Below are 109,543 nucleotides of genomic sequence, written 5' to 3'. Positions count from 1 at the left end.
GTGGGCGGCAGCTTGGCAGCCTCGAGGTCCTTGCAGGCCGCCTCGACGCTGGCCGCGTCGTAGTTGGGCGCCTTGCCGCCGCGCAGGATCACGTGGCAGTCGCGGTTGCCGTTGGTCTGCACGATCGCGACCTGGCCGTTCTTGTGCACCGAGAGGAAATGATGGCCGCGGGCCGCGGCCTGGATGGCGTCGGTGGCGATGCGGATGTTGCCGTCGGTGCCGTTCTTGAAGCCGATCGGTGCCGACAGCCCCGAGGCCAGTTCGCGGTGCACCTGGCTCTCGGTGGTGCGCGCGCCGATCGCGCCCCAGGCGATCAGGTCGCCGATGTACTGCGGCGAGATCACGTCGAGGAACTCGCTGCCCGCCGGCAGGCCCAGGCGGTTGATGTCGATCAGCAGCTGGCGCGCGATGCGCAGGCCTTCGTCGATGCGGTAGCTCTCGTCGAGGTAGGGGTCGTTGATCAGGCCCTTCCAGCCGACCGTGGTGCGCGGCTTCTCGAAGTACACGCGCATCACGATCTCCAGCGTGTCGGCGTACTTCTCGCGCTCGACCTTGAGGCGGCGCGCGTAGTCGAGCGCGGCGGCCGGGTCGTGGATCGAGCAAGGCCCCATCACCACCAGCAGCCGGTCGTCCTTGCCGCCCATGATGTTGTGGATGTTGCGGCGCGTGCCCGTGATCAGCGTTTCGACCGGTGTGCCGCGAATCGGGAAGAAGCGGATCAGATGTTCGGGAGGGGGGAGCACGTTGATGTCCTTGATGCGTTCGTCGTCGGTCTTGCTGGTTTTTTCGACGCTCGCATACCAGCTCTCGCTGGCCGGGGCAGTGTTCGTGCTCATGAGGGTTCCTTGTTGGATTGAATATCGTCAGGGCATAAAAAAACCGCCGGGGCTGCTTGCGCCGGCGGTTCTGGGAGGGGTGCCTGTCTGCTTTACGCGCTCGCCTCTCGTCCGCCGGAAACCGGGAACCAAAAGTAGGCAAAGAAATAGGCGCGGAGAGCGGCGGACATGGGCGCGAATGTAGCACGGAAAAACAAAACCCGGCTTGGAGGCCGGGCGTTCGTTGTTTTGGCGCCGGACGGGCCGGCGCCTCGGTGCGGGCTCAGCGGTAGCCCGACTCGTTGGCGTTGTGGATGATCCAGATCAGGTTGCCGCTCGAGTAGTCGCCCATGCCGCCACCCGCGAAGATCAGGCGGCCCTGGCCCTTGTAGGTCATCTCGAAGCGATGGCGGTCGCTGCCGAAATAGAACGGGATGAAGGCCTTGCCGGTCACGTAGGCGCCCTGGTCGGTGGGCTGGCCCGCGAGGTCGGTGACCTGCTTGGCGCTCATGCCGATCTGCAGGCGGGCGAACTTGCTGTTGCGCGCCGGGTTGCCGGTGATCTCGCCCTCGTAGCCGTTGAGGCCCTTGACGGTGCGGCCGCTGCCGGCCTCGACCTTGGACGAATCGACGACGTTGCCCTGGGCATCCATGCCGGCCCTGGAGCCGCTGCGCGCGGGGGCGGCCGGGGCAGCGGACGCCGCGGGCGCGGCCTCGCTCTGGCTGCCCGAACCGCCGCGCGATGCGCAGCCGGCGCTGGCCAGCGCGACCAGGGCGGTCATGGCCCAGAGGGCGGCGGGCGAGTGGATCCTGTTCCCCATTGAAATGCTCCTTGAATGCGTCGTTCGCAAAAGGGCGCAGCTTAGCAACGGGAGGAAACGCTCCGCAAGTGACGAAAGTCTTAAGCCGTTCCGCCTACAGTCAGCCCGTCGATGCGCAAGGTGGGCTGGCCGACGCCCACCGGCACGCTCTGGCCTTCCTTGCCGCAGGTGCCCACGCCCGAGTCGAGCGCCATGTCGTTGCCGATCATCTTCACGCGGGTCAGCGCGTCGGGGCCGTTGCCCACGATGGTCGCGCCCTTGACCGGGTACTGGATCTTGCCGTTCTCGACCCAGTAGGCCTCGCTGGCCGAGAACACGAACTTGCCGCTCGTGATGTCGACCTGCCCGCCGCCGAAGTTGACGGCGTACAGGCCCTTCTTGATGCTCGCCACGATCTCCTCGGGCACCTTGTCGCCGCCCAGCATGTAGGTGTTGGTCATGCGCGGCATCGGCACGTGGGCATAGCTCTCGCGGCGGCCGTTGCCGGTGGGCTTGACCTTCATCAGGCGCGCATTGAGCGCGTCCTGGATGTAGCCCTTGAGGATGCCGTCCTCGATCAGCACGTTGCGCTGGCTGGCGTTGCCCTCGTCGTCGACGTTGAGCGAGCCGCGGCGGTCGGCGATGGTGCCGTCGTCGAGCACGGTCACGCCCTTGGCGGCCACGCGCTCGCCGATGCGGCCCGAGAAGGCGCTCGAGCCCTTGCGGTTGAAGTCGCCCTCGAGGCCGTGGCCGATGGCCTCGTGCAGCAGGATGCCGGGCCAGCCCGGGCCGAGCACCACGGTCATCTCGCCCGCGGGCGCGGGGCGCGACTCGAGGTTGGTCAGTGCCGACTTGACGGCATGGTCGACGTACTCGGCGATCTGCTCGTCGTCGAAATAGGCCAGGCCGAAGCGCCCGCCGCCACCGCCCGAACCCACCTCGCGGCGGCCGTTCTGCTCGGCGATGACCGTGACCGACAGCCGCACCAGCGGCCGCACGTCGGCCGCCAGCGTGCCGTCGGCGCGCGCCACCAGCACCACGTCGTACTCGCTCGCGAGGCCGGCCATGACCTGCGACACGCGCGGGTCGCGCGAACGGGCCAGTTGCTCGACCTTCTCGAGCAGCTTCACCTTGGCGGTGCTGTCGAGCGTGGCGATGGGATCGAGGCCGGCGTAGAGCGAGCGGCTCGAGGCGATCTTGCGCGGCACGGTCTTCACGCGGCCGGTGCGGCCCGCGGAGGAGATCGAGCGCACCGTGCGCGCCGCGTCGAGCAGCGAGGCCTCGGAGATGTCGTCGGAATAGGCGAAGGCCGTCTTCTCGCCGCTGACCGCGCGCACGCCGACGCCCTGGTCGATGCTGAAGCTGCCGGTCTTGACGATGCCTTCCTCGAGGCTCCAGCCCTCGCTGCGGGTGTACTGGAAGTACAGGTCGGCGTCGTCCACGCGGTGCGCGGTGATCTCGGCCAGGGCCTTGCTCAGGTGCGATTCGTCGAGGCCGAACGGCGTGAGCAGCAGTTGTTGCGCCGTGGCGAGGCGCTCGATGGTGGGTTCGCGAGAGATCATAAGAGCCATTCTAGGCAGCCGCCCCATTCCGCGGGGGCGGCGGGATGCTCGGGCCGCGCTCAGTTCTGCGCCAGTTTCCGGGCGCGCGCGATCGACATCAGGATCCCGAGCCCCAGCCCCAGCGTGACCATGGCCGTGCCGCCATAGCTGATGAAGGGCAGCGGCACCCCCACCACCGGCAGGATGCCGCTGACCATGCCCATGTTCACGAAGGCGTAGGTGAAGAAGATCATGGTCACCGCGCCCGCCAGCAGGCGCGAGAACAGCGTGGGGGCATTGAGCGCGATCGCCAGCCCGCGGAAGATCAGCAGGATGAAGGCCGAGATCAGTGCCAGGTTGCCCACCAGGCCGAATTCCTCGGAATAGGCGGCGAAGATGAAGTCGGTGGTGCGCTCGGGAATGAACTCGAGGTGCGTCTGCGTGCCCTGCATGAAGCCCTTGCCGCCGACGCCGCCCGAGCCGATGGCGATCATCCCCTGGATGATGTGGAAGCCCTTGCCCAGCGGGTCCTTGCTCGGGTCGAGCAGCGTGCACACGCGCTGCTTCTGGTAGTCGTGCAGCACGCGCCAGTCGACGCCGTCGGTGCACAGCTGCGATTCGAAGCTCACGATCAGCGTGATCGCCACGGCGCCCAGCAGCACCGGCGGCACGATCAGCTTCCAGGGCAGCCCGGCGAAGAAGATCACCGCCAGGCCGGCCGCCAGCACCAGCAGCGAGGTGCCGAGGTCGGGCTGCTTCATGATCAGGCCGACCGGGACCGCGAGCAGCACGGTCGCCACCACGAAGTCGAGCGGCCGCAGCTGCCCCTCGCGGCGCTGGAACCACCAGGCCAGCATCAGCGGCATGGCGATCTTCAGGATCTCGCTGGGCTGGATCACCATGCCCACGTTGATCCAGCGCGTGGCCCCCTTCTTGGTGATGCCGAACAGCGCCACCGCGATCAGCAGCGCCACCCCCGCCGCATAGAGCGGCACGGCGGCCAGCATGAGCCGCTGCGGCGGCACCTGCGCCACCACGAACATGATGAAGCCGGCCAGCAGCATGTTGCGGCCATGGTCGAAGAAGCGGGTGCCGTGGTCGTAGCCCGAGGAGTACATCGTCAGCAGGCCCGCGAAGGCCAGCAGCAGCACGGCGAAGGCCAGAAAGCCGTCGAAGCCCTGGAAGATGGGCGCGACCCGGCGCGCCAGGGAGGGCTGATTGAACACGGCGGACATGGGCGCGGATTATCCGCGCCCGCTGCGTCCGCTCAATCGAAGACCAGTTGAACGACCGTGCGGCCCGGTCGGCTTTCGAGCGCCAGCCGTGCCCCGATGGCCCCCGCGCGCTCGGCCAGCGAGCGCGGCGGCTGGCTGGCATCGAAGCCGCGCCCGTCGTCGATCACGCGCAGCGCCACCGCCGTGCCCTCCATGCACGCCTCCAGCCGCAGCACCCGCGCCCGGGCATGCTGCAGCACGTTCGAGATCGCCTCGAACAGCAGGAACTGCAGCTGCCGCATGCCGTGCGCGTCGAGGTGCGCCACCGGCGTCACCTCGTCCACGGCCCAGTCGAGCACGATCTCGGCCGTGGCCAGCCGCGGCTCGAGCCGATAGCGGAACGCCGCCAGCAGCGCGCCGACGTCGCCCGGCGGCAGGTGGATCGAGTCGATCGACAGCTTGAGCTGGTCCATCGAGTCGCGCAGCGTGCGCAGCAGCTCCTCCGAACTGGTCTGGCCCGACTGCAGCTGGCGGATGGCCGAGCTGATGTGCGAGCCCACGCCGTCGTGCATGTCGCGCAGGATGCGCTCGCGCTCGTGGGTGCGCGCCTGGTCGCGCGCCGCCCGCTCGAGCTCGGCATAGGTCGAGGCCAGCTCGCGCTCGCGCTGCGCCACCCGCTCGGCCAGGGTGCGGACCGCGCCGCGCGCCGCCACGCTGGCCGCGCGGAAGCGCCGCAGCACGATCAACAGCAGCGCGATGCCGAAGAACACCGACGAATAGCGCACCCAGGTGGTTTCGCCGTAGGCGTCGCTCAGGCGGATCACCAGCCAGTCGCGCACGCCGAAGGCCAGCGTGAGCAGGGCAGCGGCGGCCACCAGCAGCCGCTCGGCGCTGGGCCGCCGCGCCGTGGACCCGACGAAGGCGCCGACGAAGACCGCGATCACCACGATCTCGATCGCGAGCCAGCCGGTGAGCCAGATCGGCTCCTCGCGCTGCAGCGCGAGCGTGGTCGAGACCACGGTGCCCAGCACCACGGCCAGCAGCGGCCAGCGCAGCCAGCGCGTGTGCGCCGTGCGGCCCCAGTCGGCCAGGTGGTAGCAGAACATCATGGCCGAGGCCGCCCAGCCGGCGTAGCAGGCCGCCATCAGCACGCCCCAGGGCACCCAGGGCAGCGGCGGCTCGGCGATCACGCCGTCGGCCACCCGGATCGCCCAGCAGAACTCGGCCAGCGCCGCCCACAGGTAGATGCCGTCGCGGCGCGGCTGCCCGGCCGTGGTCGCGTCGACCTGCGTGACCCACAGCGCCAGCGCGATGGCGCCGACGATCAGGCTGAAGGCGGTCAGCAGCACCGAGGCGGTGAAGCGCCAGGCGTAGGCCGGCTCGAACAGCCCGTTGCGCACCGGGTCGGCCGGGCCGATGAACACGGGCGACAGCCCGGCACGGCGCGCGCTGTCGGCGCGGATGCGGATCTGCAGCTGGTTGCGGCCCGCCTTCAGCAGCTCGCTGGGCACCGGCACGTAGATCGGCGCCTTGGCGTAGTCGGCGCCGTTGCCCTGCGAGAGGTCACCGTAGACCTGCAGCAGCGCGTCGTTGAGCTCCACCTCGAACACGTTGCCGGTGCGCGGGATGAAGATGCCCCAGGGCATGCTCGGCGCGGCCGCCAGCTCGAAGGGCAGGTCGAAGCTCGCGAAGCCGGAGCGGCCGCGGTGCTGCCGGTCCCAGTGGTAGGACAACTCGACCGGCTCGCTGCGCCGCACGCCGTCGACCTCGGTGGTTACCGTGCCGCGGCGCAACTCGATCGGCGCGTCGGCGGCATGCGCCCATCCGGCCCACCCGCTCCAGAGGGCCAGGACGAGCAGCAGCAGCCACGGCGCGATCGGCATCGCGGGCAGCCGCCCGCGCAGGGTCCGGAGCACGGATGTCCCGTCTCAGCCAGAGCGCGACAGCAGCCCCAGTCGCGTGGCTTCGAACACGGCTTCGCTCTTGGAATGCACCGCGAGCTTGCCGTAGAGGTTCTTGATGTGGGTCTGCACCGTGTGCACGCTCAGGCCCTTGAGGCGCGCGATCTCGGCGTACGAGAAGCCGCGCGCGATCAGCGTCAGCACCTCGTGCTCGCGCGCCGACAGCAGCGCGCGCTCGCCCGCATCGGGCGCCGCCGCCGGTTCGGCCGTGCCCGGCACGCTGGCCGACTGCAGGCTGCGGTACTTGGCGAGCACGCGGCGCGCGATCATGGGCGAGATCGGCGAGGCGCCGGCCTTCATCTCGACGATGGTCTGGGCGATGTCCTCGGGCGCGGCGTCCTTGTGGATGTAGCCGACGGCGCCGGCCTCGATGCTCGCGAGCACGTTCTCCTCGTCGCCGAACACCGACACCACCAGCGGCTCGCAGCCCGGAAAGCGCGCGACCGCGTCGCGGATCACGTCGAGGCCGGTGCCGTCGGGCATGCCGAGGTCGACCAGCAGCACGTCGGGAATGGTGGCGGTGCGCGCGAGCCAGCCCAGCGCCTCGTTCACCGTGCCGGCGCTGCCGAGCCAGAACAGCTGCGGGCTGCGCTGCACGCTGGTCTCGAAGAAGGCGCGCGCGCGGCTGTCGTCCTCGACCACGAGCACGCCCCAGCGGCGGGACGTAGCGTCATGGGGGTCCTCGTTAGTCATGGGGCCGAAGCATAAGCCTGCGCACGCGGTCGCAGGTCCGCGAAGCCTCACCCTTTCATGGGATGTGCATCGCGCGCTTCGCCCACACACTCGAACCGTCTTCGAATCTGGTCGACCCCGAGGCGCACGGCATGCGAACACGCGATGAATACTTTCGCGTTGTGCCCCGGCCGCGCCACGCAGGCATCGAGGACCTCCTCCCGTTCCGGGAAGCCCGCATCGCGGGGTTTTTGTCGCCTCGACGCCATCTGATGGGCACGGACCTCATGCAAAATTACCTGGACTTCGCAAGCAGCGCGCCATCGACGCGCTTTCCGTCGCCCCCCCGCATGGAACCACAAACCACCCATCTGCTGTACCTGCACGGCTTCCGTTCCTCGCCCCGTTCCACCAAGGCGCGCGCGGTGGCGGACCGGGTAGCGCAGCGGCATCCGAACCTGCACTGGTGGTGCCCGCAATTGCCGCCCTCGCCCAAGGATGCGATCGACATGGTGATGAAGGGCATCGCCGACTGGCCGCGCAAGTCGATGGCGGTGGTGGGCTCCTCGCTCGGCGGCTTCTACGCCACCTACGTCGCGGGCATGACGCGCTGCCGCGCCGTGCTGCTGAACCCGGCCGTCCATCCGGCGCGCGACCTCACGCTCTACATCGGCGACCAGAGCGCCTGGCACGACCCGGCCGAGCATTTCTATTTCCGCCCCGAGTACATCCACGAGCTGCGCGCCATGGAGGTCGGCTCGCTGACCCGCCCCGAGCGCGTGTTCGCGGTCATCGCCAAGGGCGACGAGGTGCTCGACTGGCACGAGATGTCGGCGCGCTACGCCGACAGCCGCGTCAAGCTGATCGAGGGCGGCGATCATGCCTTGTCCGATTTCAAGAAGAGCCACCTGGACGACGTGATGGCCTTCATCAACCCCGTTCCATAACGCGCCGATCGGGGGCCTGCGGCTCCCGCGCCACAGGCCCGCCCCGCCTGCATGGGAGAATCCGGCCCATGTTTGTATTGTTTGAAGAAGCCGGCAAATACCTCGGCGGGCGCGTGCTGTCGGAGGCGGAAGCCTCGGCGCAGGTCGAGCTCGAGACCGGCAAGCGCGTCAAGGTCAAGGGCGCCAACATCGTGCTGCGGTTCGAGAAGCCCTCGCCCGCCGAATTGATCGCCGAGGCGCGCGCGCTCGCGGCCGCCATGGACCTCGACCTGGCCTGGGAATTCGCCGCCGAGGGCGAATTCGGCTTCGCCGACCTGGCGGCCGACTATTTCAGCGACAAGCCTTCGCTGGCGCAGCAGGCCGCGGCGCTGTTCGCGCTGTTCGAGGCGCCGCACTACTTCCGCCGCGCGGGCAAGGGGCGCTTCAAGAAGGCGCCGGCCGAGATCGTGCAGCAGGCGCTGGCCGCGATCGAGAAGAAGAAGGCGATCCAGGCGCAGATCGTGGAATGGGCCGGCCAGCTCGCCGAGGGCGTGTGCCCCGCGCCGGTGCGCGAGCAGCTCTACCGCATCCTGTTCAAGCCCGACAAGAACGCGCCCGAATACAAGGCGGTGGTGGAAGCCTCGCGCGCCTCGCAGCGCGCGCCGCTCGAACTGCTCGAACGCGCCGGCGCGATCGACTCGCCCTACCAGTTCCACTGGCGCCGCTTCCTGTTCGAGAACTTCCCCAAGGGCACGGGCTTCCCCGCGCTCACGGCGCCCGCCATCGCCGACGAACTGCCGCTGGCCGATGGTGTCGAGGCCTTCTCCATCGACGACTCGCAGACCACCGAGATCGACGACGCGCTCTCGGTGCAGGGCCTGGGCAGCGGCACGGTCACGGTCGGCATCCACATCGCCGCGCCGGGCCTCGCGCTCGCGCCCGGCAGCGCCATCGACCAGGTGGCGCGCGCGCGCATGTCCACGGTCTACATGCCGGGCTACAAGATCACGATGCTGCCCGACGCGGTGGTCGACACCTACACGCTGCTCGAGGGCGCCGATCGCCCGGCCGTGTCGCTCTATGCGCGCTTCGACGAAGCCACGCTCGAACTGCAGTCGACCGAGACGAAGCTCGAGCGCGTGCCGATCGCCGCCAACCTGCGCCATGACCAGCTCGACAGCGTGGTGACGCAGCCCTGGCTCGAGGACAGCTCGGTCACGCACGAGGACACGCCGGCCGCCGCCGCGCGCTTCCGTCCCCAGCTCTCGTTCCTGCACCGCCTCGCGCGCCAGCTGAAGGCGCAGCGCGAGGTCGTGCGCGGCAAGCCCGAGAACTTCAACCGGCCCGACTACAACTTCCGCCTCGTCGGCAACGACGGCGCCGAACCCACGGGCGCCGAGCAGGTGCAGATCACGACGCGCCAGCGCGGCGCGCCGCTCGACCTGATCGTGTCCGAGGCCATGATCCTGGCCAACAGCAGCTGGGGCGGCTGGCTCGGCGAGCTCGGCGTGCCCGGGCTCTACCGCAGCCAGGCCAGCCTCGCGCCCGGCATCAAGGTGCGCATGGGCACGCGCGCGCTGCCGCATGCGGGCCTGGGCGTGAAGAGCTATGCCTGGAGCACCTCGCCGCTGCGCCGCTACACCGACCTGGTGAACCAGTGGCAGATCATCGCGGCCGCGCGCCACGGCAAGACCGCCGCGCTGGCCGCGCCGTTCAAGCCCAAGGACGCCGACCTGTTCTCGATCCTCTCGGGCTTCGACGCGGCCTATGCGGCCTACAACGGCTACCAGGGCGGCATGGAACGCTTCTGGACCCTCAAGTACCTCGAGCAGCAGGGCATCACCGAGCTCGAGGCCACCGTCATCAAGGACCTGCCCAACGGCGCGCTGGTGCGGGCCGACGCGCTGCCGCTGGTGTTCCCGGTGGCCGGCCAGCAGGAACGCGGCGCGCGCCTGCGCGTGAAGCTCGGCGAGATCGACGAGATCGCGCTCGACGTCAGCGGCACCGTGCTCGAGCGCCTCGATGCCCCCGCGGCCGGCGCGGTGGACGACGCCGAGGACGAGGAAGAGGTGGTCGCCGGCCCGATCGCGATCGCGGTCGACCTGGCCGATGGCGATGCCGCCCCCGACGCGGGAGCGGCCGTGGAGAACGCGCCCGCATGAACCTCAAGGATCTGAGCACCCTGCAGATTGCGCTGGGTGTGTCCGTCATCGCGCATGCCGCGCTGCTGGCGGTGCGTTTCGTCGACCCCGAGGCCTTCAACCGCGCGTTCACCGAGACGCCGCTCGAAGTGATCCTCGTCAACTCGAAGACCAACGAAGCGCCGGATCCCCAGGCCCGTGTGATGGCCCAGACCTCGCTCGCCGGCGGCGGCGACCTCGAGCGCGGCCGCGCCACCAGCCCGCTGCCGCCCTCCTCCTTCAGCGCGGTCGGCGATTCCGCCGAGGAGGCGCAGCGCCAGGTCGACCTGATGCAGCAGCAGCAGATGCAGCTGCTGACCCAGCTCAAGCGCGATCTCGCGGCCATGCCGCCGCCCGATCCGCGCGTGAGCGGCGACCCCAAGGAAGCCACCGCGCGCGAGGAGAAGCGTCGCCAGATGGTCGAGCTGCTGGCCGAGATCGAGCGCCGCGTGAACGAGGAGAACGCGCGCCCCAAGAAGCGCTACCTGAGCCCGTCGACGCGCGAGGCCGCCTATGCGCTGTACGTCGATTCGCTGCGCCGGCGCATCGAGGTGCGTGGCACCGAGAACTTCCCGACCGCGGCCGGCAAGAAGCTCTACGGCGAACTCAAGATGACGATCACCATCAACCACGACGGCAGCCTGCTCGACACCGTGATCGACGAGAGCTCGGGCAACACCACGCTCGACCGCCGCGCCCAGGCCATCGTGCGCAGCATCGGCAGCTTCGGCAAGTTCACCGACGCGATGCGCCGCCAGACCGACCAGATCGTGATCCAGTCGCGCTTCCGCTTCACGCGCGACGAGACCATCGAGCTGTCGTCGCAGTAGCCGCGACGGCCCGCCGAAGAAAAAGAAGCCAGGAGACCCGCGCCATGGATCTGTACTGCGTGATGGGCAACCCGGTCGAGCACAGCCGCTCGCCGTGGATCCATGCCCGCTTCGCCGAGCTCTGCCACCAGCCGATCGCCTACGAGCGCCGGCTGGTCGCGCTCGGCGCCTTCGCCGAGGGCATCGCCGCCTTCCGGCGCGAGGCCGCCGAACGTGGCGACCACGCGGGCGGCTGCAACGTCACCGTGCCCTTCAAGTTCGACGCCGCCAGCATCGCGCAGCACACCAGCGAGCGCGCCACGCTGGCGGGCGCGGTCAACACCTTGCGCTTCGCGGCCGATGGCGACATCCATGCCGACAACACCGACGGCATCGGCCTGGTCAACGACATCGAGCGCAATGCGCGCGTGCCGCTGGCCGGCAAGTCGCTGCTGCTGATCGGCGCCGGCGGCGCGGCGGCCGGCGTGCTCGGGCCGCTGCTCGACGCGGGCGCGGCGCGCGTGGTGGTGGCCAACCGCACGGTCGACAAGGCGGTGTCGCTGGTGCGCCGGCATGCGGCGCTCGCGCTGGCCCACGGCGCCTCGCTCGAGGCCTGGGCGCTCGACGCGGTGCCGGGCGACTTCGACCTCGTGGTCAATGCGACCGCCTCCAGCCTCGCGGGCGACGCGGTGCCGGTCGGCGCGCAGGTGCTGCGCCCGGGCGCGCTGGCGGTCGACATGATGTATGGCCCCGCGGCCGCGGGCTTCCTGCAATGGGCGCAGGCCCACGGCGCCGTGGCGCGCGACGGCCTCGGCATGCTGGTCGAGCAGGCCGCCGAATCCTTCGAGATCTGGCGCGGCGTGCGACCGCCTTCGGCCCAGGTGCTCGACGAACTGCGCGCGCGGCTCGCCGCCGCCTGAAGCACCATGAAGGCCGCGCTGCGCTGGATCGCCTGCCTGCTGCTGGCCGGGCTCGCGCTCGAGCTGTTCTTCGTCGTGCGCATCGCGGCCATGGCGGCGATCGATCCGCAGAGCACCGCCTTCCAGCGCTCCGAGGCCTGGCAGATCGCCATCCACAAGGGCAGCGAGGGCGCCTGGCGCCAGGAGTGGGTGCCCTATGCGCAGATCAACGACAGCCTCAAGCGCGCGGTGATCGCGAGCGAGGACGCCAGCTTCATCGACCACGACGGCGTGGAATGGGAAGCCATCGAGCGCGCGCGCCAGCGCAATGCGCGCGCCGAGGAACTGGCCGCCAAGCGCATGGCACGTGCCGCGGCGCGCGGCAAGACGGCGCAGGCGGCACCGTTGCGCGGCGGCTCCACCATCACGCAGCAGCTCGCGAAGAACCTGCTGCTGTCGGGCGAACGCACCATGCTGCGCAAGGGCCAGGAGCTGGTGCTCGCCGTGCTGCTCGAGACGCTGCTCGACAAGCGACGCATCCTCGAGATCTACCTCAACAGCGTCGAGTGGGGCGAAGGCGTGTTCGGCGCCGAGGCGGCCGCGCAGTACTACTTCAAGAAGCCGGCCGCGCGCCTGAGTTCGTACGAGGCGGCGCGCCTCGCGGTGATGCTGCCGAGCCCGAAGTTCTACGAGCGCCGGCCCAATTCGCCCTACCTCAACGGACGGGCATCGACGATCGTGGCGCGGATGCCTTCGGCCGACCTGCCCTGAACAGGGCCTCGCCCGCCAGCACCGCCGCGAAGCCGATCGCATAGGCCAGCACGTCCCACCAGTCGGCCGTGCTGCCGAGCACGATGCGCAGCGCGCGATTGGGAATGTGCAGCTGCCACGCGGCCGCCAGGTACTGGCCCAGTTCCACCAGCAGCCCCACGCCGAAGGCCGCGAGCGCCAGCGGCAGCACGCGCGCCTCGATGAAGGCCTTGAACACCAGGTAGACCCAGACCACGGCCAGCACGTCGCCGAGGAAGCTGCGCACCCAGCCCCAGCGCGCGCCCACGGTCGCGAGCAGTGCCAGCAGCACGAACAGGGCCGCGGCCCCGGCCAGGGAAAGAGGAGCAAGACGCCATCGCATGCCCCGTATCATCGCCTCCATGTTGGCGAAGCTCGTGGGATGGTTGCTGTTGGGCGTGGTGCGATTGCTCACCGGTGCCCAGGCGCGCTGGTACGGCTGCCCGCCGAAGGCCGAGCAGCGCATCTATTTCGCCAACCACCAGAGCCATGCCGACCTGGTGATGATCTGGGCCGCGCTGCCCGAGGAGCTGCGCAGCATCACGCGGCCGATCGCGGCGCGCGACTACTGGGCCAACACGCCGGTCAAGCGCTGGATCACGACCGAGGTGTTCAACGCGGTGTACGTGGAGCGGCAGGCGGCCGCCGGTTCGCCGCCCGCACCCGTCGTGCCGGTCGCGGCCGGGACGCCCGTGCAGCCTGTCGAAGCACCCGCCGCCGCCGAACGCATCGAGCCTTCGATGGAGCCGCTGCTGCCGCGCTCCGCGCCCGTCGACACGGCCCCGGTCCGCACGGAGATCCAGGGCGAACTCGACCTGCCCGCGCAACCGGTCTCCGCCCCCGAAGCGCCCGCCGCGCCACCTGCGCCGCCCGTGCCCCCGGCAGCCCGCGAGGCCGACCCGCTCGCCCCGCTGATCGACGCGCTGCGCAGCGGCGACTCGATCATCATCTTCCCCGAGGGCACGCGCGGCCACACCGGCGAACCGCAGAAGTTCAAGTCGGGCCTCTATGCGCTCGCCACCCAGTTCCCCGAGGTGGTGTTGGTGCCGGCCTGGATCGACAACGTGCAGCGCGTGATGCCAAAGGGCGAGATCGTGCCGGTGCCGATCCTCTGCTCCGTCACCTTCGGCGCGCCGATCCGCGTCGAGGCCGGCGAGGAGCGGCGTCCTTTCCTCGACCGCGCGCGTGCCGCAGTGATCGCCTTGCGCGACGTTTGAAGAAGAATGAACCAGTTCCTGCGCAGCCTCAGCCCCACGCAGCAGGTCGCGGCGCTGTTCCTGATCGTCTTCGGCGTGCTCGTGATCGTGAGCACCGCCGCCTTTTTCCTGAGCTTCAGGGAGCGGCGCAACCCGGTGCACGACGCCGCCTGGCAGGCCGAGCTCGCGCATTTCCGCAAGCTGCTGGGCACCACCTGGTTCATGGCCGTGATCTTCTGGATCGGCTGGGCGCTCGGCGAGACCGTGGCCACGGTGCTGTTCGCGCTGATCGCCTTCTTCGCGCTGCGCGAGTTCATCACCCTCTCGCCCACGCGGCGCGGCGACCACCGCAGCCTGATCCTCGCCTTCTTCGTCGTGCTGCCGGTGCAGTTCTGGCTCGTGGCCACCGCGCGCTTCGACCTGTTCACCGTGTTCATCCCGGTCTACGTGTTCCTCGCGATCCCGGTGGCCAGCGCGCTGGCCGACGACCCGAGCCACTTCCTCGAGCGCAACGCCAAGCTGCAGTGGGGGATCATGGTCTGCGTCTACGGCATGAGCCACGTGCCCGCGCTGCTGCTGCTGAGCTTTCCGGGCTACGAGGGCAAGAGCGCCTTCCTGGTGTTCTTCCTGGTCTTCGTGGTCCAGACCTCGGTGCTGGTGCAGCACCTGATCTCGCGCCGCAGCCAGCGCGCGCCCTTCGCGCCCAACGTGAGCCGCAGCTTCAACTGGACCAGCTGGGGCATCGGCATCGCGGTGGCCAGCCTGGTGGGCGCGCTGTTCTCCTTCATCACGCCCTTCAAGTTCGGCCAGGCGCTCGCGGTCTCGGTCATCGCCTGCATCGCCGGCTCGATGGGCCACCTCGTGATGAAGGCGCTCAAGCGCGACCGCGGCATTCCCAACTGGGGCCAGAAGGGCGTGGGCGTCACGGGTGCCAACGGCCTGCTCGACCGCGTCGATGCGCTGTGCTTCGCGGCGCCGATCTTCTTCCATTCCGTGCGCTGGTACTTCGGGGCCTAGAGAACATATGCGCATCCTGGGCATCGACCCCGGCCTCAACACCACCGGCTTCGGCATCGTCGATGTCGACGGCCATGCGCTGCGCTACGTGGCCAGCGGCACCATCAGCACGCGCAGCGTCACCAGCGGCAGCCTGCCGCAGCGCCTCAAGGTGCTGTTCGACGGCATCGCCGAGATCACCGAGCGCTACCGGCCCGACGCCTCGGCGGTCGAGATCGTGTTCGTCAACGTCAATCCGCAGTCCACGCTGCTGCTGGGCCAGGCGCGCGGCGCCTGCGTGACCGCGCTGGTCACCAGCGACCTGCCGGTGGCCGAGTACACCGCGCTGCAGATGAAGAAGGCGGTGGCGGGCCATGGCCAGGCGGCCAAGGCGCAGGTGCAGGAGATGGTGAAGCGCCTGCTCGACCTGCCGGGCCTGCCGGGCAGCGACGCGGCCGACGCGCTGGGCATCGCGATCACGCATGCGCAGGTCGGACGTTCGCTGGCGCGGCTGGCGGAGGCCGCCACGCTGACGACCTCGACGACCGGACGCTACCGCCAGGGCCGCTCGCGCTGAGGCGCCGGCGCGCTCAGGAAGCGATAACCCGCATGCCGCGGCGGTTGCGATGGCCGCGTTCGCCGCGCGCATGCTGCCGCGGACGCCGGGCCAGCAGCGGCACCTCCACCAGCCGGTACGACAGCTCGGCCAGCACGGCGGTGGCCAGGCAGGCCAGCAGCACGCCCTCGCGCGGCTGCAGCACGCCGTCGAGCATCAGCCGGCGCGCGAACTCCATCACCGACAGGTGGACGACGTACATGCCGTACGAACGCTGGCTGGCCCAGCGCACCGGCACCTCCATGCCCCGGCCCGGCTGCCGCATCCGCACGACGGCCGGAAAGCACAGCGCGAAGCCGGTCGAGGTCAGGCTGAAGAAGCCCGCGCGCCACGACGCGCTCTGGTAGGAGGCCGGCTCGAGGCTGCTCAGCACCGAGGCGCCGACCAGCGCGAGGCCCAGCGCCAGCATCGGCTGCGCGAGCGCATCGCAGGCCCGGCGTCGGCTGCGCATCAACCAGGCCATGCCCACGCCATAGGCGATCGCGTCGAGGCGCAGCAGCACGACCTTGCGAATCCGCGCGTCCCAGTCGGCGGCGACCGCGTCGTCGGCGATCCAGCGCGCCAGCAGGGGCAGCACGATGAAGAGCGCGCAGCTGATCCCGAGGGCCCGCGAGGCGCGCATGACGCCGGCCAGCGCGATCAGCAGGCTGGCGAACAGCAGGTAGAACCACTCCTCGACCATCAGCGACCACGAGACGTCGAACCAGGCGCTGGTCATGGGCCAGGCCAGGTTCTGCGTGAAGCTCAGGAAGAACCAGGGCCATCGCGTGGCACCGGCCCAGGTCCCGCACAGCAGCAGCACGCCGAGCCACAGGTAGTACAGCGGGATCGTGCGCATCCAGCGCCGCACCAGAAAGGTCCACAGGGCCCGCGGGCCGGCGCCCTGCTCGAGGATGTCCAGCAGCAGGCCGCCGATGAGGAAGCCGCTGAGCACGAAGAAGAGTTCGACGCCCAGAGTGCCCAGGACACCGGCCAGCGCCGAGCGGCCGCCCCAGAACACCAGTTGCAGATGGCTGATAAGCACGCCGCCGATGGCCAGTGCCCGCAAGAGGTCCAGTCCGAAGATCCGCCCCGCCACCCCTTCTTCCTGCGGCTTGGCCACGCCGCAGACGCCACCCTGTTGCGATGGAGTCATCCGTCCCCTCCCCGATCAAATTTTCGGGGCGGATATTACAAAAGGAATTCTTAATGAAATCTCCTCCGGACGGAGGAGCGTAGATCGCCATCCACGCGGCGAAGGGAGACCGGCGGTGCCGGTCCGGATCAGGCCACGCGCTCGGCGATCAGCACCGCGAAGAAGCCGCAGGCCGCGAGCAAGGTCCACTTGAGCACGATCCAGCCGAAGCGCCGGTACTTCGGCTGGCCGGTACCGGCATAGAACGCGAACGAAACGCCGGCCATCAGCAGGAGGAACAGCAGGGCCCAGCGAAAGAGGAGCATGCGTGGATCGGCGCGGCGTCGCCTACCAGGCGCGAGCGACTTCGTTGAAGCCGCGCGGCGCGCGCTTCTCGTCCGCGAAGGTCACGATCTCGTAGGCGTCGTCGTGCGCGAGCAGTTCGCGCAGCAGCTTGTTGTTGAGCGCATGGCCCGAACGGAACGCGGTGTAGGCCGCGAGCAGCGGCTTGCCGATGATGTAGAGGTCGCCCATCGCGTCGAGGATCTTGTGCTTCACGAACTCGTCGTCGTAGCGCAGGCCGCCGGCATTGAGCACCTTGGTGTCGTCCATCACCACGGCGTTGTCGAGGCCGCCGCCGAGCGCGAGGCCCCGGGTGCGCATGTACTCGACGTCTTTCGTGAAGCCGAAGGTGCGCGCGCGCGCGATGTCGCGGCTGTACGAATCGCTGCCCAGATCGAACTCGACGCGCTGGCCCGTGGAGTTGACGACGCGGTGGTCGAAGTCGATCTCGAAGCTGAGCTTGTAGCCGTGGTACGGCTCGAGGCTGGCCCATTTCTCGTTGGCGCCGTCGCCCTCGCGCACCTCGACCTTGCGCAACACGCGGATGAAGCGCCGCGGCGCCTTCTGGAACTCGATGCCCGCGCTCTGCAGCAGGAACACGAAGGACGAGGCCGAGCCGTCGAGGATCGGTACCTCGTCGGCCGTGATGTCGATGTAGAGGTTGTCGATGCCCAGGCCGGCGCAGGCCGACATCAGGTGTTCGACGGTCTGGACCTTGGCGCCGCCGGTGGAGACGGTCGAGGCCAGCCGGGTGTCGGTGACCGCCTCGGCGGTCATGCGGATCTCGGCGGGTTCGGGCAGGTCGACGCGGCGGAACACGATGCCCGTGTCGGCCGGGGCGGGACGCAGCGTGAGTTCCACGCGCTGCCCGCTGTGAAGCCCCACGCCCACGGCGCGGCTGATCGACTTGAGGGTTCGTTGTTGCAGCACGCCTGCGATTTTAGGCGCGCGACGTGCGTGGCGCGCCAATCCCCTGGCTATTACACCCATAGGCATCGTTCGATCGGCATAGCCGGGCTCACTCCGCAAATGGACGCAAAGGGATGAAGAAAACGCGCCTGATACAGGCGGGAAGGCTTTATCTGGGCCTCCTCCTGCGCCTCTTGCGAGTTCTTCAAACCCTCTGCGTCCGGTCGGGCCCGCCGCGCGGCATCTCTTTCGAAATATCCGCGACGGGCCCTGGTCCGGTTCTCAATCGGCCTGGCGGCGCAGGAAGGCCGGGATCTCGAAGTCGTCCATGCCGCCCGAGGACAGCGCGTCGACCTTCGCGGCCGCCATCGTGCGGTTGGTGCGCCACACGCTGGGCACGGCCATGCCTTCGTAGTTGGGCTGGTGGCCGCCACCGCCGTGGCCGGTGCCCATCGAGGGCACGTTGAACGGGATGTTGTCGGTGCCGGTGCGGATCACCTCGAGCGTCGGTGCCTGGCGGCGCGCGTCGGCGCGCGACAGGCCGGTGGCGACCACGGTCACGCGCATCTCGTCGCCGAGGGCGTCGTCGTAGGCCGCGCCGTAGATCACGTGCGCATCGGGCGAGGCGTAGGCGCGGATGGTGTTCATCGCGAGCTTCGACTCGTTGAGCTTCAGCGAATTCTTCGATGCGGTCACCAGCACCAGCACGCCCTTGGCGCCCGAGAGGTCGATGCCTTCGAGCAGCGGGCAGGCCACGGCCTGCTCGGCCGCGATGCGCGCGCGGTCCGGACCCGAGGACACGGCCGTGCCCATCATCGCCTTGCCCGGCTCGCCCATCACGGTGCGCACGTCCTCGAAGTCGACGTTCACGCCGCCGTACTCGTTGATGATTTCCGAGATCCCGCCCACGGCGTTCTTCAGCACGTCGTTGGCCTGCGCGAAGGCTTCCTCCTGGGTGATGTCCTCGCCCAGCACGTCGAGCAGCTTCTCGTTGAGCACCACGATCAGCGAGTCGACGTTGGCCTCGAGTTCGGCCAGGCCGGCTTCGGCGTTGGTCATGCGGCGGCCGCCTTCCCAGTCGAAGGGCTTGGTCACCACGCCCACGGTGAGGATGCCCATTTCCTTGGCCACGCGCGCGATCACCGGCGCGGCGCCGGTGCCGGTGCCGCCGCCCATACCGGCCGTGATGAACAGCATGTGGGCGCCGTCGATGGCCGCGCGGATCTCGTCCACGGCGGCCTCGGCCGCTTCACGGCCCTTCTCGGGCTTGCTGCCGGCGCCCAGGCCGCTCAGGCCGAGCTGGATGTTGCGCTGCGCGCTGCTGCGCTGCAGGGCCTGCGCGTCGGTGTTCGCGCAGACGAACTGCACGCCCTGAACGCCGCGTTCCATCATGTGCGCGACCGCGTTGCCGCCGCCACCGCCGACACCGATCACCTTGATCTGCGTGCCCTGGTTGAACTCTTCGACTTCGATCATTTCGATGGTCATCTTCTACTCCTTGAATCTTGCAGTTGCCGTTGTCTATGAATGAATCTTTTTTGGGGTACCCGACGAGAACGAATTCATCGTCGTGATGGTGGACCTGTTCGTCGCCATCGCTCGTTGAAATGCAAGGGTGGGCTGCCGCGCGCAAGCCAGAGTGGGGAGTGGCTCATGGTCAGAAGTTCCCCACGATGAAGTCCTTGAAACGTCCGAACGCGGTTTTTACCGACCCGTTCTTCTGTGCCACCTTGAAGCCGCGCATGCGTGCGAAGCGGGCCTCCTCGAGCAGGCCCATCACGGTGGCCGCGCGCGGCTGCGCGACCATGTCCGACAGCGCGCTCGAATACTTCGGGATGCCGCGGCGCACCGGCTTGAGGAAGATGTCCTCGCCGAGCTCGACCATGCCGGGCATCACCGCGCTGCCGCCGGTGAGCACTACGCCCGAGGAGAGCACCTCCTCGTAGCCCGACTCGCGCACCACCTGCTGCACCAGCGAGAAGATCTCCTCGATGCGCGGCTCGATCACGCCGGCCAGCGCCTGCTTGCTCAGCATGCGCGGACCGCGGTCGCCGAGGCCGGGCACCTCGACCTGCGTGTCGGGATCGGCCAGCAGCTGCTTGGCGAAGCCGTTCTCGACCTTGATGTCTTCCGCGTCCTTGGTCGGCGTGCGCAGCGCCATCGCGATGTCGCTGGTGATCAGGTCGCCCGCGATCGGGATCACCGCCGTGTGGCGGATCGCGCCGTTGGTGAAGATCGCGACGTCGGTGGTGCCGGCGCCGATGTCCACCAGCACCACGCCGAGCTCGCGCTCGTCCTCGGTCAGCACCGCCTGGCTCGAGGCCAGCGGGTTCAGCATCAGCTGGTCGACCTCGAGACCGCAGCGGCGCACGCACTTGATGATGTTCTCGGCCGCGCTCTGCGCGCCGGTCACGATGTGCACCTTGGCCTCGAGCCGCATGCCGCTCATGCCGATCGGCTCCTTCACGTCCTGGCCGTCGATCACGAACTCCTGCGGCTCCACCAGCAGCAGCCGCTGGTCGCTCGAGATATTGATGGCGCGTGCGGTCTCGACCACGCGCGCCACGTCGGCCGGCGTCACTTCCTTGTCCTTCACCGCCACCATGCCGCTGGAGTTGATGCCGCGGATGTGGCTGCCGGTGATGCCGGTGTAGACGCGGCCGATCTTGCAGTCGGCCATCAGCTCGGCTTCCTTGAGCGCCTGCTGGATGCTCTGCACGGTCGCGTCGATGTTCACCACCACGCCGCGCTTGAGGCCATTGCTCGGCGCGATGCCGAGCCCCGCGAGCTTGAGCTCGCCGCCGGGCAGCACCTCGGCCACGACCACCATCACCTTCGCGGTGCCGATGTCGAGGCCGACAACCAGGTCTTTGTATTCTTTGGGCATCGATATGTCCTCGGTATTCGTCTATTTCTTCTTGGGCGTCTTGGGGTCGGTCACCACGGTGGTGACGCCGCGCAACCGCAACGCATAGGCGTCGTTGTGGCGCAGGTCGGCGCCCTCGACGTCCTCCATGGTCCGGCGGTACTGCCCCGCGACCTGCGTCACGGTCTTCAGGAAGCGCTGCAGCCGCGCCGCCACCTCCTCGCCCTGACCCCGGCCCAGTTCGATCGTGGCGCCGCTGTCGAGCTGCGCGCGCCAGCTGCCCCGGCTCGACAGCGTGAGCGCGTCGAGTTCGAGGTCGTAGGGCGCGAACATCGGCTGCAGCACGCGGTACATGCCCAGCACCTGTCCGGCCTGCTCGATCGGGCCGTCCAGCCGCGGCAGCTTGTCGTCGACCTCCGCCACGTTGGCCTCGAACACATCGCCGAAGCCGTTGATCAGCTTGGAGCTGGCTTCGTCGCCCCAGTTGGCCACCGGCACCTGCTCGGTCAGCGTCACGCGCAGCTTGTTCGGGAACTCGCGCCGCACCACCGCGCTGCGCACCCACGGCACCGACTCGAAGGCGGTGCGCGCTCGCGCGAGGTCGACGGTGAAGAAGTTGCCGTTGAGCTGCGGCGCCACGTTGGCGCGCAGGGTGACGGCGTTGTTGTGCGTCACCTCGCCGTCGACCTTGATGCCCGCGATCGGAAAGAAGGGCTGGCGCAGCACCCACCAGGCGCCCGCGGCGAGCAGCATCAGGCCCACCGCCACGAATGCGAGGTTCGCGACGATGTTCATGAGCTTGACGTCGAAGGGCGTGGGGATGCTGTCGGCCATCTTCAGTGCGCGCCTCCCGTGGCGTCGAGCGTGGCCGTGGCCAGCACGCGCAGGCAGAGTTCCTCGTAGGCGATGCCCGCCGCGCGTGCCGACATCGGCACCAGCGAATGGCTGGTCATGCCCGGCGAGGTGTTCATCTCGAGCAGGAAGGGCTTGCGGTCGCTGGCGCGGATCATCACGTCGGCGCGGCCCCAGCCGCGGCAGCCGAGCGTGCGGTAGGCCGCCAGCGTGATGCGCTGGATCTCGCGCTCCTCCGCCTCGGGCAGGCCGCTCGGGCAGTGGTATTTCACGTCGTCGGTGAAGTACTTGTTCTGGTAGTCGTAGGCGCCCTCGGGCGCGGCGATGCGCACCACCGGCAGCGCATGCGCGTCGAGGCCGCTGCCGAGCACGGCGCAGGTGACTTCCTCGCCCTCGATGAACTCCTCGCAGAGCACGTCGGCGTCGTACTTGACCGACAGCGTCACCGCGTCCTGCATCTGCGAGTAGCCCTCGACCTTGGTCACGCCGATCGAGGACCCCTCGCGCGGCGGCTTCACGATCAGCGGCAGGCCCAGCACGTCGGGCACGGCCATCACCTGTTCGCGGCTCTGCTGGTCGAAGGCCAGGCGCACGTACTTGGGCGTGGGCAGGCCGTCGGCCTGCCAGATGCGCTTGGTCATGACCTTGTCCATCGCCACGCTCGAGGCCATCACGCCCGAGCCGGTGTAGGGAATGCCGAGCATCTCGAGCGCGCCCTGCACCGTGCCGTCCTCGCCGTGGCGGCCATGCAGCGCCACGAAGCAGCGCGCGAAGCCCTCGCGCCGGAGCTCGGACAGGTCGCGCTGCGACGGGTCGAAGGCATGGGCGTCGACGCCGCGCGAGCGCAGCGCCTCGAGCACGCCGGTGCCCGACATCAGCGAGACCTCGCGCTCGGCCGAACTGCCGCCGAACAGCACGGCGACCTTGCCGAAGAGTTTGGGATCCTGAAGGCTCACGACGCCTCCCCCTTGTGCGCAGCGTGCTGCGATGTCGTGGATGAAGAAGATGCGGCCACCGCCGGCGCCGCGCCGAGCTCGACCACCTTGCCCGGCACCGCGCCGATGGAGCCCGCGCCCATGCACAGCACCACGTCGCCGGCACGCGCGTTGTCGAGGATGGCCTGCGGCATCGCGGCGATGTCGTCGACGAACACCGGCTCGACCTTGCCGGCCACGCGCAGCGCGCGCGCCAGCGTGCGGCCGTCGGCCGCCACGATGGGCTGCTCGCCGGCCGCGTAGACCTCGCCGAGCAGCACCGCGTCGGCGGTGCCGATGACCTTGACGAAGTCCTCGAAGCAGTCGCGCGTGCGGGTGTAGCGGTGCGGCTGGAAGGCCAGCACCAGGCGCCGGCCCGGGAAGGCACCGCGCGCGGCCGCGAGCGTGGCGGCCATCTCCACCGGGTGGTGGCCGTAGTCGTCGATCACGGTGAAGCTGCCGTCGCCGGCCCGGGCCGCGACCTCGCCATAGCTCTGGAAGCGCCGGCCCACGCCCTTGAAGTCGGCCAGCCCGCGCTGCACCGCCTCGTCGGCGATGCCGAGCTCGACCGCCACCGCGATCACCGACAGCGCATTGCGCACGTTGTGCTCGCCCGGCAGGTTCAGCACCACCGGCAGGTCGGGCAGGGTCACGCCGTTGCGGCGCTGCGCGGTGAAGTGCATCTGGCCGCCGACGGCGCGCACGTCGACCGCGCGCACCTGGGCGTCCTCGCCGAAGCCGTAGCTGGTGACCGGGCAGGTCACGTCGGCCACGATCTCGCGCACCGCCGGATCGTCGGTGCACAGGATCGCCGTGCCGTAGAAGGGCATGCGGTGCAGGAAGTCGACGAAGGCCTTCTTCAGCTTGCCGAAATCGTGCCCGTAGGTCTCCATGTGGTCGGCGTCGATGTTCGTGACCACCGCCATCACCGGCAGCAGGTTCAGGAACGAGGCGTCGGATTCGTCGGCCTCGACCACGATGTAGTCGCCGCTGCCGAGCTGCGCGTTGGCGCCCGCGCTGTTGAGCCGGCCGCCGATCACGAAGGTGGGATCGAGCCCTGCGGCCGCGAGCACGCTCGCCACCAGGCTGGTGGTGGTGGTCTTGCCGTGCGTGCCGGCGATGGCGATGCCCTGCTTCAGGCGCATCAGCTCGGCCAGCATGACGGCGCGCGGCACGACCGGGATGCGCTTCTCGCGCGCGGTCAGCACCTCGGGGTTGTCGGCCTGCACCGCGGTCGAGGTCACGACCGCGTCGGCGCCCTCGACGTTCGAGGCCGCATGGCCCACGAAGGTGCCGATGCCCAGGCCCGCGAGCCGGCGCAGCGTGGCGCTGTCGGACAGGTCGGAGCCGGTGATGCGGTAGCCGAGGTTCAGCAGCACTTCGGCGATGCCGCTCATGCCGGAGCCGCCGATGCCGACGAAGTGGATGTGGCGAATCGCGTGTTTCATCGTGCCAGCTCCTCGCAAGCGCGCACCATCGCTTCGACGGCCTCGGTTTTCTGCATCGTCCTGGCGCGTTCGGCGCGTTCGATCAGTTCGGTTCGTTGTGTCTTCTGTAGCAAATCGGCCAGCAATTCAGGGGTGAGATCGGTCTGTTGCACCAGCCAGCCGCCGCCGGCATCGACGAGGAAGCGCGCGTTGGTGGTCTGGTGGTCGTCGACCGCGGAAGGAAAAGGCACGAACAGCGCCGCGGCGCCGACGGCCGCGATTTCGGTCACGGTGCTGGCACCGGCGCGCGCGACGATGAGGTCGGCCTCGGCATAGGCCAGGGCCGTGTCCTCGATGAAGGGCGTGAGCTCGCCCTCGACGCCGGCGGCCGCATAGTTGGCGCGCAGCTCGTCGATCTGCTTGGCGCCGCTCTGGTGCAGCACCTGCGGGCGCGTGCCCGGCTCGATGCGCGCGAGCGCCTGCGGCACCACCGCGTTGAGCGCCTTGGCGCCGAGGCTGCCGCCGACCACCAACAGCTTGAGCGGACCGCTGCGGCCCGCGAAGCGCTCGGCCGGCGCCGGCTGCGAGGTGAAGGCCGCGCGCAGCGGGTTGCCGATCCACTGCGCCTTCTTGAGCACGTTGGGGAAGGCGGTGAAGACGCGGTCGGCCACGCCCGCCAGCACCTTGTTGGCGAGGCCCGCGACCGAGTTCTGCTCGTGCAGCACCAGCGGCTTGTTGAGCAGCACGCCCATCATCCCGCCCGGAAAGGTGATGTAGCCGCCCAGGCCCACGAGCACGTCGGGCTTCACGCGGCGCACCACGCGCAGGCTCTGCCAGAAGGCACGCAGCAGGCGCAGCGGCAGCAGGAACAGCGTGAGCGGGCCCTTGCCGCGCACGCCGCCGAACTGCACCGGCTCGAAGGCGAAGCCGCGCGGCGGCACCAGCTTCTCTTCCATGCCGCCGGGCGCGCCCAGCCAGTGCACGCGCCAGCCGCGCTCGCGCAGCGCCTCGGCCACGGCGAGGCCCGGGAAGATGTGGCCGCCGGTGCCGCCGGCCATCACGAGTGCGGTGCGGCCCGTCATACGCGGCCCCCTCTCATGAGGACACGGTTTTCATAGTCGATGCGCAGCACGATCGCCAGCGCCACCATGTTCATCAGGATCGCCGAGCCGCCGAAGCTCATCAGCGGCAGCGTGAGGCCCTTGGTCGGCAGCGCGCCGAGGTTCACGCCCATGTTGATGAAGGCCTGGAAGCCGATCCACACGCCCACGCCCTGGGCCACGAGGCCCGAGAACACGCGGTCGAGCGCGATCGCCTGGCGGCCGATGTGCATCACGCGGCGCGTGAGCCAGAGGAACAGGCCGATGATCAGCAGCACGCCGACCAGGCCGAACTCCTCGCCGATCACGGCCAGCAGGAAGTCGGTGTGGGCCTCGGGCAGCCAGTGCAGCTTCTCGACGCTGCCGCCGAGGCCGACGCCGAAGATCTCGCCGCGGCCGATGGCGATCAGCGAGTGCGAGAGCTGGTAGCCCTTGCCGAGCGCGTGCTCCTCGCTCCACGGATCGAGGTAGGCGAAGATCCGCTCGCGCCGCCACGGGCTGGTGGCGACGATGGTGCCGAAGGCCACCACCACCAGCGCGGCGATCACGAAGAACATGCGCGCGTTCACGCCGCCCAGGAACAGGATGCCCATCGCGATCACCGCGATCACCATGAAGGCGCCCATGTCGGGCTCGGCCATCACCAGCATGCCGACCACCACCACCGCGATGCCCATCGGCAGCACGGCGCGGAAGAAGCGCTCCTTGATTTCCATCTTGCGCACCATGTAGCTGGCGGCATAGAGCACCATCGCGACCTTCGCGAGCTCGGAGGGCTGGAAGCGCATGAAGCCCATCGGCAGCCAGCGCCGCGCGCCGTTCACGCTGATGCCGATGTGCGGGATCAGCACCGCCACCAGCAGCAGCAGCGAGGCCACGAACAGCCAGGGCGCGGCGCGCTCCCAGGTCTTCATCGGGATCTGGAAGGTCAGCAGCGCGGCGATGAAGGCGAACACCACCGAGGCCGCGTGCCGCGTGAGGAAGTACGAGGCGCTGTAGCCGGCGCGCGCGAAGCGCGGGTTGTCGGGCAGCGCGATCGAGGCCGAATAGACCATGATCAGGCCCCAGGTCAGCAGCGCGACCGTGACCCACACCAGCGCCTGGTCGAAGCCCAGCACGCGGATCGGCGTGGCCTTGGTCTGCGTGAAGCCGGCGCCGCCGAGGCGCACCGGCAGGTGCACCGGCAGCGCATCGATGCCGCTGCGCGCGCGCCGGAACCAGCCGCTGAAGCGGCCGGGCCGGGTGTTGGGCGTGGCGCCCGCGGCGGCGGAGTTCACGATGCCGGTCCTTCCGTCGAATCGGTTTCCCCGAAGTCGCGCGGCTCGTCCTCGAGCGCCTGCACGGCCTCGCGGAACACCGCCGCGCGGTGCGGGTAGTTCTTGAACATGTCGAAGCTCGCACAGGCCGGTGACAGCAGCACGGCATCGCCGGGGTGGGCGCGGCGCGCGGCCATCTGCACGGCCTCGTGCATCGAGCCCGCGTGCATCAGCGTGACGCCGGTGGCAGCCAGCGCGGCCTCGATCAGCGGCGCGTCGCGGCCGATCAGCACCACGGCGCGCGCGTACTGGCGCACCGGCAGCGCGAGCGGCTCGAAGTCCTGGCCCTTGCCCTCGCCACCGAGGATCACGACCACGCGGCGGTCCTCGCCGAGGCCGCCGAGCGCCGCCACGGTGGCGCCCACGTTGGTGCCCTTGCTGTCGTCGAAGTACTCGACGTCGTCGATCAGCGCCACCGGCTCGACGCGGTGCGGCTCGCCGCGGTACTCGCGCAGGCCGTAGAGCATCGGGCCGAGCGGGCAGTCGGCCGCGTTCGCGAGCGCCAGCGCGGCGAGCGCGTTCATCGCGTTGTGGCGGCCGCGGATGCGCAGCGCATCGGCCGGCATCAGGCGCTGCACGAAGATCTCTTCCTCGACCACCTGGCCGCGCTTGCGCTTCTGCGTCTCGTCGGCCTCGTGCGCGCGCACCAGCCAGCTCATGCCGTTGACGCGCTCGATGCCGTAGTCGCCGGGGCGCTGCGGCATGCTCGCGCCGAAGGTGACGTGCGGGCGCACCTGCACGCGCTGCGCCTTGGGCTTGGCCGGCGCGCGGCGCGCGCCGCGGGCGTTCACCACTTCCTCGACGGGCTTGACCGGCTCCTGGCCCGCGGTGGCGAGCATCGCCATCACGGCCGGATCGTCGCGGTTGAGCACCATCAGCGCGGTCTTGCCGAAGATGCGCGACTTGGCCTGCGCATAGGCCGGCATGTCGCCATGCCAGTCCAGGTGGTCCTGCGTGAGGTTGAGCACCGTCGCGGCCGCGGGCTCGAAGCCCTGCACGCCGTCGAGCTGGAAGCTCGAGAGCTCGATCACCCAGGCCTCGGGCAGCGTGCCGGCGTCGAGATGCGCGCTCAGCGTGTCGAGCAGCGTCGGGCCGATGTTGCCGGCCACCGCCACGCTCTTGCCGCCGCGCTCGATGAGCTGGCCGGTCAGCGCCGTGACCGTGGTCTTTCCGTTGGTGCCGGTGATCGCGAGCACGACCGGCGTGTAGCCCTTCGCGGGCTCGGGCGCGGGGGTCGGCTCGGGCTGGGCTTCGGGCTGCGGCGCGGGCTCTTCCTCGGCCACGGCCGAGGCGGGATTGGTGGCGGCGAACTCGGCGATCTTCGCGACGAAGTCGGCCGCTTCCTTCGCGGCCGTGGCGACGTAGGGCTTGCCGACCGTGAAGGCGGGCAGGTTCGATGCGGGCTTGGAAGCCGGTGCGGCGACGGGCGCGGCGGGGGCCTCGGACTCGGCGGACTCGGCCGGTTCGGGCTGCTTGCCTTCGGCGGCCTCCGGCGTTTCGATCGCGGCGGGTTCGGCGCCCTGTGCCGGCGCTACCTCGACGCCTTCCTGCACAACGGGCGCATCGGCGACCGGCGCCTCGGGTTCGGGCGGCTGCAGCACGGGGACGCTCAGCGAGGGATCGCGCGGCATCGATTCGGGCAAGGCGGCGGGAGCGCGCGGTGCTTCGGGAGTTGCTTCGACAGGTTCGGACTCTGCGGGCGATGCCTCGCTCGCGGGCGCCACGGCGTCGACGGCTTCTTCCGCGGCGGATGCTTCGGGCGCGGTCGGTTGTGCGACCGCGGCCACGACCTCTTCCACCGCGGCGACTTCTTCCGCCACCGGCGCCTGGGCTTCTGGCAGCACGACAGGCGTATCCGCCTCGGGCACCGGTTCGCTCTCGGCCGGCACCGCCGCCTCCAGCGCCAGTTCGCCTTGCGCCGCGCTTTCTTCTTCAACCTCGACCACCGCCGGCGTCTCGACGATGGCGAGATCCGCCAGCGCGCGCGCGAACAGGTCGAGCTCACCGCCCACCGGCAGGCCGACCGCACGCGCCGCATCGGCCACCGGCGCGATGGTCTCGGGGCTCAGGCCCGGCGAGCGGTAGACGGCGCGGATGGGCGTGCCCTCGATCAGCGCGGCCGTGAACGGCCCGCCGACGAACACCGCCTCGGGCCATTCGGCGCGCAGCGTGTCGAGCAGGGCCGGCGCCTCGCGCGTGTCGGCCACCGTCACCTGCGCGCCATGGCGCGCGCACCAGCGCGCCATCGCCAGCCCGGACGCGCCGAGGCCGAGGATGAGGACGGGGAGGTCTTTCAGGTGCCGCATGCGTCGTCTCTCAGCGCAGCTTCAGCGTCGACAGGCCCACGAGGCACAGCAGCATCGTGATGATCCAGAAGCGCACCACGACCTGCGTCTCGCGCCAGCCGCTCTTCTCGAAGTGGTGGTGCAGCGGCGCCATCTTGAGCACGCGGCGGCCCTCGCCGAAGCGCTTCTTCGTGTACTTGAAGTAGGTGACCTGGGCCATCACCGAGATCGCCTCGACCACGAAGATGCCGCCCATGATGAAGAACACGATCTCCTGGCGCACGATGACCGCGATGGTGCCCAGCGCACCGCCGAGCGCGAGCGCGCCCACGTCGCCCATGAAGACCTGCGCCGGATGGGTGTTGAACCAGAGGAAGGCCAGCCCCGCGCCGGCCATCGCCGAGCAGAACACCAGCAGCTCGCCCGAGCCCGGGATGTTCGGGAACAGCAGGTACTTCGAGTAGACCGCGCTGCCGGTCACGTAGGCGAACACGCCCAGCGCCGAGCCCACCATCACCACCGGCATGATCGCCAGGCCGTCGAGGCCGTCGGTGAGGTTCACCGCGTTGCTCGCGCCCACGATCACCAGGTAGGTCAGGATCACGAAGCCGATGCCGCCCAGCGGATAGCTGACTTCCTTGAAGAAGGGCACCAGCAGGTTGATCTTGGGCGGGAAGTCGAGGTCGAAGCCCGACTGCACCCAGGCGAAGAACAGCTGCAGCACGCGCCAGTTCGAGCTCTCGGAGATGCTGAACAGCAGGTAGAAGGCCGCGAGCAGCCCCACCACCGATTGCCAGAAGTACTTCTCGCGCGAGCGCATGCCCTCGGGGTCCTTGTGCACCACCTTGCGCCAGTCGTCGACCCAGCCGATCGCGCCGAAGCCCAGCGTGACCCACAGCACGATCCAGACGAAGCGGTTCGAGAGGTCGAACCACAGGATGGTGGCGAAGGCGATCGCGAACAGCACCAGCACGCCGCCCATGGTGGGCGTGCCGCTCTTGCTCAGGTGGGTCTCCATCGCGTAGCCGCGCACCGGCTGGCCGATCTTCAGCGCGGTCAGGCGCCGGATCACGTACGGACCGGCCACGAGGCCGACCACGAGCGCGGTCAGCGCCGCCATCAGCGCGCGGAAGGTCAGGTACTGGAACACCCGCAGGAACCCGAGTTCCGGCGAGAGGGTCTGCAGCCATTGGGCCAGGCTCATGAACATGAAATTGCGCACCGCCCCCGCATCAGGGACGGCCTCCTTCTTGTTGTGGTTGTGTCTGCGGGGTCGCACCCTGCGCGGCGATGGCCTGGACCACGCGTTCCATCTTCATGGAGCGCGAGCCCTTGACCAGCACGCTGCCGACCAGCGGCAGCCGCGCGAGCACCGCGGCGTTCAGGGTGTCGATGTCCTCGAAATGGCGGCCGCCGCCGACCGTGGCCGCATCGCCGCGCTGGAAGGCGGCGATGCTGTGCTCGGAGGCGCTGCCGAGCGTGTAGACGGTCTCGATGCCGCGCTGGCGCGCCCAGTCGCCGACCTCGGCATGGAATTCGTCCGAGCGCTCGCCGACCTCGGCCATGTCGCCCAGCACCAGCAGGCGCGGGCCCGGCAGCGCGGCGAGCACGTCGATCGCGGCGCGCACCGAGTCGGGGTTGGCGTTGTAGCTGTCGTCGACCAGCGTGATGGCGCGGCCGCCGGCCAGCGCGAGCGCACTGGCTTTGGAGCGGCCCTTGACCGGCTCGAAGGCATCGAGGCCGACGGCGATGGTGTCGATCGACACGCCCGCGGCCAGTGCGCAGGCGGTGGCCGCGAGCGCATTGATCACGTTGTGGCGGCCCGCGATGTGCAGCCGCGTGGCGAAGCCGCCGAGCGGCGTGCGCACGCGCACCTGCCAGGCGCCCTGCGTCCATTCGGCATGCTCGAGGCCGATGTCGGCATCGTCGTGCTCGCCGAAGGTCAGGCAGCGGCGCGCGGCGCCGTCGCGCGCCATGTCGCTCCACAGCGTGGTGAACTCGTCGCCGTGCGGGAACACGGCCGTGCCGTCGTCGGGCAGCGCCGCGAACACGGCGGCGTTCTCGACCGCCACGGCCTCGACGCTGACCATGAATTCCTGATGCTCGCGCTGGGCGTTGTTCACCAGCGCGATGGTCGGGCGCGAGATGGCGGCCAGCCGCGCGATCTCGCCCGGGTGGTTCATGCCGAGCTCGACCACCGCGCGCTGGTGCTGGGCGCGCAGGCGCAGCAGGGTCAGCGGCACGCCGATCTCGTTGTTGAAGTTGCCGGCGGTCGCGAGCGCGCGCTCGGGCTTCGAGGCCATCAGGATGGCCGCGATCATCTGGGTGACGGTGGTCTTGCCGTTGCTGCCCGTCACGGCGATCAGCGGCAGCGAGAACTGGGCGCGCCAGTGCGCGCCGATGGCGCCCAGCGCCACCAGGGTGTCGGGCACCTCGAGGCCGGCCAGGCCCGCGGCCTCAAGGCCGCCGTGCGCGACCGCGGCCACCGCGCCGCTGGCGCGGGCCTGCGGCAGGAAGTCGTTGGCATCGAAGTTCTCGCCCTTGAGCGCGACGAACAGGTCGCCCACGGCCAGGGTGCGGGTGTCGGTGTGCACGCGCGCGATCACGGTCGCGGGATCGCCCACGAGGCGCGCGCCCGGAATCCACTGCTGCAGTTGCGCCAGCGTCAGCGCGAGGGAGGTGGTGTCGCTCATGCGCCCCTCCGCTTCGCGAGCGCGTCGTGCGCATGGCTGCGATCGGAGAAGGGCAGGCGCTGGCCCGCGATCTCCTGCCAGGCCTCGTGGCCCTTGCCGGCGATCAGCACCACGTCCTCGGGCGCGGCCTGCGCGATCGTGTCGGCGATGGCGGCCGCGCGGTCGGCCTGCACGCGCGCATGCTCGGGCCGCGCGAAGCCGCGCAGCACCTGCGCGATGATCGCGTCGGGCTTCTCGCTGCGCGGGTTGTCGCTGGTCACCACGACGTGGTCGGCCTGGCGCTCGGCCACGGCGGCCATCATCGGGCGCTTGATCGGATCGCGGTCGCCGCCGCAGCCGAACACGCACCACAGCTTGCCGCCGCGCTGCTGCGCGAGCGGGCGCAGGCCGGCCAGCGCCTTGTCGATGGCGTCGGGCGTGTGGGCGTAGTCGACCACCGCGAGTGGAGCACCGGCTTCGGCGTCCACGCGCTCCATGCGCCCCGGCACGCTGCTCAGGTTCGTGCACGCCGCCACGGCCTGCGCGAGCGTCAGGCCCAGCGCGCGCAGCGTGCCGAGCACGCCGAGCAGGTTGGCCACGTTGTACTGGCCGATCAGGCCGGTGGTCACGCGCTCGACGGCCGCGGTGCCGTGCTCGGCGACCGAGAACTGCAGGCCCTGGGCGTCATAGCCGATGTCGCGCGCCACCAGGCGCGCCGGCTTGCCCTCGGCCGACACGGTCCAGACGTCGAGCGCGCCGACGCCGGCATCGATCAGGTTGGCGCACAGGCTCGCGCCGTGGGTGTCGTCGATGTTGATCACCGCGGCGCGCAGGCCGGGCCAGCGAAACAGCTCGGCCTTGGCCTGCCAGTAGGCATCCATGCTGCCGTGGTAGTCGAGGTGGTCCTGCGTGAAGTTGGTGAACACGGCCACCGCGATCTGCGCGCCGTCGAGCCGGCGCTCGGCGATGCCGATCGACGAGGCCTCGATGGCGCAGGCGCCGAAGCCGCGCTCGACCAGCGCGCGCAGCTCGCGCTGCATCATCACGGGGTCGGGCGTGGTGAGGCCGGTGTAGCTGAGCTCGGGCGGCACGCCGATGCCCAGCGTACCCATCACGGCGCACGGCGAGGGCGCGTCGCGCTGCACCGTGCCGTCGGGCCGCATCGGGCGCACGCCGCCGGCCGGCCGCAGGGTCGACAGCGCTTCGGCCAGCCACCAGGCGGTGGAGGTCTTGCCGTTGGTGCCGGTCACGGCCAGCAGGTCGAGCCGGGCCGAGGGATGGTCGTAGAAGGCCGCGGCGATCGGGCCGGTGGCGGCCTTGAGGCCGGGGTAGCTGACGATGCGCTCGTCGCCATCGAAGCCGAAGGCCTCGACGCCCTCGTGCTCGACCAGGCAGGCCGCCGCGCCCTGCGCCAGCGCCGCCGCCACGTGCTTGCGGCCGTCGGTCGCGGCGCCGGGCCAGGCGACGAACACGTCGCCCGCGGCCACCGCGCGGCTGTCGGCATGCAGCGCGCCCTGCGGCACCCGCTCCTTGAGCCAGGCCGCGGCCAGTGGGGGGGAAGTGAAGGTCAGCATGCTCAGAAGCTCTCGTCCACGCCCTGGGTCATCACCAGGGGTTTGACCGCCAGGTCGGGCGGCACGTTCATCATGCGCAGCGTCTGCTGCACGACCTCGCTGAACACGGGCGCCGCGGCCAGGCCACCGAAGTACTGGCCGTCGCTGGGCTCGTCGATCATCACCGCGACGATGATGCGCGGCTTCTCGATCGGCGCCATGCCGGTGAACCAGGCGCGGTACTTGTTGCTCGCGTAGCCCTTGCCGACCTGCTTGTGGGCCGTGCCCGACTTGCCGCCGACCGAGTAGCCGATGGTCTGCGCGCGCGTGCCGGTGCCGCCCGGGCCCGCGGCCATCTGCAGCATCTTGCGCACCGCGAGCGCGTTCGACGGCGAGAAGACGCGCACGCCGGCCGGCGGTTCGGTGTTCTTGAGGATCGTCGCCGGAATGATCGCGCCATCGTGCGCGAACGCGGTGTACGAATGTGCCATTTGAAACAGCGAGGCCGACAGGCCGTAGCCGTAGGCCATGGTGGCCTGCTCGACCGGCTTCCAGGTCTTCCAGGGCCGCAGCCGGCCGGTGACCGCGCCGGGGAACTGGATCTGCGGCTTCTGGCCGTAGCCGAGCGCGGTGTAGGTGTCCCACATCTCGTGCGGGGTCATCTTCTGCGCGATCTTGAGCGCGCCGACGTTGCTCGACTTCTGGATCACGCCCTCGACCGTCAGCGTGCCGTAGTTGTGGGTGTCGCTGATGGTGAAGCCGCCGAGCTGGTAGCGCCCGGGCGAGGTCTCGATCAGCGACGAGGGCTTGACCCGGCCGGCCTCCAGCGCCATCGCCACGGTGATCGGCTTCATGGTCGAACCGGGCTCGAAGGTGTCGGTCATCGCGCGGTTGCGCAGCTGCTCGCCCGTGAGGTTCTGGCGCTTGTCGGGCACGTAGCTCGGGTAGTTGGCCAGCGCCAGCACCTCGCCGGTGACGGCGTCGAGCACCACCACGCTGCCGGCCTTGGCCTTGCGCGCGGTCACGGCGTCGCGCAGCTTCTGGTAGGCGAAGAACTGCACCTTGCTGTCGACGCTGAGCTGGATGTCCTTGCCGTCGAGCGGCGGCACCTGCTCGCCCACGCCCTCGACCACGCGGCCCAGGCGGTCCTTGATCACGCGGCGCGAGCCGGCCTTGCCGGCCAGGTCCTTGTCGAACGCGAGCTCGATGCCTTCCTGGCCGCTGTCCTCGACGTTGGTGAAGCCCACCACGTGCGCGGCGGCCTCGCCCTCGGGGTACTGGCGCTTGTATTCCTTGCGCTGGTAGATGCCCTTGAGGTTCATCGCGGCGATCTGCTTGGCGATCGGCTCGTCGACCTGGCGCTTGATCCAGACGAAGGTCTTGTCCTCGTCCTCGAGCTTCTTGTCGAAGTCCTTCTGCGGCATCTCGAGCAGCTTGGCCACCTGCTTGAGCTTGGCGCGCACCTCGGGATCGTCGCGCTCCACGTCCTCGGGAATGGCCCAGATGCTGGGCGCCACCACGCTCGACGCGAGGATCAGGCCGTTGCGGTCGAGGATGCGGCCGCGGTTGGCCGGCAGCTCGAGCGTGCGCGCGAAGCGCACCTCGCCCTGGCGCTGGAAGAAGCTGTTGCCAAACACCTGCACGTAGGCCGCGCGGCCCGCGAGCACGACGAAGCCCAGCGCGATGCCGCCGACGATGAACTTGCTGCGCCAGACCGGCGTCTTGCTCGCCAGCAGGGGGCTGGTGGTGTAGCGCACGCTGCGGCGGGTCATCGCTGCCCCCTTGCGGCTGCGGCGGCGGCCGGCTTGTTGGCGGCTGGCTTGTTGACGGGTGGTGCGGGCGGCGGTGCGACCACGGCCGGGATCACGCTGCCGTCGGGACGCACGTACTGCGTGATGGCCGGCGAGGTGGTGCGCATCTGCAACTGCTCTTTCGCGAGCTTCTCCACGCGCAGCGGCGTGGCCTGCGCGCGCTTCTCGACCTGCAGCCGGTCGTGGTCGAGCTCGAGCCGGCGCGTCTCCTGCATCGTGCGGTCGAGCTCGGTGTAGAGCTGGCGCGAGAGGTATTGCGTGTGCACGAGGTAGAGCGCCGTGGCGATCACGGACAGCAGCAGCAGCAGGTTCAGGCGTGCCATCTCAGCGGCCTCCCCGTTCGCCGCGCAGGGCGGCCGCAGAAGGCACGAAGCCGCCCGTGGTGCGGCGGCTGGAAATCGTGCGGGCGGGACCGTGGACGCGAGGTCGTGTCATGGCGTCTCCGTTCGTTCGGCCACGCGCAGGATCGCGCTGCGCGAGCGCGGGTTGCCGTTGACCTCGGCCTCGGAGGGCTTGATGCGCTCGAGCGCGCGCAGCCGCATCGCCTTCGGCGCCGCGAACGGCGCGCGGCGGTCGTAGACCTCCTTCGAGTGCTTCGCGATGAACTGCTTCACGATCCGGTCTTCGAGCGAATGGAAACTGATCACCGCGAGCCGGCCGCCGGGTTGCAGCACCGACAGGCTCGCCTCTAGCGCCTGTTGCAGCTCTTCAAGCTCGGCGTTGATGAAAATCCGAAGAGCCTGAAATGTGCGCGTTGCAGGGTTCTGGCCCGGCTCGCGGGTTTTGACCGTGCCAGCCACGAGCTCGGCCAGTTCGGTGGTGGTTGAAATTGCGCCCCGTTCTTGTCTGCGAGCAACAATCGCCTTTGCAATCTGAACAGCAAACCGTTCTTCGCCATAGTCACGGATCACCTCTGCAATTTGTTGGAGTTCTGCCGTTGCCAGCCACTCGGCCACGCTCTCGCCGCGCGTGGTGTCCATGCGCATGTCGAGCGGGCCGTCGAAACGAAAACTGAAACCGCGCGCCGGGTTGTCGATCTGCGGCGAGCTCACGCCCAGGTCCAGCAGCACACCGGCCACGCTCGCGCCGGGCAATTCGCCCAGCGAACGGAATCCCTGGTGCCGGATGGAAAAACGCGCATCCGAGATGCGCGCTGCTTCGGTCACCGCTTCCGCATCCTTGTCGAAGGCAATCAACCTGCCTTCCGGCGCCAGCCGCGCGAGGATCGCGCGCGAATGCCCGCCCCGGCCGAAGGTCGCGTCCACGAAGGTGCCGGGCGCGGCCGTCTGGCCTGCAAGAAGGGCTTCGACCGCTTCGTCCAGAAGAACGGTCGTGTGGGTCCATGCGGTATTCACGATGCCCCTCAGAACGCGAAGTCCTGAAACACATCCGGCATTTCGCCCTGGGTGGCCTCGGCCTCCTTGGCCTCGTAGGTGGCCTTGTCCCAGAGTTCGAAATGGTTGCCCATGCCCAAGAGCAGGGTGTCGCGCGTGATGCCCGTGGCCGCGCGCAGTTCGGGCGACACGAGGATGCGGCCGGTGCCGTCCATCTCGACGTCCATCGCGTTGCCGAGGAACACCCGCTTCCACCACTGCGCCGACATCGGCAGCGCGGCGATCCGCTCGCGGAACTTCTCCCATTCCGGGCGCGGGAACACCATCAGGCAGCCATGGGGGTGCTTCGTGATCGTGAGCTGGCCGCCTGCCGTGGCGCTCAGGACGTCGCGATGCCGGGTCGGCACGGAAAGCCGCCCCTTGGCATCCAGACTGAGCGATGAAGCGCCTTGAAACACGACCGAGAAACCCCTGTGGTGGGAAGGCCGCAGCGCCCGAAGGGCACACTACTCGCACTTTTTCCCACTTAACTGCACTTTTTTGCACTGTAGCAGGAAACACTTCCGGCGCAACCAGGCGTGCGGGGTATTTTTTGTAATGGAATCAACGACTTAGCGCCGATTCCAAGATTCTGGAATCGGCGAATTTCGTTGAGAATGAACCACTTAGCTCACGCAGTGAATGTGATGCGTGAAGCGTTGCCCCTGTAACAGGGGCAAGGGAGGCAACTTCAGAGGATGAAGCGCGACAGGTCTTCGTCGTGACTTAGTGCCGCCAGGCGCTGGTCCACGTAGGCGGCATCGATGCGGATCGTCTGACCCTCGAGGCGGGTCGCGTCGAAGCTTACTTCATCGAGAAGACGCTCCATCACCGTCGACAGGCGGCGCGCGCCGATGTTCTCGGTGCGCTCGTTGACCTCGAAGGCGATGCTCGCCAGACGGGTCACGCCCTCGGGCGTGAAGTCGAGCGTGACGCCCTCGGTGGCCAGCAGCGCCTGGTACTGCTTCACGAGCGAGGCACGGGTCTGCGTGAGGATGCTCTCGAAGTCCGCCACCGACAGCGACTGCAGCTCGACGCGGATCGGGAAACGCCCCTGCAGCTCGGGGATCAGGTCGCTGGGCTTGCTCAGGTGGAAGGCGCCGCTCGCGATGAACAGCATGTGGTCGGTGCGCACCACGCCGTACTTGGTGCTCACGGCCGTGCCCTCGACCAGCGGCAGCAGGTCGCGTTGCACGCCCTGGCGCGAGACGTCGGTGCCCTGCGCCTCGCTGCGCGTGGCGACCTTGTCGATCTCGTCGATGAACACGATGCCGTTCTGCTCGGCATTGGCGATCGCCTGGGTGCGGATCTCGTCCTCGTTCACCAGCTTGGCCGCTTCCTCGTCGATCAGGAAGCGCATCGCCTCGGCGATCTTGAGCTTGCGCGTCTTGCGCTTGCCCTGGCCCATCTGGCCGAACATGCCCTTGAGCTGCTCGGCCATCTCCTCCATGCCGGCGGGGCCCATGATCTCGAGCGGCGCGCGCGTCTCGACGAGGTCGATCTCGATCTCCTTGTCGTCGAGCTGGTGCTCGCGCAGCTTCTTGCGGAAGGCCTGGCGCGTGGCGTTGCCGCTGTCGGGCGCGGTGCCGTCGGCCAGCCGCGCGGGCGGCAGCAGCACGTCGAGGATGCGCTCCTCGGCCGCGTCCTCGGCACGCGCGCGCACCTTGGTGCTCTCGGCCTCGCGGGTCTGCTTGACGGCGATCTCGGCCAGGTCGCGGATGATCGAGTCGACGTCCTTGCCCACGTAGCCCACCTCGGTGAACTTGGTGGCCTCGACCTTGATGAAGGGCGCATCGGCCAGCCGCGCAAGGCGGCGCGCGATCTCGGTCTTGCCCACGCCGGTGGGGCCGATCATGAGGATGTTCTTGGGCGTGATCTCGGCGCGCAGCTTGTCGTCGACCTGCTGGCGGCGCCAGCGGTTGCGCAGGGCGATGGCCACGGCGCGCTTGGCCTGCGGCTGGCCGACGATGTGGTTGTCGAGCTCGGAGACGATTTCCTGGGGGGTCATGGACATGGTGGCGGGCCTCAGAGCGTCTCGACGGTGTGGTTCATGTTCGTGTAAATGCAGAGTTCGCCCGCGATCTCCAGCGATTTCTTCACGATCTGCTCGGCCGTGAGCTCGGTGTTGTCGAGCAGCGCCTTGGCCGCCGACTGCGCGTAGGCGCCGCCCGAACCGATGGCGATCACGCCGTTCTCGGGCTCCAGCACGTCGCCGTTGCCGGTGATGATCAGCGAGGTGGTGGCATCGGCCACGGCCAGCATGGCCTCGAGGCGGCGCAGCACGCGGTCGGTGCGCCAGTCCTTGGTCAGTTCGACCGCGGCGCGCGACAGGTGGCCCTGGTGCTTCTCGAGCTTGGCCTCGAAGCGTTCGAACAGGGTGAAGGCGTCGGCCGTGGCGCCGGCGAAGCCGGCCAGCACCTTGCCGTGATAGAGCCGCCGCACCTTGCGCGCCGTGCCCTTGATGACGATGTTTCCGAGTGTGACCTGCCCGTCCCCACCGATGGCGACCTGGTCGCCCTGGGGGGTCTTGCGGCGCACGCTCACGATGGTGGTGCCGTGAAATTGTTCCATCGCAGCCATCTGGGGACTGGGCGGGGCAATGCAAGTCCGCCCGGGGCGGCACGAAAGCCTAGTTCTTGCGCAGCGCGACCGTCGCGTGGTCGGCGATGCCGACCAGCCCGAACAGGGTCGCGATCAGCCGGTGCGCATCGACGAACTGCACCCGCTCGCCCTTGGCATCGCGCTCGCGCACCCAGCCCAGCAGCGAACCGGCCGCGGCCAGGTCCATGCGCAGCAGCGCGGCGCAGGAGATCACGGGCGCGGTGCCGCCGCGCAGGTCGGCATCGAGCCGCTGCAGGTTCGACGGCGACTCGCCGCGCAGGTCGCCCGCGAGCGCCGCGAAGCCGCTGCCGGCCGAGGGGAAGCTCTCGGATTCGCCGCCCACCGACAGCAGCGACCAGACCGAGCCCATGCGCGACGGCGTGGACACCGGCGCGGCGATCGCGCTGTATTCGCCGCGCGGGTCCTGCCAGGACGGCGGCGACACCTCGTAGGTGATGCAGTAGTTGAGCGCCACCAGCTCGAAATCGTCGGGCAGGTGCATCAGGCGCAGCGCGGCCATGTGCAGCTGCCACCAGACGTCGTCGATGCCGCGCTCGTTGTTGGGCGCGGACTCGGCCAGCACCGCCAGCAGCTGCGCCGCGCCGATGAAGCGCAGCTTGACCGGCGAATCGGCCCAGTGCGCGAACAGCACGCGCAGCGGCGCCGCGGCATCGGAGCCGATCGCGCCCAGCGCGCGCCAGTCGAGCGTCCAGACCGAGCCGGCCTGCGACAGCGCGCGCGTGAGCGCCACCAGGCCGTCGCGCGCCAGCTTCGGCGGCGCGGCCCAGTCGGCGGCGCCTTCGGCGGGAGCGCTGTCGCCCTCCTCGCTGGCCGCCACCGCCTTCACGCTGCGCGCCAGCTCGTCGAGCGCCACCCAGTCGGGGCCCATGCGCCGCATGCGTTGGGCATAGCGCATGCGCGCGGCCGCGAACTTGGCGGCATCGCCGGTGGCGCGGTAGAGGTCGAACAGCGCGCGCCAGCGGGCGTCGTCGCGCTCGGCCGTCGCGGCATGGGTCTCGTCGGTGCCGCTCGCGCCCTCGGAGGCCAGCGCCTGCAGCAGGATCGCCTCGGCACCGACGTCATCGCCGTGCGCGAAGCGGATCACCGCCTCCTCGAGCGCGCCGTCCTGCGCCAGCCGGGTCGCCATGTGGGTGCCGCTGGGCGAGGCCGTGGCCACGGCCGCGGGCGCCACCGGCGCGGGCACCGGCCGGGAGGGCGGCTCGAGCAGCGCGTCGGTATCGGCCGGCGACAGCGTCTCGGCGCCCGCGTCGGGCGGCGACTTGACCAGCGTCTCGCCGTTCGGCCCGCGCCCCTTCCACCACTGCTGCGACATCTGCTCCTCGATCTCGTCGATCTTCTTGAGCGTGAGCGCGCGGCCCTCGGATTTCTCCGAGGTGCTGTTGATGTTGAACGACGACGGCGTGACCGTCGCATCGAAGGCGTGGGCGGCGGCCTCGCGCTGGCGCAGCTTGCGCAGCATGTCGAACTCGCGCCGGCGCACGAAATCGTTGCGCTGGCGCCGCTCGATCATCTCCTTGAGCATTTCCCGGCTGTAGGCCGGGTCGGGCAGCGAGGAATCGGAGGCGTTCGTCGTCGAGGGGGTGTCCAGCTCCGACCAATCCTTGAGCGGATTGCGGACGAACTTCGCCACCTTGGAAAGCAGGCGGCCCGTTTCTTCCTTTGGCATTCGCGGGCGATGGACGACGGTCGGGGCTGGGCCGGAGAACCGGCGCTCAGTCCCCGAACATCTTCTGCTTGAGCTCGCGGCGCTGCTGCGCTTCGAGCGACAGCGTAGCGGTCGGGCGGGCCAGCAGGCGGCCCACGCCGATCGGCTCGCCGGTTTCGTCGCAGTAGCCGTAGTCGCCGGCGTCGATGCGCTGGATCGACTGCTCGATCTTCTTCAGCAGCTTGCGTTCGCGGTCGCGCGTGCGCAGCTCGAGGGCATGTTCTTCCTCGATGGTGGCGCGGTCGGCCGGATCGGGCACGACCACCGTGTCTTCACGCAGGTGCTCGGTGGTTTCGCCGGCATTCTCGAGAATGCCGCGCTTGAGTTCGACGAGCTTCAGGCGGAAGAAGGCCATCTGCTTCTCGTTCATGTACTCGGCATCGGGCATCGCGATGACTTCGGCATCGCTGAGTTCTTCGACGGACTTGGTCTTCCAGTTGTTGGCCAACTTCGGATCTTTCTTCACATTCACGGGGGGAGGCGGAACCAGCGCCTGCGAGGCGGTCTGGATAAAGCTGGACTTGGCGGCGGTCGATGCCACCGATTGCGGCATCGAGGGCACCGTCAGTTGCGACAGGCGGGACACCCGGCCGCCGCGGGCGGGGGCGGGCGCGGCCGTTGCCGTGGCGACTTCGGGCTCGGGGGTCGAAGGTGTCGCCGGGGCGGAGGAAGAGGCGGCAGCCGTTTTTTTCATGGGAATCGGGGGAACAGGTGAAACGGCACGCGGGCCGACGGGTTTGGTGGACGATGGACCCGCTTTGGCTGTCTTGCTCGCGCTCTTGGCCGGGACGGTTGCCGCCGGCTCGCTGGCAGGCTTGGTGGCGGGATGAACTGCTTTCTTCGCCGATGCGCTCGCGGCCTTGGCCGTGGGCGTTGCGGTCTTCTCTGTCTTGACGCTCTTTGCTGCGGCGCCTTCCTTCTTCGCTACGGTCGCCGTCGCGGAAGATGCTTTCTTGGCCGCCGGTACAGCCGGCTTCGCGGCCGTCGCCTTGGTGGCGTCGGTCCTGGATGCTGGCGTGGCCTTGGCGGCGGGCTTCTTCACGGTGACTGGCTCCTTGGACGAACTGGAACGCGCTTTCACTGGTGTCTCCTCCCATGGGAGCCACTGCGGACCTGGTCGGCCGCGCGGGCTCCACGTTGTCGAGGGCATCCGCCGGTCGGCGAACCCCGGGGTTATACCCCCGAAAGCCCGCCGCAAACATGCGGCGCCCTCCTGTCTTCGACCCCTGCCGCCCCCTTGCGGGGGGACCTGGCGTTTTCAACAGGCGCGCGATTGTATAGAGAACTCGAATGCGCGGGCGATGCGTTTGGCCCCCACGGCGCTCCGGTAGCATCGCGCCGCGCCGGCGGAGGGCCGGCGCCAGGGGCCTCATGGCCCTGGATACCCCTACAAGAAAGCCGAACTTGAGCAAGAAGACAGTCCTGGGAGTCCTGGCCGCCGCGATCGCGCTGGCCTATGCCGGCAGCACCTGGTGGGCCGGCAACAAGGTGAAATCCGTCTACGACAGCGCCTTCGCGGAACTGCCGCAGCAAAGCGCGCTGGTGCGCGTGACCGAACGCAGCTACGAGCGCGGCTTCCTCGGCGCGGTCAGCACCGTGACGCTGGAGCTCGGCTGCCCGGCCGACGCCGCCGTGGCCGGCGCGCCGCCCGCGGACCCGGACGAAGAGGACGGCGAGGAGGCCGCGCCGCCCCCGTCCAAACCGCTGCGCCTGAGTTTCCGCGACACCATCCGCCACGGCCCGCTGGCCGGCGGCAGCCTGGCCGCGGCCACCATCGACAGCGAACTGCTGCTCGACATCAAGGGCCAGGCCGAGGCGAAGAAGGTGTTCGGCGACGCCAGACCCTTCGGCGCCCACACCCGGGTCGGCTTCGACGGCGGCTACGCCAGCGAGATCACGCTCGCGCCCGGCCAGTTCGCCGACGAGGGCAAGACCCGCGTCTCCTGGCAGGGCGCACAGCTGCGCGTGCGGGTCGACGGCGCGCGCACCGAGGCGCACTACGAACTCGCCCTGCCCGGCTTCGAGGCCGCGGACCTGCGCAACGGCGTCAACCTCAAGATGGGCAAGCTCGGCGCCCGGGCCGACCTGGACATCCGCCACGGCTGGATGCTGGCCACCGGCAAGAGCACGGGCCGGCTCGAGGCGCTGGAATTCACGGTGGCCGGCAAGAAGGCCGATCCCGACGCCGCCCCCGCCAAGCCCCTCCCCACCATCGTGCTGCAGGGCCTCGATGCCGCCAGCGACGCCACCATCGAGAACGGCCTCTACACCGGCACCGCCACCTTCAAGGGCACGGGCTCGGTCGGCGCGACCCGCATCGACAACTTCGAGATGGCCAGCAGCACGCGCCGCATCGACGTCAGCGGCTACCGCAAGCTGGCCGAGGCCTGGACCCGCTCGGCCGCCGCCAACGGCTGCATCCGCGGCAAGGCCTCGCAGGCCGCGCTGCGCGCGCTGGTCGACCAGCTCGCGCCCGATCTCAAGGCCATGGCCAAGCATGGCCCCGAGGTCGGTGTCGACCGGCTGCTGGTCGAGATCGACGGCCAGCGCGCCGAGTTCGGCTACTCGGTCGCCATGGCCGGCGTGACCGACGAGGACCTGCAACTGCCCGGCAACGCGCTGCTGCTCAAACGCGGCGTGCTCAAGGCCAACGGGCGGCTGCCGGTGAAGTGGATCGAGAAGATCGCCGAGACCGCCGGCGGCAGCCAGGCGCCGTCGCCCGAAGTGGCCGCGCTGATGATCGAACAGTTCGAGCAGCAGGGCTACCTGAAGCGCGCGGGCGACGACGTGACCAGCCAGGTCGAGTTCAGCGGCGGCCAGCTCAAGCTGATCGGCAAGCCCGTCGAGCTGCCCGCCAAGTAAAAAGGCGCCAGGCCTCGCGGCCGGCGCCTTTTCTTCATTCGGAATCTTCAGTTCACACCAGGCACTGCTCGAGCCCCTGCTCGAGGATCTCGCGCGGCAGCTCGATGCCGATGAAGACCATGCGGCTCTGGCGCTGCTCGTCCTTGCCCCATTCGGGACCGAGGTCGCTGCCCATCAGCTGGTGCACGCCCTGGAAGATCACCTTGCGCTCGGTGCCCTTCATGTTCAGCACGCCCTTGTAGCGCAGCATGCGCGGGCCGTAGATGTTGACGATCGCGCCCAGGAAGTCTTCCAGCTTGGCCGGGTCGAAGGCGCGGTCGGCCTTGTAGACGAAGCTCTTGACGTCGTCGTCCGTGTGGTGATGGTGGCCGTGGCCCTCGTGCTTGTGCGAGGGATGGTCGCAGTGCTCGCCATGCGCGTGGTCATGGTCGTGATGGTCGTGGTCGTCTTCCTTCAGGAAGTCGGGGTCGATGTCGAGCTTGGCGTTCAGGTTGAAGCCGCGCAGGTCGAAGATGTCCTTGAGCGGCACGTCGCCGAAATGCGCCTTCTGCTGCGGCGCGCGCGGGTTCATGTGCTTGAGGCGATGGATCAGCGCCTCGGTCTCCTCGGCCGACACCAGCTCGCTCTTGCTGATGAAGATCTGGTCGGCGAAGCCCACCTGGCGGCGCGCCTCCTGGCGGTCGTTGAGCTGCTGCGGCGCGTGCTTGGCATCGACCAGCGTCAGGATCGAGTCGAGCAGGTAGCTCTCGGCGATCTCGTCGTCCATGAAGAAGGTCTGCGCCACCGGGCCGGGATCGGCCAGGCCCGTGGTCTCGATCACCACGCGGTCGAACTCCAGCAGGCCCTGGCGCTTCTTGGCGGCCAGCAGCTGCAGCGCCTCGCGCAGGTCTTCGCGGATGGTGCAGCAGACGCAGCCGTTGCTCATCTGCACGATCTGCTCCTTCGATTCGGTCACGAGGATGTCGCTGTCGATGTTCTCCTCGCCGAACTCGTTCTCGATGACCGCGATCTTCTGGCCGTGGGCCTCGGTCAGGATGCGCTTGAGCAAGGTCGTCTTGCCCGAGCCGAGGAAGCCGGTGAGGATGGTGGCGGGAATCAGGGCCATGGGGTGCTCCGGAAGCGGAAAACGGATGGAATGGATCGGAAAGCGGGAAACTGGCGGGCAGTGTAGCCAGTGCCACTGAGTTGCGTTGCCGCGGGGGCCAAGCCCCCTTCGGCCGGCACGGTCAAGCGGGTTTTCGCACCACCGCCAGCCCCTTGAGGTACTCGCCCTCGGGGAATTCGATGGTCATCGGATGGTCGGGCGCCGCGCCCAGGCGTTCGGCGATGTAGCCGTCCACGCCGGCATCGAGCCCGGCCGAGGCCACGATCTTGTGGAACAGGTCGGCGCCCACGCCACCCGAGCACGAGAAGGTCAGCAGCACCCCGCCCGGTTCGAGCAGCTTGAGCGCGAGCCGGTTGATGTCCTTGTAGGCGCGCGCGGCGCGCTCGGCATGCGCCACCGTGGGCGCGAATTTCGGCGGATCGAGCACGATGGCGTCGAAGCTGCGCCCCTGGTCGAGGAACTCGCGCAGCACGGTGTTGACGTTGGCATCGAGAAACTCGGCCTCGAAGCCGTCGGCCGCCGCGTCGAAGCCGTTGAGCGCCAGGTGGCCGCGCGCGCGCTCCAGCGCCGGCAGCGAGGAATCGACCGACACCAGCGAGGCGCCCTTCACCGCGTCCGCCGCCTTCAGGCCCGCGAGCGCCGCCACCGTGAAGCCGCCCGTGTAGCAGAAGCAGTTGAGCACGCGCCGGAAGCGCCGGTGCCGCGCCATCTCGGCGAAGCGCCGGCGGCTGTCGCGCTGGTCGAGGTAGAAGCCGGTCTTGTGGCCGGTGGCGATGTCGAGCGACAGCTTCCAGTCGTGCTCGCGGATCACGATCTCGGTCGCCTCGTCCTGTCCGCGCAGCCAGCCCGTCACGGGCTTGAGCCCCTCGCGCTCGCGGCCGCTGGCGTCCGAGCGCTCGTAGAGCTTCGACAGGCCCGTCGCCTTCAAGAGCGCATCGGCCAGCACGGCCTTCCAGCGCTCCACGCCGGCCGACAGGAACTGCGCCACCAGCGTGTCGCCGTAGCGGTCCACGATCAGGCCCGGCAGCCCGTCGGCCTCGCCATGCACCAGCCGCACGCCGTCGCTCTGGAGCTCGAACAGGCCGCGCGCCGCGACCGCGCGCGCCACCACCGACGCGAGGAAGGCCGCGTCGATGCGCTGCGTCTCGACGAAGCTCCAGGCGCGCGCGCGGATCTTGGAATCGGGGCTGAAGGCCGCCCAGGCGAGGAAGGCGCCGTCGTGCGATTCGATGCGCACGGTCTCGCCGGCATCGGCGCCGCCGCGCGCGATGGCGGATTCGAACACCCAGGGATGGCGGCGCTGCAGCGAGCGCTCCTTGCCGGGCTTGAGTCGGAGGGATTTCATGTTTTCTTGTCGGGAGTTTTCTTAGCGCCACGGCTGCTGCCACTGCCGCCATCGTCGTCGCGGGCCCGCGCGCGCGGATGCGCCGCATCGTAGGCGCGCGCCAGGTGCTGGAAATCGAGCCGCGTGTAGACCTGCGTGGTCGCGATGTTCGCGTGCCCCAGCAGGTCCTGCACCGCGCGCAGGTCGCTGCTCGACTGCAGCACGTGGCTCGCGAAGGAATGGCGCAGCATGTGCGGATGCACCGGCGTCGCGAGGCCGGCCTTGAGGCTGCGCCCGCGCAGCAGCTTCCACACCGCCTGCGACGACATCCGCACGCCCTTGGCGCTGATGAAGAGCGCCGCCGCCTCGGCCGGTTCGCGCAGGGTGGCGGCCGTGAGCGCCGCGCAGTCGCCGCGCACCGCGAGCCAGGCCGCCAGCGCCTCGATGGCCTTCGAGCCCACCGGCACCATGCGCCGCTTGCTGCCCTTGCCGAGCACGCTGGCCTCGTGGGCGTCCATGTCGATCCAGCCGCGCGCGGTCTGGCTCGCGCGCGCGTCGAGCCCCGTGAGCTCGCTCACGCGCAGGCCGCAGCCGTAGAGCACCTCGACGATCGCGCGGTCGCGGGTCTCGGTCCAGGGGTCGGCCTCGGCGTCGTGCAGCTCGGCCAGCCGCACCGCGTCGTCCACGCCCAGCGCCTTGGGCAGCGGGCGGTCGGCCTTGGGCGCGTGCACGTCCTGCACCGGGTTGAAGCCGATCAGCTTCTCGTGCCCGAGCCAGCGGTAGAAGCTGCGCCAGCACGACAGCACCAGCGCGATGCCGCGCGGCTCGCGGCCCGAGCCATGCAGCTGCGCCATCCAGCGGCGCACGTGCGCGGTCTGCACGCGGTCCAGCGGCAGCCTGGCCTCGGCCGCGTTCGCCGCCAGTTCCTTCAGGTGGTAGCTGTAGAGCTCGAGCGTGCGCGCCGACAGCCGGCGCTCCACGCGCACGTACTCCAGGTATTTCTCGATCCAGCCCGAATCGGCGGGCGGGGCCTCGGCCCCGGCCGCGCTAGAAGAGGTAGCCATGCGCGGCATTGTTCACGACCGCGAGCGGCTCGCGCAATGCGCCCTTGAAGACCATGCCCCAGCGTCGCCAGCAGCTCGAGGGCGCGGCCGCGTACTGCACGTCGAAGGCGCGGTCGAAGCCGCTGTTGCGTGCCAGCCGCTTCACGCGCCACAGGTGGTAGGGCTCCGACACCACGATCACGCTGCGCACGCCGGCCGCCTGCAGCATCGGCGTCGACAGCGCGAGGTTCAGCCGCGTCGAGCTCGACACGCGCTCCTGCCGCATCGGCCCGGCATGGCCCACGGCGCGCGCATGCTGCTCCATCACCTCGGCCTCGATGCGGCCGTCCTCGGTGTCGACGCCGCCCGAGAACAGCAGCTCGCGCGCCAGCCCGGCGCGCGCCAGGGCCACGCCCTCGTCGACGCGCCCGGTCAGGCAGGGATTGGGCTTGCCACGCAGGTAGGCTCGGTTGCCGAGCACCAGCGCGGCATCGGCCGCGCGCTGCGGCGGGTTGGCGAGCGCCTCGCGCGCGCCCTGCCACACCACGGTCCAGGCGGTCGCGTAAACGACCACGCCGACGCCGAACACCGTCCAGGCCGCGATCCGCAGCACGCGCGGCACCCGGCGCCACAGGCGCCCCAGCGCCGCGACGGGACGGATCAAGGCCGCAGCCGCGACAGCGCGCCCGAGGCCAGTTCGGCGATGCGCTCGAGGAAGTCGGTGCCCATTTCGGCGTTGAAGCGCTGCGCGTCGGGCGAGGCCAGCACCAGCAGGCCGAAGGCCGGGGCGTTGGGCTCGGCGCGCAGCGGAATCAGCGAGATCGAGGCCGCGGCATTCGGCTCGGGCAGCCAGTTGGCCGCCTCGAAGCCCGCGTTGAGGCCGCAGTACGGCGAGGTCAGCGAGGTCGCGAGCGCCTTCACGTCGTCGCTGACCCACTGCGCATAGGCCTCGTTGAGGTATTCGGTGCCGCAGTCCCAGACCTTGATGGCCGTCTGCGGCACCAGGAACAGCGACTGCAGGTCGACCGCGATGCGATAGGGCAGGCTGCGCGGGTCGCGCGTGGTCAAGAGGCCCGCGGTCCAGCGCTGCAGCCGGTCGGCGATCACCACGTTCTCGGTGCCGTGGCGCACCATGTCCATCACGCGGTGCTCGAGCGCCTTGATCTTCTCGCGCAGCATCTCGGCCTGGCGCTCCTGCAGGCTCACGGCGCGGTTGCCGTGCGGGCTGGTGAGCTGCACCTGCGCCAGCAGCTGGGCATGGCGCTCGAAGAAGTCGGGCGTGTTCGCCAGGTAGTTCGCGATGTCGTCTTCGGTGATCGGGTTCATGGCGTTCGCGTCTTGGTTGTTCGTGAAGGAGGTCATGGCAGGTCCGGCACCTCGATGTCGCCCTCGAACACCGTGGTGGCCGGGCCCGTCATCAGCACCGGCCGGCCCTCGCCCTGCCATTCGATGGTGAGCATGCCGCCGTGCGTCTGCACGTCGACCCGGCGGTCCAGCAGCCCGAGGCGGATGCCCGCCACCACCGCCGCGCAGGCGCCGGTGCCGCAGGCCAGGGTTTCGCCCGCGCCGCGCTCGAACACGCGCAGCTTCACGTGCGTGCGGTCGACCACCTGCAGGAAACCGGCGTTCACGCGCTGCGGAAAGCGCGGATGGTGTTCGATCTGCGGCCCCTGCTCGGCCACGGGCGCGGTCTCGACGTCGTCGACGAGCTGCACCGCGTGCGGGTTGCCCATCGACAGCACCGCTACCGAAACGATAGCGCTGCCGGCCCGCGTGCCCAGCGCCAGGTGCCAGGTGTGCCAGCCGCCCTCGGGCTGCGGATCGAGCCCGGCGGTGTCGAAGGGCACGCGCTCGGGTTCGAAGATCGGCGCGCCCATGTCGACCGTCACGCGGCCGTCGTCGCCCATGCGCGGCTCGATCACGCCGGCCAGGGTTTCGACGCGCACCGTGTTCTTGTCGGTCAGGCCGTGCTCGCGCACGAAGCGCATGAAGCAGCGCGCGCCATTGCCGCACTGCTCGACCTCGCCGCCGTCGGCGTTGTGGATCACGTACTGGAAGTCGGTGCCCGCGGCGCGCGCGGGCCGCACCGTGAGGATCTGGTCGGCGCCGACGCCGAAGTGGCGGTCGGCCAGGAAGCGGTACTGCGCGGCCGTGAGGCCCAGCGTGCCGCGCGTTTCGTCGAGCACGACGAAATCGTTGCCGGCCCCCTGCATCTTGGTAAAGCGGATTCGCATCGACGGATTATCGCCAGCGGCACCGGCCCTTAGGATCGCGGGCCCAAAGGAAATCGCCCGCCCATGTCCTCAGAAACCCCGCCGCCCGCCGATTGGAAGGCGCTGGAACCGCTGCTCGTGGACGACGCCGTGCGCGCCCTGCAGGCCCTGCTGGACCAGAACCCCGGCGAAAGCTTCTACGCCGCCGCCCTGTACGGCCTGTACCGCGAACTCGACGGCCCGGTGTTCCTGCCCGGCCTGGCGGCCCACAGCCTCGGCGCCCTCGGCGGCCCGCCGGCCGGCCGTTTCTGGGAGGCGGCCTGGAATCCGCCCGACTGGCGCTGGGACCTGAGCGGCTTCGAGAGCGAGGCCCTGAGCGCCGGCGCCGAGGCGGCCGCGATGCAGTCCACGCGGCGCGCCTGGCTCGCGGGCGAGCGCCGCTGCGTCGACATGCTGGTGAGCGCCACGAAGAAGATCCGCAAGGCGCTGGCGCAGAGCCATCCGGGGCAGCTCGCGCCCGACTTCGTCGTCTTCCTGCACGACGAGGAAGGCGGCCCGGCCTGGGTGCGCCGCTGCATCGGCGAGAAGACCTTCCTCGCGCTGATGCCCGAGGAGGACGCGCACGAGAGCGAGCGCCGCCGCGTCGCCGCGCTGCCGGAGGAGGCCCAGGCGCAGTACCTGGTCGAGCGGCTGGGCCGCTTCGAGGGCGCCATCGACGGCGAAGACGCGGCCGAATGGCTCTGCCGCCTCGGCGCGCCCGCCGTGCCGGCGCTGCTCGAACGGCTGGCGCCCAAGGGCCGGGCCTGGGAAGCGGCCTCGCTGCTGGGCCGCATCGGCATCGCCACGCCCGAGGTGCTGGCCGCGCTGCGCCGCCAGGCCAGCGGCCGCGGCGAGCCGCCCGACCGTTCGTGGGCCGCGCGCGCCCTGGCCTTCCTCGGCCACAGCGACTGGCTGCTCGAGCAACTGGCGACCGGCGCGGACACCGAGGTCGCCATCGAAGGCCTGTGCGCGCCCTACTCCGCCTTCCGCGACCGCACGCCGCTGGCGCTCGACTACCGACCGCTCGAGGCCCTGCTGTCTTTCTCGCCCGCCGCCGAGGCCCGCGCGCTCGCCATCCTCAAGCCCGGCAGCAGCTACTGCAGCCTGCGCGCCGGCGAGATCGAGGAGGCCCTGCGCGGCCTTGCCGCGCCGCATGCGCGGGTGCGCCTGCATGCCGCCAGCCTGATGGACGATCGCGGCCTCGGCGCCGCCGCCGGCCGCCGGCTGCTGCCCGCGCTGGCCGAGCGCATCGCGCACGACACCGATGCCGGCGTGCGCTGGACCGCCCTCTACAGCCTCGCGGCCTGGAAGCGCGCCGGGCGCCCATGGCACGAGGCCGTCGCCCATGCGGCGCAGCACGATGCCGACGAGCGCGTGCGCGCCGAAGCCCTCGCGTGGCTCGGCGCGCACGGCGGCTGAAGCGCGCTCAGCCCTGCACGAAGCCCAGCAGGTCCGCGTTCACGCGGTCGCGGTGCGTGGTGCAGGTCGCATGCGGCGCGCCCGCGTACACCTCGAGCCGGCTGCCCGCGATCAGCTCGTGCGCCAGCTTGCCCGTGGCCTCGAAGGGCACGACCTGGTCGTCGTCGCCGTGGATCACCAGCGTGGGCACGTCGATCTTCGCCATGTCGGGGCGGAAGTCGGTCTCGGAGAACGCGGTCACGCAATCGATCGTCGCCTTCAGCGAGGCCTGCAGCGCGATCTGCAGCGTCTGCTTGAACACGCCCTGCGACACCGCCGCGCCCGGCCGGTTGGTGCCGTAGAAGATGGTGCTGAAGTCGTCGAGAAACTGCGCCCGGTCGGCCGCGAGGCCCGCGCGGATGCCGTCGAACAGCGACTTCTCGGGACCCACCGGATGGTCGGCCGTCTTCATGAACAGCGGCGTCACCGCGCTGATCAGCGCCAGCTTCGCCACCCGCGCCGAGCCATGGCGCGCGATGTAGCGCGTGACGTCGCCGCCGCCCATCGAGAAGCCCGCGAGCACCACGTTCTTCAGGTCGAGCTTCTCGATCAGCTCGGCGATGTCGTCGGCGAAGGTGTCGTAGTCGAAGCCGGTCCAGGGCTGGCTCGAGCGGCCGAAGCCGCGGCGGTCGAAGGCGATGGCGCGGTAGCCGCGTTCGGCGAAGAACTGCATCTGGCTGTCCCACATGTCGGCGCTCAGGGGCCAGCCATGGCTGAACAGGATCGGCTGGCCGCTGCCCCAGTCCTTGTAATAGAGCTCGGTGCCGTCGCGAAGGGTCAGTGTGGTCATGGTTTTTCCTTGATGAGGGGTTGAAAGAAACGGAAAGGGAAAGAAGAAGGAAGGCTCAGAGCGACAGGAAGTGATGCACCTCCGGCTTGCCCGGCCCCGCATGGAAACGCAGCGCCTCGCCCTGCAGGTCCGCATCGGCCTGCGACACGCGGTGGTGCTGGCGCAGGTGCTCGGCCCAGGATTCGACGAGGAACCATTCCATGATCCGTTCCGGGTCGGCCGTGTGCTCGTGCAGGCCCCAGGCATAGGCGCCGTCGCGGCGGCGTTCGAGCGACAGGCGCTTCATCGCGGCCATGAAGGCGGGCCGGTCGTCCTTGCGGATGCGGTACTCGACCTGGATCATCACGGGCCCGCGGTCGTGCGCCACGGGCTCGGCCACCAGCGGCTCGGGCCAGTGGTTCGAGGCCTGCAGGTCGGCTTCGCCCGCCGGCAGCTTCACACGGTGGAAGATCAATCCCGCCACCACCAGCCCCACCGCGCCCGCCACCAGCGTGAACGGCACGCCGATCTGCTGCGCCACCAGGCCCCAGCCCAGGCTGCCCGCGGCCATCGCGCCGTTGAACACCGTGAGGTAGACCGCCAGGCCGCGTCCGCGCACCCAGTTCGGCAGGATCGACTGCGCCACGCTGTTGAGCGTGGTCAGCGCCACGATCCAGCCCAGGCCCAGCACCAGCAGCAGCGCCACGGCCAGCCACTTGGGCGGTGCCAGCACCAGCGCGCCCATCACCGCCGCCGTCAGCACCGAGGCCAGCAGCAGCATGCCGTCGGCATCGAGCCGCTCGCGCATCCGCGGCATCAGCAGCGCGCCGCCGATGGCGCCCGCGCCCACCGCGCCCAGCAGCACGCCGTAGAAGCCGGCGCTGCCGCCGAGCATCTGGCGCGCCACCAGCGGCAGCAGCGCCCACACCGAGCTCGCGAACAGGAAGAACACCGCCGCGCGCAGCAGCACCACGTGCAGCTCCTTGCTCGAGCGCGTGTAGCGCAGGCCGGCGCGGAAGGCACCGAGGAAGTTCTCCGACAGCCCGCTGTCGACGGCCGCCGGCCGCTTCCACCACAAGAGCGCCGCGATCACGAACACGTAGCTCAGCACGTCCACGCCGTAGGTCACGGCCGCGCCGAAGCTCGCGAGGATCAGCCCGCCCGCGGCCGGGCCGATCGAGCGCGCGATGTTGATGCCCAGCGAGTTCAGCGCCACCGCGCCCTTGAGGTCCGAACGCGGCACCAGCTCGGGCACGATCGATTGCCAGGTCGGCCCCATCAGCGCCGCGCCGATGCCGCCCACGAAGGTCAGCGCGATCAGGTACTCGACCGTCAGCGCGCCGGTGTGGGAGAGCACCAGCAGGCTGCCGCTGACCGCCGCCAGCACCAGCTGCACGAAGATCAGGAAGCGGCGCCGGTCGAGGATGTCCGACAGCACGCCGGCCGGGATCGCCAGCAGGAACACCGGCAAGGTGGCCGCGGTCTGGATCAGCGCCACCGCGGTCGGGCTGGCCGACAGGTCGGTCACCAGCCACGAGCTCGCCACGTCGCGCATGAAGCTGCCGATGTTGCCGAGCACCGTGGCGGCCCACAGCACCGCGAACACCGGCTGGCGCAGCGGGGCGAAGGCGCCGGGCTTGGCGGTCTTGGGGGCTTCAGTCATCGTGACGTTCCTTGAGGTCGAGCCAGGCCACGAGCACGAAGCCGCCGACCAGTCCCAGGTGTTCGAAGAAGGAGTTGGCGGCCATGAAGCGCTCGTGCCCCAGCGGCATCTCCCAGAAACGCAGCGCGACGAAGGTCGCCATCAGCGTGAAGCCCGCCAGCGCGAGCGCGCCGAGCCAGCGCCAGAAGCCCGCGAGGATCAGCGCCGCGGCGCCGAGCTCGAGCACGATCACCACCGCGGCCAGCGGGCCGGCCGGCGACAGGCCGAAGTGGTTCATCTCGGCGATCGCCGCGTCGAAGTCCATCGCCTTGTTGAGTCCGCCCTGCAGGTAGGCCGCGCACAGCAGCAGCAAGGCGATCCAGCGCACGGCCGAAGAGGTGGTCCAGCGCATCGCCATCACACCGCCCAGCAGGCGCAGCCCAGCGCGCCCCAGAAGCTCTTGAGGTCGGCGATCGGCAGCTTGCTGCTCCAGGCCGTCGCGTGGCTGTGGCCATGCACGTTGCAGTCGTTGGCGCAGCCGCACGACGCAGCGGCGTTGCGCATTACTTTCTGCATCGGCGCGCCCTCGGCACCGTGCACGCCCTGCGTGTCGGCCCAGCCTGCATAGCCCCCGAAGGTGCGCGCCGGCGACCAGTCGGGCATCGCGGGCGGCGGCGCGCCCTCGTCGAGCGACGCGAAGCGCCCGGCGCCATAGACCACCTTGCCGCCCACCATCGTCAGCAGCGCCGTGATGTCGGCGATCTCCGATTCGGCGCAGCCGAAGTAGTCGCGGTCGGGCACCACCAGGTCCGCGAGCTGGCCGGCCTGGATGCGGCCCTTCTTGCCCTCCTCGTTCGAGAACCAGGTGACGTTCTCGGTCCACATGCGCAGCGCCCCCTCGCGGTCGAGGCAGTTGCGCTGCGGATAGAGCTGCATGCCGCCCACCGTCTTGCCCGTGACCAGCCACGACAGCGACACCCACGGGTTGTACGAGGCCACGCGCGTCGCGTCGGTGCCGGCCGAGACCTTGAGCCCGCGCTCCAGCATCTTCTTGACCGGCGGCGTGGCCTCGGCCGCGCCCGCGCCGTAGCGCTCGACGAAGTACTCGCCCTGGTAGGCCATGCGGTGCTGCACCGCCACGCCACCGCCGAGCGCGGCGATGCGGTCCATCGACTCCTCGGAGATCGTCTCGGCATGGTCGAAGAACCAGTTCAGGCCGGCCAGCGGCGTGTCCTTGTTGACCTTCTCGAACACGTCGAGCGAGCGGCTGATGGTCTCGTCGTAGGTCGCGTGCATGCGCCAGGGCCAGCGGTTCTGCGCCAGGATGCGCACCACCTCCTCGAGCTCGCCTTCCATCTCGGGGCCCATCTCGGGCCGCGGCTCGCGGAAGTCCTCGAAGTCGGCGGCCGAGAACACCAGCATCTCGCCCGCGCCGTTGTGGCGGAAGTAGTCGTCGCCCTGCTTGTACCTGGAGGTCCTGGTCCAGTTCAGGAAGTCGGCCTTCTCCTCCTTGGCCTTCTGCGTGAACAGGTTGTAGGCCAGGCGGATCGTGAGCTGCCCGTCGTCGGCCAGCTTCTGGATCACGGCGTAGTCGTCGGGATAGTTCTGGAAGCCGCCGCCCGCGTCGAGCGCGCCGGTCACGCCCAGGCGGTTGAGCTCGCGCATGAAGTGGCGCGTGGAATTGAGCTGGTAGTCGAAGGGCAGCTTCGGCCCCTTGGCCAGCGTCGCGTAGAGGATCGCGGCATTGGGCTTGGCCAGCAGCAGGCCGGTCGGGTTGCCGGCGGCATCGCGCACGATCTCGCCGCCGTGCGGCGCCGGCGTGTCCCTGGTGTAGCCCACGGCGCGCAGCGCGGCGCCGTTGAGCAGCGCGCGGTCGTACAGGTGCAGGATGAACACCGGCGTGTCGGGCGCCACCGTGTTGAGTTCGGCGATGGTCGGCAGCCGCTTCTCCACGAACTGGTGCTCGGTGAAGCCGCCCACCACGCGCACCCATTGCGGCGCCGGCGTGATCGCCACCTGGCGCTTGAGCATGCCCATCGCGTCGGCCAGGCTCCTCACGCCGTCCCAGCGCAGCTCCATGTTGTAGTTGAGGCCGCCGCGGATGATGTGCAGGTGGTTGTCGATCAGCCCCGGCAGCACGCGCTGGCCTTGCAGGTCGATCACGCGGGTGTTCGGGCCAGCCAGCGGCAGCACGTCTTCGGCGCGGCCCACGCGGGTGTAGCGGCCGTCCTTGATGGCCACGGCATCGGCCGTGGGGTTGGCGCGGTCCAGCGTGGTGAAGCGGCCGTTGCGCAGGATGAGGTCGGGGGTCTGGGTGTTGGCCATGGTCGGGGTGGATGCGAGGGAGGTGGCGGCGAAGGCGCCGAGGGCGCCCAGGAGCTGGCGGCGTTGCGGGTCGGGGGTGCTCATGCATCGCTCCTGTCGGACGAGCGGGCAGCGGCGGTCTTCGACGCTTCGGGCTGCACGCACTTCGGCAGTTCGCCGAACACGTGCGGCTTGACCTGGTGATGCAGCCACGAGGTGGCCGCGGGCCGCTCGAACACCTGCCGCACCAGCGGCGGGAGCTGCTCGCCGAGCAGGATGCCGAGCAGGCCGACCAGCGCGATCACCGGCGGCGCCGGCGAGCGCACCTGGAACAGCGCGTAGATCACGCCGACCAGCAGGCCCAGCGCAAGGGAGACGACATAGGGCTTCATGGCCGGCGCTCTCTGTTCGTTGTTCCGTTCGTTGCCGGGGCTCAGCCTTCGTGGGCGCCGAACATGCTCTTGGCGTAGTTGATGCCGATGCCGTAGGCGCCGCCCACCTTCTTCGCGATGCCGGTCGTGAGTTCGTAGGTGTCGCCGCGCGCCCAGTCGCGCTGCAGCTCGAGCAGGTACTGCAGCGAGGTCATCGGCCGCGCGCCGGCCTGCACCATGCGCTGCATCGCGCGCTCGTGCGCCTCGGCCGACACGTCGCCGCAGGCATCGGCGATCACGTAGACCTCGAAGCCCTGGTCCAGCGCCGACAGCGCCGGGCCCACGATGCACACGCTGGTCCACAGGCCCGCGAGCACGATGCGCGGCTTGCCGATCTCATTCACGCGCTCGATCACGGCCGCGTCCTCCCAGGTGTTCATCGAGGTGCGGTCCAGCATCTTCTGGTCGGGGAAGGCGGCCGTGATCTCGTCGAACATCGGGCCCGAGAAGCTCTTCTCGGCCACGGTCGTGAGGATGGTCGACACGCCGAATCCTGCCCCTGCCTGCGCCACCAGCGCGGCGTTGTTGCGCAGGTTCACCGCGTCGATCGAGTGCGTGGCGAAGGCCATCTGCGACTGGAAGTCGATCATCACCAGCGTGTGGTCGGTGGGGGTCAGCAGGGTGGCGCCGGCGGTGGGGGTGGCTTTGATGGACATGGGAAGACTCCTGAAAAAACGAGGTTGAAAAAAGACAGAGGGGGAGAAACGAAATCAGAGCGCCGGCAGCTCGTTCGGCCGCAGGTCGAACACCAGCACCTCGGCGTCGTCGCCGTTGGCAAAGTCGAGTTGCTGCGCGAGGCGGATGCGGGCGCCGTCGCCCTCGGCCATGCGCTGGCCGTTGACTTCCACGCTGCCGCGGGCCACGTGCACATAGGCATAGCGGTCGACGGCCAGCTGCAGCGAAGCGGTCTCGGCGCCGTCGAACAGGCCGGCGTAGACGCGGGCGTCCTGGTGCACCGCGAGCGAGCCCTGGTCGCCGTCGGGCGAAATGATCAGCCGCAGCCGGCCGCGCTTTTGCTCGGCGTCGAAGTGCACCTGCTGGTAGCGCGGCGCCACGCCGCGCGCACCGGGCACGATCCAGATCTGCAGGAAATGCACCGGGTCCACGGCCGAGGCGTTGAACTCGCTGTGCCGCACGCCCGTGCCGGCGCTCATCATCTGCACGTCGCCCGGGTGGATCACCGAGCCCGTGCCCATCGAGTCCTTGTGTTCGAGCGCGCCTTCGAGCACGTACGAAAAGATCTCCATGTCGCGGTGCGGATGGGTGCCGAAGCCGCGGCCCGGCGTCACGCGGTCGTCGTTGATCACCAGCAGGTCGGAGAAGCCCTGCTGCTGCGCGTCGTGGTAGTGGCCGAAGGAGAAGGTGTGGCGCGACTGGAGCCAGCCGAAATTGGCGGTTCCACGGTCGGTGGCGGCGCGAAGTTCCAACATGGTTGATGACCTTTCGATGACAGTTTTGATCGATGTGATTCACAATCGCTTTCGGGGCTCATCCCCTAGGCATGGATCAATCATCGCGGGCCAAAACCCGGTCATCGGCGAAACTTTTCAGCCTTTATGATCGAAGTTTTCGATCATCGATTTCGATCGTTCAACCTTCGTACTCATCCACAGGAACACGCCCGTGCTCAAGCTCAGCCTGGAAGCCATCGAGGTCGTCGACGCCATTGCGCGCCACGGCTCCTTCGCGGCCGCCGCCACGCGCCTGAACAAGGTGCCCTCGACCATCTCGTACGCCGTGGGCAAGCTCGAGGAGCAGCTTGGCATGCTGCTGTTCGAGCGCAACGGCCCGCGCGTCACCCTCACCGCCGCGGGCGAGGAAATGCTCAAGGAAGGCCGCTGGCTGCTGAGCGCCGCGAGCGACCTCGAATCGCGCATGCGCCAGATCGCCACCGGCTTCGAGTCCGAGCTGCGGCTGGTGCACGACTCGCTGATTCCCACCCAGGCCCTGATCGGCGACGTGCGCGCCTTCGAGGACCTGCGCTGCGGCACCCGGCTACGCATCGGCTGCGAGGCCCTCACCGGCACCTGGGAAGCGCTGCGCGAGGGCCGCGCCGACATCGTCATCGCCGCCGGCGAGGGCCCGGCCGGCGGCGGCTACCAGGCCACGCAGGTCGGCAGCCTCGAGTTCGCCTTCTGCGTCGCGCCCACCCATCCGCTCACGCGCATCGGCCGCCCGCTGCAGCGCGGCGACCTGCTCGAGCACAACGCCATCGTGGTGGGCGACAGCGCGCGCACCCTGTCAGACCGCACCGTCGGCCTGCTGGCCGGGCAGCCGCGCATCACCGTGCCCTCGATGGTTGCCAAGATCGCCTGCCAGCTCGAGGGCCTGGGCCACGGCTACCTGCCGCGCGCCTGCATCGCGCTCGAGCTCGCGCGCGGCACCCTGGTCGAGCTGCCCACCGAGGAGCCGCGCCCGCCCGAGGCCTTCTGGCTCGCGTGGAAGACCGGCGCCAAAGGCCAGGCGCTGCGCTGGTGGCGCGAGCGGCTCAACCGCGTGCTGGTGCCGGCGCTGCTGCCGCGTTCGATGTGGGTGCAATGAGCCGATGGCCGACATGCATGCGGCATGAGCGGCCTTCGCGCGCGAACGGTTTCAAGCGAGGATCGGCACCATGAGGACACGGATCGTGCTGCGCCGCGACAGCGGCTTCATGGATTTCACGCGCAGGTACAAGGTGCTGATCGACGGCGAGGAGGCCGGCACCATCGGCAACGGCGGCCGCTTCGAGACCGAGGTCGAGGCCGGCTCGCACACCCTGCAACTGCGCATCGACTGGTGCAGCTCGAATCTGCTGGAGTTCTTCGCGCCCGAGGGAAGCCAAGTCGGCCTCGGGTGCGGCTCCAACCTGCGCGGGCGCCACATCTGGAAGGCCAGCCGCCTGCTCGACGAGGCGCCCGAGGCGTGGATCTGGCTGCGACTCGCGGCCTGAGCCTTGCCGGGGCCTCAGCCCGCCGCGCGCAGCTTGTCGAGCGCCCGGTCGAGAAAGCCCAGCCGGTCCTGCCCCCAGAAGCGCTCGTCGCCGAGGATGAAGGTCGGCGCCCCGAACACCCCGAGCTCCACCGCCTCCGCGCTGTTGGCACGGTACACGGCCAGCACCTCGGCCGACTGCTCCATCGCCTGCAGGGTCGCGCCGTCGTAGCCGTTCTCGTCGGCCACCGCGATGCGCACCGCGGCTTCCGACGTGTTGCGCTCCTCGGCCCACAGCGCGCGCAGCAGCGCATGCGAGAGCGGCAGCGCATCGAGCCCCTGCAACTGCGCCGCGATCACCATCCAGCCCGGGTACTTGTTCCAGTTCGGGTCGCTGGGCGCGCCCTTCGGGTAGTGCGCCGGCTCCAGGTTCAGCGGCATGCCGAGGTAGTCGCGCCAGCGCGCCAGCTCGAGCGCGTGGTACGTGCGGCGCGGCTCGGGCCGCGTCTTCAGCGGAATGCCGCCGGTCTGCGGCACCACCGTCTGGAAGTCGTAGGGCTTGAGCGCCAGCCGCACGTGGTGGCGGCGCACGATGTCCTGCAACTGCGGGCCACCGAGGTAGGCCCAGGGCGAGGAAAGGCTGTAGAAGCAGTCGAGGGCAAGGGTCGTCATGGGGCCGGATTATCTGCAGCGCCTTGGCGCGCGGCGTCAGCGCAAGCCGACAAAAGCCGGCGTCGCGCGGCGCTGCGTTCCCCATCGCGCAGCCAACCTCGCCGTACATCGGCGAACACCGTCATACACCAGGCTACGCGCTGTCTTCCCAACGCGGCGAAACTATCGCCTTCCCGCCCGCATCACACAACGCCGGCCTTTTTCTCGGGAGCCCCTTTGCCCTCATACAACACCAACGCAAGAATCGCCCGCTTCGCCCTGTCGACCTCGGCCGCCGTCATCGGCAGCCTCGCCGCCTACTGGACCCTGCTGGCCACGCGCCAGGGCCACATCCTCTTCAATGCCCGCAAGCGGCCCGTGGTGCATCTGTCGGAAGACTTCTCCACCTACTCGCACCCCGTGCCCGGCGGCATGGTGCGCGGCTACGTCTACCACCCGCAGGGCGAGGCCGCCGTGCAGGACCTCATCATCTACTTGGCCGGCCGCGGCGAAGACGTGCGCGTGACCGCCCAGGCCCTGCACTGGCTGCCCGAGGGCTTCGGCATGGCCGCCATCAACTACCGCGGCGTGGCCGATTCGCAGGGCAGCCCGTCGGAGGTCGCCTCCGTGGCTGACGCCGAGCAGTTCGCGCGCCATCTGCGCCGCGCCTTCCCGCAGGCGCGCCTGCATGTCGTCGGCCGCAGCCTCGGCACCGGCGTCGCCATCCAGTTGTCGGCGCGCCAGCCCTTCGAGAGCCTGCAGCTCGTGACGCCGTACGACTCCATGCTCGAAGTCGCGAAGAAGCGCTTTCCGCTCGTGCCGCTGTCGCTGCTGCTGCGCCATCGCTTCAATTCGATCGAGCACAGCAAGGAGGTCGCCGCCAAGACCCAGGTGCTGCTGGCCGAGCGCGACGACGTGGTGCTGCACGAACGCTCGCAGAAGCTCATCGACGCCTGGCCCACGCCCGTGAGCGTGAAGACCGTGGCGAACTCCGACCACCACAACATCATGGGGCTGGAGGAAACCTGGCTGCGGCTGATCGACTTCGCGTTGACTTCGGTGTTGCCGGAGCCGATGGCGGCTTGAGTTGGCGCCTGGCGATTGATCGATGCGTGAAAGCCGCCGGTTTTGCCGGCGGCTTTTTTATTTCATGGCGCGGCGATGGCCGGGGGCGGGGGCTGGCTCGCGTCTTCGATGGCCCCGCGCAGCGTGAGGCCGCGGCGTCGATCATTGAGCTAGGCGTGATAAGCCGTTTTTGCATTTATATTGCGCGATTTTTCTTGACTACCAGGCAACTATCTTCTGCTTTGAACAGCGTTTTTCTGCAAGAGTAACCACGAGACACTCCTTTCCATCAAGAAGGAGTGCCCCATGCCCATCGCCCTACTAGCGCTAACCCTCAGCGCCTTCGCCATCGGAACGACAGAGTTCGTCATCGTTGGCCTCATCCCCACCGTCGCCGCCGATCTAGGCATCGGCCTTCCCTCTGCCGGCCTGCTGGTCAGCCTCTATGCACTGGGCGTGGCCATCGGCGCGCCGGTGCTCACCGCGCTCACGGGCAAGCTGCCGCGCAAGGCGCTGCTGCTGGGCCTGATGGCGCTGTTCACGGTCGGCAACCTGCTGGCCTGGAAGGCGCCGAGCTACGAAACGCTGGTGGCCGCACGCATCCTCACGGGGCTGGCGCACGGGGTGTTCTTCTCGATCGGCTCGACCATCGCCACCGGCCTGGTGCCCAAGGAAAAGGCGGCCAGCGCGATCGCGATCATGTTCACGGGCCTCACGGTGGCGCTGGTCACGGGCGTGCCGCTGGGCACCTTCATCGGGCAGCACTTCGGCTGGCGTGAAACCTTCCTCGCGGTGTCGGCGCTCGGCGTGATCGCCTTCGTAGGCAGCTGGATCTTCGTGCCCCGCGACATCCGCCACACGGCGCCGGCCTCGCTGGCGCAGCAGGCCAAGGTGCTGGCCGAGCCGCGCCTGTTGCTCGTGTATGCCAAGACGGCCATCGGCTACGGCGGCTCGTTCATTCCCTTCACCTTTCTCGCGCCGATCCTGACCGACGTGGCCGGCTTCAGCGCGGGCGCGGTGGGCTGGGTGATGCTGGTCTACGGCGTGTCGGTGGCGGTGGGCAACATCTGGGGCGGCAAGCTGGCCGACCGGCTGGGCCCGATCCCGGCGCTGAAGATCATCTTCGCACTGCTGGCCGCGGTGCTGCTGCTGTTCAACTTCGCGGCGCCGCACAAGTGGTTTGCCGTGGTGGCGGTGCTGCTGTGGGGCGCGGTGGCCTTCGGCAACGTGCCGGGCCTGCAGGTCTACGTGGTGAAGCAGGCCGAACGCTTCACGCCGCAGGCGGTCGACGTGGCCTCGGGCCTGAACATCGCGGCCTTCAACCTCGGCATTGCCGGCGCGGCCTGGGCCGGCGGCCTGATCGTCACGCACCTCGGCCTGATGCACACGCCCTGGATCGGCGCGCTGGTGGTGCTGGTGTCGCTGGCGCTCACGCAGTGGAGCGGCGTGCTCGACCGCCGCAGCGGCATCCCGGTGCGCGCCTCGGGGCCGGTACCGGTCGGACACTGAGGCGCGGTGCGCGCCTGCGCCGCGCGACGAAGGCGCGGCGTCCTCTCTCTTCTTTCGCCTTCATTCATTCATCCATCCATTCACCGGTCGACCGATTCGACCCACGTACTTCTCAACCAAGGACCCCACCATGAGCAACGACAACACCCCCTCCCCCATCCCCGCCTTCGGCCTCGGCACCTTCCGCCTCAAGGGCCAGGTGGTCATCGACTCGGTGAAGACCGGCCTCGAACTTGGCTACCGCACCATCGACACGGCTCAGATCTACGGCAACGAAGCCGAGGTGGGCCAGGCCATCGCCGAGAGCGGCGTGGCACGCAGCGAACTGTTCATCACCACCAAGATCTGGACCGACAACTACGCCAAGGACAAGCTGGTGCCCAGCCTCAAGGAGAGCCTCGCGAAGTTGCGCACCGACCACGTCGACCTGACGCTGATCCACTGGCCCTCGCCCGGCAACGCGGTGCCGGTGGCCGAGTTCATGGGCGCGCTGGCCGAGGCCAAGGCGCAGGGGCTCACCCAACGCATCGGCGTGTCGAACTTCAACATCGCGCTGATGAAGGAAGCGATCGCGGCCGTGGGCGCGGCGCAGATCGCCACCAACCAGGTCGAGCTGCACCCCTACCTGCAGAACCGCAAGGTGGCCGAGTTCGCGAAGAGCCAGGGGATCCACATCACCTCGTACATGACGCTGGCCTACGGCAAGGTCATCAACGACCCTGCGATCGAGGCGATCGCCAAGGCGCATGGCGCGACCACGGCGCAGGTGGTGCTGGCCTGGGCGATGCAGCTGGGCTATGCGGTGATTCCGTCGTCGACGAAGCGCGCGAACCTCGAGGGCAATCTGAAGGCGCAGCAGCTTCGGCTCAGCGACGCGGGGATGACGCAGATCGCGGCGCTCGACCGTGGGGAGCGGCTGACGGATCCGGCCGGGCTGTCGCCGGCGTGGGATTGAGGGAACAAGAAGAAAGAGAAAGCGCGGCGGGCCGCACCCTGAAGGCCGGCCCGCACGCTGGAGCTGCTGCGCCCGAGGCGCGGCATGCTGCCCGCATCAAGAACCTTCGCTGACGCCACGCGCGGCCGTCGCACGCGCTTCGGCACGCACGGCCTGGCGGTCGACGTTGCCGGCCACGACGCGAGCCACGCCATCGCCGCTCACGTCGCCATAGAGGTTGCCGGCGCGCGCGGCGGCCACGGCCTGCGAACGGGCGTCCGAACGGGCGACCTGGCTCTGGAACACCGGCGGCACGCCGGCCTGGGCGGCTTCGCTGTACGGGTCTTCGCTGTGGGCGGCGACCACGGCCTGTGCACGCACATCGGCGCGGCTCGCGGTCGACTGGAACTGCAGCACGCCCTGGTATTGCTCGGCGCTGGCGCCGAGCGAGAACACGGAGGCGAGGACGGCGACGGAGAGGAGAACGGAAGACTTCATGATGGACTTTCTGGAAGATTGAAGAAGAAGGAGACGGACAGTCGTCAGTGGCTGAAGGAGAGGGTTGTTGCTGCTGACGGAAGTGATTGTTTTCGGGGCATGCCCCTCGCGAACGCGATTGCGTATGCCTGTGTATCTGCGGGGGCGACCGCTCACAGTAAATTTCACGACGGGGGCATCGCACCCGCGCGGGCGTCCAGGTAGACAGGGCGTTCTACAATCGCCCGCCCATCGGCCCCGAAAGCGCGCCCCATGAAGCTGGTCATCGTCGTCCTCGAAGGGGTCCAGGCCCTCGATGTCGCGGCGCCCATGGACGTCTTCACCGAGGCCAACCGCTTCCTGAGCGCGCACCAGCAGTACGAGATCACGCTCGTGGGCCTGCAGGCCGGCGGCGTGCGCTGCGCCAACGGCATGCAGCTGCACGTGGGCACGGGCTACCTCGACCACCACGAACAGCCCGACCTGCTGCTGGTGGCCGGCGGGCCGAACCTGCCCGAGCTGCACGCCTATCCCGCGCCCTTTCTCGCCTGGCTCAACACCATGGCCGCGGGCTCGCGGCGCTACGGCTCGGTGTGCAACGGCGCCTTTCCGCTCGGCCACGCGGGCCTGCTCAACGGCAAGGAGGTCACGGCGCACTGGCACGACGTCGACCGGCTCATCGCGCGCTTTCCGCGGGCGCGCGTGCGGCCCGACAAGATCTTCGTGCGCGACGGCAAGCTGTTCACCTCGGCCGGCGTGACGGCCGGCGTGGACCTCTGCCTCGCGCTGGTGACCGAGGACTGGGGCCACGAACTCGCGCTGCGCATCGCCAAGCGGCTGATCGTCTACATCCGCCGCGACGGCGGGCAGTCGCAGTACAGCCCCTACCTGGCGGTGGGCCCGAAGGAAGAGACCATCGTGGCGAAGGTGCTGCGCCATGTCACCGAGCACCTGAGCGAGCCGTTGAGCATCGAGCAGCTCGCCGATGCGGTGGGCGTGAGCCGCCGCACCTTCTCGCGCAGCTTCGCGAAGGACGCCGCGATGACGCCCTCGGCCTTCGTCGAGCAGGTGCGCATCGACTTCTCGCGCAAGCTGCTCGAGGAGACCGACCTGCCGCTCAAGACGGTGGCCTTCCGCTGCGGCTTTCGCAGCGCGAACCACATGCGCGTGGTGTTCGCGAAGCGGCTCGACACGACGCCGCGCGATTACCGCGAGCGCTTCAACAACGTGGCCTGAAACGGGCCATCAATGGCGCAAACCGCGCCATCGTGGCCCACCGTCGGGCAGCGCCCGCTCCTAGACTTTTGCTTCGCCCTCGCCGCTCTCGCGCGGGGGGTTTTCAGGAGCAAGAAATCATCACCACGCACACGCTGAGTCCGGCGGCCCCTCCGCGACAGACCTCCCTTCGCCACCTGCCGGTCAACCTCTTCGCCTCGGTCATGGGCATCTCGGGACTGGCCGGCGCCTGGCACCAGGCCAGCGAGCAGTTCGGCGCGAGCCCGGTGATCCACGCGTCGATCGGCGCCATCGCGGTCGCGGTGTTCGTGCTGCTGTGCCTGGCCTACGCGGCCAAGGCCGTGCTGCATCCGCAGGCGGTGCGTGCCGAGTTCATGCACCCGATCGCGGGCAACTTCTTCGGCACGATCACCATCGCCACGCTGCTGATCTCCTCGGTCGTGGCACCGGTCAGCGCGCGGGCGTCGCAACTGCTCTGGAGCATCGGCGCCGCGCTGACCGTCGCGCTGTCCTTCACCATCGTGAGCCGCATGCTGCGCGGCAAGGTCGACGCAGGCCATTCGGTGCCGGCCTGGCTGATCCCGGGCGTGGCCACGCTCGACATCACGGTGGCCGGCGGCACCATGCCCATGGCCTGGGCGCGCGAACTCAACCTGTTCGCGATGGCCGTGGGAACGATGGTCGCGCTGGTGTTCTTCACCATGATCGTGTCGCGCCTGATCCATCACCACGAGAAGCTGACCAACGAGATGGTGCCCTCGCTGATGATCCTGGTCGCGCCCTTCGAGGTGGGCTTCCTGGCCTACACCAGCTTCTTCCAGCGCGTCGACACCTTCGCGGCGCTGCTCTTCTACTTCGGGCTCTTCGTCTTCTTCACGCTGCTGTTCAAGGTGTTCCGGCGCAGCATTCCCTTCGCCGCCGGCTGGTGGGCACTGAGCTTTCCGATCGCCGCGCTCGCCAATGCCGCGCTGCGCTACGCGCACCACGCCGACTTCCTGCCGCTGACCGTGCTGGCGCTCGCGCTGCTGGCCTTCCTGAGCGTGCTGATCGCGGTGCTCGCGGTTCGCACCCTGCAGTGGCTCGCGAGCGGCAGGCTGCTCGCGCCCAAGTGAACAACAACCTCTCGCACCACAAGACCATGAACGACGCTCCATACTCGCCACCCATCGCACCCACCGCCCCTGCCGACGCGACGAGGCCCACGCTTCTGTCAGGCTGGGACGAGGTCGGAAACTGCAGCTGCCTGGACCGTGTCGAGGCCGCGCCCAATCCGGCCGACGGCCGCTCTTCAGAACCACACATTCCCTTGTCATGACGGAACGACAACTCATCATCCCCGCCTCGATGCAGCGCCTGGCCGAACGCGCCGGCTACGCGCCCGCCGTCAAGGTCGGCGCCACGGTCTACTGCGCGGGCCAGGTCGGCCGCACGCCCGAACTCGAGGTCATCTCCGACCCCGAGGCGCAGTTCGTCGCGGCCTGGGACAACCTGCGCACGGTGCTGGCCGAAGCCGGCTGCGGCTTCGAGGACGTGGTCGAGATGACCACCTACCACGTCGACATGGCGACACACATGCCGGTGTTCCGCGCGGTGAAGGACCGCCTCTTTCCGCGCGGCCAGTGCGCCTGGACCTGCATCGGCGTGCACTCGCTCGCGCACGCGGGGCTGCTGGTGGAGATCAAGTGCGTCGCGGTGGCGCGCGACGTCCGGTCATAGCGGCAGCTCGAGCGTTTGCCATGTGCGCAGCATGGCGGTCTGCTTGTGCAGGTAGTCGGTCGGTATCGACTGCGATCCCCAGTCGGGAATGCGCGCCGCGTATTCGCCCAGCAGCCAGAGCTGCCGCACCGCCATGAAACGCGGGATCGCGGCGAGGTCGATATCGGCGACCGGCCGCACTTCGCGATAGGCGCCGATGAAGGCCAGCCATTGGGACCTGGCCTTCTCGCTCATCACGCCATCGGGCATGCGCGGATACAGGCTCCACGGATACACCGCGAGTTCGTAGGCCAGGTAGCCGGGGCCCGCTTCGTCGAAGTCGAAGAACAGCGCCCGGCGCTGCCCCTTCGCATCGGCCGCGATGAAGTTGTTGTAGCCGTGCGTGTCGCCATGGCACAGCACGCGCGAGAGTTCGCCGAAGGCCAGGATGTCGTCGGCGAGGCGACGGCCTATCTCCTCGTACTGCGGGCGCAGCTCGGCCGTCATGGTCGATCCGCGCAACAGGGCTTCGAGCGGACGGTGCAACAGGTGATCGAGATCGAGGGTGTAGTCGCTGGGCGGACCGCCATAGCTTTCGCCCGCCGCATGCAAGGCGGCCAGCCCATGCGCGAGCAGCGCGATGTGCTCGACGCTGTCGCCGGTGGCTTCGCCTTCGAGGTGCTCGAAGAGCATCAACGCGCGCGGTCCTTCGGGCAGTTGCGCCCGGATCGCCGCCTCGCCATTGGCCGCGGGCAGGCAGCGCGCGACAGCGCAACCGGCATCGGCCCAGTGCGCGAGCGCGGCCGCCTCGAAGGCGATATTGGGCCCGCCACGAAAGCGCTCGGGGCTCAGCCGCGCCACCACGCGCCGGCCATCGGCGAAGTCCAGGCGGTAGCTCTGGTTGAAGCGTCCAATCAGGAATTCGCTCGCGACGACTTGGCCCAGGTCGTAGAAGGCCTGCACGAGCCTCGCGATGCTGGCGGCGGTCGGCGTCGATTGCGCGATATCGATCTGCATGGAGCCCCCGAAAGAAAGGGGCGCGATTATGCGGCGACCAACCTGCGGGGAAGCTGAAGGCCGTCAGCCCTGACCGCCTGCATCGCCCACGGGCTTCACCGCCGCATCGGCCTCGAGGCAAGCCGCCTTCAACGCCTCGGCCACCGCATCGGGCGCATCGCGCAGCTCGACGATGTCGCGCTCGCCCACGCAATGCCCTTCGAGCCGGATGTAGATGCGCTTGAAGTCGCCGCCCAGCGCCTTGGCCACGTCGCGCAGGCAATCGGGCAGCGTGGCGAAACCGCTGTCGCGGTAGGAGCTCGGCGGGATCACGCCCTTGGAGCGCGGCGCGCGCACCGAGTAGCCGTAGGCGGCGCCCTGCTCCTTCAGCTCGACCACGGGCTGAAGGGTGCGCTCGACTTCCAGGGCTCGCTTCATCGCCCCAGTGTAAGAGCGATGCGCCGCGGGAATCCAGCTCAGGCGGCGGGGTGCAGCCTCCGCGCGACGATGTCGGTGACGAGCGCCAGCACGATCGCCACGCCACCCACGGCAAACAGCAGCGCATACCCGCCGCCCGCATGCGCGAACAGCCACGACATTCCGTAGGCACCGCTGGCCTGCAGCACCGCGAAGCCGGTGGTGGCGCGGCTCCATGCGGGCTTCTGCATGGCGGGGTGATGCGCGAGCAGCTCCTGCACGCGGCCCAGCACCAGCGGCACGATGCCCGGCGTGAAGGCGCCGACCAGGGCGCTCGAAACGATCAGCCCGCCATGGCCGATGAGGCCGAACGCGGGCAAGGCGAGCGCCGCGGCCTGCAGCACGAAGGCGATGCGCAACGCGGTGGCGAAACCGACACGGTCCGCGAGCCAGCCGCCGAGCACCGGCCCCACGAGCGCGCCGAGGCCGAACACCACCCAGTACTGCGCGCCGACCGCGAGGCCTTGCCCGAGGCCGCGCGCGACGAAGTCGACGAGAAAGATCATGTGCGGCACGAGGCCCACGGCATTGAGCGAATAGGAGACGGTGAGCGCGCGCAACGCGCCGGTGGCCGGCTTGCGCGCAACGGCGGCGTGCGGGGTGGCCACGGGTGCCGGCGCCGCGGCGGGCCAGCCGTTCCATGCGAGCGCGGTGAGCAGCAGGGCCAGCAGCGCGAGGCCGAGCCAGGTCGCGCCCAGCCCCTGGCGCAGCAGCAGCGGCACCAGCGTGCCAGAGGCCGCGATGCCCAGGCCGATGCCCGCGAACACCAGGCCGCTCGCCAGGCCGCGCTGGCGCGGCGGGATGTGCGCGAGCACGGTGGGCGCGGCCAGCACCATGAGCGCGCCGCCCGAGATGCCCGAGACGATGCGCCAGCCGAAGAACCATGCGAAGTCGAGCGGCCAGGCGCAGGCCGCGAGCGAGGCGACGGTGGCGAGCATCATCGCGCGCAGCACGCCGCGCACCGGCCAGCGCGCCGACATCGGGCCGCCGAGCAGTGCGCCTGCGAGGTAGCCCACGAGATTGGCGGCGCCGAGGTAGGTGGCGGCCGAGGCGTCGAACCAATGCGCGTCGATGATGGCGGGCAGCAGCGGCGTGTAGGCGAAGCGCGCGAGGCCCAAACCCACGAGCGTGGCGCAGAAGCCCGCGAGGATGGCGGGCCAGTTGGAGGCGGCGCGCGGTTGCGATGCGACGGCAGTGCGCGCGTCTGCACTGCGAGGGGTGGCCATTATGTGCTCCGGCGAATCGATGGATTCGATGCTACGGATTGCCGGCCCGCGAATGAATCCCTATCCTCGGGCATTCAGTATTTCGCGAGAAGGAAGAATCATGGACCGCATCGACGCCATGAAGGTGTTCGTGGCGGCGCTGGCCGAAGGCAGCCTCGCCGGTGCCGGCCGCAAGCTCGGCAAGTCGCCGGCCGCCGTGAGCCGCGCGATCGCCTTCCTCGAGGCCCATGTGGGCGCCGAGCTGCTGCATCGCACGACGCGCTCGATCCGGCTCAGCGATGCGGGCGAACGCTATGCGGTGGCCTGCCGGCGCATCCTCACCGACCTCGAGGAAGCCGACATCGCGGCCGCCGGCGAACGCTCGGCGCCGCGCGGCCGGCTCACGGTGACGGCCGCGGTCGCGGTGGGCGAGGCACTGCTGCGGCCGATCCTCGACGCCTTCATGAACGCGCACCCGACGGTGTCGGTGCGGCTGCACCTGCTGGACCGCCCGGCCAACCTGATCGACGAGGGCATCGACGTGGCGCTGCGCATCGCGCACCTGGCCGACTCGACGCTTGTCGCGCTGCCCGTGGGCGAGGTGCGTCGCGTCACGACGGCCTCGCCGCGCTACCTCGCGAAGCATCCGCGCATCGCGGTACCGGCCGACCTCGCCGAGCACCAGGTGGTGGCGATGACGCACTTCGGCATCGACTCGTGGAGCTTTCCGCCCGCGGCTGGCGGTGGCGGTGCCGGCACGATGCCGCGCACGGTGCAGTTCGCGCCGCGCTTCGTGGTCAACAGCCTGCGCGCGGCGGTGGCCTCGGCGGCCGAGGGCCGCGGCGTGCTGCGCTCCTTCTCGTACCACGTGGCCGACGAAGTGGCCGACGGGCGGCTGCGCATCATCCTCGCGCAGGACGAGCCGCCGCCGCTGCCGGCGCACCTGGTGGTGCCGCATGGCCGGCTGTCGGTGCCGAAGGTGCGGGCCTTCGTCGACTTCGCGCTGCCCAAGCTGCGCGCGGGTTTCGCGGACTGGTGCAAGGCCTGCGAGCCCAAGGCCGAGGCCAGGCGCACGAAGCGTCGATCCGGCTGATTCGCTCGAACGGCGGAAGAGTGATTGCCGAATCGCGGCCATTCACTCTTCGATCGAGCGACTCCACACTTCCTTCCACGACGCCACCGCATCTTGCGGGGCGCAAATACCGGAAGGACATTCACGATGAGCACCCCTGATTCCCAAGGCGGCAAGGCCCGCACCGCCGTCGTCACCGGCGCCAGCAGCGGCATCGGCTTCGCGATCGCGCGCCGCCTGCTGGCCGAAGGCTGGAACGTGGTCGGCAATGCGCGCAGCGACGCGCGGCTGGTCGAGGCCGCGCGCCAGTTCGGCGCCGGCGACCGCTTCACCGGCGTGGCCGGCGACATCGCCGATCCGCGCATCGCCACCGCGCTGGTCGAGCATGCGGTCACGCGCTTCGGCGGCGTCGACGCGCTGGTCAACAACGCGGGCATCTTCCTGGCCAAGCCCTTCGTGGACTTCACGCCCGAGGAGGTCGAGCAGCAGATCGCCACCAACGTGAAGGGCACGATCTACGCCTCGCAGGCCGCGGCGCGCCACATGATCGACCGCGGCGCGGGCGCGATCGTCAACATCACGGCCTCGGTGGCGCTGCAGCCGCGCAGCAACGTGCCGGCCTTCATGGCGGTGCTGCTCAAGGGCGGATTGAACGCGGCCACGCGCGCGCTGGCGCTCGAGCTCGCGCCGCATGGCGTGCGCGTGAACGCGGTGGCGCCCGGCATCATCGACAGCCCGATGCATGCGCCCGAGACGCACGGCTTCCTCAAGACCCTGCAGCCGGCCGGCCGCCTGGGCACGGTCGACGAGATCGCCGACGCGGTGCTCTACCTGGTGAACGCTAGCTTCACGAGCGGCGCGGTGCTGCCGGTGGATGGCGCGGGCAGCGCGGGCAACTACATCGGTTGAGGGAGAACGCCATGCCCTACGTCAACGTACGCATCACGCGCGACGGCGTCACGCGCGCACAGAAGGCCACCGTGATCGCGGAGATCACCGACACGCTGCAGCGCGTGCTCGGCAAGGACCCGCACCTGACCCACATCGTGATCGACGAGATCGACACCGACGACTGGGGCTATGCGGGCGAGACGACGACGGTCGTGCGTGCGCGGGAGGCGGCGCAAGCGAAGGAAGCGGCGGGCCAGGGCCGCCAGGCCTGAGCCGCCGCCGCGCGGTATCGAGGGACGCGGATCAGCCCGCGTTCTTCAGCGACTGCTTGGCCTTGTCGGCCGAGGCCTTCGAGCGGTTCTTGTGATAGCCCGACTTCACGTTGTTCACGGCCTTGCCGACCGGGCCGCTCTTCTTGGCCTTGCTGTCGGCCTGCTTCTCGTCGATCTTGTGCTGGGCCGCATCGGTCGCTTCGGAGGCGGCCTTGCCGATCTGCGCGCTGGCAGTCCCGGCAGCGAGCAGGGTCAGCGAAGTGGCGAGTGCGAGCAGGGTCTTGTTGATCATGGGAAAGGTCCTCCAAAGGTTGTCGATGAACCGATGGTGATGCCATCGGCGTGCGCGGCCTGTCGGCGACAGCCGCGTATCGCTGGGCGGGCTGCCCTACAACCTCGCCCCTTCCCGGACCGAGTGCGAGCACGACGGCGGCATGGGTGGCGTGTTGCCCGAAACCGGCGCGCGAAGCCCGCCGACTCGATCTGCATCTGTGCATTGCATCGCTCCCAAAGTGATACTCATCGAGGAATTAATCGCCACCTTGTTGCGTTGGCGATTCTCGCTTCGGGTCTGATCGCATCGGCCGGAAAGCACCGCCTGGCTTGAATTCCCATGGGAATGCGGCGCAATGGTGCATCGTTCGCGGGCACGGATTTTGCGCAACCTGATTGCAGTTTCTGCACACATCAACATCAGGGAGCTTTTTCACATGACCCACGAAAGCGAAGCCGATCCGGATCAACCGCGTGCACAGGGAACGCGCCGCCGTTCCCTCCTGAAGGCCGGCCTGGCCCTTCCCCTCGGCACCAGCGCGCTGCTGGCCGCATGCGGCGGCGGAGGCAGCAGCAGCAGCGGCTTTTCGCCGACGCCGGTGGCCGTGGCACCACCACCCTCGCCCGCGGTGGTGCCGACGCCGCCCGTCGATCCGCCACCGCCGAGGCCGGTCGACAAGGCGGTGAAGAACGTGCGCGTTCTCAACCTGCAGACGCCCTCCACATCGCCACTCCCCGACCAGCGACTGAAGGACGAACCCATCGAGACCTACACGCGGCGCGTGTTGCAGGCCAAGTTCGACCTGCTGCGCGATGCGCTGGCACAGGGCCTCCCAAAGAAGAGCGCTCCCACCGACCTCTGCTTCTTTGTGGTGCCCGAGTTTTTCTGGAATGTGAACTGGGATGCGGTGAGGAACGAGGAGGAGATCAAGGCCTTCTCGGCCACCTGCGTGATCGAGGTTCAGAAGCACGTGCGCGCGCTGATCGCCTTGTTCCCGCAGGACCAGTACGGCAAGCTGGCGCTGCTGCCCGGCACTGCGCAGGTTCTGATGAAGCAGCTGGTCGAGCCTCCCGCGGCGCCGGCCCCGCAAGGCGGCCCGGTGAAAGACGAGGACCTTCCGCCCTACGAAGCGCTCAACTACGTGCTGGTGATCGACAACTTCAGCAAGGCCAACCCCGACGGCAGCCGGCCGATCGCGATGTGGCCCAAGCGCAATGTGTCATGGATCGATTTCGACACGGACGGGGGCACGCAACTCCTGAAGGACGGCCGGGCCTACTGGAAGGTGCGGCTGGGCCACCTCGATATCCTGGTGCTGATGGAGTCGACCACCACCGCCGCCTACTACGCGGACGGCAAGCAGTACAAGGGGTTCGACAACGACCCGCTGGGCGGCGTGCCCTTCGGCGTGGACGTGTGCCTCGACTACATGGCGTCGTACACCGAGAAGCAATACCTGCGGATGTCGCAGATCGAGGACACCAACTACATCATCGACTTCCTGCTCGCCGCCGGCATGACGGCCGATCCCGAGAGTCACAAGTACCTGCCTTCGGTGCAGTACATCGTGCGAAACGACGGCTACTACGAAGGTGCCTGCGAGATCTTCCAGCTCTCGGCGCCGACCACCAGCGAAGGCATCGCCAAGCGACCCGGCAACGCGCGCGTCGCGCAGACCGCGGTGGCGAATCTGCCGCCGAACACCATCCTCTTCGACGCCTACTTCGATGTCCATCCGCTGGGGCAATATCCCGAGATCCCCGCCGTTCCCGACATCCCGGACCTTCCTACCGAACCGCTGCCCTCGCCGTTCGTGCCGACGGCTTCGGCCTAAGCCGCGCGCCGCGTGGCCGCCCACTCGGCCAGGATCCGCACCGCCTCGCCGTCCATCCTCTGCTCGGCCGGCAGGCTGCGCTGCGCGAGCGTCGCGCCCGACTCGATGCGCAGCGCCTCCACGTCGATCGGATGGCGCGCGGCCACGGTCACGCCGTCGAAGGCCTCGCCCGACTGCGCGAGCGAGGCCGCGTAGTAGAGCTGCGCGATGCCCGCGATGTGCATCGCCGCCACGCACATGGCGCAGGGCTCGCACGAGGTGTAGAGCTCGCATCCCGAGAGGTCGACGCTGCCAAGCTTGCGGCAGGCGTCGCGGATGGCCTCGACCTCGCCGTGCGAGGTGGGGTCGTGGTGCGCGACCGAGTGGTTGAAGCCCTCGCCGACGATGGCGCCGTCCTTCACGACCACGGCGCCGAAGGGCTCGGTGCCGGGTTCGTGCAGCGCCTGCGCGGACAGCGCGAGCGCGCGTTGCATGAAGCGTTCCTGGTACATGGTGTTCAGACCTTTCGAATGGCTGCGCCCTCGGGCGCGAGGGAAGAGGATGGCATGGCGCGCGGCGCGAACAGCCCCGCGGTGGCCGCGCCATAGCGACGCGGATCGAAGCGCAGCAGCAGCGGCAGCAGCACGAGCACCACGGCGCCGAGGTAGGCCCAGGCGAGCGCGAAGCCGCCGGTGTGCTCGCGCACCCAGCCGGTGACGAAGGGCGCGAGCGCCGCGATCATGAAGCCCAGGCCCTGCATGAAGCCTGCGAGCGCGCCGGCCTGCGCGGGATCGGGCAGGTGGTCGAGCGCGAGCACCATGCACAGCGAGAACGCGCCGCCGAGGCCGAAGCCCAGCGCGAGCGCGATGGCCGGGGCCGGCACGGGCGCATGCAGCGCGAGCGCGCAGAAGCCCGCGAGCTGCGCGGCCAGCGTGAGCGCGAGCCAGGGCCGCAGGTCGCGCCCGCGGCTGCGCGCGAGGGCGGGCATGGCGAGCGCGCCCACCACCTGCGCGAGCGTCATCAGCGCGAGCACCGAACCGCCCTGCTGCGCGCTCCAGCCCTGCTGGGCATAGAAGTGCGGCAGCCAGGCCACGAGACTGGTGTAGCCGCCGTTGACGAGGCCGAAGCAGATCGCCAGCAGCCAGGCGCGCGGGCTCGCGAAGCAGCGCAGCCACGAGAGGCCGCGGCGCGGCGCATCGGCCGTGAACTCCATGCGCCGCATGTTGAGCCAGTACAGCAGCGCGAAGACCGCGGGCAGCGCCCAGATCGCGAGGCCCGCATGCCAGTCGGGATGCGCGCCGCCGAGCGCCTGCGCGACCCAGGGGCTGGCGATCGCACCGAAGCCGCCACCACCCATGATCGCGGCCGAATAGAGCCCGGTCATCACGCCGATGCGCGCCGGATAGGCCTGCTTGACCACCCCCGGCATCAGCGCCTGCACCAGCCCGACGCCCGCGCCCGCGAGCGCCGCGCTGGCGAGCAGCGGCGCGGCGCCGTTCGCCCCATAGCGGCTCGCGCAGGCGAGTGCGATGGCCGCGAGGCCCAGCGCGACACCGGCGCGCGCGCCGATGCGCTGCCCCACGGCCGCGCCGCACAGCGAGGTGGCGCCCATCGCGAACATCGGCAGCACCGTGAGCAGCGCCACGGCATGGAAGCCGATGCCGGTGTCGAGGCGAATGGCGCCAAGCAGCGGGCTGCTCGAGGTGAGGAAGGCGCGCAGGTTCAGCGCCACCAGCACGATCACGGCCGCGAAGGCGGTGCCGGCATCGCGGCGGACCTCCGCCTTCACAAGGCGACCACGTCGTCCTGCAGCACGCCGTCGCGCGCCACGATGCGGCCGCCGGCCACCACGAGCCGGCGCACGGGGCGCTCCACCACGGCATGCGCCACGGTCTGCGCATCGACCAGCACCAGGTCGGCACGGTCGCCGACGCCAAGGCCGTAAGCCTCGAAACCGCAGCCGCGCGCACCCGCGTGCGTCACGGTGTCGAGCGCGACCTCGATCTCGTCGTCGCGGCGCAGGTTGTAGCGCAGGCCGATGATCATCGCGCGCTCGAGCATGTCGGGCCGGCCATAGGGCGACCAGGTGTCGCGGATGCCGTCGTTGCCGCCGAGCACGGTCACGCCGGCCTGGCGGCAGGCCAGCAGCGGCGGCACGTTGCGCGAGGGCGGCGCGCTGGTGATCAGCACCACGCCGAGCTTCGCCATGCGCGCGAGCAAGGCATGGCGCTCGCGCTCGCTCACGTCGCCGAGGCAGAAGCCATGGCTGATCGCCACCCGGCCCTGCATGCCCAGCGCCTCGGTGCGCTGCAGGATCAGGTCGAGCGAGAAGGCGCCCATGGCGCCGGGCTCGTGCAGGTGGATGTCGATAGCGCGCTGGTGCCGGTGGGCGATGTCGAACAGCACATCGAGTGACTTCACGGGATCGCCGTCGATGGCGCAGGGGTCGAGCCCGCCGAGCACGTCGGCGCCCGCGGCCAGCGACCGGTCGAGCAGCTCGGCCGTGCCGGGGCGCGCGAGCAGGCCCGACTGCGGGAAGGCGACGATCTGGATCTGCTGCAGATCGCGCAGCGTCTCGCGCGTGCGCAGCGTGCCCTCGAGGTGGCGCAGGCCGGCCTGCGTGTCGACGTCGACGTGCGTGCGCAGCCGCGTGGTGCCGAGCGCGAGGAAGGCCTTGGCCAGCACCAGCGACTGCGCGGCCGCGTCGTGGCCGCTGGCATGGCGGAAGGCGCGCTCGTTCTCGATCTTGTCGATCAGGTTCGTGCCGACCTCGTTGCGGTACCAGTCCAGGCCCCACATCGTCTTGTCGAGGTGGGTGTGGCCCTCGACGAGGCCGGGCAGCAGCAGCGCGCCGCGGCCGTCCTCGACGGCGGCATCGGCCGGCGCGGCGAGCGCGGCGCCGAGCTCGGCGATGCGGCCGTCCTGCACCCGCACGTCGACCGGCGCGGCACCCAGCGGGCGAACGTTGCGGATCAGGAGCGATGGCATGGAGATTCCTTTGTTCTTTGTTGTCTGAAGCATCAGGCGGGCTGCGCCACGGCCGCGCGCGGCGCCGGGCCCGGCGTGACCAGCGCCACGATCACGAACACCAGCGCATTGGTCGCGAGCGCCACCAGCCCGGTGTTGAGCGACTTGAAGGCCAGCGGCGCCGTGGGAAACAGCGTAGCGAGGTTCGCGCCGGTGGTCATCAGGAAGCCGAGCACCGCGCCGCCCGCGACGATGCCCGCGAAGGCCGCGTGCTTGTTGCCGAAGGGCTTCTTCAGGAGGCTGAACAGCAGCGAGGGCAGCAGCTGCGTGAGCAGGCTGGAGGCGAAGATCGCCACCGCCACGATGGTGGTGCCGCCGCGAAGCACGAAGTACACCGCCACCAGCGCAAACAGCGGCAACACGCCGCGCGCCACGCGCGACACCTGGCGGTCGGTGGCGTGCGGCGCGAAGCCTTCCTTGTAGACGTTCTTGCCGATCACGGTGGAGGCCGTGAGCAGGATCATCGAGCCCGGCACCAGCGCCGTGAGCACGCCGGTGCCGCCGATCACGCCGACGAACCAGGGGTCGAAGCTGTGCTTGACGAGGCCGAACAGGGCCAGGTCGACGTCGGAGCCCTTGAGCCCCGGCACCTGCAGGATGGCCGCGAAGCCGACCAGGAACAGGAAGGCGATCACCACCTGGTACAGCGGCATCAGGATGGTGTTGCGGCGCACCGCGCTCGCGCTGCGCGCGGCATACACCGAGGTGAGGTTGAACGGGTAGAGGTAGTAGCCCAGCGCCGTCAGCAGGATGGTCGAGTTGTACCAGGTGAGGTTCAGCCCTTCCTTCGGGAATTCGAAGAAGCCCGGGTTGGCCGCGTGGATGGCGGTGAACATCGGCGCCACGCCGCCGTAGTAGTGCCAGGGCAGGTAGAGGCCGAGGAACACGGCGAGCGCGAGGATGAGCACGTCCTTCACGATGGCGATGCTGGCCGAGCCGTGGATGCCCGAGAACAGGATGTAGCTGACCATCACCAGCGTGCCGATCCAGATCGCCACCGGCGGCGCGATCGAGCCGTACGAGGCCTCCGAGACGATGATGCCGAGCCCGCGCAACTGGATGGTCAGCAGCGCGACCATGCCGCCGAGCGCGACCACCGACACCAGCACGCCGAGCGGGCGGCTGTCGTACTTGTGGGCGAAGAAGTCGGAGAACGACACCAGCTTGTGCGCGGTGGCGTAGCGCCACACGGCCGGCAGCATCCAGAAGGCCATGAGGTAGGCCAGCCCGCCATAGGCCAGGATGTAGAAGGCCGGCGAGCCCTTGCTGTACGACCAGCCGCTGGCGCCCAGGAAGGTGAAGGTGGAGAACGATTCGCCCGCCATCAGCAGGAACACCATGATCGCGCCGAGCCCGCGCCCGCCGAGCGCCCATTGCTCGAGGCTCATGGTGCGGCCGCGCCGCGCCAGCACCGCGAGGGCCAGCGCGCCGACCACGAACAGCGCGATCACGCCGAGCGCGGCGTTCATCGCGCGTCTCCCTGCGTTGCCGGCGCGTCGAGGTCGCCCTCGGCGCGGTCGATGACCACCATGATCAGCGAGGTCAGCACCAGCCAGAGCACGTTCCACACCATCAGGAAAGGCATGCCGAGCACGAAGGTGGGCGCGACCGAGGACAGCCAGCCCCCGCTGAAGAAGGCGGCGACCGGCAGCGCGGCCAGCCATTTGGCGGATTTCATGTGTGTCTCCGTTGTCGTGTGTGGTTGTGGATACCTGGACTTTTGGTCAACCATATCATTTTATTTTGGTTAACCAAATTTCCGCGAATGGTACGAAGCGGGCCGCACCGCGTCAATCCGGGGGCTTTCCCCGGGGTGGCGCGACGCAGGCAAAATCCGCCTGCCTATGCCCGCCACCCGCAAGCCTTCCGCGCCCGCACCCTCCCCCGAGCCCACCGACGCCGATGGCGCCAACGTGGACGAACGCGTCTATGCCGCCGTCTCCAAGGCGCTGCTCAGCGGCAAGCTGCGGCCCGGCACGCCGCTGCGCGAGCGCGCGCTGGCCGAGGCGCTGGGCTGCACGCGCGGCGCGGTGCGCAAGGTGCTGGCGCGGCTGGGTTCAGAGAAGCGGCTGGTGCTCGAGCACAACCGCGGCGCCTTCGTGCCCAACCCGTCGATCGAGGACATGCGCGGCACCTACCGCGCGCGCCGCATCGTCGAGGCCGGGCTCGTGACCACGCTGTTCGGCCAGCTCGCGCGCGAGCAGGTGACCACCCTGCGCAAGCACGTGCAGGCCGAGCAGAAGGCCTTCAAGGAAGGCCGGCGCGAAGACGCGGTGCGCCTGGCCGGCGACTTCCACCTGCTGCTGGCGCAGATGGCCGGCAGCGAGGAACTGCTGTCGTACATCGGCCGGCTGATCGCGAACACCGAGCTCTACAAGGCGCTCTACGACTCGGCCGAGGCCGCGAGCTGCGCGCCGCGCGAACACGAGCAGATCATCGATGCGCTGACCGCCGGCAAGTCGCTCGACAAGGCGCTGGCCGTGGCGCTCGAGCACCTCGACGAACTCGAACGGCGCGTGATCGCGGGCGCGGCGGCCGAGCAGGAGACCGACCTCGCGACGCTGCTCAACGGCGGCGCGGACGACCCGCACCACGGGCACGGCCACTGAGGCAGGCACGTTTCGGCCGCGGCCGAAGTGTCCGCGCGCGGCCTTCGCGATGATCGGCGCGCCATGCCGACCACCACCACCCTCGCCGCTTCAGCCAAACCGCGGGGCCCCATCCTCGAATGGGCGCTGCTCGTGCTGCTCGCCACCTGCTGGGGCGCCTCCTACACCTTCATCAAGATCGGCGTCGCGACCCTTCCGCCGGTCACGCTGATCGCGGCGCGCACGCTGATTGCGGGCCTGCTGCTGCTGGCCGTGCTGCGGCTGCGCGGCCTGCGGCTGCCGCGCGACGCGGCCAGCTGGCGCCGCTTCGCGCTGCAGGCCGGCCTCAACAGCGTGCTGCCCTTCACCTTGATCGCCTGGGCCGAACGCAGCGTCGACGCCGGCCTCGCGACCATCCTCAACTCGACCTCGCCGATCTTCATCTTCCTGCTGAGCCTGGGCCTGGCCGGCACCGAGCGGCCCACGCTGCGGCGGCTGTTCGGCGTGGCGGCCGGGCTGGCCGGCATCTGCCTGATCGTCGGCGTCGAGGCGCTCGGCGGCCTCGGCCGGTCGCTGTGGGCGCAGCTCGCGCTGGTCGCGGCCGCGGTCTGCTACGGCTGCGCCGCGATGTTCGGCCGCGTGTTCAAGGGCCTGGACCCGATGCTGCCGGCCGCGGGCTCGCTCGTGAGCGGCGCCGCGCTGCTGCTGCCCGCGAGCCTGCTGATCGACCGCCCCTGGACCCTCGCCCCCTCGGCCGCGTCGCTGGCCGCCGTGCTCGCGCTCGCCGTGGTCTCGACCGCGCTGGCCTTCACGATCTACTTCCGGCTGATCCGCACCCTGGGCCCGATGTCGACCTCCGCCCAGGCCTACCTGCGCGTGCCGATCGGCGTGGCCATCGGCGTGCTGTTCCTCGGCGAGCGGCTCGCGCCCACCGCGTGGGCCGGGCTTGCGTGCATCATGGCCGGCGTGATCGCGATGACGCTGCCCGCGCGCGGCGCCATCCCCCTGCCCTTCTTTCGGAGATGAACCCATGCTCGAACTCAGGCCCAACTGCGAATACTGCGACAAGGACCTGCCGCCGAACGCGACCGATGCGCGCATCTGCAGCTACGAATGCACCTACTGCGCCGACTGCGCGCAGCACGTGCTGCACGACGTCTGCCCCAACTGCGGCGGCGGCTTCGCGCCGCGGCCGATCCGGCCGGCGACCGAAAGGCGGCCGGGGGTGTTCCTGGGCAAGCAGCCGGCGTCGGTGCAGCGCAAGCATCTGAAGTGGGAGCGCGACACGCTCGCGGACTTCATCGCCTCGGTGCAGGCGATTCCGCCGGCGCAGCGCTAGGGCGACGGGCCCGTCGCGGCAGGCAAGGCCGGAAACCGCCGCCGCACCAACCGCTCGATGTCCGGCGGCACCTCGATGCCGATGCGCAGGATCACGCTCGACATGGCCTTGCCGTAATTGTCCAGCGCGAGCGTGCGCGAGACGCCACCGGCCAGGGCGCCGTGCAGCACGAAGTTCATGCCGTGGATGTTGTCGGCCACGTGGCGGTCCACGCGCTCGGCCACCTTGTAGAAGGCCTTGACCTTCTCGGCCGTCAACTGCTCGACCAGGTACGGATGGAACGCGGGTTCGTAGGCGAACACGCCCACGTTGAAGATGTTGCCCTTGTCGCCGGAACGGCTGTGCGCGAGGTAGCGAAGCGGGATCTGCATGGTCTCAGCTTTCGATGGTTTCGAGCCTGAAGTCGATCGCGTCGCGATCCACCAGGGTGGACCACACGCCGATGACCTCGCGCGTGCGGTCGTTGAACGGCAGGCGCTTGCCGGTCGCGGCGATGCCCGACACGGCCATGCCGTCGACCTCGCCGCCGATCTTCTCGGCCATCTCGCGCGTGCGGGTGCGCGCGCAGACGCGCACGGCCACCTCGTAGGGCTCGTGGTCCATGGGCGGCGATGCCTCGCGATGCACGGCGTTGACGCCCAGGTAATCGATGCGCAGCTCCTGCGCCTCCAGCCCGACCATGCGGAAGCGCTCCTCGAGCATGCGTTTGGCCAACTCGGCGCGCGCCATCGCGCCCGGCCCTGCGTAGAAGAACCAGTCCTCGCCGATGAAGCCCTCCTTGCAGCCCATCGACACCTTGAGCGTGCGCGGCCGCGCGCGGCCGGTGGCGCCGCTGAAGCGCACGCGGTCCTCGCCGATCTCCTCGACGCGCGCGGTCAGGAAATTCACCACCACGTCGGGCGTCAGGTACAGCGACGGGTCGTGCACCTCGTAGAACATCTGCTCCTTCACCGTGCGCGCATCGACGCGCCCGCCGGTGCCCTGCACCTTGGTGATCACGGCATCGCCGTTGGCCGACACCTCGGCGATCGGCAGGCCGAGGTTCCAGGGATCGGGCACGTCCTTGAAGCCGGGGTCGCTGAAGTAGCCGCCGGTCACCTGCGCACCGCATTCCAGCAGGTGCCCGATGGCCGAGCCCTGGGCGATCAGGTCGACGTCGTGCGGCGACCAGCCGAAGGCATGGATCATCGGCGCGAGGAACAGCGAGGGATCGGCGACCCGCCCGGTGATCACGATCTGCGCGCCCTCGTCGAGCGCCCGGACGATGCCGTCGGCGCCCGCATAGGCCTCGGCCGAGATCAGGCTGGGGCGCAGCGTCTCGAGCGCGGCGCCGCTCTCCATCACCGTGTCGGCGAGTTCGAAGATGCGCTGCGTCAGGTCGTCGCCCACCACGGCGGTGATCCGCACGTTGCGGTGGCCGAGCTCGGCGCAGATGCGCGCGGTGGCCTCGGCCGCGGCCACGGGATGGATCCAGCCGCCGTTGGTGATGATCCGCGTGCCCTGCGCCAGGCAATGCGGAAGCACGCGCCGCATGCGCTCCTCGAGCAGGGTCTCGTAGCCCGCGAAGCCCGGGTCGGCGCGCTTGCGCGCCTGGGCGAAGGACACGGTCGCCTCGGCCATGGTCTCGAAGCACAGGAAGTCGAGCTGCCCGAGCTTGGCGCTGACGACCGCCGGCTCGATCCGGTCGCGCCACCATCCCGAGCCGCAGCCGATGCGCACGCTGGTCTTGTTCCTCATCGCGTCTTCTCCCTCAATCGATCCGGATGCCCGCGTCCCTGATGACGCGCGCCCACTTCTGGTCCTCGGCCTTCAGGTAGGCGGCGAACTGCGCGGGCGTGTGGCCCACCGGGATCGCGCCCCAGCCGCTCAGCTTCTGCCGCACGTCCTGCATGTCGAGCGCGGCCCTCACGCCCTGGTTCCAGGCCTCGATGGCCGCGGGCGGCGTGCCCTTGCGCGCGAGCAGTCCGAACCATGCATTGACCTCGTAGCCCGGGAGCCCTGCCTCCGCGAAGGTCGGCACCTCGGGCAGCGCCGGCACGCGCTGGCTGGTGGTGACGGCCAGCGCGCGCACCTTGCCCGCGTGGATCTGGGGCAGCGAGGCCGGCAGGTTGTCGAACATGGTGTCGACGTGGCCGCCGAGCAGGTCGGTGATCGCCGGGGCCGAGCCCGGATAGGGCACGTGCATCAGCTGCACCTTCGCGAGGCTGTTGAACAGGGCGCCCGACAGATGGGGCGAGCCGCCATTGCTGGTCGAGGCGAAGCTCACGCCGCCGGGCCTGGCCTTCTCGGCGGCCACGAGGTCCTTGAGCGACCTGAACGGCGACGCCGCGCCCACCACCAGCACGTTCGGCGTGTTCACCACCAGCGTGACCGGATCGAAGTCGGTGTAGGCCACGCGGATCGACTTGTTGAGGTAGGGGTTGGTGATGGTCGAGAAGGTGCCCATCAGCACCGTGTAGCCATCGGCCGGCTGGTTCAGCACGGCCTGCGCGCCGATGGTGGTGGCACCGCCCGGGCGGTTCTCGACCACCACGGGCTGGCCGAACGAGGCGCCGAGCTTCTCGGCCAGCAGGCGCGCCACCAGGTCGGTGGTGCCGCCGGGCGGCGTCGGCACCACGATGGTCAACGGCTTGGCGGGAAATGGCGCCGCGAGCGCGGCGCCGGCCGACATCGCGGCCCAGGCGGCCGCGGCCAGCCACCGGTGCGGGATCTTCATCTGTCGTCTCCGTTTCGTTGTTCGGGCCGCTGCATTCCCGCGGTCGTCGGTCTCGATACTGACCGGGCCGCCCTCGGCGCGCCAAGCGAAAGTCGGGCACTTCAGCTGTGAAGAATATTCACCGTGCCCAGCGCCGGGCCTACGATGGCGCGATGGAGAAACGACCGAACCAGATCGACCGGCTCAGCGACGTGGCGCTGTTCGTGCGGGTGGCGGAGCGCGGCAACTTCTCGATGGCGGCCAAGGACTGGCACCTGTCGCCCTCGACCGTCAGCAAGCTGGTGGACCGCCTCGAGGGGCGCCTGAAGGTGCGGCTGTTCGACCGCACGCCGCGCGCCGTGACCTTGACGCCCGCGGGCCGCATCTTCTACGGCAAGGCGCTGGCCTTGCTCGAAGCGGCCGAGAGCGCGCAGAGCGCCGTCATGCAGGAACACGACGACGTGCGGGGAATGCTGCGCGTGCATGCGCCGCCCGTGTTCGCGCGGCACGACCTCGCGCGGCTGCTGCCGGACTTCCTGGCCCGCCATCCGCAGGTGCGGGTCGAGCTCTTCGTGGGCCTCGACACGCCCAGCCTGATGCAGCAGGGCCTCGACGTGCTGATCCACTCGGGCCATCTGCCCGATTCCTCGATGGTGGCGCGGCAGCTGTCGACCGTGCGCTGGATCGTCTGTGCCTCGCCCGCCTACCTCGCGCGGCACGGCACGCCGCGGCGGCCCGAGGACCTGCTGCGCCACAACTGCCTCAACTTCGTGGGCCGCGAGGCCTGGAACCACTGGCAGGTCGGCGGGCCCGAGATGCCGCGGGAACAGCTCGCGATCGGCAATGTCTCGGCCAGCGACGGCGGCGTGCTGCTGGAGATGGCGCGCGGCGGCGCCGGCATCGCGCGCCTCGGCGACTTCCACGTGCGCGCCGACATCGACAGCGGCCGCCTCGTTCCGCTCTTCCTGAGCGAGGCCTTCGAGGAGGTCCCCGTGCTCGCGGCCTACCACCACCGCAAGCACCTGAGCGCGCGCATCCAGGCCTTCGTCGACTTCATGGCCGAGGCGCTGGAGGCGCGCAACCGGGACATGGATGCGTGGCTGGCGGCGCTCGGCGGATCGGTGGGGCGTCCTGCCGCGTGATCGGCTGGCGGCGGCGGCGCACGAGGCCTTCGATGTCGCACGCGATCGCGAGGGGTTCACCCTCGCTGAGGAAGCGCTCGCACCGCAACGCCATGAAGACCGGGTGCCGTTCGCGGATGCGCCGCGTTTCGCTGATCCGGTCGCCGTTGAGGTAAGGCCTGCCCAGTTGGCGCTCGACCACGCGTTCGACGCAGCGCTCGAGCTCGAAGGACGGCAACAGCAGCGCGGTGAGCGGATCGCCTTCGATCGCATCCCGCAAGGCCGGGTAGCGCTCGCTCACGCTGGCCGGATAGGTCATGAAACCCGAGGACATCGCGATCACGGTCGGCGCGGTCGCCGCGGCGCGAAGCTGTTCGTAGGTTTCGATGTTGCGCGCCGCATAGCCCGCGTACCCATGGCGCGCCATGAAGGCCGCGACATCGCCCTGTTGCGCGATGAAGACCTGGTCGAGATCGACGAAGCGCCAGGCCAGCCGTTGCGCGAGCAGCGGGCCGACGGTGGTCTTTCCGGCGCCACCGGGACCGATGAGATGAACGAGGGGAATCAATGCGAAGGAACGAGGAGTGCGACAGGTGCCGCGGCATTCTGAAGCACCGCGGCCGCCGCGCTACTCGGCCTTGATGTTCCCCTTCGCGACGATCGCGCCGAACTTCGCGTCCTCGCCCTGCAGGAAGGCGGCGAACTCCTTCGGCCCCGCGCCCAGCGGCGTGACGCCGCCCTCCTCGAAATTCCTGCGCACGCCCGGGTTCGCGAGCACCTGCGCCAGCGCGGCATGCAGCTGCGCGACGATCTGCGGTGGCGTTCCCTTGGGCGCGAAGATGCCCTGCCAGACCGACACGTCGGCGCCGCGCCACGCGGGCACGCTGGCCAGCGGCGGCGCTTCGGGCATGGCGGCCGAGGCGGTCTCGGACATCACGCCGTACACGCGCAGCTTGCCCGCGCGTGCCTGCTGGATGACCATCGACAGCGGCAGCACGGCGAGGTCGAGCTGGTTGCCGCTGAGGTCGCTCACGATCTGCACGCCGGTGCGGTACGGCACATGGACCATGTCGACGCCGCCGCGCTGCTTGAGCAGCTCGCCGCCCAGGTGCAGCGAGGTGCCGACGCCCGAGCTCGCATAGCTGTACTTGCCGGGCGCGGCCTTGAGGTCGGCATACAGCGCCTCGCTGGTCTTCGGCTGCAGCGCGGGCTTGCCGACCAGCGCCAGCGGCTGGGCCCCGAGCAGCGTGACGGGCACGAGGTCGGCGAGGCCGTCGTAGCGCACGGTGGAAGGCGTCACCATCTTCGCGATGACCACAGTGCTCTCGACCGACAGCAGCAGGGTGTAGCCATCGGGCCTGGCGCGCACGGCCTTCTCGGTGCCGATGACGCCGCCGGCGCCCGACACGTTCTCGATCACCACCGGCTGCCCGAGCCGCGTGGCGAGCTCGGGCGCGATCCAGCGCGCCATGACGTCGACGTTGCCGCCGGCACCGTAGGGCACGATCAGGGTGATCGGGCGCGCGGGCCAGGCGGGCTCGGCGAGGGCCGTGGTGGCGCAGGCAGCGAAGGCCAGGGCGGCGAGCAATGCGCGGCGGCGTGCGGTGTCGAGGTGCATGGCGGGGTTCCTTCAGTCGCGGTTCGTTTCCAGGGGAGCAGCCTGCTCGCGCTCGAGCGCGGCGATCTCGCGTTCGAAGTCGGCGCGCAGGTTGCGCTTCGCGTCGTCGTCGAGCCAGCAGGCGTCGACGCCCGCGAGGCTGAAGGCGCGCGCCTGCGCCCAGCCCCAGCCGCCACCCTCGAGCACGGTGGCGTAGGTGTGGCTGAGGTCGGTGTGGAACATCGCGGGGTCGTCGGTGTTGAGGCTGACCGGCAGGCCCGCGTCGACCATGCGCTTCACGCTGTCGAGCCGCCGCCGCTGGTTGCGCACCACGCTCGTGATGCCGCAGACGCAGAAATGCACGCCGCGGTCGCGCGCGCGCCGCAGGCCGTCGTCGCTGGCCAGCAGGTTGTAGCCATGGTCGAGCCGGTCGCAGCCCAGCAGGTGGATGCAGTCATCGACGTTGGAAGGCGGCGCCTCCTCGAGCGTCTGGTTGTCCTCGCAGACATGGGCGGTGCGCTGGAGGCCGGCGCGGCCCGCGCGCTCGAACAGGGCCGCGAAGCTGGCGGGCGGACCCGCGCGCTCGGGGCCGTCGAGGCCCACGCCGACGACCAGGTCGGAGCGCAGGCCGAGGATGTCGTCCATCGCACGCTCGGCGCTGTCGAGCGGCAGGCCACGGTCGAAGGAAGCGATCAGCAGGCCCGAGCAGCCGAAGTCCTGTCGCGCGGCGCGCAGGCCGGCCACCAGCCCCTCGACCTGCACGCGGTACGGCACGCCCGTGGGCATGAAGTACTGCGGGTTGAACGACAGCTCGACATGGCGCGCGTTGCTGCTGCGCGCGGCGTCCTCCACGGCCTCGTAGGCCACGCGCTCGAAATCGGCGCTGCTGCGCACCGCCTGCGCCGCGATGCGCAGCACGTCGATGAAGTCGTAGAAGTCGCGGTAGCTGTAGAGCGTGTCGACCGGGCGCGGCAGCGGCAGTTCGTATTGGCGCGCGAGCGCGACCAGCGTGGCCGGGCGCAGGGTGCCGGCCATGTGGAAATGCAGGTCGGTCTTGGGCAGCCGGGCGAGCAGGTCCGGACGGACCGGCGCGGGGGAGGAAGGGGTGGACATGGACGGCGACGATAGCCACGCCCACCGCCCGCGCCCAGCACAGCGCTGTGCAGCAGGTTATGACAGCGCCGTCATGACCTGGGCCGGTGCGCCAGCTCGCGCGCGGCCGCCGTCAGCTCGCCGCGCAGCCAGCGCATGGCCTGGTTCTTGTGCGTGCGCTCGTGCCACACGAGGCGGTAGCGGTGCGGCTTGATCTTCGCGGGAAAGGGCACGATCGCGAGCGGGTACTGGCGCGCGAAGTCCTCGGCCAGCAGGCGGCCGGTGGTGAAGACCAGATCGGTGCGCGCGAGGATGGCCGGCGCCATGCCGAGGAACTGGGTGTGCATCGCCGTGTGGACCGACACGCCGAGCTCGGCCAGCTGCGCATCGATGATGGTGCCCTGCCCCGGCACGTGCTCGAGCGAGGACAGGTGGCGCGCGCGCCGGTAGTCGTCGAGCGTCATCGGCGCCCTGGCCAGCGGATGGCCCTCGCGCACCAGGCAGACCATGGGTTCGGTCAGCAGGCTGGCGGCGCGCAGGTGGCCGGGCAGCTCGGGCCAGATGGTGATGACCATGTCGACCTCGCCGTCGGCGAGCTGGCGGTAGTGCTCGAAGCGCGAGCCCAGGCCGCGGATCACCACGTCGCACTCGGGCGCCTGCCGCGCCACGCGCTCGGCGATGTCGGCGAAGAACTGGCGCGGCAGGAAGTCGTAGGTCGCGATGCGGAAGCTCTGGCGCAGCTCGCGCGGCTCGACCGGCCCGGCCTCGGCGGTCAGCAGCGACATGTCGGCCAGGATGCGTCGCGTGGGCACGGCCAGTGCCTGCGCGCGCTCGGTCAGCACCATGCGGTTGCCCACGCGCACCAGCAGCTCGTCGCCGGTGAGCTGGCGCAGCACCTTGAGGTGGCGGCTCAGCGCGGACTGCGCCACGCCGAGCTTGGCCGCGGCCTGCGACACGCTGGCCTCGCTCAGCAGCACGTGGAGCGAGCGCAGCAGCGATTCGTCCAGTCGGCGGTCATGCTCGCCGGTGTCGGGCAGGGACATGGTGTTCGGGTCGAAGAGGGAGGCGGTAGGTCCGCGGGCAAGGGATTCTGCCCGTGCGCCGCATGCGCAATTTTTGCGCCGCGGCCCGAAGTCTTTACACGGCTTTGATACGCCCCCTCCTACGCTGTCGCTCTTCCTTCATCCCCGAGCTCTCTCGATGCAAAGATCGATCCGCGCCGCCTCCTCGGCACTCGCCCTCCCCACCCTGATCGCCGCCGCCTTCGCGCTGCCCGGCGCGGCCTTCGCGCAAGCGGCCGGCGATGCACCGGCACCGGCCGCCTCGCCAGTCACGGCCAACATCGCGCTGACCACGAACTACAAGTTCCGCGGCCAGGACCAGGACATGCTCGGCAGGAACGACTACGCCAAGACCCGCGGCGCCAAGCCCGCCATCCAGGGCGGCTTCGACTACGCCTTCGGCGACAGCGGCTTCTATGTCGGCAACTGGAACTCCAGCGTCAACTGGCTCCAGGGCAACAGCGTCGAGGTCGACCTGTACGGCGGCTACAAGTTCAAGGCCGGCCCGCTGGACATGGACGTCGGTGCGCTCACCTACATCTATCCGGGCAACTCCCTCGGCAACACCACCGAGCTCTATGGCGCGGCCACCTATGCCAACGAGAGCTTCGGCGCCCTCACGCTGAAGTACTCGCACACGGTGTCGAAGGACTACTTCGGCTTCGCCGGCAACAAGCTGGGCTCGGGCCTCGAGGGCACCAACACGGGCTACCTGAACCTGTCGTACAGCAAGGAGATCCTGCCCAAGGTGACGCTCAAGGCCGCGGTGGGCTACACGGCCCTGTCGAGCGACATCCGCAGGAACACGGCCTACAAGAGCTATGTCGACTACAACGTGGGCGCCAGCTACGACTTCGGCGGCGGACTCACGCTCGCCGGCTCGGTGCAGGGCGCGAACCAGAAGAACGCATACAACGCCGCGGCCGGCCCGCTCTACGACTTCGGCTTCTACACCGTGCAGCAGGTCTACTCGCCGAACAAGCCGCGCTTCATCCTCACGCTGGCCAAGACGCTCTGACGAAGACGCCGGCGGCCGTCGGCATCAATCGATGCTGATGTTCGCCGCCTTCGCGACCTCCGCCCACTTCACGCGGTTGTCGTGCACCGTCTTGCGGAACTGCGCGGGCGTCTCGATGCGGATGGTGTTGCCCTGGCTCTCGAACTTCTCGCGGATCTCGGGCTGCTCGAGCACCGTCTTCACGGCGGCGTTGAGCTTCTCGACGATGCGCGCGTCGGTGCCCTTGGGCGCGAAGATGCCGAACCAGATCGAGCTGTCGAAGCCCTGGGTGCCGGGCAGGCCGCTCGAGGCGATGGTGGGCACTTCCTTCACCGCGGCCACCGGCGTGGCGGTGGTCACGCCGAGCAGCCGCACCTTGCCGGCCTTGTAGTGCGGCAGGATGGTCTGGACCTGGTTCATGATGCAGCAGGTCTCGCCGCGCACCACCGAGGTGATGGCCTCGGGGCCGCCCTTGTAGGGCACGTGGACCATGTTGAGCCCGAGCCGCGCATTGAACTCGGCGAAGGCCATGTGGGTGCCGGCACCGTTGCCGGTGGAGGCGTAGTTGTACTTGCCGGGGTTGGCCTTGACCAGCTCGACGAATTCCTTGAGCGTCTTCACGTTGATGACGTCGGGGTTGATCGTCAGCACGTTCGAGACGTCGAGCACCGGCGCCACCGGCACGAAGTCGGCCTCGACGTCGAAGGGCAGCTTCTTGTAGAGCGCGGCATTGCTGCCATGGGTGGCGGCGGTGCCGAACGAGAGCGTGTAGCCGTCGGGCTTCGCATGGGCCACGTACTCGCTCGCGATGTTGCCGGCCGCGCCGGCGCGGTAGTCGATGATCACCGGCTTGCCGAGCTGGCGCGTCAGCGGGTCCTGGATGGTGCGGGCCACCACGTCGACGCCGGAGCCGGCGGGAAAACCCATGATCAGCGTTACGGGCTGTTGCGGCCAATCGGCCTGCGCATGCGCCACGGGCGCGATCGACGCGCACAATGCAGCGGCCGTCAGCAGCGCGCGCAGGTGCCGGCTCGGGAAGTGGAAAGGGGGCATGGCTGTGGTCCTCGGTTCGGGCGGTGCAGGCCCGGATTCTGGCGCGGTGCTCATACCTGCTTCGGCATGTGCTTATGCGCGACACACCTCCGGCGCGCCGGCTCTCCATAATCGCCCCATGGTTCGTCCCACACAACATATTCATCCCCAGCGCGAACCGGTGGCGGTGCGCGCCGCGGCCACCGTGCTGCTTTTGCGCGATACCGCGGCCGGCATCGAGGTGCTGATGACGCGCCGCTCGGCCACCGCCAGCTTCGCGCCCGGCGCCTACGTCTTCCCCGGCGGCCACATCGACGCGGCCGACGAGGTCGCCGCGCGCACGGCCGCGCGCCGCCCCACGCAGAGCCCGCTGCAGGCCACCCAGGCGGTGGCCGCGATCCGCGAATGCTTCGAGGAGCTCGGCGTGCTGCTCGCGCACCATGCCGACGGCCGCCCGGCCGGCGCCGCGGACATCGCCGCGATGGACCGCGACGGCCACGCGGCCGTGCCCTTCGCCGAGCAGTGCGCGGCGCGCGGGCTGGTGCTCGAGGCCGACCGCGTGTTCACCTTCGCGCACTGGATCACCGACCGCGACCTGCCCAAGCGCTTCGACGTGCCCTTCCTGGTGGCGCGCATGCCCGAGGGCCAGGAACCCTCGGCCGACGAGAGCGAGCAGTTCGAGCCGAGCTGGGTGCGCCCGGCCGATGCGCTGGCACGCCACGCGGCCGGCAGCTTCTTCATGATCTTCCCGACCGTGCGCACGCTGCAGCGCATGGCCTCGTATGCGAGCGTCGACGCGGTGCTCGCGGCCTGCGCGAGCGAGCAGCCGCTGTGGACCAGCTGCCCGCGCGGCGGCTTCGTCAACGGCCGCGACGAGCGCTACATGGAGAACGACCCGCCCTTCGGCGAGCTCGCGCTGGTCTGCCCCGACGGCCAGATGCTGCATTCGCTCGACTGGAAGAGCGATGCACCGGTGGCGCTGCTGAAGAACGTGCAGCGCCTGACCGCGCCCAACCCGGGCGCGATGACCGGCCCGGGCACCAACAGCTACATCGTGGGCGACGCGGCCACCGGCCACATCGTGATCGATCCGGGCCCGAACGACCCTGCCCACATCGAGCGGCTGTGGCAGGCCGCCAGGGGCGACATCCGCATGATCGTCTGCACGCATTCGCATGCCGACCATTCGCCGGGCGCGGCGCCGCTGCAGGCGCTGGCCGGGGACGCGAAGCCGCCGATCCTGGGGCTGTCGTCGGCGCCCACGGCACGGGCGAGCGCGCGCTTCTCGGCCGAGCGCGAGCTGGCCGACGGCGAACGGCTGGTGCTCGCGGGCACCGGTGCCGATGGCCAGCCGCTCACGCACACGCTGCGCGTGGTCCACACGCCGGGCCACGCGGCCAACCACCTGTGCCTGGTGCTCGAGGAGGACGGGCTGCTGTTCTCGGGCGACCACATCCTCAACGGCAGCACCACGGTGGTCGATCCGCCCGACGGCGACATGACGGCCTACCTCGATTCGCTCGACAAGCTCGATGCGAACTGCGAGGCCGGCGGCGTCGAATTCATCCTGCCCGCGCACGGCCACGTGATCGGCTTCGCGCGCACGGCCATCGCCTACCTGAAGGCGCACCGCCTCAAGCGCGAGGCGAAGATCGCGGCCGCGATGCAGAAGCTGCCCGAAGGCACGCCCGAGCAATGGCTGCCGCTGGCCTACGACGACGTGCCCGAGCGGCTGTGGCCGGTGGCCGCGCGCTCGCTGGCGGCGCACGTGGCGCGCATCCGGCAGCAGGCGGCCGTCGCTTCATGAGCGCACCGCAAAGGCACGACGCCGAGGGCATCCGTCTGGCCAAGCGCGTGGCCGCGCTCGCGGGCTGTTCGCGGCGCGAGGCCGAGCTGCTGATCGAGAACGGGGCGGTGCGCGTCGACGGCCAGCCGGCACTGCTGCCGCAATCGCGCGTGCAGCCACACCAGCAGGTGGAGATCGAAGCGGGCGCGCGGCCCGAACCCGTGCTGCCGGTGACGTTGCTGCTGCACAAGCCGGCCGGCCTGCGCACCGAGGAAGCGCACACGCTGCTGGTGGCCGCCAACCTCGCCGCCGCGCACGGAACGCCGCGCTTCCTGCCCGCGCATGCACGCGGCCAGCACTGCATGACGCCGCTGGAGACCGGCGCCAGCGGCCTGGTGGCCTTCACGCAGGAATTCCGCATCGAGCGCAAGCTGCACGAGGACGCCTCCGTCATCGAGCACGAGATCATGGTCGACGTGGCCGGAGCCGTCTCGCCCGAGCAGCTCGCGCGCTTCGAGCGCACGCCGGCGCGCGTGAGCATCGGCCGCCAGACCCCCGAGCAGACCGGGCTGCGCTTCGCGCTCAAGGGCGCGCAGCCGGGCCAGGTCGCGCACCTGTGCGACCGCATGGAGCTGCGCATCCTCGCGATGCGCCGCATCCGCATCGGACGCGTGCCGCTGGCCGGCCTCGCGCCCGGCCAGTGGCGCTACCTCGCGCCGCAGGAACGCTTTTGACGACGAAGGCTTCGCGCGCCCGCACCGCATGTTCGCGGCCTGCTTTTTTCAGCCAGCGGCTTCGCGCCGCCGACAGGAGACTCCAGCCATGAAGTCCGGATCGACATCCGCCGCCGAGACCGTTCCCTTTCCGCGCCGCCTGCCCGCCACGGTGGCGGCCCTGGCCCTCGCCTCGCTCGGCGGCTGCTCGGTGTTCGAGCCCCTGATGCCCGCACCGGCGCCACCGGCCCCGCCCGCGCCGCCGCCCGTGGTGTCGAAGGACGGCCTGGCGCCGATCACCGAGGACCAGGTCGAGCGCATCCGCGAGCAGATCGCCGCCAAGCCGCCAACCCCGGCCGTGGGCCGCGTGGTGCGCAGCGCCTCGCCGACCATCGAGTCCTTCCTGCGCACCGAGGGCTGCATCACCGCGCGCAACGGCGCGGTGCTCAATCCCTTCGCGGCGCCGGGCCGGCTGTTCGACGCCCAGGGCTTCCAGGGCGGCCCGATGGCGCAGATGCAGTACCACGACAAGACCGCCTGCGTGACCGTCAAGCGAATCCAGAACTGGAAGATGGTGTCGCCCAAGCTGCTGCGCTTCGAGGTGGTGTACGTGGGCGACGACGGCGAGGAGCGCGCGGTCAAGCACCACGAGCTGATGCGGCAGCCCAAGGGCGGGTGGTTGTTCGCGAAGTAGCCGTGCGCGGCGCGGCTCAGCCCGCCGCCACCTTGCGCTGCGAACGCAGCGCCACCGCGAATGACAACTGCGCCACGATCCCCGCCCCCGCGAGCACGATCGCCGAGGCCAGCGCGGGGTTGCGGTGCCCCATGCCCGCGAGCGCGGTGCACAGCGCGCCCACCGCCATCTGCGTGAAGCCGTAGAGGCCCGAGGCCGAGCCGATGATCTGCGGATTGACGCTGATCGCCTGCGTGAGCGCGGCCGGCGAGGCCATGCCGGCACCGACGGTGAACAGGAACATGGCGGCGACGATCAGCGGCACCGACAGGTGGTCGGTGAGCGCGGCGCCCAGCAGCACGAAGGCCGCGGCCACGCTGAGCGCGTTGGAACGGATCATGAGCCGGTCGACGCGCACGCGCGCGATCAGGTGGCTGGTGAGGAAGCTGCCGAGCCACACGCCCGAGACCAGGATCGCGAGGTAGATGCCGGCCTCGTGCGCGGGCCGGTGCAACTGGTCGACGAAGATGAACGGCGCCGAGGCGATGAAGGCGTACATCGAGGTGGTGGCGCAGCCGCCGCCGATGGAGAAGCCGAGGAAGGCCGGCGAGCGCAGCAGCCGCGCGTAGTTGCGCGCGAGCGCTGGCGCGCTGACGGGCGCGCCGGGCCGGCCGGTCTCGGGCAGCAGGCGCCAGGTGAACAGCAGGCCGACGATGCCGAGCGCGAACAGGCCGTAGAAGATCGAGCGCCAGCCCAGGGCGGTGGCGAGCGCACCGCCGACCAGCGGCGCGATGCTCGGGCCCACGGTCACCATCAGGTTCATCAGCGCGAGGCGGCGCGTCGCCTCCTGCGGCTCGGCGGTGTCGCGCACGATGCTGCGCCCGAGCACCAGGCCCGCGCAGCCGCCCATGGCCTGGAACAGCCGCGCGGCGATCAGCGCATGCACGTCGGGCGCGAGCGCGGCCGCCAGTCCGGCGACCGTGTAGAGGCCGAGGCCCGCGAGCATCACCGGCCGGCGGCCGAAGCGGTCGGCCAGCGGGCCGTACACCAGTTGCCCGACAGCCAGGCCGAAGATGTAGAGGCTCACCGTCATCTGCATCTCGCCGATGCCGGCACCGAGGCCGCGCGCGGCGATCGGCAACGCGGGCACGAAGATGTGCATGGCCAGGGTGCCGCTGAAGGTGACGAGCGCGAGCAGCCACAGCGGCGCGTGCGCGGCGCGTGGCGCGGGAATGGCGTTCGTGTTCACTGCTTGCGCGCCTCGCTGCCGCCGGCCGCGAGGCGGTCGCCGTCGTCGGTCTCCCAGCCGCCGCCGAGCGCCATGAACAGCACGATCTGGTCGTCCGACAGCTGCGCCTCGCTGGCCGCCAGCGCGGCATCGCTCGCGGCCAGCGCGCGCTCGGCATCGAGCGTGTCGAGGTAGGCGGTGCGGCCGTTGCGGTAGAGCTGGCGCGCCTGCGCGGCGACGGTGGCGCTCTCGTCGCGCGCGGCCTGCAGCGCGGCGCGGCGGTCGAGTTCGCGCGCGTAGTTGCCGAGCGCCGACTCGGTCTCGCGCAGCGCGGTGAGCACGGTGCCGTCGAACTTCGCGAGCGCCGCGCGCGTGCCGGCCTCGGCCTGCGCGATACGGGCCTGCGCGATGCCGGTGTTGGGCACGGTCCACGAGATCAGCGGGCCGAGGCTCCAGCCGAAGGTGCCCTTGCGGCCGAAGTCCTCGGCCGGGCCGGCCGACGAGGCCGACAGGCCCAGCGTGATCTTCGGATAGAGGTCGGCCGTGGCGACGCCGATGCGCGCGGTGGCCTGGGCCAGGCCGCGCTCGGCCTGGCGGATGTCGGGCCGGCGGCGCAGCAGCGCGGCACCGTCGCCCACGGGCACGGTGCCGGCCACGCGCGGCGGCACGGCGCAGTCGGCGAGCTCGCGCGGAAAGTCCTGCGGCAGCTCGCCCGTGAGCGTGGCGAGGCGGTAGAGCGCGTTCTGGCGCTCGGCCAGCAGCGGCGGCAGCGCGGCCATGAGCTGCTGCAGCTGCGCGCGGGCGCGGCCGGTGTCGAGCGCGCCGGCGCGGCCGGCCTCGTGCAGCTTCGCGGTGACGTCGACCGCCTCCTGCTGCAGCCGCACCGACTTGCGCGCGATCTCCAGCCGCAGGCCGGTGGAACAGGCCTCGGCATAGGCACGCGCGGTGCCGGCCGCGACGTTCACGCGCACCAGGTCGAGCGCGGCGGCGGCCGACGCGGTGCCGGCCTCGGCCGCCTCGGCGGCGCGGCGGATCTGGCCGAACAGGTCGACCTGGTAGGACAGCGACAGGCCGCCGCTGTAGTTGAAGCGGTCCGGCGGCTCGTAGTCCTTCTGCAGCAACTGCAGGCCCGAGACATGGCCGAACGAAGGGCCACCGTTCACGCCGATGACGGGGCGCTTGCCGCCGGCCACCTCGGCCTCGATGGCGCGCTCACGCTCGAGGTTGGCGACCGCCTGGCGCAGGTCGGTGTTGTGCGCGAGCGCCTGCTCGACCAGCCGGTCGAGCCGCGGGTCGCGGTACAGCCGCCACCAGTGCGGCGGCAGCGGCACGGCCTGCAGGCCGGCGGCGGGATCGGCTTCGGCGAAGGGCCGGCCGGCCGCGGGCTGGCTCGCGATGGCCTCGTCGGGCTGGCGGTAATCGGGGCCGACGCTGCCGCAGGCCGCGAGCGCCGCGGCGGCGGCCAGCGCGGCGATGCGCAGCACGGTGCGGGATGCGATGGTCATCATCCTTCCTTCCTGGCGCCGGCCTTGGCCTCGGCATCGGCGGCGGTCTTCTCGCGCTGCGCCTCGGCCTGTTCGAGCACCTGCACCGTCACCGTCTGGCCCGCCACCAGCCGCGCGCCCGCGGGCAGCGGATCGAGCTTCACGCGCACCGGGATGCGCTGCGCGAGCCGCACCCAGTTGAAGGTGGGGTTCACGCTCGGCAGCAGGTTGGCGCTGGTCGAGCGATCGCGGTCGGCGATGCCGGCGGCCACGCTCTCGACGGTGCCGCCGAGCACCGCGCCGCCGCCCATCGGCATCACGTGCACGCGGTCGCCGAGGTGGATGCGCGGCAGCTTGGTTTCCTCGAAGTAGCCCTCGACGTAGAAGGAGCGCGCATCGACCAGCGCAAGCACCGGCCGGCCCGCGGCCGCATAGCTGCCCTGGCGCAGGTCGAGGTTGGTGACCAGGCCGTCGGCCGGCGCGCGCACCTCGGCGCGCTGCAGGTTCAGCCGCGCCGAATCGAGCGCGACCTCGGCCTGCGCGACGGCGGCGCGCGCCTGCTCGACACGCGCGCGGGTCTGTTCGCGCGCCTCCTGCGAGACCAGCGCCTCGAGCCCCGCGTTGCGCGTGTTCTCGCGCTGGGCCTGCGCGCTCATGGCGCGCTGCGCGGCGAGCGCGGCCTGGGCCTGGCGCACGGCCAGGTCGTAGCGCGCGCGGTCGACCTCGAACAGCAGGGTGCCGGCGGCCACCGACTGGTTGTCCTGCACCGGCACGGCCGTGACCAGGCCCGAGACGTCGGGCGCGATCTGGACCACGTTGGCGCGCACGCGGCCGTCGCGCGTCCAGGGCGCGAGCTCGTAGTGGTCCCAGAGGCGGAAACCCGCCCAGACGGCGGCGGCCACCACGGCGGCGGTGACGAGGATGCGCAGCGCGCCGGCGGGCCAGGTGCGGGCGCCGGCCTTGTTGTCGTTGGAAGTGTTGGCGGTCATGGTGTGGTCATTGCAGGGAGGTCGTGGCGCGGCTCAGCGCATAGAGCAGCAGCAGGTAGAGCGCCATGTCGAACAGGGCCGGGTGCCAGACCCAGCGGTAGAGGCCGGTGGCGGCCAGCAGCCGGCGCACGCCCCACAGGGCGAGCAGCGCGGCACCGGCCAGCAGCATCAGCCAGGGCACGTAGAGGCCGTAGAAACTCGCTTCGCCGATCATCGGGACACTCCTTGCGCGGCAACAGGAACAGGAACAGGAACGACGGAAGCCGCGCGCATCGGCGGCGCCTCCGGAAAGAGATTGCGGCGCAGCCCCACCAGCGCGGTGACGGCCGAGCGCGCGTCGGCGCTCGACGTGCTCGCGGCGCCGAGCATCGAGGCCAGCGCCTCGTCGATGCGCGCCAGCAGGCTCGCGGGCCGCGCGGCCACGCGGCCGCCGGCGCGCTGGCGGAAGAAGCGCGCGATGTCGCCGAGCAGCGCGCTCGCCGAGGCCAGCGGCAGCTGCGCGCGCACGCGCTGCAGCGCATCGATGTCGGCGCCCATGCGCAGGTCGCGCAGCGCGTCGTCGGCGGCCACGCCCTCGATGCGGCCGCCGGCCTGCGCGATGCGCGGTGCCAGCAGGCCGATGCGGTCGAGCATGCGCACCGCGTAGGCGTCGCCGGGCACGCCACGGCGCTGGGCCGACGGCGACAGGCTCACGGGCGTGGCCGCGGCCGCGCCGGCCATCTCGCCGAGTTCGCGCCAGGTGGCGCGCTGGATGCGGCGCGCGCTCCAGTCGGCGCCCACCGAACGCACCAGCCGCGTGACGAAGGCCGCGGCCACCACGCCGAAGACCTGGCCCAGCATGCTGTTGATGAAGCTCACGATGTCGGCGGTGGCGGTGTCGTGCATCGCCAGCGTGCCCGAGACGCCGAACAGCAGCGCCATCGCGGCCATGAAGTAGGCCGGCCGCGCCATGTACAGGCCCAGTGCCAGGAACACCGGCGCGCAGACCGCGACCAGCATGCCGAAGTCGTGCACCAGCGGCAGCAGCACCAGCACGTAGAGCGCGGAGATCGGGATCGACCACAGCGTCCACTTGAGGAAGCCCTGGATCGCGGGCACCGGGTCGTCCATGGTGGCGAAGAAGCAGCAGAAGACCGCGGCCATCATGGTGGCGGCCGAGCCCATCGACCAGCCGGTGAGGATCCAGAACGCGCCGCACAGGCAGATGGCGAGCACGGCCGCGAGCGCCGACAGCAGCGCCATGCCGCGGTCGAGGTGCAGCACGCGGTTGCCGAGCGCGGCGACGCGGCGCGGCGGCACCGCGCCCTTCAGGCCGTCGTCGATGTCGGCGCGCAGCCGCGCGCAGGCGCGCCAACCTTCGACCAGTTCCTCGAGCCGGCCCGCGAGCGCGATGCGCAGCGCGCGGCCCCAGGGAGAGATGGAGGCACCGGGTCGCGTGGCGGCGAGCGCGGCAAGGGTCGCGCGCAAGGCCTGCAGGCGCGCATCGTCGGAAGTGCCGGCGCCCTCCTCGCGCAGCCACTGTCCGGTCTGCGTGAGCAGCGCGGCCACGTCGGGTGCGATGGCGCCTTCGGCCTGTTCGAGTGCGAGCAGCCGGTCTTCGACCGCCGACAGCGCGGGCGTGAGCGCGGCCACGCGGTCCTGCATGGCGCGGATCGCGCCGGCGGTCCAGCGCAGGTGCGTGGTGTCGAAGGGCACATGGGTCGACAGGATGCGCAGCTGCGTGATGTCGCCTGCGAGGCGGCGCCGGTCGTCGGCCAGGCGCCTGGGGTCGGCATCGGCGCGGCGCGCGGGCGTGCCCGTGGCGCTCGCGGGCGGCTGCAGCAGGTCGCCGAGCCACTTGCGCGCGTCCTGCAGGGTGCGATCGAGCAGGCCCAGCACGGTGGGGCCCATGCCGGCCGGCAGCACCAGGCTGTGCAGCAGCGTGGCGCAGAAGATGCCCAGGCCGATCTCCTCGACGCGCGCGACGGCGGTGTCGAACAGCGCCTCGGGCGCCTGCACCGAGGGGAAGCCGATCAGCGCGGCGGTGTAGCCCGCGAGCATGAAGACATAGGAGCGCGGCGTGCGGTCGAACAGCGAGATGCACAGGCACAGGCCGACCCACAGCGCGAGCACCAGCGTCAGCAGCTCGGGCGCGTTCGACAGCGCGGGCACCAGCAGCACGGTGGCGGTGCTGCCGATCAGCGTGCCGCAGAAACGGTAGACCGCCTTCGAGCGCACCGCGCCGGCCAGCGGATGGGCGACGACATAGGTGGTCATCAGCGCCCAGAACGGACGCGGCAGGCCGGCGCGGCTGGCGAGGTACATCGCGAGCATCGCGGCGGCGAAGCTCTTGGTGGAGAAGACGATCTCGGCGCGGCTGAAGCGCGGCAGGCTCAAGGCAGGCATCTAGCGTCGCCCCTCGGCCGGTGCGCTGCGGCCCAGCCGTTCCTCGAGCACCGCGAACACGCGCAGGCAGGCCGCGAGGTCCTCGTCGGACACGCCCTCGAACAGCGCGGCGCGCATCAGGCTCAGCGCGGCCTCGATGGGTTCGCAGGCGGCCTCGCCCGCGGGCGTGAGGTGCAGGGTCTTGGCGCGGCGGTCGGCCGGGTCCTCGCGGCGCTCGACATAGCCGGCCTCCACGAGCTGGTCGAGCGAGCGCACCAGCGAAGGCCCCTCGATGCCCAGCGCCTCGGCCAGCACGCCCTGGCGCACGCCCTGCTCCATGCGGCCGATCATCACCACCGGCCAGGCCAGGGTCTGCGACAGGCCCACGTGCGCGACCGCCTTGTCGGCCGCGGCGCGGTAGCCGCGCTGCAGGGTCGAGAACTGCATGCCGAGCTTCATCAGCGCGGCTTCGCGCGCTTCCTTTTTCTTCTTACGGCCGACGGGCGGCGTGACCGGTTCGGCCATGGCGAGGCTCCCAATTAGTTAGCTTGCTATCGATTATACGGGTTTACCCCAGATCGTGCCGGCCATGCCGACGGGCGGGTCATGCGCCGAGCGGCATGACCCGACGAAGAACGTTGGGGAAGAAGAAAGAAAAGTGTGAAGCGCGCCGATAAGCCGGATTCTGTGCACCGGACATCTCTTGCGAAATGCCCGGCGTGACCGCCATTACTCTGGGCCGTCTGTCGCCAGACGGCTCGATGCCACCTACCCGCCAGCTCAGCGGAACCACCTCGATACTGGCCTACTTGGTGTTGCTGCGCGCAGAGATTGCCCGTTTCACCCGAACTGAATCGGCTCGTCTCTGTTGCTCTGATCCTCACCTCACGGTGGAGAGCCGTTAGCTCCTGCGCTGTCCTGTGCAGTCCGGACGTTCCTCCAGTGCGGTCTTTCGACGCGGTGCCCGAAGGCATCGCCCCTTGCGGGCTTGCACCAGCGGCGGTCTGGCACGCTTCACGGGGCGGATTATCGCCGCTTCGCGCATGCCCTCATCCCGCGATGCCGCAGAACTCGCGCCGGTACTGCTCGGGCGTCGTGCCCGCCTCGCGCTGGAACATCGCGATGAAGGCCGAGGCCGTGCTGTAGCCGAGGTCGAAGGCGATCTCCTGCACCGTGCGGCCGGCCTCCAGCGCATCGATGGCGCGCAGGAAGCGCAGCCGCTGGCGCCAGTCGCCGAAGGACATGCCGAGTTCGCGCTGGCACTGGCGCGCGAGCGTGCGCTCGGTCATGTGCACGCTAGCGGCCCACTCGGCCAGCGAGCGGTGGTCGCCGGGCTCGGCCTGCAGCGCCTCGAGCACGCCGACCAGCGCGGGCGAGGCCGCGGCCGGCAGATAGCAGCGCAGCACCTCGGCGCGCGCGAGCTGGTCGACCACCACCTGCGCGAGCCTCAGGTCGGCCGGTGTGACGGGCTCGTTCACATCGCGCGCGGCGAAGTCGGCCAGCACGCTGCGGATGATCGGGCTGATGCGCACGGTGCAGGGCTGCGTGGGCAGCTCGGCGCACAGCGCGGGCACGATGTAGACGGTGCGGTAGACGACCGCATGGCGCAGCGTGCAGCTGTGCACCACCCGCGGCGGGATCCACACCGCGTACTGCGGCGGCGAGAGGAAGCGCAGGCCCTCGGCCTCCATCTGCATGGTGCCGTGCGCGGTGTAGTTGAGATGGCCCCAGCTGTGGCTGTGCGGCGCGGCCAGGGTGTCGGCGCCGAATTCGTCCCAGTTGAAATAGAACGGGCCGGCCTTGTGCTCCACGTCCTGGATCGACAGGTAGCGCGCGCGATCGGCCATGGCGGGGCGGTTCCTCGAAAGAGCGTCCGGAATTCCGGACCGGTTGTCCTGATCGAGCTATATGCCGCAGGACGGACGCACCGATGATAGCCTGGCCTCCTCCTGAAAGTCCTGTCCCATGTGGCCCTATGCCTTCCCCCTGCTCGCCGTCGTCATCTGGTCGGGCAACACCGTCGTCAGCAAGATGGCGGCCGGCACCATCGCGCCGGCCGAGATCAGCTTCTACCGCTGGCTGCTCGCGGCCCTGCTGTTCACGCCGCTGGCGCTGCGCCCGGTGCTGCGCAACTGGCGCGCGATCCGCCCGCAGCTGGGCCGCATCGCGGTGCTCGGCCTGCTGGGCATGGTGGTCTACCAGAGCCTGGCCTACTACGCGGCCTACCTGACCACGGCCACGCACATGGGGATCATCGGCTCGCTCACGCCGATGATGGTGCTGGCGCTGTCGATCCTGCTGCTGGGCCAGCGGCTCACGGCCGGCGCGGTGGCGGGCTCGCTGGTGTCGATCGCGGGCGTGGCGGTGGTGGTGTCGTCGGGCGACCTCGGCACGCTGCTCAAGAGCGGGGCCAACCTGGGCGACGGCCTGATGCTGCTGGCGATGCTGGCCTATGCGGTCTACGTGATCCTGCTCAAGCGCTGGGGCATGAAGGAAGTGCCCGCGCTGCAGCTGCTCTACCTGCAGATCGTGTGCGCGGTGATCGTGCTGCTGCCGCTGTACCTGCTGACGCCGCGCATGGGCCTGTCGGCCGCCAACCTGCCGCTGATCGGCTTCGCGGGCCTCGGCGCCTCGATGCTCGCGCCGCTGGTGTGGATGCACACGGTGGCCCACATCGGACCGAGCCGCGCGAGCATGTTCTTCAACCTGATCCCGCTGTTCACCGCGCTGATCGCGGCGGCGGTGATCGGCGAATCGCTCGCGGCCTATCACGCGGTCGGCGGCGTGCTGACGGTGGCCGGCGTGCTGCTGGCCGAGTTGTGGAAGGCGCCGCTGCGGCGCCCGGTGCTGGCCGGGTCCTGAGGCGCCTCAGCCGGCCTTAGACGCGGCGGCGCGCCGGAAGCGCCCCGGCGTGAGGCCCGCGTGCCGCGCGAAGGCGCGATTGAACGCGGCCTCGGAGCGGTAGCCGACGGCCTCGCCGACCGAGGCCGTGTCCTGCCCGCCATGCGCGAGCAGGCGCGACGCGAGCTCCATGCGCAGGCTGGTCAGCAGTTCGAGCGGGCCGGTACCCGTGCGGCGCGCGAACTCGCGCGCGAAGGTGGCGCGCGAGAGGTGGCAGCGCTCGGCCAGCGAGGCCACGGTCCAGTCGTGCTGCGGTTCGTCGAGCATGGCCTTGAGCGCGCCCGCCAGCCGCGGGCTGGCCATCAGGCCCAGCACGCCCGAGAGCTCGGGCCGGGTGTCGAGGCAGGCGCGCACCGCGAGCGTGAACAGCGTGCCCGAGAGCTGCGCCACGATGGCCTGCGCGCCGGCGTTCTGCTGCTCGATCTCGTGCGCCATCAGCCGCACCAGGCCCTGCAGCCAGCCGTACTCGGGCCGCTGGCCGAAGGGGATCACCAGCGGATCGGGCAGCGCCTCGAGCAGCGTGCTGCGGCGCCGGCCCGGGAACTCGAACTCGCCGCAGAGGATGTCGGTGTCGGCCTTCGCGGGACGCGGCAGATTGGTCTTGAGGTCGACCAGCTCGCCCTTGCGCAGGCGGATCGGGCGCATGTCCTCTTGCGGCTCTCCCGGCTCCGACGCGAGCCCCGCGGTGCGCAGCACGTGCGCCTGGCCGTGCGGCAGGATCACGAGGCTGCCCTCCTCCAGCGGCAGCAGCGTGTTGCTGGCCGGCAGCCACAGCTCGCAGCGCCCGCGCAGCAGGATGTGGAAGGGCGCGCGCCACGGGCCGATGGCCTCGTGCGGCGCGGCCCAGTCCTGGCCGAACAGGCAGCGCAGGTCCATGCGGCCGCGCGGGGCCAGCCAGTCGACGAGTTCGCTCAGGGCATCCATGGCGTGAGACGTTGGAGCAATTTTTTCAGCCGGATCGGCATTCAAGATCCTAGCACGCAGGCCTACAGTTCATTCACCGACTTCCACGAGGTGAACAGAATGACTTCCGATCTCGTCCCCGCCGCTCCCACCGCCGCACCCGCGGCATCGGCCCGCGGCCCCGTTCCCGTCTCCTTCTTCAGCATCGCCGTCGGCCTGCTCGCGCTGGCCGCGGCCTGGCGCGTGGCGACGCCGCTGTGGCAACTGCCACCCGAGGCCGCTCAGGCCCTGACCTGGGCTGGCATCGCCGTCTGGCTGGTGCTGCTGGCGCTCTACGCCGCCAAGTGGCTGCGCCATCCCGACGAGGCGCGCGCCGAGCTCGAGCACCCGGTGCAGTCGTCGTTCGCGGCACTGGGCCCGGTGGCCAGCATGCTGGCGGCGGTCGCGCTGCTGCCCTACGCACGCCCGGTGGCGCTGGCCGTGTTCGCGCTCGCGGTCACGGCGCAGCTCGCGCTCGGCCTGCGGCTCTATGGCCGCACCTGGCAGGGCGGCCGCGCGCCGGCCTCGGTCACGCCCGCGATCTACCTGCCGGCGGTGGCGCAGAACTTCGTTGCCGGCACCGCGGCCGCGGCCTTCGGCTGGCCGCAGCTGGGCGTGCTGTTCTTCGGCGCGGGGCTGTTCTCGTGGCTCGCGCTCGAATCGCTGATCCTGCACCGCGCGGCCACGCAGGAGCCGCTGCCCGAGGCGCAGCGCCCGCTGCTGGGCATCCAGCTCGCGCCGGCCGTGGTCGGCGGCGGCACCTGGCTCGCGGTCAACGGCGGCGTGCCCGATCTGTTCGCGCAGATCCTGCTGGGCTACGGCCTCTACCAAGCCCTGCTGCTGCTGCGCCTGCTGCCGTGGATCTCGCGCCAGTCGTTCACGCCCGGCTACTGGGCCTTCAGCTTCGGCGTGGGTGCGCTGCCGACGCTCGCGATGCGGCTGGTGGCGGCCGGCGCCACGGGGCCGGTGCGCTGGCTCGCGCCACTGCTGTTCGTGGCCGCCAACGCGATCATCGGCCTCTTCGCGGCGAAGACCCTGGCGCTGCTGGTGCGCGGCCGGCTGCTGCCGAGCGTGCCGGTTGCAACACCTTCGCGCTGAAAGGTCCGCGGGCTGGTCTCACAATGCGCGCTGTCGTCGCGACAACCATCGAACCGAACGCATCCAAGGAGATCCATCCATGAAGGCCCAGAACATCCTCCAGACCATCGGCAACACGCCGCACGTGCGCATCCAGCGCCTGTTCGGCAACGCGAAGCAGCAGGTCTGGATCAAGGCCGAGCGCGCCAACCCCGGCGGCTCGATCAAGGACCGCATCGCGCTCGCGATGGTGGAGGACGCCGAGAAGAGCGGCGCGCTCAAGCCCGGCGGCACCATCGTCGAGCCCACCTCGGGCAACACCGGCATCGGCCTGGCGATGGTCGCGGCCGTCAAGGGCTACAAGCTGATCCTGGTGATGCCCGACAGCATGTCGGTGGAGCGCCGCCGGCTGATGCTGGCCTACGGCGCCACCTTCGACCTGACGCCGCGCGCGGGCGGCATGAAGGCCTCGATCGCGCGTGCCGAGGAGATCGTGGCGGGCACGCCCGGCGCCTGGATGCCGCAGCAGTTCAACAACCCGGCCAACGTCGAGGTGCACGTGCGCACCACGGCCGAGGAGATCGCGGCCGACTTCCCCGAGGGCATCGACGTGCTGATCACCGGCGTGGGCACCGGCGGCCACATCACCGGCGTGGCGCGCGTGCTCAAGAAGAAGTGGCCGAAGCTGCAGGTGTTCGCGGTCGAGCCCGTGGCATCGCCCGTGATCTCGGGCGGCCAGCCCGCGCCGCACCCGATCCAGGGCATCGGCGCCGGCTTCATCCCGAAGAACCTCGACACCGCGCTGCTCGACGGTGTGCTGCAGGTCGATGCCGAACCCGCGCGCGAGATGGCGCGCCGCTGCGCCACCGAGGAAGGCATGCTGGTGGGCATCTCCTCGGGCGCCACACTGGCGGCCATCGCGCAGAAGCTGCCCTCGCTGCCCGAGAACGCGGTGGTGCTGGGCTTCAACTACGACACGGGCGAGCGCTACCTGTCGGTCGAAGGCTTCCTGCCCGCCTGATCCCCTCGCGCGTTCCCCGTTGCGGCCAGCTATCCCTTTGATAGCGGCCCAACGCGTAAAATCGTCGGCCTGCTTGATAAACACAAGCCCCACGACATGCTGAGAATCTCCGAACTCAAACTTCCGCTCGACCATGCGCCCGAGGCGCTGGCCGCGCTGATCGCCCGCACCCTCGAGGTCCCGCCCGAGGCGATCGCCTCCCACACCGTCTACAAGCGCAGCTTCGATGCGCGCAAGGCCGAGCTGCTGACGGTCTACATCTGCGACGTGGCGCTCGCCGACGCGAAACGCGAGGCCGCGCTGCTCGCCAAGCACGCCGGCCATCCGCACATCCAGCCCGCCCCCGACATGCGCCACACGCTGCCGGCGGACGTGCCCGCGGGCGCGAGCCGCCCGGTGGTGATCGGCTTCGGCCCCTGCGGCATCTTCGCGGCACTGATGCTGGCGCAGATGGGCCTGCGCCCGATCGTGCTGGAGCGCGGCAAGACCGTGCGCCAGCGCACCAAGGACACCTGGGGCCTGTGGCGCAAGAGCGTGCTCAACCCCGAGTCGAACGTGCAGTTCGGCGAGGGCGGCGCCGGCACCTTCTCCGACGGCAAGCTCTACAGCCAGATCAAGGACCCGCGCTTCCTCGGCCGCAAGGTGATGGAGGAGTTCGTGAAGGCCGGCGCGCCGCCCGAGATCCTCTACGTCGCGCATCCGCACATCGGCACCTTCAAGCTGGTGAAGGTGGTGGAGAACATCCGCGAGCAGATCGTGGCGCTCGGCGGCGAGATCCGCTTCGAGCAGCGCGTGACCGACGTGCGCATCGAGGACGGCCAGCTGCGTGGCCTCACCGTGCTCGACCAGGCCACCGGCCAGAGCCACGAGCTGCGCGCCGACCACGTCGTGATGGCGCTCGGCCACAGCTCGCGCGACACCTTCGCGATGCTGCACGAGCGCGGCGTGCACATCGAGGCCAAGCCCTTCTCGATCGGCTTTCGCGTCGAGCATCCGCAGGGCCTGATCGACCGCGCGCGCTGGGGCCGCCATGCGGGCCACCCGATGCTGGGCGCGGCCGACTACAAGCTGGTGCACCACGCGAGCAACGGCCGCTCGGTCTACAGCTTCTGCATGTGCCCGGGCGGCACCGTGGTCGCGGCCACCAGCGAGCCGGGCCGCGTGGTCACCAATGGCATGAGCCAGTACTCGCGCGCCGAGCGCAACGCCAACGCGGGCATCGTGGTGGGCATCGACCCGCGCGACTATCCCGAGGGCCCGCTGGCCGGCATCGCGCTGCAGCGCGCGCTCGAGTCCAATGCCTTCGTGCTCGGCGGCGGCGACTACCGCGCGCCGGGCCAGCTGGTGGGCGACTTCATCGCCGGCAAGCCCTCCACCCAGCTCGGCGAGGTGATGCCCTCGTACAAGCCGGGCGTGACGCCGACCGACCTGCATCGCGCGCTGCCCGACTTCGCGATCGAGGCGATGCGCGAGGCCTTCCCGGCCTTCGGCCGCAAGATCAAGGGCTTCGACCTGCACGACGCGGTGCTCACCGGCGTCGAGACGCGCACCTCCTCGCCGATCCGGATCACGCGCGGCGAGGACTTCCAGAGCCTCAACGTGCGCGGCCTCTACCCGGCCGGCGAGGGCGCGAGCTACGCGGGCGGCATCCTGTCGGCCGGCGTGGACGGCATCAAGGTCGCGGAAGCCGTGGCGCGCGGCCTGCGGGCCGAGGCCGAACGGCAGCGCACCGCCGCCGTCTGAGACCGCCATGACGACGACGCACGACCGCGCTCCCCTCGCCTTCGCTCGACCGGGCCCCGGCGCCTTCGCGCTGGCCATCGGCGCGATGGCGCTGGTGGTGCTCGCCTCCAACATCCTGGTGCAGTTCGCGATCAACGACTGGCTGACCTGGGGTGCCTTCACCTACCCGGTCGCCTACCTCGTGAGCGACCTCGTCAACCGGCGCTTCGGCCCCGGCATGGCGCGCCGCGTGGCCTGGACCGGCTTCGCGGTGGCGGTGGCGGTGTCGCTGCTGCTCGCGCCGGCGCGCATCGCGCTGGCCTCGGGCAGCGCCTTCATCGCCTCGCAGCTGCTCGACATCCGCGTCTTCGACCGCCTGCGCCGCGGCCTCTGGTGGCGCGCGCCGCTGGTGGCCACCGTGGTCGCGGCGGTGCTCGACAGCATCGTGTTCTGGGGCATCGCCTTCGCGGGCACCGACGGCCCCTGGCTCACCTGGGCGCTCGGCGACCTCGGCGTGAAGCTGGCGGTCGGCGTGTTCATGCTGCTGCCGTTCCGCCTGCTGATCGGCCGCCAGGCGATGCGCCCGGCCCTGCGCTGACCCAAGAACCCGGGACCCATTCCATGCAGGACGACGACCGCTTCCATTTCTACGAACCCGCGCGGGGCCACGGCCTGCCGCACGATCCGTTCAACGCGATCGTCGGCCCGCGGCCCATCGGCTGGATCTCCTCGCACGATGCGCGGGGCGTGCTCAACCTCGCGCCCTACAGCTTCTTCAACGGCTTCAACTACACGCCGCCGATCGTCGGCTTCGCGAGCATCACGGCCAAGGACAGCCTGCGCAACATCCGCGAGACCGGCGAGTTCGGCTGGAACCTCGCGACGCGCCCGCTGGCCGAGCCGATGAACCAGAGCTGCGCCGCGGTGCCGCCCGAGGTCGACGAGTTCGCGCTCGCCGGGCTCACGCCCGCGCCCTCGCGCCGCATCGCGGTGCCGCGCGTGGCCGAAAGCCCGGTGTCCTTCGAATGCCGGCTGACGCAGATCGTGCAGCTGCAGGCCGCCGACGGCCGCGCCATCGAGACCTGGCTGGTGCTCGGCGAAGTGGTGGGCGTGCACATCGCGCGCGCGCTGCTGCGCGAGGGCATCTACGACACCGCCGCGGCGCAGCCGATCCTGCGCGGCGGCGGCCCGGCGGACTATTTCGAGATCCGGCACGACAATCTGTTCAAGATGTTCCGGCCCCGCTGACGCGCACCGCGCGCCACGCCACCGACTTCCAACCCCTAATTCCGACTTCGCGCCCCGCGCCGAATCCCGAGCAATGACCGACGCCCCCACCACCGCCCCGAAGACGAATTCGCGCAACAAGCCGCGCGGCCCCCGCCCGGACCTGGCTTCCCAGCTGCAGCAACTGCGCGGCGGTGCCGACGCCGCGCAGGAGCCCGGCGCCGAAGCCGCGCCCGCGGCCGGTGCCCGCCCCGAGGGCCAGGCGCAGCGCGACAACAACCCGCGCCGCAAGCCCCAGCGGCCGCAGCGTGGCCAGGGCCCGCGCGGCCCGCAGGGCGCCGCGCCGCAACGCCAGCCGCAGGCCCAGGCACAGCAGCAGCAACCCGCGCGCCCGCAGCGCAAGGCCAGCCCGGTGCTCGAGCGCCTGTTCGAGCTCTACCCGCAGCTGTTCGGCGCGCGCTTCGTGCCGCTGAAGCTCGGCGTCTACGAGGACCTGCTCGCGCGCCATCCCGAGGACTTCAAGACCGAGGACCTCAAGGTCGCGATGGGCCAGCATGCGCGCTCCACGCGCTACCTCGAGAGCGTGGCCGCCGGCCATCCGCGCCACGACCTCGACGGCAACGCGCTCGACCCGGTCGCGCCCGAGCACGTGCACCACGCCATCCTCGAGCTGCACCGCCGCCGCTCGCAGCGCACCGAGGAGGACCTGCGCCCGCAGCTGGTCACGCGCATCGCGCGCGCGATCGAGAACTCGGGCCTGGACCGCGAGGCCTATGCCGTGCTCGTGCGTTCGCGCGACGAGAAGGCCAATGCCGTGGTCGACGAGGCGCTGGCCGAACTGGCGGCGCAGGCCGCCAAGCGCGAAGCCCTGCTGCGCGCCTTCGAGGCCAGCGGCCGCGGCGAGCAGGAATTCGCCGACATGTACGGCATGAAGCCCGGCGAGGTGACGCGCACGCTGCAGCGCGCACGCAAGGAGCGCGAGGCGCCCGTGGCGGCGCCGGCACCGGTGGTCGCGGCGGAAGCGGAAGCCGAAGCCGTGGCGGCACCGGAAGCCACGCCCGACGCGGCGGCGCCCGCTTCCGAAGCCGCGCCGTCGGCGGACTGAGCGCCCGGCTTGGGCACGGAAGTCCCGCGCCCCAAAAAAAAGCCGCCACCCGAAGGTGGCGGCTCGATGTCCGGATGAGACCGTGCTCAGCGCGCGTTCTGCAGCGCGGCGATGCGCTCCTCGATCGGCGGGTGGGTGGCGAACAGCTTGCCCATGGCGCCGGTGATGCCCATGGCCTCGACCGCCTTCGGCAGTTCGCCGGCCGGCAGGCCGCCCAGGCGCGCGAGCGCGTTGACCATCGGCTGGCGGTTGCCCATCAGCGCGGCGGCGCCGGCGTCGGCGCGGAACTCGCGCTGGCGCGAGAACCAGGCCACCACGATCGCGGCGGCGAAGCCCAGCACGATGTCGAGCACGATGGTGCTCACGTAATAGCCGATGCCGGGGCCCGAGGAACGGTCGTCGCCGCGGCGCAGGAAGCTGTCGACCGCGTAGCCGATCACGCGCGAGAGGAACACGACGAAGGTGTTCATCACGCCCTGGATCAGCGTCATCGTGACCATGTCGCCGTTGGCGATGTGCGCCACCTCGTGACCGATCACGGCCTCGACCTCCTCGCGCGTCATGTTCTGCAGCAGGCCGGTGGACACCGCCACCAGCGAGGAGTTCTTGAACGCGCCGGTCGCGAAGGCATTGGGCTCGCCCTCGAAGATGCCGACCTCGGGCATGCCGATGCCGGCCTTGTCGGCGAACTTGCGCACCGTGCCGACGATCCAGGCCTCGTCGGGCGACTGGGGGTTGTCGATCATGCGCAGGCCGGCGGTCCA

The 109,543-nt window shown here is 70.2% G+C and carries 108 protein-coding genes and 1 other RNA gene (2 of these 109 cut by a window edge); 38 read left to right on the top strand and 71 right to left on the bottom strand.

The window, feature by feature from the left end:
• The 6 genes from AC07RM_RS30640 to AC07RM_RS30615 form a co-directional block, all read right to left on the bottom strand.
• Positions 1-836: the 5' portion of a 3-deoxy-7-phosphoheptulonate synthase gene (locus tag AC07RM_RS30640; RefSeq protein ID WP_495336907.1), read on the bottom strand. 283 nt of this gene lie to the left of the window's left edge; only the first 836 of its 1,119 coding nucleotides appear in the window; it begins with the start codon at positions 834-836; its stop codon lies beyond the left edge, outside the window.
• Between the two features lie 262 nt (positions 837-1,098).
• On the bottom strand, positions 1,099-1,635 hold the full coding sequence (locus AC07RM_RS30635) for a hypothetical protein (protein WP_093353422.1): 537 nt from the start codon (positions 1,633-1,635) through the stop codon (positions 1,099-1,101).
• Positions 1,636-1,715: 80 nt separating this feature from the next.
• Complete coding sequence (tldD, locus tag AC07RM_RS30630) at positions 1,716-3,176, bottom strand: metalloprotease TldD (protein WP_093353419.1); 1,461 nt, start codon at positions 3,174-3,176, stop codon at positions 1,716-1,718.
• A gap of 59 nt (positions 3,177-3,235) precedes the next feature.
• A complete protein-coding gene (rodA, locus tag AC07RM_RS30625; protein ID WP_296780807.1) occupies positions 3,236-4,390 on the bottom strand; it encodes a rod shape-determining protein RodA in 1,155 nt (384 codons plus the stop codon).
• A gap of 32 nt (positions 4,391-4,422) precedes the next feature.
• Complete coding sequence (locus AC07RM_RS30620) at positions 4,423-6,285, bottom strand: sensor histidine kinase (protein ID WP_296780810.1); 1,863 nt, start codon at positions 6,283-6,285, stop codon at positions 4,423-4,425.
• Between the two features lie 12 nt (positions 6,286-6,297).
• Complete coding sequence (locus AC07RM_RS30615; protein WP_495336906.1) at positions 6,298-7,023, bottom strand: response regulator; 726 nt, start codon at positions 7,021-7,023, stop codon at positions 6,298-6,300.
• 329 nt (positions 7,024-7,352) lie between these two features.
• Between AC07RM_RS30615 and AC07RM_RS30610 the strand changes: the two genes are divergently transcribed.
• The 5 genes from AC07RM_RS30610 (at position 7,353) to AC07RM_RS30590 (ending at position 12,587) form a co-directional block, all read left to right on the top strand.
• Complete coding sequence (locus AC07RM_RS30610) at positions 7,353-7,949, top strand: YqiA/YcfP family alpha/beta fold hydrolase (protein ID WP_057591165.1); 597 nt, start codon at positions 7,353-7,355, stop codon at positions 7,947-7,949.
• A gap of 68 nt (positions 7,950-8,017) precedes the next feature.
• Positions 8,018-10,090 (top strand): ribonuclease catalytic domain-containing protein, encoded by a 2,073-nt coding sequence (locus tag AC07RM_RS30605; RefSeq protein ID WP_495336905.1) that lies wholly within the window; start codon positions 8,018-8,020, stop codon positions 10,088-10,090.
• Entirely contained in the window at positions 10,087-10,938 is an 852-nt protein-coding gene (locus AC07RM_RS30600; protein ID WP_093353410.1) for an energy transducer TonB, read from the top strand. The genes AC07RM_RS30605 and AC07RM_RS30600 overlap by 4 nt, the downstream gene beginning before the upstream one ends.
• A gap of 44 nt (positions 10,939-10,982) precedes the next feature.
• Positions 10,983-11,837: a shikimate dehydrogenase gene (aroE, locus tag AC07RM_RS30595; RefSeq protein WP_495336904.1), complete on the top strand. Its 855-nt coding sequence runs from the start codon at positions 10,983-10,985 to the stop codon at positions 11,835-11,837.
• Positions 11,838-11,843: 6 nt separating this feature from the next.
• Complete coding sequence (locus tag AC07RM_RS30590; protein ID WP_495336903.1) at positions 11,844-12,587, top strand: transglycosylase domain-containing protein; 744 nt, start codon at positions 11,844-11,846, stop codon at positions 12,585-12,587.
• Here the strand turns inward: AC07RM_RS30590 and AC07RM_RS30585 are convergent.
• On the bottom strand, positions 12,532-12,960 hold the full coding sequence (locus AC07RM_RS30585; protein WP_093353695.1) for a ribosomal maturation YjgA family protein: 429 nt from the start codon (positions 12,958-12,960) through the stop codon (positions 12,532-12,534). The genes AC07RM_RS30590 and AC07RM_RS30585 overlap by 56 nt on opposite strands.
• A gap of 7 nt (positions 12,961-12,967) precedes the next feature.
• Between AC07RM_RS30585 and AC07RM_RS30580 the strand changes: the two genes are divergently transcribed.
• Genes AC07RM_RS30580 through ruvC form a run of 3 tightly spaced genes read left to right on the top strand, consistent with a single transcriptional unit; the run spans position 12,968 to position 15,374 of the window.
• Positions 12,968-13,822: a lysophospholipid acyltransferase family protein gene (locus tag AC07RM_RS30580; RefSeq protein ID WP_495336902.1), complete on the top strand. Its 855-nt coding sequence runs from the start codon at positions 12,968-12,970 to the stop codon at positions 13,820-13,822.
• A gap of 6 nt (positions 13,823-13,828) precedes the next feature.
• Positions 13,829-14,818 (top strand): phosphatidate cytidylyltransferase, encoded by a 990-nt coding sequence (locus AC07RM_RS30575; RefSeq protein WP_093353400.1) that lies wholly within the window; start codon positions 13,829-13,831, stop codon positions 14,816-14,818.
• A 7-nt stretch (positions 14,819-14,825) separates the two neighbouring features.
• Complete coding sequence (gene ruvC, locus AC07RM_RS30570; protein ID WP_093353397.1) at positions 14,826-15,374, top strand: crossover junction endodeoxyribonuclease RuvC; 549 nt, start codon at positions 14,826-14,828, stop codon at positions 15,372-15,374.
• A 13-nt stretch (positions 15,375-15,387) separates the two neighbouring features.
• On the opposite strand, the gene AC07RM_RS30565 is transcribed toward ruvC, so the two are convergent.
• The 22 genes from AC07RM_RS30565 to dksA all read right to left on the bottom strand — a co-directional run bounded on the left by AC07RM_RS30565 (position 15,388) and on the right by dksA (position 41,034).
• On the bottom strand, positions 15,388-16,548 hold the full coding sequence (locus AC07RM_RS30565; protein WP_495336901.1) for an acyltransferase family protein: 1,161 nt from the start codon (positions 16,546-16,548) through the stop codon (positions 15,388-15,390).
• Positions 16,549-16,676: 128 nt separating this feature from the next.
• Positions 16,677-16,853 carry a hypothetical protein gene (locus AC07RM_RS30560; RefSeq protein ID WP_172705536.1) on the bottom strand — a complete coding sequence of 59 codons (177 nt, stop codon included), beginning with the start codon at positions 16,851-16,853 and terminating at the stop codon, positions 16,677-16,679.
• A gap of 22 nt (positions 16,854-16,875) precedes the next feature.
• A complete protein-coding gene (gene lpxC, locus AC07RM_RS30555) occupies positions 16,876-17,799 on the bottom strand; it encodes a UDP-3-O-acyl-N-acetylglucosamine deacetylase (protein ID WP_093353392.1) in 924 nt (307 codons plus the stop codon).
• 261 nt (positions 17,800-18,060) lie between these two features.
• Positions 18,061-19,266, bottom strand: a complete 1,206-nt coding sequence (gene ftsZ / locus AC07RM_RS30550; protein ID WP_093353389.1) for a cell division protein FtsZ — start codon at positions 19,264-19,266, stop codon at positions 18,061-18,063.
• A 169-nt stretch (positions 19,267-19,435) separates the two neighbouring features.
• Positions 19,436-20,665, bottom strand: a complete 1,230-nt coding sequence (ftsA, locus tag AC07RM_RS30545; protein ID WP_093353387.1) for a cell division protein FtsA — start codon at positions 20,663-20,665, stop codon at positions 19,436-19,438.
• A 21-nt stretch (positions 20,666-20,686) separates the two neighbouring features.
• Complete coding sequence (locus tag AC07RM_RS30540) at positions 20,687-21,478, bottom strand: cell division protein FtsQ/DivIB (RefSeq protein WP_093353385.1); 792 nt, start codon at positions 21,476-21,478, stop codon at positions 20,687-20,689.
• A gap of 2 nt (positions 21,479-21,480) precedes the next feature.
• Positions 21,481-22,452, bottom strand: coding sequence for a D-alanine--D-alanine ligase (locus AC07RM_RS30535; RefSeq protein WP_093353382.1), 972 nt, complete (start codon positions 22,450-22,452; stop codon positions 21,481-21,483).
• Positions 22,449-23,918: a UDP-N-acetylmuramate--L-alanine ligase gene (murC, locus tag AC07RM_RS30530; protein WP_093353380.1), complete on the bottom strand. Its 1,470-nt coding sequence runs from the start codon at positions 23,916-23,918 to the stop codon at positions 22,449-22,451. Before murC ends, AC07RM_RS30535 begins: the two co-directional genes overlap by 4 nt.
• Positions 23,915-24,979 carry an undecaprenyldiphospho-muramoylpentapeptide beta-N-acetylglucosaminyltransferase gene (murG, locus tag AC07RM_RS30525; protein ID WP_296780842.1) on the bottom strand — a complete coding sequence of 355 codons (1,065 nt, stop codon included), beginning with the start codon at positions 24,977-24,979 and terminating at the stop codon, positions 23,915-23,917. Before murG ends, murC begins: the two co-directional genes overlap by 4 nt.
• Positions 24,976-26,274, bottom strand: coding sequence for a putative lipid II flippase FtsW (ftsW, locus tag AC07RM_RS30520; protein WP_495336900.1), 1,299 nt, complete (start codon positions 26,272-26,274; stop codon positions 24,976-24,978). The genes murG and ftsW overlap by 4 nt, the downstream gene beginning before the upstream one ends.
• On the bottom strand, positions 26,271-28,619 hold the full coding sequence (locus AC07RM_RS30515; protein ID WP_495336899.1) for a Mur ligase family protein: 2,349 nt from the start codon (positions 28,617-28,619) through the stop codon (positions 26,271-26,273). Before AC07RM_RS30515 ends, ftsW begins: the two co-directional genes overlap by 4 nt.
• Positions 28,620-28,629: 10 nt before the next feature.
• Positions 28,630-29,808 carry a phospho-N-acetylmuramoyl-pentapeptide-transferase gene (gene mraY, locus AC07RM_RS30510; RefSeq protein ID WP_057597027.1) on the bottom strand — a complete coding sequence of 393 codons (1,179 nt, stop codon included), beginning with the start codon at positions 29,806-29,808 and terminating at the stop codon, positions 28,630-28,632.
• 22 nt (positions 29,809-29,830) lie between these two features.
• Positions 29,831-31,291 carry a UDP-N-acetylmuramoyl-tripeptide--D-alanyl-D-alanine ligase gene (locus AC07RM_RS30505; RefSeq protein ID WP_495336898.1) on the bottom strand — a complete coding sequence of 487 codons (1,461 nt, stop codon included), beginning with the start codon at positions 31,289-31,291 and terminating at the stop codon, positions 29,831-29,833.
• Entirely contained in the window at positions 31,288-32,844 is a 1,557-nt protein-coding gene (locus AC07RM_RS30500) for a Mur ligase family protein (RefSeq protein ID WP_495336897.1), read from the bottom strand. The genes AC07RM_RS30505 and AC07RM_RS30500 overlap by 4 nt, the downstream gene beginning before the upstream one ends.
• Before the next feature lie 2 nt (positions 32,845-32,846).
• Complete coding sequence (locus AC07RM_RS30495; protein ID WP_093353367.1) at positions 32,847-34,595, bottom strand: peptidoglycan D,D-transpeptidase FtsI family protein; 1,749 nt, start codon at positions 34,593-34,595, stop codon at positions 32,847-32,849.
• The gene (ftsL, locus tag AC07RM_RS30490) at positions 34,592-34,957 is read right to left on the bottom strand and encodes a cell division protein FtsL (RefSeq protein ID WP_057597023.1); all 366 of its coding nucleotides are present in this window, start codon (positions 34,955-34,957) and stop codon (positions 34,592-34,594) included. Before ftsL ends, AC07RM_RS30495 begins: the two co-directional genes overlap by 4 nt.
• Before the next feature lie 108 nt (positions 34,958-35,065).
• Positions 35,066-35,989: a 16S rRNA (cytosine(1402)-N(4))-methyltransferase RsmH gene (gene rsmH / locus AC07RM_RS30485; RefSeq protein WP_296795755.1), complete on the bottom strand. Its 924-nt coding sequence runs from the start codon at positions 35,987-35,989 to the stop codon at positions 35,066-35,068.
• An 8-nt stretch (positions 35,990-35,997) separates the two neighbouring features.
• Positions 35,998-36,426 (bottom strand): division/cell wall cluster transcriptional repressor MraZ, encoded by a 429-nt coding sequence (mraZ, locus tag AC07RM_RS30480; protein WP_057597021.1) that lies wholly within the window; start codon positions 36,424-36,426, stop codon positions 35,998-36,000.
• A 272-nt stretch (positions 36,427-36,698) separates the two neighbouring features.
• A complete protein-coding gene (gene hslU, locus AC07RM_RS30475; protein WP_093353359.1) occupies positions 36,699-38,021 on the bottom strand; it encodes an ATP-dependent protease ATPase subunit HslU in 1,323 nt (440 codons plus the stop codon).
• Between the two features lie 11 nt (positions 38,022-38,032).
• The gene (gene hslV, locus AC07RM_RS30470) at positions 38,033-38,578 is read right to left on the bottom strand and encodes an ATP-dependent protease subunit HslV (RefSeq protein WP_057597019.1); all 546 of its coding nucleotides are present in this window, start codon (positions 38,576-38,578) and stop codon (positions 38,033-38,035) included.
• 58 nt (positions 38,579-38,636) lie between these two features.
• A complete protein-coding gene (locus AC07RM_RS30465) occupies positions 38,637-40,295 on the bottom strand; it encodes an STAS domain-containing protein (RefSeq protein ID WP_093353357.1) in 1,659 nt (552 codons plus the stop codon).
• Between the two features lie 46 nt (positions 40,296-40,341).
• Positions 40,342-41,034, bottom strand: a complete 693-nt coding sequence (gene dksA / locus AC07RM_RS30460) for an RNA polymerase-binding protein DksA (protein ID WP_408908436.1) — start codon at positions 41,032-41,034, stop codon at positions 40,342-40,344.
• Positions 41,035-41,738: 704 nt separating this feature from the next.
• Between dksA and AC07RM_RS30455 the strand changes: the two genes are divergently transcribed.
• Positions 41,739-43,196 carry a YdgA family protein gene (locus AC07RM_RS30455; RefSeq protein WP_495336896.1) on the top strand — a complete coding sequence of 486 codons (1,458 nt, stop codon included), beginning with the start codon at positions 41,739-41,741 and terminating at the stop codon, positions 43,194-43,196.
• A gap of 52 nt (positions 43,197-43,248) precedes the next feature.
• Here AC07RM_RS30455 and AC07RM_RS30450 read toward each other — a convergent pair whose 3' ends face one another.
• The 6 genes from AC07RM_RS30450 to dapF form a co-directional block, all read right to left on the bottom strand.
• Positions 43,249-44,301: a CobW family GTP-binding protein gene (locus tag AC07RM_RS30450; protein WP_093353350.1), complete on the bottom strand. Its 1,053-nt coding sequence runs from the start codon at positions 44,299-44,301 to the stop codon at positions 43,249-43,251.
• 121 nt (positions 44,302-44,422) lie between these two features.
• Entirely contained in the window at positions 44,423-45,646 is a 1,224-nt protein-coding gene (locus AC07RM_RS30445) for a class I SAM-dependent rRNA methyltransferase (protein WP_395348864.1), read from the bottom strand.
• Positions 45,643-46,689 (bottom strand): tyrosine recombinase XerC, encoded by a 1,047-nt coding sequence (locus AC07RM_RS30440; RefSeq protein WP_495336895.1) that lies wholly within the window; start codon positions 46,687-46,689, stop codon positions 45,643-45,645. Before AC07RM_RS30440 ends, AC07RM_RS30445 begins: the two co-directional genes overlap by 4 nt.
• The gene (locus AC07RM_RS30435; protein WP_495336894.1) at positions 46,673-47,332 is read right to left on the bottom strand and encodes a YdcF family protein; all 660 of its coding nucleotides are present in this window, start codon (positions 47,330-47,332) and stop codon (positions 46,673-46,675) included. Before AC07RM_RS30435 ends, AC07RM_RS30440 begins: the two co-directional genes overlap by 17 nt.
• Positions 47,329-48,030, bottom strand: coding sequence for a DUF484 family protein (locus tag AC07RM_RS30430; RefSeq protein WP_057597239.1), 702 nt, complete (start codon positions 48,028-48,030; stop codon positions 47,329-47,331). Before AC07RM_RS30430 ends, AC07RM_RS30435 begins: the two co-directional genes overlap by 4 nt.
• Positions 48,027-48,902, bottom strand: coding sequence for a diaminopimelate epimerase (gene dapF, locus AC07RM_RS30425; RefSeq protein ID WP_495336893.1), 876 nt, complete (start codon positions 48,900-48,902; stop codon positions 48,027-48,029). Before dapF ends, AC07RM_RS30430 begins: the two co-directional genes overlap by 4 nt.
• A 63-nt stretch (positions 48,903-48,965) precedes the next feature.
• On the opposite strand from dapF, the gene AC07RM_RS30420 reads away from it, so the two are divergent.
• On the top strand, positions 48,966-50,339 hold the full coding sequence (locus tag AC07RM_RS30420; RefSeq protein ID WP_495336892.1) for a hypothetical protein: 1,374 nt from the start codon (positions 48,966-48,968) through the stop codon (positions 50,337-50,339).
• A 7-nt stretch (positions 50,340-50,346) separates the two neighbouring features.
• Here AC07RM_RS30420 and AC07RM_RS30415 read toward each other — a convergent pair whose 3' ends face one another.
• From AC07RM_RS30415 to AC07RM_RS30385, 7 genes are all read right to left on the bottom strand, one after another.
• On the bottom strand, positions 50,347-51,168 hold the full coding sequence (locus AC07RM_RS30415) for an alpha/beta fold hydrolase (protein WP_093353337.1): 822 nt from the start codon (positions 51,166-51,168) through the stop codon (positions 50,347-50,349).
• Between the two features lie 55 nt (positions 51,169-51,223).
• Positions 51,224-52,810, bottom strand: a complete 1,587-nt coding sequence (locus AC07RM_RS30410; protein ID WP_495321995.1) for an MFS transporter — start codon at positions 52,808-52,810, stop codon at positions 51,224-51,226.
• Positions 52,803-53,201, bottom strand: coding sequence for a DoxX family protein (locus AC07RM_RS30405; protein ID WP_495336891.1), 399 nt, complete (start codon positions 53,199-53,201; stop codon positions 52,803-52,805). Before AC07RM_RS30405 ends, AC07RM_RS30410 begins: the two co-directional genes overlap by 8 nt.
• 5 nt (positions 53,202-53,206) lie before the next feature.
• Positions 53,207-55,114, bottom strand: a complete 1,908-nt coding sequence (locus AC07RM_RS30400) for an amidohydrolase (protein WP_495336931.1) — start codon at positions 55,112-55,114, stop codon at positions 53,207-53,209.
• Positions 55,115-55,194: 80 nt separating this feature from the next.
• A complete protein-coding gene (locus AC07RM_RS30395; RefSeq protein WP_495336890.1) occupies positions 55,195-55,485 on the bottom strand; it encodes a DUF1427 family protein in 291 nt (96 codons plus the stop codon).
• A 41-nt stretch (positions 55,486-55,526) separates the two neighbouring features.
• Entirely contained in the window at positions 55,527-56,180 is a 654-nt protein-coding gene (locus tag AC07RM_RS30390) for a hydrolase (protein ID WP_495336889.1), read from the bottom strand.
• A 54-nt stretch (positions 56,181-56,234) separates the two neighbouring features.
• A complete protein-coding gene (locus AC07RM_RS30385) occupies positions 56,235-56,954 on the bottom strand; it encodes a pirin family protein (protein WP_495336888.1) in 720 nt (239 codons plus the stop codon).
• Between the two features lie 193 nt (positions 56,955-57,147).
• Here AC07RM_RS30385 and AC07RM_RS30380 point away from each other — a divergent pair, with 193 nt between their 5' ends.
• On the top strand, positions 57,148-58,065 hold the full coding sequence (locus AC07RM_RS30380) for a LysR family transcriptional regulator (protein ID WP_296780891.1): 918 nt from the start codon (positions 57,148-57,150) through the stop codon (positions 58,063-58,065).
• Positions 58,066-58,135: 70 nt separating this feature from the next.
• Entirely contained in the window at positions 58,136-58,453 is a 318-nt protein-coding gene (locus tag AC07RM_RS30375; protein WP_495336887.1) for a hypothetical protein, read from the top strand.
• A 14-nt stretch (positions 58,454-58,467) separates the two neighbouring features.
• Here AC07RM_RS30375 and AC07RM_RS30370 read toward each other — a convergent pair whose 3' ends face one another.
• Positions 58,468-59,103, bottom strand: coding sequence for a 2-hydroxychromene-2-carboxylate isomerase (locus AC07RM_RS30370; protein WP_495336886.1), 636 nt, complete (start codon positions 59,101-59,103; stop codon positions 58,468-58,470).
• Between the two features lie 216 nt (positions 59,104-59,319).
• Between AC07RM_RS30370 and AC07RM_RS30365 the strand changes: the two genes are divergently transcribed.
• From AC07RM_RS30365 to dkgB, 4 genes are all read left to right on the top strand, one after another.
• The gene (locus AC07RM_RS30365) at positions 59,320-60,168 is read left to right on the top strand and encodes an alpha/beta hydrolase (RefSeq protein WP_256222967.1); all 849 of its coding nucleotides are present in this window, start codon (positions 59,320-59,322) and stop codon (positions 60,166-60,168) included.
• Entirely contained in the window at positions 60,165-60,416 is a 252-nt protein-coding gene (locus AC07RM_RS30360; RefSeq protein ID WP_495336885.1) for a hypothetical protein, read from the top strand. Before AC07RM_RS30365 ends, AC07RM_RS30360 begins: the two co-directional genes overlap by 4 nt.
• Before the next feature lie 37 nt (positions 60,417-60,453).
• Complete coding sequence (locus AC07RM_RS30355; protein ID WP_495336884.1) at positions 60,454-61,656, top strand: MFS transporter; 1,203 nt, start codon at positions 60,454-60,456, stop codon at positions 61,654-61,656.
• A gap of 130 nt (positions 61,657-61,786) precedes the next feature.
• The gene (dkgB, locus tag AC07RM_RS30350; protein WP_495336883.1) at positions 61,787-62,611 is read left to right on the top strand and encodes a 2,5-didehydrogluconate reductase DkgB; all 825 of its coding nucleotides are present in this window, start codon (positions 61,787-61,789) and stop codon (positions 62,609-62,611) included.
• Positions 62,612-62,707: 96 nt separating this feature from the next.
• On the opposite strand, the gene AC07RM_RS30345 is transcribed toward dkgB, so the two are convergent.
• On the bottom strand, positions 62,708-63,088 hold the full coding sequence (locus tag AC07RM_RS30345) for a hypothetical protein (protein WP_057597225.1): 381 nt from the start codon (positions 63,086-63,088) through the stop codon (positions 62,708-62,710).
• Between the two features lie 252 nt (positions 63,089-63,340).
• Here AC07RM_RS30345 and AC07RM_RS30340 point away from each other — a divergent pair, with 252 nt between their 5' ends.
• The 3 genes from AC07RM_RS30340 (at position 63,341) to AC07RM_RS30330 (ending at position 66,019) form a co-directional block, all read left to right on the top strand.
• Positions 63,341-64,303 carry a GlxA family transcriptional regulator gene (locus AC07RM_RS30340; RefSeq protein WP_495336882.1) on the top strand — a complete coding sequence of 321 codons (963 nt, stop codon included), beginning with the start codon at positions 63,341-63,343 and terminating at the stop codon, positions 64,301-64,303.
• Positions 64,304-64,419: 116 nt separating this feature from the next.
• Complete coding sequence (locus tag AC07RM_RS30335; protein WP_495336930.1) at positions 64,420-65,415, top strand: SLAC1 anion channel family protein; 996 nt, start codon at positions 64,420-64,422, stop codon at positions 65,413-65,415.
• A 199-nt stretch (positions 65,416-65,614) separates the two neighbouring features.
• The gene (locus AC07RM_RS30330) at positions 65,615-66,019 is read left to right on the top strand and encodes a RidA family protein (RefSeq protein WP_495336881.1); all 405 of its coding nucleotides are present in this window, start codon (positions 65,615-65,617) and stop codon (positions 66,017-66,019) included.
• On the opposite strand, the gene AC07RM_RS30325 is transcribed toward AC07RM_RS30330, so the two are convergent.
• The 3 genes from AC07RM_RS30325 to AC07RM_RS30315 form a co-directional block, all read right to left on the bottom strand.
• Positions 66,014-67,015 carry a phosphotransferase enzyme family protein gene (locus AC07RM_RS30325; protein ID WP_495336880.1) on the bottom strand — a complete coding sequence of 334 codons (1,002 nt, stop codon included), beginning with the start codon at positions 67,013-67,015 and terminating at the stop codon, positions 66,014-66,016. The two genes, AC07RM_RS30330 and AC07RM_RS30325, sit on opposite strands and share 6 nt — an antisense overlap.
• A 63-nt stretch (positions 67,016-67,078) precedes the next feature.
• Complete coding sequence (locus AC07RM_RS30320; protein WP_093353290.1) at positions 67,079-67,432, bottom strand: hypothetical protein; 354 nt, start codon at positions 67,430-67,432, stop codon at positions 67,079-67,081.
• 38 nt (positions 67,433-67,470) lie between these two features.
• On the bottom strand, positions 67,471-68,697 hold the full coding sequence (locus AC07RM_RS30315) for a YbfB/YjiJ family MFS transporter (RefSeq protein WP_495336879.1): 1,227 nt from the start codon (positions 68,695-68,697) through the stop codon (positions 67,471-67,473).
• 100 nt (positions 68,698-68,797) lie between these two features.
• On the opposite strand from AC07RM_RS30315, the gene AC07RM_RS30310 reads away from it, so the two are divergent.
• From AC07RM_RS30310 to AC07RM_RS30300, 3 genes are all read left to right on the top strand, one after another.
• Complete coding sequence (locus AC07RM_RS30310; protein WP_495336878.1) at positions 68,798-69,769, top strand: LysR family transcriptional regulator; 972 nt, start codon at positions 68,798-68,800, stop codon at positions 69,767-69,769.
• A gap of 126 nt (positions 69,770-69,895) precedes the next feature.
• The gene (locus tag AC07RM_RS30305; protein WP_495336877.1) at positions 69,896-70,657 is read left to right on the top strand and encodes an SDR family NAD(P)-dependent oxidoreductase; all 762 of its coding nucleotides are present in this window, start codon (positions 69,896-69,898) and stop codon (positions 70,655-70,657) included.
• Between the two features lie 11 nt (positions 70,658-70,668).
• Entirely contained in the window at positions 70,669-70,911 is a 243-nt protein-coding gene (locus tag AC07RM_RS30300) for a tautomerase family protein (RefSeq protein ID WP_495336876.1), read from the top strand.
• Positions 70,912-70,942: 31 nt separating this feature from the next.
• Here the strand turns inward: AC07RM_RS30300 and AC07RM_RS30295 are convergent, their stop codons facing one another.
• Entirely contained in the window at positions 70,943-71,200 is a 258-nt protein-coding gene (locus AC07RM_RS30295) for a hypothetical protein (RefSeq protein WP_495336929.1), read from the bottom strand.
• 340 nt (positions 71,201-71,540) lie between these two features.
• Here AC07RM_RS30295 and AC07RM_RS30290 point away from each other — a divergent pair, with 340 nt between their 5' ends.
• A complete protein-coding gene (locus AC07RM_RS30290) occupies positions 71,541-73,019 on the top strand; it encodes a hypothetical protein (protein WP_495336875.1) in 1,479 nt (492 codons plus the stop codon).
• Here AC07RM_RS30290 and AC07RM_RS30285 read toward each other — a convergent pair.
• The 5 genes from AC07RM_RS30285 to AC07RM_RS30265 are packed head-to-tail and all read right to left on the bottom strand — an operon-like array spanning position 73,016 to position 77,703.
• Positions 73,016-73,510: a nucleoside deaminase gene (locus AC07RM_RS30285; RefSeq protein ID WP_203204358.1), complete on the bottom strand. Its 495-nt coding sequence runs from the start codon at positions 73,508-73,510 to the stop codon at positions 73,016-73,018. The two genes, AC07RM_RS30290 and AC07RM_RS30285, sit on opposite strands and share 4 nt — an antisense overlap.
• Before the next feature lie 5 nt (positions 73,511-73,515).
• Complete coding sequence (locus AC07RM_RS30280; protein ID WP_495336874.1) at positions 73,516-74,787, bottom strand: cyanate transporter; 1,272 nt, start codon at positions 74,785-74,787, stop codon at positions 73,516-73,518.
• Positions 74,784-75,986 carry an amidohydrolase family protein gene (locus AC07RM_RS30275; protein WP_495336873.1) on the bottom strand — a complete coding sequence of 401 codons (1,203 nt, stop codon included), beginning with the start codon at positions 75,984-75,986 and terminating at the stop codon, positions 74,784-74,786. The genes AC07RM_RS30280 and AC07RM_RS30275 overlap by 4 nt, the downstream gene beginning before the upstream one ends.
• Before the next feature lie 32 nt (positions 75,987-76,018).
• Positions 76,019-77,494 (bottom strand): sodium:solute symporter family protein, encoded by a 1,476-nt coding sequence (locus AC07RM_RS30270; protein ID WP_495336872.1) that lies wholly within the window; start codon positions 77,492-77,494, stop codon positions 76,019-76,021.
• The gene (locus AC07RM_RS30265; protein WP_057593917.1) at positions 77,491-77,703 is read right to left on the bottom strand and encodes a DUF3311 domain-containing protein; all 213 of its coding nucleotides are present in this window, start codon (positions 77,701-77,703) and stop codon (positions 77,491-77,493) included. Before AC07RM_RS30265 ends, AC07RM_RS30270 begins: the two co-directional genes overlap by 4 nt.
• Before the next feature lie 166 nt (positions 77,704-77,869).
• Here AC07RM_RS30265 and AC07RM_RS30260 point away from each other — a divergent pair, with 166 nt between their 5' ends.
• From AC07RM_RS30260 to AC07RM_RS30250, 3 genes are all read left to right on the top strand, one after another.
• Positions 77,870-78,634, top strand: coding sequence for a GntR family transcriptional regulator (locus AC07RM_RS30260; protein WP_495336871.1), 765 nt, complete (start codon positions 77,870-77,872; stop codon positions 78,632-78,634).
• A 63-nt stretch (positions 78,635-78,697) separates the two neighbouring features.
• Positions 78,698-79,639 (top strand): DMT family transporter, encoded by a 942-nt coding sequence (locus AC07RM_RS30255; RefSeq protein ID WP_495336870.1) that lies wholly within the window; start codon positions 78,698-78,700, stop codon positions 79,637-79,639.
• Between the two features lie 4 nt (positions 79,640-79,643).
• Positions 79,644-79,952, top strand: coding sequence for a DUF1272 domain-containing protein (locus AC07RM_RS30250; RefSeq protein WP_495336869.1), 309 nt, complete (start codon positions 79,644-79,646; stop codon positions 79,950-79,952).
• Here the strand turns inward: AC07RM_RS30250 and AC07RM_RS30245 are convergent.
• The 3 genes from AC07RM_RS30245 to AC07RM_RS30235 are packed head-to-tail and all read right to left on the bottom strand — an operon-like array spanning position 79,949 to position 82,668.
• Positions 79,949-80,323 carry an AtuA-related protein gene (locus tag AC07RM_RS30245; RefSeq protein WP_495336868.1) on the bottom strand — a complete coding sequence of 125 codons (375 nt, stop codon included), beginning with the start codon at positions 80,321-80,323 and terminating at the stop codon, positions 79,949-79,951. The two genes, AC07RM_RS30250 and AC07RM_RS30245, sit on opposite strands and share 4 nt — an antisense overlap.
• Positions 80,324-80,327: 4 nt before the next feature.
• Positions 80,328-81,689, bottom strand: coding sequence for an acyclic terpene utilization AtuA family protein (locus AC07RM_RS30240; RefSeq protein WP_495336867.1), 1,362 nt, complete (start codon positions 81,687-81,689; stop codon positions 80,328-80,330).
• Positions 81,690-81,702: 13 nt separating this feature from the next.
• Positions 81,703-82,668: a Bug family tripartite tricarboxylate transporter substrate binding protein gene (locus AC07RM_RS30235; RefSeq protein ID WP_495336866.1), complete on the bottom strand. Its 966-nt coding sequence runs from the start codon at positions 82,666-82,668 to the stop codon at positions 81,703-81,705.
• A 152-nt stretch (positions 82,669-82,820) separates the two neighbouring features.
• Here AC07RM_RS30235 and AC07RM_RS30230 point away from each other — a divergent pair, with 152 nt between their 5' ends.
• Positions 82,821-83,789 (top strand): LysR family transcriptional regulator, encoded by a 969-nt coding sequence (locus tag AC07RM_RS30230; protein WP_093355521.1) that lies wholly within the window; start codon positions 82,821-82,823, stop codon positions 83,787-83,789.
• Here the strand turns inward: AC07RM_RS30230 and AC07RM_RS30225 are convergent.
• The 4 genes from AC07RM_RS30225 to AC07RM_RS30210 all read right to left on the bottom strand — a co-directional run bounded on the left by AC07RM_RS30225 (position 83,701) and on the right by AC07RM_RS30210 (position 87,500).
• On the bottom strand, positions 83,701-84,336 hold the full coding sequence (locus AC07RM_RS30225) for a shikimate kinase (RefSeq protein ID WP_495336865.1): 636 nt from the start codon (positions 84,334-84,336) through the stop codon (positions 83,701-83,703). The genes AC07RM_RS30230 and AC07RM_RS30225 overlap by 89 nt on opposite strands.
• A gap of 60 nt (positions 84,337-84,396) precedes the next feature.
• On the bottom strand, positions 84,397-85,386 hold the full coding sequence (locus tag AC07RM_RS30220) for a Bug family tripartite tricarboxylate transporter substrate binding protein (RefSeq protein ID WP_495336864.1): 990 nt from the start codon (positions 85,384-85,386) through the stop codon (positions 84,397-84,399).
• A gap of 12 nt (positions 85,387-85,398) precedes the next feature.
• Positions 85,399-86,478 carry an adenosine deaminase family protein gene (locus AC07RM_RS30215; protein WP_495336863.1) on the bottom strand — a complete coding sequence of 360 codons (1,080 nt, stop codon included), beginning with the start codon at positions 86,476-86,478 and terminating at the stop codon, positions 85,399-85,401.
• A gap of 71 nt (positions 86,479-86,549) precedes the next feature.
• Positions 86,550-87,500 (bottom strand): LysR family transcriptional regulator, encoded by a 951-nt coding sequence (locus AC07RM_RS30210; protein ID WP_093355531.1) that lies wholly within the window; start codon positions 87,498-87,500, stop codon positions 86,550-86,552.
• Positions 87,501-87,657: 157 nt separating this feature from the next.
• On the opposite strand from AC07RM_RS30210, the gene AC07RM_RS30205 reads away from it, so the two are divergent.
• Positions 87,658-88,536, top strand: coding sequence for a TorF family putative porin (locus AC07RM_RS30205; protein ID WP_495336862.1), 879 nt, complete (start codon positions 87,658-87,660; stop codon positions 88,534-88,536).
• 24 nt (positions 88,537-88,560) lie between these two features.
• Here the strand turns inward: AC07RM_RS30205 and AC07RM_RS30200 are convergent, their stop codons facing one another.
• The gene (locus AC07RM_RS30200; RefSeq protein WP_398494481.1) at positions 88,561-89,568 is read right to left on the bottom strand and encodes a Bug family tripartite tricarboxylate transporter substrate binding protein; all 1,008 of its coding nucleotides are present in this window, start codon (positions 89,566-89,568) and stop codon (positions 88,561-88,563) included.
• Between the two features lie 118 nt (positions 89,569-89,686).
• On the opposite strand from AC07RM_RS30200, the gene AC07RM_RS30195 reads away from it, so the two are divergent.
• The 3 genes from AC07RM_RS30195 (at position 89,687) to AC07RM_RS30185 (ending at position 92,740) form a co-directional block, all read left to right on the top strand.
• On the top strand, positions 89,687-91,354 hold the full coding sequence (locus AC07RM_RS30195; RefSeq protein ID WP_495336861.1) for an MBL fold metallo-hydrolase: 1,668 nt from the start codon (positions 89,687-89,689) through the stop codon (positions 91,352-91,354).
• Positions 91,351-92,067, top strand: a complete 717-nt coding sequence (locus tag AC07RM_RS30190) for an RNA pseudouridine synthase (protein WP_495336860.1) — start codon at positions 91,351-91,353, stop codon at positions 92,065-92,067. Before AC07RM_RS30195 ends, AC07RM_RS30190 begins: the two co-directional genes overlap by 4 nt.
• A gap of 88 nt (positions 92,068-92,155) precedes the next feature.
• Positions 92,156-92,740: a hypothetical protein gene (locus AC07RM_RS30185; protein ID WP_208511149.1), complete on the top strand. Its 585-nt coding sequence runs from the start codon at positions 92,156-92,158 to the stop codon at positions 92,738-92,740.
• A gap of 16 nt (positions 92,741-92,756) precedes the next feature.
• On the opposite strand, the gene AC07RM_RS30180 is transcribed toward AC07RM_RS30185, so the two are convergent.
• The 8 genes from AC07RM_RS30180 to AC07RM_RS30145 all read right to left on the bottom strand — a co-directional run bounded on the left by AC07RM_RS30180 (position 92,757) and on the right by AC07RM_RS30145 (position 100,631).
• The gene (locus tag AC07RM_RS30180) at positions 92,757-93,968 is read right to left on the bottom strand and encodes a multidrug effflux MFS transporter (RefSeq protein ID WP_495336859.1); all 1,212 of its coding nucleotides are present in this window, start codon (positions 93,966-93,968) and stop codon (positions 92,757-92,759) included.
• Complete coding sequence (locus AC07RM_RS30175) at positions 93,965-95,452, bottom strand: efflux transporter outer membrane subunit (protein ID WP_495336858.1); 1,488 nt, start codon at positions 95,450-95,452, stop codon at positions 93,965-93,967. The genes AC07RM_RS30180 and AC07RM_RS30175 overlap by 4 nt, the downstream gene beginning before the upstream one ends.
• On the bottom strand, positions 95,452-96,420 hold the full coding sequence (locus AC07RM_RS30170; protein WP_495336857.1) for an efflux RND transporter periplasmic adaptor subunit: 969 nt from the start codon (positions 96,418-96,420) through the stop codon (positions 95,452-95,454). Before AC07RM_RS30170 ends, AC07RM_RS30175 begins: the two co-directional genes overlap by 1 nt.
• A 7-nt stretch (positions 96,421-96,427) precedes the next feature.
• Positions 96,428-96,634: a DUF1656 domain-containing protein gene (locus AC07RM_RS30165; RefSeq protein WP_057593930.1), complete on the bottom strand. Its 207-nt coding sequence runs from the start codon at positions 96,632-96,634 to the stop codon at positions 96,428-96,430.
• Positions 96,631-98,805 carry an FUSC family protein gene (locus AC07RM_RS30160; protein ID WP_495336856.1) on the bottom strand — a complete coding sequence of 725 codons (2,175 nt, stop codon included), beginning with the start codon at positions 98,803-98,805 and terminating at the stop codon, positions 96,631-96,633. Before AC07RM_RS30160 ends, AC07RM_RS30165 begins: the two co-directional genes overlap by 4 nt.
• A complete protein-coding gene (locus AC07RM_RS30155) occupies positions 98,806-99,309 on the bottom strand; it encodes a MarR family winged helix-turn-helix transcriptional regulator (protein ID WP_495336855.1) in 504 nt (167 codons plus the stop codon).
• A gap of 133 nt (positions 99,310-99,442) precedes the next feature.
• Positions 99,443-99,800, bottom strand: an RNA gene (gene rnpB / locus AC07RM_RS30150) — RNase P RNA component class A.
• 33 nt (positions 99,801-99,833) lie between these two features.
• Positions 99,834-100,631, bottom strand: a complete 798-nt coding sequence (locus AC07RM_RS30145; protein WP_431511460.1) for an AraC family transcriptional regulator — start codon at positions 100,629-100,631, stop codon at positions 99,834-99,836.
• Between the two features lie 118 nt (positions 100,632-100,749).
• Between AC07RM_RS30145 and AC07RM_RS30140 the strand changes: the two genes are divergently transcribed.
• Positions 100,750-101,646 (top strand): DMT family transporter, encoded by an 897-nt coding sequence (locus AC07RM_RS30140; protein ID WP_495336854.1) that lies wholly within the window; start codon positions 100,750-100,752, stop codon positions 101,644-101,646.
• Between the two features lie 6 nt (positions 101,647-101,652).
• Here AC07RM_RS30140 and AC07RM_RS30135 read toward each other — a convergent pair whose 3' ends face one another.
• Positions 101,653-102,609 carry a cupin domain-containing protein gene (locus AC07RM_RS30135; RefSeq protein WP_495336853.1) on the bottom strand — a complete coding sequence of 319 codons (957 nt, stop codon included), beginning with the start codon at positions 102,607-102,609 and terminating at the stop codon, positions 101,653-101,655.
• 99 nt (positions 102,610-102,708) lie between these two features.
• Between AC07RM_RS30135 and tehA the strand changes: the two genes are divergently transcribed.
• From tehA to AC07RM_RS30105, 6 genes are all read left to right on the top strand, one after another.
• Complete coding sequence (gene tehA, locus AC07RM_RS30130) at positions 102,709-103,725, top strand: dicarboxylate transporter/tellurite-resistance protein TehA (protein WP_495336852.1); 1,017 nt, start codon at positions 102,709-102,711, stop codon at positions 103,723-103,725.
• Positions 103,726-103,804: 79 nt separating this feature from the next.
• The gene (cysK, locus tag AC07RM_RS30125; protein ID WP_208508927.1) at positions 103,805-104,725 is read left to right on the top strand and encodes a cysteine synthase A; all 921 of its coding nucleotides are present in this window, start codon (positions 103,805-103,807) and stop codon (positions 104,723-104,725) included.
• Between the two features lie 96 nt (positions 104,726-104,821).
• Positions 104,822-106,468, top strand: coding sequence for an NAD(P)/FAD-dependent oxidoreductase (locus AC07RM_RS30120; RefSeq protein ID WP_495336851.1), 1,647 nt, complete (start codon positions 104,822-104,824; stop codon positions 106,466-106,468).
• A gap of 7 nt (positions 106,469-106,475) precedes the next feature.
• A complete protein-coding gene (locus tag AC07RM_RS30115) occupies positions 106,476-107,045 on the top strand; it encodes a VUT family protein (protein WP_495336850.1) in 570 nt (189 codons plus the stop codon).
• A 23-nt stretch (positions 107,046-107,068) separates the two neighbouring features.
• On the top strand, positions 107,069-107,695 hold the full coding sequence (locus tag AC07RM_RS30110; RefSeq protein WP_495336849.1) for a flavin reductase family protein: 627 nt from the start codon (positions 107,069-107,071) through the stop codon (positions 107,693-107,695).
• A 73-nt stretch (positions 107,696-107,768) separates the two neighbouring features.
• Complete coding sequence (locus AC07RM_RS30105) at positions 107,769-108,779, top strand: ProQ/FINO family protein (protein WP_495336848.1); 1,011 nt, start codon at positions 107,769-107,771, stop codon at positions 108,777-108,779.
• Between the two features lie 86 nt (positions 108,780-108,865).
• Here the strand turns inward: AC07RM_RS30105 and htpX are convergent, their stop codons facing one another.
• On the bottom strand, positions 108,866-109,543 hold the 3' portion of the coding sequence (gene htpX / locus AC07RM_RS30100) for a protease HtpX (RefSeq protein WP_093355574.1). 195 nt of this gene lie beyond the right edge of the window; the window shows 678 of its 873 coding nt (coding positions 196-873); its start codon lies off the right edge, out of view; its stop codon occupies positions 108,866-108,868.

Source organism: Variovorax sp. GW821-FHT09B05 (genome assembly GCF_059418265.1).
The sequence above is the reverse complement of the archived record's forward strand: the minus strand, read 5'-3'. Positions and strand labels throughout refer to the sequence as shown.

What these genes read in the sequence shown, in the direction of transcription:
- AC07RM_RS30540 (WP_093353385.1), bottom strand. Translation starts at nt 21,478, where the DNA reads ATGGCCGACAGCATCCCCACGCCCTTCGACGTCAAGCTCATGAACATC.
- dapF (WP_495336893.1), bottom strand. Translation starts at nt 48,902, where the DNA reads ATGCGAATCCGCTTTACCAAGATGCAGGGGGCCGGCAACGATTTCGTC.
- AC07RM_RS30265 (WP_057593917.1), bottom strand. Translation starts at nt 77,703, where the DNA reads ATGAAATCCGCCAAATGGCTGGCCGCGCTGCCGGTCGCCGCCTTCTTC.
- AC07RM_RS30240 (WP_495336867.1), bottom strand. Translation starts at nt 81,689, where the DNA reads ATGAGGAACAAGACCAGCGTGCGCATCGGCTGCGGCTCGGGATGGTGG.
- AC07RM_RS30300 (WP_495336876.1), top strand. Translation starts at nt 70,669, where the DNA reads ATGCCCTACGTCAACGTACGCATCACGCGCGACGGCGTCACGCGCGCA.
- mraY (WP_057597027.1), bottom strand. Translation starts at nt 29,808, where the DNA reads ATGTTCATGAGCCTGGCCCAATGGCTGCAGACCCTCTCGCCGGAACTC.
- AC07RM_RS30270 (WP_495336872.1), bottom strand. Translation starts at nt 77,494, where the DNA reads ATGAACGCCGCGCTCGGCGTGATCGCGCTGTTCGTGGTCGGCGCGCTG.
- rodA (WP_296780807.1), bottom strand. Translation starts at nt 4,390, where the DNA reads ATGTCCGCCGTGTTCAATCAGCCCTCCCTGGCGCGCCGGGTCGCGCCC.
- AC07RM_RS30190 (WP_495336860.1), top strand. Translation starts at nt 91,351, where the DNA reads ATGAGCGCACCGCAAAGGCACGACGCCGAGGGCATCCGTCTGGCCAAG.
- AC07RM_RS30330 (WP_495336881.1), top strand. Translation starts at nt 65,615, where the DNA reads ATGACGGAACGACAACTCATCATCCCCGCCTCGATGCAGCGCCTGGCC.
- AC07RM_RS30390 (WP_495336889.1), bottom strand. Translation starts at nt 56,180, where the DNA reads ATGTCCATCAAAGCCACCCCCACCGCCGGCGCCACCCTGCTGACCCCC.
- AC07RM_RS30395 (WP_495336890.1), bottom strand. Translation starts at nt 55,485, where the DNA reads ATGAAGCCCTATGTCGTCTCCCTTGCGCTGGGCCTGCTGGTCGGCGTG.
- AC07RM_RS30290 (WP_495336875.1), top strand. Translation starts at nt 71,541, where the DNA reads ATGGTGCATCGTTCGCGGGCACGGATTTTGCGCAACCTGATTGCAGTT.
- AC07RM_RS30140 (WP_495336854.1), top strand. Translation starts at nt 100,750, where the DNA reads ATGTGGCCCTATGCCTTCCCCCTGCTCGCCGTCGTCATCTGGTCGGGC.
- AC07RM_RS30565 (WP_495336901.1), bottom strand. Translation starts at nt 16,548, where the DNA reads ATGACTCCATCGCAACAGGGTGGCGTCTGCGGCGTGGCCAAGCCGCAG.
- AC07RM_RS30120 (WP_495336851.1), top strand. Translation starts at nt 104,822, where the DNA reads ATGCTGAGAATCTCCGAACTCAAACTTCCGCTCGACCATGCGCCCGAG.
- AC07RM_RS30215 (WP_495336863.1), bottom strand. Translation starts at nt 86,478, where the DNA reads ATGTCCACCCCTTCCTCCCCCGCGCCGGTCCGTCCGGACCTGCTCGCC.
- AC07RM_RS30185 (WP_208511149.1), top strand. Translation starts at nt 92,156, where the DNA reads ATGAAGTCCGGATCGACATCCGCCGCCGAGACCGTTCCCTTTCCGCGC.
- tldD (WP_093353419.1), bottom strand. Translation starts at nt 3,176, where the DNA reads ATGATCTCTCGCGAACCCACCATCGAGCGCCTCGCCACGGCGCAACAA.
- ftsA (WP_093353387.1), bottom strand. Translation starts at nt 20,665, where the DNA reads ATGCCCAAAGAATACAAAGACCTGGTTGTCGGCCTCGACATCGGCACC.
- AC07RM_RS30605 (WP_495336905.1), top strand. Translation starts at nt 8,018, where the DNA reads ATGTTTGTATTGTTTGAAGAAGCCGGCAAATACCTCGGCGGGCGCGTG.
- AC07RM_RS30415 (WP_093353337.1), bottom strand. Translation starts at nt 51,168, where the DNA reads ATGACCACACTGACCCTTCGCGACGGCACCGAGCTCTATTACAAGGAC.
- AC07RM_RS30310 (WP_495336878.1), top strand. Translation starts at nt 68,798, where the DNA reads ATGGACCGCATCGACGCCATGAAGGTGTTCGTGGCGGCGCTGGCCGAA.
- AC07RM_RS30440 (WP_495336895.1), bottom strand. Translation starts at nt 46,689, where the DNA reads ATGGCTACCTCTTCTAGCGCGGCCGGGGCCGAGGCCCCGCCCGCCGAT.
- AC07RM_RS30345 (WP_057597225.1), bottom strand. Translation starts at nt 63,088, where the DNA reads ATGAAGTCTTCCGTTCTCCTCTCCGTCGCCGTCCTCGCCTCCGTGTTC.
- AC07RM_RS30235 (WP_495336866.1), bottom strand. Translation starts at nt 82,668, where the DNA reads ATGAAGATCCCGCACCGGTGGCTGGCCGCGGCCGCCTGGGCCGCGATG.
- AC07RM_RS30615 (WP_495336906.1), bottom strand. Translation starts at nt 7,023, where the DNA reads ATGACTAACGAGGACCCCCATGACGCTACGTCCCGCCGCTGGGGCGTG.
- AC07RM_RS30580 (WP_495336902.1), top strand. Translation starts at nt 12,968, where the DNA reads ATGTTGGCGAAGCTCGTGGGATGGTTGCTGTTGGGCGTGGTGCGATTG.
- ftsL (WP_057597023.1), bottom strand. Translation starts at nt 34,957, where the DNA reads ATGGCACGCCTGAACCTGCTGCTGCTGCTGTCCGTGATCGCCACGGCG.
- AC07RM_RS30445 (WP_395348864.1), bottom strand. Translation starts at nt 45,646, where the DNA reads ATGAAATCCCTCCGACTCAAGCCCGGCAAGGAGCGCTCGCTGCAGCGC.
- AC07RM_RS30635 (WP_093353422.1), bottom strand. Translation starts at nt 1,635, where the DNA reads ATGGGGAACAGGATCCACTCGCCCGCCGCCCTCTGGGCCATGACCGCC.
- AC07RM_RS30260 (WP_495336871.1), top strand. Translation starts at nt 77,870, where the DNA reads ATGCCCGCCACCCGCAAGCCTTCCGCGCCCGCACCCTCCCCCGAGCCC.
- AC07RM_RS30200 (WP_398494481.1), bottom strand. Translation starts at nt 89,568, where the DNA reads ATGCCCCCTTTCCACTTCCCGAGCCGGCACCTGCGCGCGCTGCTGACG.
- AC07RM_RS30275 (WP_495336873.1), bottom strand. Translation starts at nt 75,986, where the DNA reads ATGCCATCGCTCCTGATCCGCAACGTTCGCCCGCTGGGTGCCGCGCCG.
- AC07RM_RS30400 (WP_495336931.1), bottom strand. Translation starts at nt 55,114, where the DNA reads ATGGCCAACACCCAGACCCCCGACCTCATCCTGCGCAACGGCCGCTTC.
- AC07RM_RS30105 (WP_495336848.1), top strand. Translation starts at nt 107,769, where the DNA reads ATGACCGACGCCCCCACCACCGCCCCGAAGACGAATTCGCGCAACAAG.
- AC07RM_RS30450 (WP_093353350.1), bottom strand. Translation starts at nt 44,301, where the DNA reads ATGGCCCTGATTCCCGCCACCATCCTCACCGGCTTCCTCGGCTCGGGC.
- AC07RM_RS30600 (WP_093353410.1), top strand. Translation starts at nt 10,087, where the DNA reads ATGAACCTCAAGGATCTGAGCACCCTGCAGATTGCGCTGGGTGTGTCC.
- AC07RM_RS30230 (WP_093355521.1), top strand. Translation starts at nt 82,821, where the DNA reads ATGGAGAAACGACCGAACCAGATCGACCGGCTCAGCGACGTGGCGCTG.
- AC07RM_RS30255 (WP_495336870.1), top strand. Translation starts at nt 78,698, where the DNA reads ATGCCGACCACCACCACCCTCGCCGCTTCAGCCAAACCGCGGGGCCCC.
- AC07RM_RS30135 (WP_495336853.1), bottom strand. Translation starts at nt 102,609, where the DNA reads ATGGATGCCCTGAGCGAACTCGTCGACTGGCTGGCCCCGCGCGGCCGC.
- AC07RM_RS30315 (WP_495336879.1), bottom strand. Translation starts at nt 68,697, where the DNA reads ATGGCCACCCCTCGCAGTGCAGACGCGCGCACTGCCGTCGCATCGCAA.
- AC07RM_RS30170 (WP_495336857.1), bottom strand. Translation starts at nt 96,420, where the DNA reads ATGACCGCCAACACTTCCAACGACAACAAGGCCGGCGCCCGCACCTGG.
- AC07RM_RS30145 (WP_431511460.1), bottom strand. Translation starts at nt 100,631, where the DNA reads ATGGCCGATCGCGCGCGCTACCTGTCGATCCAGGACGTGGAGCACAAG.
- AC07RM_RS30405 (WP_495336891.1), bottom strand. Translation starts at nt 53,201, where the DNA reads ATGCGCTGGACCACCTCTTCGGCCGTGCGCTGGATCGCCTTGCTGCTG.
- AC07RM_RS30205 (WP_495336862.1), top strand. Translation starts at nt 87,658, where the DNA reads ATGCAAAGATCGATCCGCGCCGCCTCCTCGGCACTCGCCCTCCCCACC.
- AC07RM_RS30575 (WP_093353400.1), top strand. Translation starts at nt 13,829, where the DNA reads ATGAACCAGTTCCTGCGCAGCCTCAGCCCCACGCAGCAGGTCGCGGCG.
- AC07RM_RS30505 (WP_495336898.1), bottom strand. Translation starts at nt 31,291, where the DNA reads ATGAGCGACACCACCTCCCTCGCGCTGACGCTGGCGCAACTGCAGCAG.
- AC07RM_RS30495 (WP_093353367.1), bottom strand. Translation starts at nt 34,595, where the DNA reads ATGACCCGCCGCAGCGTGCGCTACACCACCAGCCCCCTGCTGGCGAGC.
- AC07RM_RS30325 (WP_495336880.1), bottom strand. Translation starts at nt 67,015, where the DNA reads ATGCAGATCGATATCGCGCAATCGACGCCGACCGCCGCCAGCATCGCG.
- AC07RM_RS30165 (WP_057593930.1), bottom strand. Translation starts at nt 96,634, where the DNA reads ATGATCGGCGAAGCGAGTTTCTACGGCCTCTACGTGCCCTGGCTGATG.
- AC07RM_RS30250 (WP_495336869.1), top strand. Translation starts at nt 79,644, where the DNA reads ATGCTCGAACTCAGGCCCAACTGCGAATACTGCGACAAGGACCTGCCG.
- aroE (WP_495336904.1), top strand. Translation starts at nt 10,983, where the DNA reads ATGGATCTGTACTGCGTGATGGGCAACCCGGTCGAGCACAGCCGCTCG.
- AC07RM_RS30515 (WP_495336899.1), bottom strand. Translation starts at nt 28,619, where the DNA reads ATGCGGCACCTGAAAGACCTCCCCGTCCTCATCCTCGGCCTCGGCGCG.
- AC07RM_RS30320 (WP_093353290.1), bottom strand. Translation starts at nt 67,432, where the DNA reads ATGAAGCGAGCCCTGGAAGTCGAGCGCACCCTTCAGCCCGTGGTCGAG.
- AC07RM_RS30420 (WP_495336892.1), top strand. Translation starts at nt 48,966, where the DNA reads ATGTCCTCAGAAACCCCGCCGCCCGCCGATTGGAAGGCGCTGGAACCG.
- AC07RM_RS30285 (WP_203204358.1), bottom strand. Translation starts at nt 73,510, where the DNA reads ATGTACCAGGAACGCTTCATGCAACGCGCGCTCGCGCTGTCCGCGCAG.
- AC07RM_RS30155 (WP_495336855.1), bottom strand. Translation starts at nt 99,309, where the DNA reads ATGGCCGAACCGGTCACGCCGCCCGTCGGCCGTAAGAAGAAAAAGGAA.
- AC07RM_RS30160 (WP_495336856.1), bottom strand. Translation starts at nt 98,805, where the DNA reads ATGCCTGCCTTGAGCCTGCCGCGCTTCAGCCGCGCCGAGATCGTCTTC.
- AC07RM_RS30110 (WP_495336849.1), top strand. Translation starts at nt 107,069, where the DNA reads ATGCAGGACGACGACCGCTTCCATTTCTACGAACCCGCGCGGGGCCAC.
- dkgB (WP_495336883.1), top strand. Translation starts at nt 61,787, where the DNA reads ATGAGCAACGACAACACCCCCTCCCCCATCCCCGCCTTCGGCCTCGGC.
- AC07RM_RS30585 (WP_093353695.1), bottom strand. Translation starts at nt 12,960, where the DNA reads ATGATACGGGGCATGCGATGGCGTCTTGCTCCTCTTTCCCTGGCCGGG.
- AC07RM_RS30305 (WP_495336877.1), top strand. Translation starts at nt 69,896, where the DNA reads ATGAGCACCCCTGATTCCCAAGGCGGCAAGGCCCGCACCGCCGTCGTC.
- tehA (WP_495336852.1), top strand. Translation starts at nt 102,709, where the DNA reads ATGACTTCCGATCTCGTCCCCGCCGCTCCCACCGCCGCACCCGCGGCA.
- AC07RM_RS30560 (WP_172705536.1), bottom strand. Translation starts at nt 16,853, where the DNA reads ATGCTCCTCTTTCGCTGGGCCCTGCTGTTCCTCCTGCTGATGGCCGGC.
- AC07RM_RS30220 (WP_495336864.1), bottom strand. Translation starts at nt 85,386, where the DNA reads ATGCACCTCGACACCGCACGCCGCCGCGCATTGCTCGCCGCCCTGGCC.
- murG (WP_296780842.1), bottom strand. Translation starts at nt 24,979, where the DNA reads ATGACGGGCCGCACCGCACTCGTGATGGCCGGCGGCACCGGCGGCCAC.
- AC07RM_RS30355 (WP_495336884.1), top strand. Translation starts at nt 60,454, where the DNA reads ATGCCCATCGCCCTACTAGCGCTAACCCTCAGCGCCTTCGCCATCGGA.
- AC07RM_RS30430 (WP_057597239.1), bottom strand. Translation starts at nt 48,030, where the DNA reads ATGACCTCCTTCACGAACAACCAAGACGCGAACGCCATGAACCCGATC.
- AC07RM_RS30465 (WP_093353357.1), bottom strand. Translation starts at nt 40,295, where the DNA reads ATGCCAAAGGAAGAAACGGGCCGCCTGCTTTCCAAGGTGGCGAAGTTC.
- ruvC (WP_093353397.1), top strand. Translation starts at nt 14,826, where the DNA reads ATGCGCATCCTGGGCATCGACCCCGGCCTCAACACCACCGGCTTCGGC.
- ftsZ (WP_093353389.1), bottom strand. Translation starts at nt 19,266, where the DNA reads ATGACCATCGAAATGATCGAAGTCGAAGAGTTCAACCAGGGCACGCAG.
- murC (WP_093353380.1), bottom strand. Translation starts at nt 23,918, where the DNA reads ATGAAACACGCGATTCGCCACATCCACTTCGTCGGCATCGGCGGCTCC.
- AC07RM_RS30195 (WP_495336861.1), top strand. Translation starts at nt 89,687, where the DNA reads ATGGTTCGTCCCACACAACATATTCATCCCCAGCGCGAACCGGTGGCG.
- AC07RM_RS30375 (WP_495336887.1), top strand. Translation starts at nt 58,136, where the DNA reads ATGAGGACACGGATCGTGCTGCGCCGCGACAGCGGCTTCATGGATTTC.
- AC07RM_RS30385 (WP_495336888.1), bottom strand. Translation starts at nt 56,954, where the DNA reads ATGTTGGAACTTCGCGCCGCCACCGACCGTGGAACCGCCAATTTCGGC.
- hslU (WP_093353359.1), bottom strand. Translation starts at nt 38,021, where the DNA reads ATGTCCATGACCCCCCAGGAAATCGTCTCCGAGCTCGACAACCACATC.
- AC07RM_RS30210 (WP_093355531.1), bottom strand. Translation starts at nt 87,500, where the DNA reads ATGTCCCTGCCCGACACCGGCGAGCATGACCGCCGACTGGACGAATCG.
- AC07RM_RS30610 (WP_057591165.1), top strand. Translation starts at nt 7,353, where the DNA reads ATGGAACCACAAACCACCCATCTGCTGTACCTGCACGGCTTCCGTTCC.
- AC07RM_RS30245 (WP_495336868.1), bottom strand. Translation starts at nt 80,323, where the DNA reads ATGCAGATCCCGCTTCGCTACCTCGCGCACAGCCGTTCCGGCGACAAG.
- AC07RM_RS30175 (WP_495336858.1), bottom strand. Translation starts at nt 95,452, where the DNA reads ATGACCATCGCATCCCGCACCGTGCTGCGCATCGCCGCGCTGGCCGCC.
- AC07RM_RS30410 (WP_495321995.1), bottom strand. Translation starts at nt 52,810, where the DNA reads ATGACTGAAGCCCCCAAGACCGCCAAGCCCGGCGCCTTCGCCCCGCTG.
- hslV (WP_057597019.1), bottom strand. Translation starts at nt 38,578, where the DNA reads ATGGAACAATTTCACGGCACCACCATCGTGAGCGTGCGCCGCAAGACC.
- AC07RM_RS30590 (WP_495336903.1), top strand. Translation starts at nt 11,844, where the DNA reads ATGAAGGCCGCGCTGCGCTGGATCGCCTGCCTGCTGCTGGCCGGGCTC.
- cysK (WP_208508927.1), top strand. Translation starts at nt 103,805, where the DNA reads ATGAAGGCCCAGAACATCCTCCAGACCATCGGCAACACGCCGCACGTG.
- AC07RM_RS30500 (WP_495336897.1), bottom strand. Translation starts at nt 32,844, where the DNA reads ATGCTGACCTTCACTTCCCCCCCACTGGCCGCGGCCTGGCTCAAGGAG.
- AC07RM_RS30340 (WP_495336882.1), top strand. Translation starts at nt 63,341, where the DNA reads ATGAAGCTGGTCATCGTCGTCCTCGAAGGGGTCCAGGCCCTCGATGTC.
- AC07RM_RS30370 (WP_495336886.1), bottom strand. Translation starts at nt 59,103, where the DNA reads ATGACGACCCTTGCCCTCGACTGCTTCTACAGCCTTTCCTCGCCCTGG.
- AC07RM_RS30115 (WP_495336850.1), top strand. Translation starts at nt 106,476, where the DNA reads ATGACGACGACGCACGACCGCGCTCCCCTCGCCTTCGCTCGACCGGGC.